The sequence below is a fragment of the Propioniciclava tarda genome, assembly GCF_900182665.1.
Classification (GTDB): Bacteria; Actinomycetota; Actinomycetes; order Propionibacteriales; family Propionibacteriaceae; genus Propioniciclava; species Propioniciclava tarda.
The window spans coordinates 1-105,006 of the sequence record NZ_FXTL01000011.1; the positions used below are offsets into that span (position 1 = coordinate 1).

At 70.1% G+C, this 105,006-nt stretch carries 102 protein-coding genes, 1 tRNA gene and 2 pseudogenes; 51 read left to right on the forward strand and 54 right to left on the reverse strand.

Translation table 11 applies throughout. The annotated features are described in order from the left end of the window. Positions 1–141 (forward strand): annotated as a pseudogene (locus FN821_RS14680) (IS256 family transposase); the annotation flags it as partial. Positions 142–161: 20 nt separating this feature from the next. Next, the gene (locus FN821_RS09060; RefSeq protein ID WP_280525921.1) at positions 162–629 is read left to right on the forward strand and encodes a DUF4143 domain-containing protein; all 468 of its coding nucleotides are present in this window, start codon (positions 162–164) and stop codon (positions 627–629) included. Positions 630–767: 138 nt separating this feature from the next. Here FN821_RS09060 and FN821_RS09065 read toward each other — a convergent pair whose 3' ends face one another. From FN821_RS09065 to FN821_RS09085, 5 genes are all read right to left on the reverse strand, one after another. Further along, positions 768–1,415 carry a maleylpyruvate isomerase family mycothiol-dependent enzyme gene (locus tag FN821_RS09065; protein ID WP_131172291.1) on the reverse strand — a complete coding sequence of 216 codons (648 nt, stop codon included), beginning with the start codon at positions 1,413–1,415 and terminating at the stop codon, positions 768–770. 26 nt (positions 1,416–1,441) lie between these two features. Then, positions 1,442–2,887 (reverse strand): DEAD/DEAH box helicase, encoded by a 1,446-nt coding sequence (locus tag FN821_RS09070; RefSeq protein WP_131172292.1) that lies wholly within the window; start codon positions 2,885–2,887, stop codon positions 1,442–1,444. A gap of 165 nt (positions 2,888–3,052) precedes the next feature. Further along, positions 3,053–3,868 carry an HAD-IIA family hydrolase gene (locus FN821_RS09075; protein WP_131172293.1) on the reverse strand — a complete coding sequence of 272 codons (816 nt, stop codon included), beginning with the start codon at positions 3,866–3,868 and terminating at the stop codon, positions 3,053–3,055. A 66-nt stretch (positions 3,869–3,934) separates the two neighbouring features. Then, positions 3,935–4,624, reverse strand: a complete 690-nt coding sequence (gene yczE / locus FN821_RS09080; RefSeq protein WP_131172294.1) for a membrane protein YczE — start codon at positions 4,622–4,624, stop codon at positions 3,935–3,937. After that, positions 4,621–5,289: a PhzF family phenazine biosynthesis protein gene (locus FN821_RS09085; protein ID WP_131172295.1), complete on the reverse strand. Its 669-nt coding sequence runs from the start codon at positions 5,287–5,289 to the stop codon at positions 4,621–4,623. Before FN821_RS09085 ends, yczE begins: the two co-directional genes overlap by 4 nt. 61 nt (positions 5,290–5,350) lie before the next feature. Here FN821_RS09085 and yczR point away from each other — a divergent pair, with 61 nt between their 5' ends. Both yczR and FN821_RS09095 read left to right on the forward strand, forming a co-directional pair. Continuing rightward, the gene (yczR, locus tag FN821_RS09090; RefSeq protein ID WP_165489315.1) at positions 5,351–6,805 is read left to right on the forward strand and encodes a MocR-like transcription factor YczR; all 1,455 of its coding nucleotides are present in this window, start codon (positions 5,351–5,353) and stop codon (positions 6,803–6,805) included. 283 nt (positions 6,806–7,088) lie between these two features. Continuing rightward, positions 7,089–7,907, forward strand: a complete 819-nt coding sequence (locus tag FN821_RS09095; protein WP_194085995.1) for an alpha/beta fold hydrolase — start codon at positions 7,089–7,091, stop codon at positions 7,905–7,907. A 212-nt stretch (positions 7,908–8,119) separates the two neighbouring features. Here the strand turns inward: FN821_RS09095 and trxA are convergent. Further along, positions 8,120–8,494, reverse strand: a pseudogene (gene trxA, locus FN821_RS09100) (thioredoxin); the annotation flags it as partial. Between the two features lie 81 nt (positions 8,495–8,575). After that, positions 8,576–9,265 carry a metal-dependent transcriptional regulator gene (locus FN821_RS09105; RefSeq protein ID WP_131172299.1) on the reverse strand — a complete coding sequence of 230 codons (690 nt, stop codon included), beginning with the start codon at positions 9,263–9,265 and terminating at the stop codon, positions 8,576–8,578. On the opposite strand from FN821_RS09105, the gene FN821_RS09110 reads away from it, so the two are divergent. Beyond that, on the forward strand, positions 9,246–10,130 hold the full coding sequence (locus tag FN821_RS09110; protein WP_131172300.1) for a DUF7691 family protein: 885 nt from the start codon (positions 9,246–9,248) through the stop codon (positions 10,128–10,130). The two genes, FN821_RS09105 and FN821_RS09110, sit on opposite strands and share 20 nt — an antisense overlap. Before the next feature lie 120 nt (positions 10,131–10,250). Here the strand turns inward: FN821_RS09110 and FN821_RS09115 are convergent, their stop codons facing one another. Together FN821_RS09115 and FN821_RS09120 are read right to left on the reverse strand one after the other, a co-directional pair. After that, positions 10,251–11,033 (reverse strand): DUF3027 domain-containing protein, encoded by a 783-nt coding sequence (locus FN821_RS09115; protein WP_241660185.1) that lies wholly within the window; start codon positions 11,031–11,033, stop codon positions 10,251–10,253. 2 nt (positions 11,034–11,035) lie between these two features. Beyond that, positions 11,036–11,422 carry a cold-shock protein gene (locus FN821_RS09120; protein ID WP_131172301.1) on the reverse strand — a complete coding sequence of 129 codons (387 nt, stop codon included), beginning with the start codon at positions 11,420–11,422 and terminating at the stop codon, positions 11,036–11,038. Between the two features lie 106 nt (positions 11,423–11,528). Here FN821_RS09120 and FN821_RS09125 point away from each other — a divergent pair, with 106 nt between their 5' ends. The 3 genes from FN821_RS09125 to FN821_RS09135 all read left to right on the forward strand — a co-directional run bounded on the left by FN821_RS09125 (position 11,529) and on the right by FN821_RS09135 (position 14,056). Continuing rightward, positions 11,529–12,491 carry a hypothetical protein gene (locus FN821_RS09125; protein WP_131172302.1) on the forward strand — a complete coding sequence of 321 codons (963 nt, stop codon included), beginning with the start codon at positions 11,529–11,531 and terminating at the stop codon, positions 12,489–12,491. Beyond that, positions 12,488–13,039 (forward strand): NUDIX hydrolase, encoded by a 552-nt coding sequence (locus FN821_RS09130; RefSeq protein WP_131172303.1) that lies wholly within the window; start codon positions 12,488–12,490, stop codon positions 13,037–13,039. Before FN821_RS09125 ends, FN821_RS09130 begins: the two co-directional genes overlap by 4 nt. Before the next feature lie 69 nt (positions 13,040–13,108). After that, positions 13,109–14,056, forward strand: coding sequence for a cation diffusion facilitator family transporter (locus FN821_RS09135; RefSeq protein WP_131172304.1), 948 nt, complete (start codon positions 13,109–13,111; stop codon positions 14,054–14,056). 133 nt (positions 14,057–14,189) lie between these two features. Here FN821_RS09135 and FN821_RS09140 read toward each other — a convergent pair whose 3' ends face one another. From FN821_RS09140 to FN821_RS09150, 3 genes are all read right to left on the reverse strand, one after another. After that, a complete protein-coding gene (locus FN821_RS09140; RefSeq protein WP_131172305.1) occupies positions 14,190–14,894 on the reverse strand; it encodes a copper homeostasis protein CutC in 705 nt (234 codons plus the stop codon). Between the two features lie 49 nt (positions 14,895–14,943). Beyond that, entirely contained in the window at positions 14,944–15,876 is a 933-nt protein-coding gene (locus FN821_RS09145) for a PIG-L deacetylase family protein (RefSeq protein WP_131172306.1), read from the reverse strand. Positions 15,877–16,257: 381 nt separating this feature from the next. Next, positions 16,258–17,520: an MFS transporter gene (locus tag FN821_RS09150; RefSeq protein ID WP_131172307.1), complete on the reverse strand. Its 1,263-nt coding sequence runs from the start codon at positions 17,518–17,520 to the stop codon at positions 16,258–16,260. Between the two features lie 222 nt (positions 17,521–17,742). Here FN821_RS09150 and FN821_RS09155 point away from each other — a divergent pair, with 222 nt between their 5' ends. Together FN821_RS09155 and FN821_RS09160 are read left to right on the forward strand one after the other, a co-directional pair. Further along, a complete protein-coding gene (locus tag FN821_RS09155; protein ID WP_241660186.1) occupies positions 17,743–21,531 on the forward strand; it encodes a Pls/PosA family non-ribosomal peptide synthetase in 3,789 nt (1,262 codons plus the stop codon). Between the two features lie 136 nt (positions 21,532–21,667). After that, positions 21,668–22,957 (forward strand): M1 family metallopeptidase, encoded by a 1,290-nt coding sequence (locus tag FN821_RS09160; RefSeq protein WP_131172308.1) that lies wholly within the window; start codon positions 21,668–21,670, stop codon positions 22,955–22,957. A 51-nt stretch (positions 22,958–23,008) separates the two neighbouring features. Here FN821_RS09160 and FN821_RS09165 read toward each other — a convergent pair whose 3' ends face one another. Beyond that, positions 23,009–23,545, reverse strand: a complete 537-nt coding sequence (locus tag FN821_RS09165; RefSeq protein ID WP_131172309.1) for a 4'-phosphopantetheinyl transferase family protein — start codon at positions 23,543–23,545, stop codon at positions 23,009–23,011. Between the two features lie 50 nt (positions 23,546–23,595). Beyond that, positions 23,596–25,215 carry a chaperonin GroEL gene (gene groL / locus FN821_RS09170; RefSeq protein ID WP_131172310.1) on the reverse strand — a complete coding sequence of 540 codons (1,620 nt, stop codon included), beginning with the start codon at positions 25,213–25,215 and terminating at the stop codon, positions 23,596–23,598. 320 nt (positions 25,216–25,535) lie between these two features. On the opposite strand from groL, the gene FN821_RS09175 reads away from it, so the two are divergent. Further along, positions 25,536–26,009: a hypothetical protein gene (locus FN821_RS09175; RefSeq protein WP_206662066.1), complete on the forward strand. Its 474-nt coding sequence runs from the start codon at positions 25,536–25,538 to the stop codon at positions 26,007–26,009. Between the two features lie 71 nt (positions 26,010–26,080). Here FN821_RS09175 and FN821_RS09180 read toward each other — a convergent pair whose 3' ends face one another. Beyond that, complete coding sequence (locus FN821_RS09180; RefSeq protein WP_206662067.1) at positions 26,081–26,374, reverse strand: DUF3263 domain-containing protein; 294 nt, start codon at positions 26,372–26,374, stop codon at positions 26,081–26,083. A 152-nt stretch (positions 26,375–26,526) separates the two neighbouring features. On the opposite strand from FN821_RS09180, the gene manA reads away from it, so the two are divergent. The 3 genes from manA (at position 26,527) to FN821_RS09195 (ending at position 28,466) form a co-directional block, all read left to right on the forward strand. After that, positions 26,527–27,711, forward strand: a complete 1,185-nt coding sequence (manA, locus tag FN821_RS09185) for a mannose-6-phosphate isomerase, class I (RefSeq protein ID WP_131172312.1) — start codon at positions 26,527–26,529, stop codon at positions 27,709–27,711. 69 nt (positions 27,712–27,780) lie between these two features. Further along, positions 27,781–27,853: transfer RNA gene (locus FN821_RS09190), tRNA-Thr, on the forward strand. 31 nt (positions 27,854–27,884) lie between these two features. Next, positions 27,885–28,466, forward strand: coding sequence for a class I SAM-dependent methyltransferase (locus tag FN821_RS09195; RefSeq protein WP_131172313.1), 582 nt, complete (start codon positions 27,885–27,887; stop codon positions 28,464–28,466). A 79-nt stretch (positions 28,467–28,545) separates the two neighbouring features. Here FN821_RS09195 and FN821_RS09200 read toward each other — a convergent pair whose 3' ends face one another. Both FN821_RS09200 and FN821_RS09205 read right to left on the reverse strand, forming a co-directional pair. Further along, complete coding sequence (locus FN821_RS09200; protein ID WP_131172314.1) at positions 28,546–29,208, reverse strand: response regulator; 663 nt, start codon at positions 29,206–29,208, stop codon at positions 28,546–28,548. Between the two features lie 12 nt (positions 29,209–29,220). Next, complete coding sequence (locus FN821_RS09205; protein WP_131172315.1) at positions 29,221–30,564, reverse strand: sensor histidine kinase; 1,344 nt, start codon at positions 30,562–30,564, stop codon at positions 29,221–29,223. A 300-nt stretch (positions 30,565–30,864) separates the two neighbouring features. Between FN821_RS09205 and FN821_RS09210 the strand changes: the two genes are divergently transcribed. Next, positions 30,865–31,587: an ABC transporter ATP-binding protein gene (locus tag FN821_RS09210; protein WP_131172316.1), complete on the forward strand. Its 723-nt coding sequence runs from the start codon at positions 30,865–30,867 to the stop codon at positions 31,585–31,587. Further along, entirely contained in the window at positions 31,584–32,423 is an 840-nt protein-coding gene (locus tag FN821_RS09215; protein WP_131172317.1) for an ABC transporter permease, read from the forward strand. The genes FN821_RS09210 and FN821_RS09215 overlap by 4 nt, the downstream gene beginning before the upstream one ends. Before the next feature lie 71 nt (positions 32,424–32,494). Here FN821_RS09215 and FN821_RS09220 read toward each other — a convergent pair whose 3' ends face one another. The 3 genes from FN821_RS09220 to FN821_RS09230 form a co-directional block, all read right to left on the reverse strand. Next, positions 32,495–33,316: an aldo/keto reductase gene (locus FN821_RS09220; protein ID WP_338324584.1), complete on the reverse strand. Its 822-nt coding sequence runs from the start codon at positions 33,314–33,316 to the stop codon at positions 32,495–32,497. A 64-nt stretch (positions 33,317–33,380) separates the two neighbouring features. Beyond that, the gene (locus FN821_RS09225; protein WP_131172319.1) at positions 33,381–33,764 is read right to left on the reverse strand and encodes a VOC family protein; all 384 of its coding nucleotides are present in this window, start codon (positions 33,762–33,764) and stop codon (positions 33,381–33,383) included. 39 nt (positions 33,765–33,803) lie between these two features. Further along, positions 33,804–34,547 (reverse strand): DedA family protein, encoded by a 744-nt coding sequence (locus FN821_RS09230; protein WP_131172320.1) that lies wholly within the window; start codon positions 34,545–34,547, stop codon positions 33,804–33,806. A 240-nt stretch (positions 34,548–34,787) separates the two neighbouring features. Between FN821_RS09230 and FN821_RS09235 the strand changes: the two genes are divergently transcribed. Next, positions 34,788–35,879, forward strand: a complete 1,092-nt coding sequence (locus tag FN821_RS09235; RefSeq protein WP_131172321.1) for an ABC transporter ATP-binding protein — start codon at positions 34,788–34,790, stop codon at positions 35,877–35,879. Between the two features lie 297 nt (positions 35,880–36,176). Here FN821_RS09235 and FN821_RS09240 read toward each other — a convergent pair whose 3' ends face one another. The 4 genes from FN821_RS09240 to FN821_RS09255 all read right to left on the reverse strand — a co-directional run bounded on the left by FN821_RS09240 (position 36,177) and on the right by FN821_RS09255 (position 39,666). After that, the gene (locus FN821_RS09240; RefSeq protein WP_131172322.1) at positions 36,177–37,229 is read right to left on the reverse strand and encodes a threonine aldolase family protein; all 1,053 of its coding nucleotides are present in this window, start codon (positions 37,227–37,229) and stop codon (positions 36,177–36,179) included. 79 nt (positions 37,230–37,308) lie between these two features. Further along, positions 37,309–37,887 carry an SDR family NAD(P)-dependent oxidoreductase gene (locus tag FN821_RS09245; protein WP_131172323.1) on the reverse strand — a complete coding sequence of 193 codons (579 nt, stop codon included), beginning with the start codon at positions 37,885–37,887 and terminating at the stop codon, positions 37,309–37,311. Continuing rightward, positions 37,887–39,263 (reverse strand): DUF6421 family protein, encoded by a 1,377-nt coding sequence (locus FN821_RS09250; RefSeq protein ID WP_131172324.1) that lies wholly within the window; start codon positions 39,261–39,263, stop codon positions 37,887–37,889. The genes FN821_RS09245 and FN821_RS09250 overlap by 1 nt, the downstream gene beginning before the upstream one ends. Before the next feature lie 109 nt (positions 39,264–39,372). Next, positions 39,373–39,666 (reverse strand): putative quinol monooxygenase, encoded by a 294-nt coding sequence (locus FN821_RS09255; RefSeq protein ID WP_131172325.1) that lies wholly within the window; start codon positions 39,664–39,666, stop codon positions 39,373–39,375. Between the two features lie 106 nt (positions 39,667–39,772). Between FN821_RS09255 and FN821_RS09260 the strand changes: the two genes are divergently transcribed. From FN821_RS09260 to rlmB, 3 genes are all read left to right on the forward strand, one after another. Continuing rightward, positions 39,773–41,152 (forward strand): DUF4032 domain-containing protein, encoded by a 1,380-nt coding sequence (locus tag FN821_RS09260; protein ID WP_131172326.1) that lies wholly within the window; start codon positions 39,773–39,775, stop codon positions 41,150–41,152. Between the two features lie 150 nt (positions 41,153–41,302). After that, the gene (cysS, locus tag FN821_RS09265; protein WP_131172327.1) at positions 41,303–42,733 is read left to right on the forward strand and encodes a cysteine--tRNA ligase; all 1,431 of its coding nucleotides are present in this window, start codon (positions 41,303–41,305) and stop codon (positions 42,731–42,733) included. Positions 42,734–42,735: 2 nt separating this feature from the next. Further along, the gene (rlmB, locus tag FN821_RS09270; protein ID WP_131172328.1) at positions 42,736–43,728 is read left to right on the forward strand and encodes a 23S rRNA (guanosine(2251)-2'-O)-methyltransferase RlmB; all 993 of its coding nucleotides are present in this window, start codon (positions 42,736–42,738) and stop codon (positions 43,726–43,728) included. Positions 43,729–43,910: 182 nt separating this feature from the next. On the opposite strand, the gene FN821_RS09275 is transcribed toward rlmB, so the two are convergent. Further along, entirely contained in the window at positions 43,911–44,633 is a 723-nt protein-coding gene (locus FN821_RS09275; RefSeq protein ID WP_131172329.1) for a L,D-transpeptidase family protein, read from the reverse strand. A 203-nt stretch (positions 44,634–44,836) separates the two neighbouring features. Between FN821_RS09275 and efeU the strand changes: the two genes are divergently transcribed. Continuing rightward, entirely contained in the window at positions 44,837–45,682 is an 846-nt protein-coding gene (gene efeU, locus FN821_RS09280) for an iron uptake transporter permease EfeU (RefSeq protein ID WP_131172330.1), read from the forward strand. A gap of 51 nt (positions 45,683–45,733) precedes the next feature. Here efeU and FN821_RS09285 read toward each other — a convergent pair whose 3' ends face one another. Next, positions 45,734–47,002, reverse strand: coding sequence for a S49 family peptidase (locus tag FN821_RS09285; RefSeq protein WP_131172331.1), 1,269 nt, complete (start codon positions 47,000–47,002; stop codon positions 45,734–45,736). A 296-nt stretch (positions 47,003–47,298) separates the two neighbouring features. Here FN821_RS09285 and FN821_RS09290 point away from each other — a divergent pair, with 296 nt between their 5' ends. The 3 genes from FN821_RS09290 (at position 47,299) to FN821_RS09300 (ending at position 50,904) form a co-directional block, all read left to right on the forward strand. Then, positions 47,299–48,765 carry a basic amino acid/polyamine antiporter gene (locus FN821_RS09290; RefSeq protein ID WP_131172332.1) on the forward strand — a complete coding sequence of 489 codons (1,467 nt, stop codon included), beginning with the start codon at positions 47,299–47,301 and terminating at the stop codon, positions 48,763–48,765. 49 nt (positions 48,766–48,814) lie between these two features. Then, complete coding sequence (locus FN821_RS09295) at positions 48,815–49,297, forward strand: arginine repressor (RefSeq protein ID WP_131172333.1); 483 nt, start codon at positions 48,815–48,817, stop codon at positions 49,295–49,297. Positions 49,298–49,464: 167 nt separating this feature from the next. Continuing rightward, entirely contained in the window at positions 49,465–50,904 is a 1,440-nt protein-coding gene (locus tag FN821_RS09300) for a glycine hydroxymethyltransferase (protein WP_131172334.1), read from the forward strand. Positions 50,905–51,062: 158 nt separating this feature from the next. Here FN821_RS09300 and FN821_RS09305 read toward each other — a convergent pair whose 3' ends face one another. Beyond that, entirely contained in the window at positions 51,063–52,760 is a 1,698-nt protein-coding gene (locus FN821_RS09305) for a DUF2207 family protein (protein ID WP_165489316.1), read from the reverse strand. Between the two features lie 72 nt (positions 52,761–52,832). On the opposite strand from FN821_RS09305, the gene FN821_RS14275 reads away from it, so the two are divergent. Beyond that, the gene (locus FN821_RS14275) at positions 52,833–54,080 is read left to right on the forward strand and encodes a neutral zinc metallopeptidase (RefSeq protein WP_165489317.1); all 1,248 of its coding nucleotides are present in this window, start codon (positions 52,833–52,835) and stop codon (positions 54,078–54,080) included. Here the strand turns inward: FN821_RS14275 and ispF are convergent. From ispF to FN821_RS09335, 3 genes are read right to left on the reverse strand one after another with little or no spacing between them, the layout of a single operon-like run. Further along, the gene (gene ispF, locus FN821_RS09325) at positions 54,077–54,565 is read right to left on the reverse strand and encodes a 2-C-methyl-D-erythritol 2,4-cyclodiphosphate synthase (protein ID WP_180319754.1); all 489 of its coding nucleotides are present in this window, start codon (positions 54,563–54,565) and stop codon (positions 54,077–54,079) included. The two genes, FN821_RS14275 and ispF, sit on opposite strands and share 4 nt — an antisense overlap. Then, positions 54,558–55,262, reverse strand: a complete 705-nt coding sequence (gene ispD, locus FN821_RS09330) for a 2-C-methyl-D-erythritol 4-phosphate cytidylyltransferase (RefSeq protein ID WP_131172339.1) — start codon at positions 55,260–55,262, stop codon at positions 54,558–54,560. Before ispD ends, ispF begins: the two co-directional genes overlap by 8 nt. Positions 55,263–55,272: 10 nt before the next feature. Beyond that, the gene (locus FN821_RS09335) at positions 55,273–55,758 is read right to left on the reverse strand and encodes a CarD family transcriptional regulator (RefSeq protein WP_131172340.1); all 486 of its coding nucleotides are present in this window, start codon (positions 55,756–55,758) and stop codon (positions 55,273–55,275) included. Positions 55,759–56,065: 307 nt separating this feature from the next. On the opposite strand from FN821_RS09335, the gene FN821_RS09340 reads away from it, so the two are divergent. The 3 genes from FN821_RS09340 (at position 56,066) to FN821_RS09350 (ending at position 57,266) form a co-directional block, all read left to right on the forward strand. Continuing rightward, entirely contained in the window at positions 56,066–56,584 is a 519-nt protein-coding gene (locus FN821_RS09340) for a hypothetical protein (RefSeq protein ID WP_131172341.1), read from the forward strand. A gap of 200 nt (positions 56,585–56,784) precedes the next feature. Then, positions 56,785–57,102 (forward strand): aminotransferase class I/II-fold pyridoxal phosphate-dependent enzyme, encoded by a 318-nt coding sequence (locus FN821_RS09345; protein WP_131172342.1) that lies wholly within the window; start codon positions 56,785–56,787, stop codon positions 57,100–57,102. Next, positions 57,063–57,266 carry a hypothetical protein gene (locus tag FN821_RS09350; RefSeq protein ID WP_131172343.1) on the forward strand — a complete coding sequence of 68 codons (204 nt, stop codon included), beginning with the start codon at positions 57,063–57,065 and terminating at the stop codon, positions 57,264–57,266. Before FN821_RS09345 ends, FN821_RS09350 begins: the two co-directional genes overlap by 40 nt. Here FN821_RS09350 and FN821_RS09355 read toward each other — a convergent pair. From FN821_RS09355 to FN821_RS09365, 3 genes are all read right to left on the reverse strand, one after another. After that, on the reverse strand, positions 57,254–58,213 hold the full coding sequence (locus tag FN821_RS09355) for a ribose-phosphate diphosphokinase (RefSeq protein ID WP_131172344.1): 960 nt from the start codon (positions 58,211–58,213) through the stop codon (positions 57,254–57,256). The genes FN821_RS09350 and FN821_RS09355 overlap by 13 nt on opposite strands. Positions 58,214–58,436: 223 nt before the next feature. Beyond that, positions 58,437–59,114: a response regulator transcription factor gene (locus FN821_RS09360; protein WP_131172345.1), complete on the reverse strand. Its 678-nt coding sequence runs from the start codon at positions 59,112–59,114 to the stop codon at positions 58,437–58,439. After that, the gene (locus FN821_RS09365) at positions 59,111–60,247 is read right to left on the reverse strand and encodes a sensor histidine kinase (protein ID WP_165489318.1); all 1,137 of its coding nucleotides are present in this window, start codon (positions 60,245–60,247) and stop codon (positions 59,111–59,113) included. Before FN821_RS09365 ends, FN821_RS09360 begins: the two co-directional genes overlap by 4 nt. Positions 60,248–60,430: 183 nt before the next feature. Between FN821_RS09365 and phoU the strand changes: the two genes are divergently transcribed. Then, entirely contained in the window at positions 60,431–61,096 is a 666-nt protein-coding gene (gene phoU / locus FN821_RS09370; protein ID WP_131172347.1) for a phosphate signaling complex protein PhoU, read from the forward strand. Positions 61,097–61,118: 22 nt separating this feature from the next. Continuing rightward, entirely contained in the window at positions 61,119–61,730 is a 612-nt protein-coding gene (locus FN821_RS09375) for a class I SAM-dependent methyltransferase (protein ID WP_131172348.1), read from the forward strand. A 226-nt stretch (positions 61,731–61,956) separates the two neighbouring features. Here the strand turns inward: FN821_RS09375 and FN821_RS09380 are convergent, their stop codons facing one another. After that, complete coding sequence (locus FN821_RS09380; RefSeq protein WP_131172349.1) at positions 61,957–62,706, reverse strand: phosphoglyceromutase; 750 nt, start codon at positions 62,704–62,706, stop codon at positions 61,957–61,959. A gap of 285 nt (positions 62,707–62,991) precedes the next feature. Between FN821_RS09380 and FN821_RS09385 the strand changes: the two genes are divergently transcribed. Next, a complete protein-coding gene (locus FN821_RS09385; RefSeq protein WP_131172350.1) occupies positions 62,992–63,333 on the forward strand; it encodes a TraR/DksA family transcriptional regulator in 342 nt (113 codons plus the stop codon). Positions 63,334–63,341: 8 nt separating this feature from the next. On the opposite strand, the gene FN821_RS14975 is transcribed toward FN821_RS09385, so the two are convergent. Next, positions 63,342–65,534, reverse strand: a complete 2,193-nt coding sequence (locus tag FN821_RS14975) for an ATP-dependent DNA ligase (RefSeq protein WP_131172351.1) — start codon at positions 65,532–65,534, stop codon at positions 63,342–63,344. Positions 65,535–65,673: 139 nt separating this feature from the next. On the opposite strand from FN821_RS14975, the gene FN821_RS09395 reads away from it, so the two are divergent. After that, on the forward strand, positions 65,674–66,411 hold the full coding sequence (locus FN821_RS09395) for an SDR family NAD(P)-dependent oxidoreductase (protein ID WP_131172352.1): 738 nt from the start codon (positions 65,674–65,676) through the stop codon (positions 66,409–66,411). 217 nt (positions 66,412–66,628) lie between these two features. Here the strand turns inward: FN821_RS09395 and FN821_RS09400 are convergent, their stop codons facing one another. The 4 genes from FN821_RS09400 to FN821_RS09415 are packed head-to-tail and all read right to left on the reverse strand — an operon-like array spanning position 66,629 to position 70,349. After that, positions 66,629–66,997: a biotin/lipoyl-containing protein gene (locus FN821_RS09400; RefSeq protein WP_131172353.1), complete on the reverse strand. Its 369-nt coding sequence runs from the start codon at positions 66,995–66,997 to the stop codon at positions 66,629–66,631. Positions 66,998–67,012: 15 nt separating this feature from the next. Continuing rightward, the gene (locus FN821_RS09405; protein WP_131172354.1) at positions 67,013–67,279 is read right to left on the reverse strand and encodes a hypothetical protein; all 267 of its coding nucleotides are present in this window, start codon (positions 67,277–67,279) and stop codon (positions 67,013–67,015) included. Positions 67,280–67,287: 8 nt separating this feature from the next. Then, positions 67,288–68,850: an acyl-CoA carboxylase subunit beta gene (locus tag FN821_RS09410; protein ID WP_131172355.1), complete on the reverse strand. Its 1,563-nt coding sequence runs from the start codon at positions 68,848–68,850 to the stop codon at positions 67,288–67,290. 2 nt (positions 68,851–68,852) lie between these two features. Then, positions 68,853–70,349 carry a methylmalonyl-CoA carboxytransferase subunit 5S gene (locus FN821_RS09415; protein ID WP_131172356.1) on the reverse strand — a complete coding sequence of 499 codons (1,497 nt, stop codon included), beginning with the start codon at positions 70,347–70,349 and terminating at the stop codon, positions 68,853–68,855. A 465-nt stretch (positions 70,350–70,814) separates the two neighbouring features. Here FN821_RS09415 and FN821_RS09420 point away from each other — a divergent pair, with 465 nt between their 5' ends. From FN821_RS09420 to FN821_RS09435, 4 genes are read left to right on the forward strand one after another with little or no spacing between them, the layout of a single operon-like run. Continuing rightward, entirely contained in the window at positions 70,815–71,573 is a 759-nt protein-coding gene (locus FN821_RS09420) for a glycosyltransferase family 2 protein (RefSeq protein WP_206662068.1), read from the forward strand. Continuing rightward, positions 71,573–71,944 carry a DUF2304 domain-containing protein gene (locus tag FN821_RS09425; protein ID WP_131172357.1) on the forward strand — a complete coding sequence of 124 codons (372 nt, stop codon included), beginning with the start codon at positions 71,573–71,575 and terminating at the stop codon, positions 71,942–71,944. Before FN821_RS09420 ends, FN821_RS09425 begins: the two co-directional genes overlap by 1 nt. Before the next feature lies 1 nt (position 71,945). Further along, a complete protein-coding gene (locus FN821_RS09430; protein WP_131172358.1) occupies positions 71,946–72,830 on the forward strand; it encodes a glycosyltransferase family 2 protein in 885 nt (294 codons plus the stop codon). A 12-nt stretch (positions 72,831–72,842) separates the two neighbouring features. Next, positions 72,843–73,907 (forward strand): NAD-dependent epimerase/dehydratase family protein, encoded by a 1,065-nt coding sequence (locus FN821_RS09435; protein WP_131172359.1) that lies wholly within the window; start codon positions 72,843–72,845, stop codon positions 73,905–73,907. Here the strand turns inward: FN821_RS09435 and FN821_RS09440 are convergent. Continuing rightward, a complete protein-coding gene (locus FN821_RS09440; RefSeq protein ID WP_131172360.1) occupies positions 73,904–75,097 on the reverse strand; it encodes an acyltransferase family protein in 1,194 nt (397 codons plus the stop codon). The genes FN821_RS09435 and FN821_RS09440 overlap by 4 nt on opposite strands. A 58-nt stretch (positions 75,098–75,155) precedes the next feature. On the opposite strand from FN821_RS09440, the gene FN821_RS09445 reads away from it, so the two are divergent. The 5 genes from FN821_RS09445 (at position 75,156) to FN821_RS09465 (ending at position 80,632) form a co-directional block, all read left to right on the forward strand. After that, complete coding sequence (locus FN821_RS09445) at positions 75,156–76,424, forward strand: hypothetical protein (RefSeq protein WP_131172361.1); 1,269 nt, start codon at positions 75,156–75,158, stop codon at positions 76,422–76,424. 5 nt (positions 76,425–76,429) lie between these two features. Further along, positions 76,430–77,512, forward strand: coding sequence for a glycosyltransferase family 4 protein (locus tag FN821_RS09450; protein ID WP_131172362.1), 1,083 nt, complete (start codon positions 76,430–76,432; stop codon positions 77,510–77,512). Between the two features lie 12 nt (positions 77,513–77,524). Continuing rightward, the gene (gene rfbA / locus FN821_RS09455; protein WP_131172363.1) at positions 77,525–78,391 is read left to right on the forward strand and encodes a glucose-1-phosphate thymidylyltransferase RfbA; all 867 of its coding nucleotides are present in this window, start codon (positions 77,525–77,527) and stop codon (positions 78,389–78,391) included. Between the two features lie 70 nt (positions 78,392–78,461). Then, positions 78,462–78,995: a polysaccharide deacetylase family protein gene (locus tag FN821_RS14485; protein ID WP_206662069.1), complete on the forward strand. Its 534-nt coding sequence runs from the start codon at positions 78,462–78,464 to the stop codon at positions 78,993–78,995. A gap of 110 nt (positions 78,996–79,105) precedes the next feature. Further along, positions 79,106–80,632 carry an amino acid permease gene (locus FN821_RS09465; RefSeq protein WP_131172364.1) on the forward strand — a complete coding sequence of 509 codons (1,527 nt, stop codon included), beginning with the start codon at positions 79,106–79,108 and terminating at the stop codon, positions 80,630–80,632. 234 nt (positions 80,633–80,866) lie between these two features. Here the strand turns inward: FN821_RS09465 and FN821_RS09470 are convergent, their stop codons facing one another. Then, complete coding sequence (locus tag FN821_RS09470; protein WP_131172365.1) at positions 80,867–82,045, reverse strand: MFS transporter; 1,179 nt, start codon at positions 82,043–82,045, stop codon at positions 80,867–80,869. Between the two features lie 53 nt (positions 82,046–82,098). On the opposite strand from FN821_RS09470, the gene FN821_RS09475 reads away from it, so the two are divergent. The 5 genes from FN821_RS09475 to FN821_RS09495 all read left to right on the forward strand — a co-directional run bounded on the left by FN821_RS09475 (position 82,099) and on the right by FN821_RS09495 (position 89,405). After that, on the forward strand, positions 82,099–83,223 hold the full coding sequence (locus FN821_RS09475) for a LacI family DNA-binding transcriptional regulator (RefSeq protein ID WP_165489319.1): 1,125 nt from the start codon (positions 82,099–82,101) through the stop codon (positions 83,221–83,223). A gap of 146 nt (positions 83,224–83,369) precedes the next feature. After that, entirely contained in the window at positions 83,370–85,241 is a 1,872-nt protein-coding gene (typA, locus tag FN821_RS09480; RefSeq protein ID WP_131172367.1) for a translational GTPase TypA, read from the forward strand. Between the two features lie 97 nt (positions 85,242–85,338). After that, positions 85,339–86,364, forward strand: a complete 1,026-nt coding sequence (locus tag FN821_RS09485; protein WP_131172368.1) for a glycosyltransferase family 2 protein — start codon at positions 85,339–85,341, stop codon at positions 86,362–86,364. A gap of 89 nt (positions 86,365–86,453) precedes the next feature. Beyond that, positions 86,454–87,419: a hypothetical protein gene (locus FN821_RS09490; RefSeq protein WP_131172369.1), complete on the forward strand. Its 966-nt coding sequence runs from the start codon at positions 86,454–86,456 to the stop codon at positions 87,417–87,419. Positions 87,420–87,458: 39 nt separating this feature from the next. Continuing rightward, positions 87,459–89,405, forward strand: coding sequence for a hypothetical protein (locus tag FN821_RS09495; RefSeq protein ID WP_131172370.1), 1,947 nt, complete (start codon positions 87,459–87,461; stop codon positions 89,403–89,405). Between the two features lie 3 nt (positions 89,406–89,408). Here FN821_RS09495 and ygfZ read toward each other — a convergent pair whose 3' ends face one another. Both ygfZ and FN821_RS09505 read right to left on the reverse strand, forming a co-directional pair. Next, complete coding sequence (ygfZ, locus tag FN821_RS09500; RefSeq protein ID WP_131172371.1) at positions 89,409–90,353, reverse strand: CAF17-like 4Fe-4S cluster assembly/insertion protein YgfZ; 945 nt, start codon at positions 90,351–90,353, stop codon at positions 89,409–89,411. Next, positions 90,350–90,844 carry a heme-binding beta-barrel domain-containing protein gene (locus tag FN821_RS09505; protein ID WP_131172372.1) on the reverse strand — a complete coding sequence of 165 codons (495 nt, stop codon included), beginning with the start codon at positions 90,842–90,844 and terminating at the stop codon, positions 90,350–90,352. Before FN821_RS09505 ends, ygfZ begins: the two co-directional genes overlap by 4 nt. A gap of 132 nt (positions 90,845–90,976) precedes the next feature. Here FN821_RS09505 and FN821_RS09510 point away from each other — a divergent pair, with 132 nt between their 5' ends. Beyond that, positions 90,977–91,660 (forward strand): sortase family protein, encoded by a 684-nt coding sequence (locus FN821_RS09510; protein WP_131172373.1) that lies wholly within the window; start codon positions 90,977–90,979, stop codon positions 91,658–91,660. 50 nt (positions 91,661–91,710) lie between these two features. Here the strand turns inward: FN821_RS09510 and FN821_RS09515 are convergent, their stop codons facing one another. Next, positions 91,711–93,618, reverse strand: coding sequence for an ATP-binding cassette domain-containing protein (locus FN821_RS09515; protein WP_241660190.1), 1,908 nt, complete (start codon positions 93,616–93,618; stop codon positions 91,711–91,713). Then, positions 93,615–94,178 carry a CD3073 family putative ECF transporter S component gene (locus tag FN821_RS14690; RefSeq protein WP_241660187.1) on the reverse strand — a complete coding sequence of 188 codons (564 nt, stop codon included), beginning with the start codon at positions 94,176–94,178 and terminating at the stop codon, positions 93,615–93,617. Before FN821_RS14690 ends, FN821_RS09515 begins: the two co-directional genes overlap by 4 nt. Positions 94,179–94,277: 99 nt before the next feature. Here FN821_RS14690 and FN821_RS09520 point away from each other — a divergent pair, with 99 nt between their 5' ends. Next, on the forward strand, positions 94,278–94,853 hold the full coding sequence (locus tag FN821_RS09520; RefSeq protein WP_131172375.1) for a CD3072 family TudS-related putative desulfidase: 576 nt from the start codon (positions 94,278–94,280) through the stop codon (positions 94,851–94,853). 20 nt (positions 94,854–94,873) lie between these two features. On the opposite strand, the gene FN821_RS09525 is transcribed toward FN821_RS09520, so the two are convergent. The 7 genes from FN821_RS09525 to FN821_RS09555 all read right to left on the reverse strand — a co-directional run bounded on the left by FN821_RS09525 (position 94,874) and on the right by FN821_RS09555 (position 101,302). Next, the gene (locus FN821_RS09525) at positions 94,874–96,328 is read right to left on the reverse strand and encodes an aldehyde dehydrogenase (protein ID WP_131172376.1); all 1,455 of its coding nucleotides are present in this window, start codon (positions 96,326–96,328) and stop codon (positions 94,874–94,876) included. 94 nt (positions 96,329–96,422) lie between these two features. Beyond that, the gene (locus tag FN821_RS09530; RefSeq protein WP_131172377.1) at positions 96,423–96,647 is read right to left on the reverse strand and encodes a tautomerase family protein; all 225 of its coding nucleotides are present in this window, start codon (positions 96,645–96,647) and stop codon (positions 96,423–96,425) included. Then, entirely contained in the window at positions 96,647–97,444 is a 798-nt protein-coding gene (locus FN821_RS09535) for a 2-keto-4-pentenoate hydratase (RefSeq protein WP_131172378.1), read from the reverse strand. The genes FN821_RS09530 and FN821_RS09535 overlap by 1 nt, the downstream gene beginning before the upstream one ends. Continuing rightward, positions 97,444–98,526: a 4-hydroxy-2-oxovalerate aldolase gene (gene dmpG / locus FN821_RS09540; RefSeq protein ID WP_131172379.1), complete on the reverse strand. Its 1,083-nt coding sequence runs from the start codon at positions 98,524–98,526 to the stop codon at positions 97,444–97,446. Before dmpG ends, FN821_RS09535 begins: the two co-directional genes overlap by 1 nt. Beyond that, positions 98,523–99,587 (reverse strand): acetaldehyde dehydrogenase (acetylating), encoded by a 1,065-nt coding sequence (locus FN821_RS09545; RefSeq protein ID WP_131172380.1) that lies wholly within the window; start codon positions 99,585–99,587, stop codon positions 98,523–98,525. Before FN821_RS09545 ends, dmpG begins: the two co-directional genes overlap by 4 nt. A gap of 1 nt (position 99,588) precedes the next feature. Beyond that, entirely contained in the window at positions 99,589–100,380 is a 792-nt protein-coding gene (locus FN821_RS09550) for a 2-keto-4-pentenoate hydratase (RefSeq protein WP_131172381.1), read from the reverse strand. A gap of 118 nt (positions 100,381–100,498) precedes the next feature. Next, a complete protein-coding gene (locus tag FN821_RS09555) occupies positions 100,499–101,302 on the reverse strand; it encodes an IclR family transcriptional regulator (protein ID WP_131172382.1) in 804 nt (267 codons plus the stop codon). 76 nt (positions 101,303–101,378) lie between these two features. Between FN821_RS09555 and FN821_RS09560 the strand changes: the two genes are divergently transcribed. Then, on the forward strand, positions 101,379–102,152 hold the full coding sequence (locus tag FN821_RS09560; protein ID WP_206662071.1) for an IclR family transcriptional regulator: 774 nt from the start codon (positions 101,379–101,381) through the stop codon (positions 102,150–102,152). Positions 102,153–102,258: 106 nt separating this feature from the next. On the opposite strand, the gene FN821_RS09565 is transcribed toward FN821_RS09560, so the two are convergent. After that, on the reverse strand, positions 102,259–102,681 hold the full coding sequence (locus tag FN821_RS09565; RefSeq protein ID WP_131172384.1) for a GlcG/HbpS family heme-binding protein: 423 nt from the start codon (positions 102,679–102,681) through the stop codon (positions 102,259–102,261). Positions 102,682–102,797: 116 nt separating this feature from the next. On the opposite strand from FN821_RS09565, the gene FN821_RS09570 reads away from it, so the two are divergent. Next, positions 102,798–102,992 (forward strand): hypothetical protein, encoded by a 195-nt coding sequence (locus tag FN821_RS09570; protein WP_131172385.1) that lies wholly within the window; start codon positions 102,798–102,800, stop codon positions 102,990–102,992. 21 nt (positions 102,993–103,013) lie between these two features. Here the strand turns inward: FN821_RS09570 and FN821_RS09575 are convergent, their stop codons facing one another. Then, the gene (locus FN821_RS09575) at positions 103,014–103,547 is read right to left on the reverse strand and encodes a VOC family protein (protein ID WP_206662072.1); all 534 of its coding nucleotides are present in this window, start codon (positions 103,545–103,547) and stop codon (positions 103,014–103,016) included. Positions 103,548–103,622: 75 nt separating this feature from the next. Between FN821_RS09575 and FN821_RS09580 the strand changes: the two genes are divergently transcribed. After that, positions 103,623–104,912, forward strand: a complete 1,290-nt coding sequence (locus tag FN821_RS09580; protein WP_131172386.1) for an IS256 family transposase — start codon at positions 103,623–103,625, stop codon at positions 104,910–104,912. The last annotated feature ends 94 nt before the right edge of the window (positions 104,913–105,006 follow it).

The window sequence follows — 105,006 nt, forward strand, 5'->3', positions numbered from 1 at the left end:
CTGATCGAAGCTGCCCAGGCCCGGTGGCGCATGGTCAACGCCCCCCACCTGGTCGCCCTCGTCCGTGCCGGCGTCCCCTTCACCAACGGCAAACAGGTCGAACGGCCCGACCAATCGGACACCCAACCGAACGCCGCCTAAGACACGCCGATCCACAGGATTTGACTATTCCTCCCCATCTGCGCTCGAAGGTGCGCCTGCGCGTCCAGCCGAAGTGGCACTTCGTCGATCCGTCGCTGGCAACGGCAGCGCTGCGCGCGCGACCGGACGCCCTGCTCGACGACCTCGACGCCTTCGACCTGCTCTTCGAATCACTAGCCGTCCGTGACCTTCGGATCTACGCACAGCCCCTTGGCGGGACCGTCTACCACTACCGGGATGATTCCGGCCTCCAGGTCGACGCGATCGTCGAGCTCGGCGATGGACGCTGGAGCGCCTTCGAGGTCAAGCTCGGCGGTACCGGCAACATCGAGAAGGCGTCCGCCAGTCTTCGGGCACTCAAGGCCAAGGTCTCAGAGCAGCGCGCACGACAACTCTCCACACTGAATGTGGTGACGGCCGGCGCGGAAAGCTACACCCGCCCCGACGGCGTCAACGCAATTGCGCTCGGTCACCTCTTCGCGGGGTAGGGATCTGCTTGTCGAGCAGGATGCGGTGGAGATCCTTCGTCTGGGGCTTGAGCGCCTGAGGTGGCAGTTCCACCTGTCACCCGACCGAGCGAACAGCCGCTCTGACGGGACACTAGTCCTTGTCAGAGCGGCTTTCTGCTATCCGGGTGGGCGCTCGCCCACCAGCCGACCGCGCAGGGTCTCGACACCCGGGCCCTGCAGGTCTGCGAGGGCAGCCGCACGCCCCGTCATCACCAGCGCCAATGCTTCCGCGGGCCCTTCGACAAGCGCGCCAACACCCCACGTCCAACCCAGATCGGACGCCGTGAGCGCGAGCCCGGCGAGGCGTCCGGCAGGCACGAAGCCGCGATGCGCGGCGTCCGTGACCAGGTAGTCGAGGATCGCGCGCAACCTCTCCGGCGCGAACTCGTGCGCGAGGCCCAGCGGACGCCGGATGTCCTGGCCGTGCACGATCACGTCGGTCAACGGCGCGTGCCAGTCGCCGCCCGGCGGGGTGAAGCGGCTGTCGGCGCGGTCGTGCAGCAGGCGGGCCAGCGCCGTCGGGCCGGCCGCAGCCGCCTTCCGCGCGAGCACGTCGTTCGCGCGGTCGAAGTTGCCGCGAGCGGCCAGCATCGCCAACGCGAACTGCGGCAGCCCGACGGTCAATGGCACGGTGAGGTGCCCGAACACCTGCTGGACGGTCCACGCCCCGCACAGGCTCGGCGTTGCCAGCTGGGCGGGCGTCAGCCCGCTGAGCAGGGTGGCGAGGGCGTGCCGCTCGTCCGCAATCCAGTCGAAGTGCTCCATGCCGGCGAGGCTAGACCCGACCGGCCTCAGCGACCGCGGCGACGCACGCCCTGCCGCGAGAACGCGGCGGCGCCGCCCGAGTTCGGCGCGGACGCCAGCTGTGCCGGACGCCGTCCCTGTCCCGAGCCGGACGCCGCAGGCGCGACCTTGGCGCGTCCCTGACGGGGCGCGGACGACGCGGGCGCGGTCTGGCCGCGACGGCGTCCCTGGGCCTGCGACTGACCCGACGCGGACGCTGGCTTGCGGCGTCCGGACGGCTGAGCCGGACCAGACTCGCCCGGCGCGTGGACGAACCCGCCCGGGTAGTGACGCTCGCCAGGAGCGATCTCGCGCAGCACCTCGTGGCCCTTGCCGGCGCGCGTGGTGGTGGGCTTGATGCCGGCCTTGCGGGTGAGATCGCGGACGTCGGCGCGCTGGCCGTCGAGCATGAGGGTGACGACGACGCCGCCCTTGCCGGCGCGGGCGGTGCGTCCGGAACGGTGCAGGTAGGCCTTGTGCTCCATCGGCGGGTCGGCGTGGATGACCAGCGTGACGTCGTCGACGTGGATGCCGCGGGCGGCGATGTCGGTCGCCACCAGCGTCTGCGCGGCGCCGGAGTGGAAGGCGTCCATGGTGCGGGTCCGGGCGTTCTGGCTGAGGTTGCCGTGCAGCTCGACCGCCGGGACGCCGGCCGCGTTGAGCTGCTTGGCCAGCTTCTTGGCGCCGTGCTTGGTGCGCGTGAACACGACGGTGCGGCCCGGGGCGGCGGTGAGATCGAGCAGGACGTCGAGGCGTCCGGCGGCGTCGACGTGCAGGACGTGGTGGTCCATGGACTCGACCGGAGCCTCCAGCGAGTCGGCCTCGTGGACGACGGGCGCGTGCAGGTAACGCTGCACGAGACCGTGGACGGCGTCGTCGAGCGTCGCGCTGAACAGCAGGCGCTGGCTACGGGCCGGGGTCTTGTCGAGCAGGCGCTTCACGGCCGGCAGGAAGCCGAGGTCGGCCATGTGATCGGCCTCGTCCAGGACGGTGATCTCGATCGCGGCGAGGCTGACGTGGCCCTGCTGGATCAGGTCCTCGAGGCGTCCGGGGCAGGCCAGGACGATGTCGACGCCGCGGCGGAGCGCCGCGACCTGCGGGGCCTGGCCGACGCCGCCGAAGACGGTGCGCGTCGTCAGATTGGACGCCGCGGCGAGGGGCGCCAGCGCCTCCTCGATCTGGGCGACCAGCTCACGCGTGGGGGCCAGGATCAGGGCGCGGGGGCGTCCGGGCTTGGTGGCATTCGTGGACGCCGTGAGTCGCGCCACCAGGGGCAGCAGGAAGGCGTAGGTCTTGCCGGAGCCGGTGCGGCCGCGGCCGAGGACGTCGCGTCCGGCGAGGGAGTCGGGCAGCGTGGCCGCCTGGATCGGGGTCGGGACGGTGATACCGCGGGCGTCCAGCAGGGCGCACAGCGGTGCGGGCACGCCGAGCGTGCCGAAGGTGTGGTTCGTCAAAGAAATCGTGAACTTCCGAAAGGTGTGATGCTTCGGTTCTGCCCGGCGCGATGAGTTCGCGGCGCAATGGCATCGATGAAAAGGATCGTCGGCCCGGAGCAGAACAACCCGGGCTGCGTCCCAAGACTACCAGTCCGGGCGGATGGGCCTTGACGCGCCTCGGGTTCAGCGGCCGCCGACGCCGTCCGGGAGTAGCTGGTCCAGGGTGTCGAGCACGTAGTCAGGACGCTGTTGAGCCGGCGCGGCGGCGGCGTCCGCGGCGGTGCTGTCGCCGGTAAGGACGAGCGCGGACGCCATGCCGGCGAGGCGTCCCATGGCGATATCGGTGGCGAGCCGGTCACCGACCATGCAGACGTCGCCCGGGGCGACGTCGAGCCCGGCGATCGCCTGGGCGACCATGATCGGACCCGGCTTGCCGAGGTTCACCGAGCAGGCCACACCCGAGCACGCCTCGATGGCGGCGGTGATCGCGGCGGCGTCCGGCTCGCCGCGGCCGCCGGGGAAGGGGCAGTAGCGGTCCGGGTTGGTCTGGACGAGGATCGCCCGCCGGTAGAACCACAGCGCATCGAACGCGATCTGCAGCTTGCGGTAGTCGAAGGTGCGGTCGTAGGACGCGATGACGATGTCGATCTCGGACGGGTCCTCGCTGAGTCGGACGCCGGCGTCCCGCAGCGCGCGGAGCAGCGGCTCCTCGGCGATGGCGAACACGGCGGCGTCCGGGTGGGTCGTCCGCAGCCAGCGCACCGTGGTGACGACGGTGTTGGCGATGTCGCCGACGGGCGTCGGCAGGCCGAGGCGTCCGAGCTTGTCGGCGTACTGCTCGGGATCCTTGGTGGGGTTGTTGGACAGGAACCTCACCGGTACGCCCGACGCGCGCAGGCGTCCGATCGTCTCCTGGACCCCCGGGAGCAGCTCGTCGCCGAGGTAGATGGTGCCGTCGAGGTCGAAGACGTACGCGGCGAAGAGGCGATCCGGACGCATCCCCACCCCTCCTCACTCACACCAAGACGCCTCGGACGCTACCGCACGCCGCGTCCGGAAACGGGCTCAGTCGCCTTCGGCCGTCGGATCGGACGCCACGGCGATGCCGGGCAGGTCGACGGTCACGTAGGGCAGCAGCAGTTGCAGGATGGGTCCGATGCAGACGGCGTACAGGATCGTCCCGATGCCGACGACGCCGCCCAGCGCCCAGCCGACCGCGACCACGGTGAGCTCGATCAGCGTCCGGACCAGGCGGATCGAGCGTCCGGTCCGCCGCGACAGCCCCGTCATCAGCCCGTCGCGCGGACCCGGCCCCAGCTGGCTGCCGATGTAGAGCGCGCCCGCGAGACCATTGCCGAGGATCGCCAACACGAGCAGGCCGATCCGGGCCGGCAGGGCGTCCACCGGGCCGAGCAGGCCCAAGGTGACGTCGATCGCGACGCCGATGACGATCGCGTTGAGCACGGTGCCCAGCCCCGGCCACTGACGAAGCGGAATCCACAGCAGCAACACCGCGAACGCGACGACGATGCTCACGACGCCGTACGTCAGCGGCACGTGCTGGATGATCCCGTAATGCAGGACGCCCCACGGCTCCAGCCCCAGCCCCGCGCGCACCAGCAGCGCCATCGAGATCCCGAACAGCACCAGGCCGACGTTCAGCTGGACGATCCGCCGCACGAGGCGTCCGGCACGCAGCTGCTCGATCGGGTTCAGGGACGCCAGCGCGACGCGTCGGCGTCCGGTGGCGATCATCGGACGCCGCCCAGCGGCGCCGCGCTGCCGGAGACCTCGATGCCGCCCGTGGCCGGGACGGGCCCCTGCAAGACGCTCGGACGCCCGACGTGGCGGTCCTTCCTGATGACCAGGTCGAACGGGGTGGGTTCCCCGAGGGCGCGCAGGTAGGCACCCGTGGACGCCGCGGCCGAGCCGGTGGCCGGGTCCTCGGTGATGGCGCCGACGGGGAACAGGTTGCGGGCCTCCCAGCCACCACCGCCGGCGTCCAAGAGGACGGTGACGGTGCCCGTCCAGCCGTGCGCGTCCAGGAGCCCGCGGACGACGGAGGCGTCGAAGGTGAACGCGTCGAAGACGTCCCTCTCGCTCGTGGACAGCGCGATCGGGCCGACGGGCGTCTCGACGAGGTAGTCGCCGACCCCAGTTCGCGAGGCCAGCGCAGCCGCTGCCGCGACCGTCGCGTGCCCACAGAACGGCACCCCGGCGTCCGGTGAGAAGGAGTGGACGCCGACGCGCCGCTCCCCGGGCAGGGGCGAGACGAAGGCCGTCTCGGAGTGGCCGAGCCAGGCGGCGATCGCCAGCATTTCGGGCTCGGACAGGGCGCCGGCGTCCAGGACGACCCCGGCAGGATTCCCGCCGCGTCCGGCATCGGTGAAGGCGGCGTACTCGAGGATCGTCTGCGTCATGCCCCCACCCTTTCGCCAACTGGACTGCAATTCGAGGGCCAATCGTGGCAGGCTGGCCTGCATGATCACCGCGACCGTCTCGGCTGCACGGCTCACCGCCCTTCTGGACGGGCTGCCAGCCGGCCGCCCAGCCTACGCCCGGCTGGCCGAGGCCGTGCGATCCCTCATCGTGGACGGGCGCATCGAACTGGGTGCCCGCTTGCCGTCCGAGCGCGACCTGGCCGAGGCCCTGGGGGCGTCCCGGACGACCGTGACCCGCGCCTACGACCTGCTCCGCGAGCGCGGCTTCCTGGCCTCGCGGCGCGGGTCCGGGTCGGTCGCGATGCTGCCCGTCCCGGGCGGGGCCAGCCCGAGCGCCGGCATCCTGCGGCCCTACGAGGAGGGCGACGACGAGGGCATCATCGACCTCACGTGCGCCGCGCTACGCGCGCCGGTCGGCATCGAGGACGCCTACCAGACCGCCCTCGAGGTCCTCCCCCGCTACCTGGCCGGGGCTGGCTACACGACCGTCGGGCTGCCCGAACTGCGGGCGGCGCTGGCTGAGCAGTACGCCGCCCGCGGGTTGGCCACCAACCCCGACCAGATTCTGATCACGTCCGGCGCGGTGATCGCGACCCTGCTGGCGGTGCGGTCTCTGGTGCAGCCCGGGCAGCGCGTCCTGATCGAGGACCCCACCTTCCCGAACACCGCAGCGGCCCTCAGAAGCGCCGGGCTGCGGCTCACCCCGGCACCTGTCGAGCCTCGCGGCTGGGACGTCGACCACGTGGCGTCCGTCATTCGACGCGGACGCCCGAGCGTGGCGGTCCTGATCCCGGACTTCCACAACCCGACCGGGGCGCTCATGTCGGACGCCGACCGCCACGTCCTCGCCGAAGCCATGGCGTCGGCGTCCACCACGGCCGTCGTCGACGAGACGGTCTGCTCGATCGTCCTCGACCCGGTCGCGATGCCGGCGCCGATGGGGGCTCACGCGCCGTCGGCGATCAGCGTGGGCAGCTCGTCAAAGTCGCACTGGGGTGGGCTGCGGACCGGCTGGATCCGCACGCCCGGACCAGTCGGCGACGCCCTCATCGCCCAACGCGTGGCCGGCGACGGAGGCGCAGCGTTGCTCGAGCAGCTCGTGCTGCTGCACCTGCTGCGCACCGATCGAGTGGACGCCGACCGCGGGCGGCTGGCGGACCTGCGCCTGGCCCGAGATGCCGCTGTTGCGGCCCTGAGGGACCGGCTGCCGGACGCGCGCTTCGTCGTGCCTGTCGGCGGGCTGTCGCTGTGGGTCGAGCTCCCCGGGCTCAGCGCCGGCGACGTCGCCCTGCACGCTCGCGAGCGCGGGCTGCTGCTGGCGGCGGGGCCGTGGTTCGCGATCGGCCGCGGGCTCGGCTCGTTCCTGCGGCTCCCCTACGTCCGGCCTCCGGCAGTCATGGCGGACGCCGTCGCCCGGCTCGCGGGGGCCGTCGAGGACGTTCGCCGTGGGGCCCCCACGTCCGCGCGTCCCGGACTCACCCCGCTGGTGGCCTGACGGCTGATCGCGACGGTGCGGCCAGGGCCGATCCATGCCTCGACGGTTCTGCGTGTGACTTTTGTTGGTGTCTTCCCCGACAAAGTCACACGTGGAGCCCTCCGCGATGCCAGTCAGGGACCCACCCGACGCACGCCTCGGGCGTGCTAGCAGTCACGCCCTAGCGCACGTTCCCCACAGCGGGACCAGCACCGCCTCGCCGCGAGGCTCTGCGCGAGCATGGCCCCACGCCCAACGCGCGCCAGACGACTCCGCGCGCGCGGCGTCCGAAATGGAGGTCACCATGACGCAGAACCCCGAGATCGGACGGCAGATCGCCACCGGCGACATCGTCACGAACTACCACGACCTCGGGTCCGGGGCGCCGTTGCTGCTGCTGCACGGCTCCGGACCGGGCGTGAGCGCGTTCGCGAACTGGCGGCTCGTGATGGGTCCGCTGGCCGAGCACACACGCGTCCTGGCCCCCGACCTGGCGGGCTTCGGCTACTCCGAGATCCCGGCCGGGCTGGCCTTCAGCCGCGAGGTCTGGCTCCGGCAGATCGTCGACTTCCTGGACGCCGTCGGCGTCGACCGCGTCTCGGTCGTCGGCAACAGCTTCGGCGGGTCGATGGCGCTTGCTCTGGCGATCCACCACCCCGAGCGCGTCGACAAGCTGATCCTCATGGGCAGCGTCGGCGTCCACTTCGACATCACCGACGGCCTGGACGCCGTCTGGGGCTATGAGCCGTCCGCCGAGACCATGGGACGCCTCATGCGCGACACGTTCGCCTACGACTCCTCGCTCATCACCGAGGACATGGTCCAGGGCCGCTACCGCGCCAGCCTCCGCACCCAAGAAGACTTCGCGCGCATGTTCCCCGCACCGCGCCAGCGCTGGGTGGACGCCATGGCGTTCAGCGAGGCCGAGATCCGCGGCATCAAAGCGCCCACGTTGCTCATCCACGGACGCGACGACAAAGTGATTCCGCTCGAGACCTCGCTCACCCTGCTGGGCTGGATCGACAACGCCCAATTGCACGTCTTCGGACGCTGCGGCCACTGGACCCAGATCGAGTACGCCCAGCCCTTCTGCGAGTTGGTCACGGACTTCCTCGCGATTTAGGGCAGCCCGCCACCGAACCCGGCTGCACATAAAGCAATCCCCGCCCGGGGGGATAGGGCGGGGACTGCGCTGTACAGACTAGCTCACCTACCGGCTGCTGCAAGTCCCCAGGATGAGGGACGCGCCGGGCTGCCGATCACTTCACCTCAGGCGTCGACGGAGTCAGCGTCCTGCGTCGGCTCGGTCGCGGCGCTCGCCTCCTCGGCAGACCCACCGGCCGCCTTTGCTGCCTCGGCGGCCTTGGCCTCGGCGACCTGAGCGCCCAACTCGTCGCTGCTCAGCGCCTCTACCAGCTTGTCGAGGCCGGACGCGTTGGTGGCGCCGGAGTTGCGGTAGACCAGCACGCCGTCGCGGAACGCCATGATCGTCGGGATGGCCTGGATCTCCAGGGCGTCCGAGATCATGCGGTTCGCCTCGGTGTCGACCTTCGCGAACACGACGTCGGTGTGCTTGCCGGACGCCGCCTCGAACACGGGCGCGAACATGCGGCAGGGGCCGCACCACTCGGCCCAGAAGTCGACGAGCACGACCCCGTCCTTGGCGATGGTGTCGGCGAACGTCTCGTCGGTCAGTTCGACGGTAGCCACGATTGAATCCTTTCCGATGCCGCCTCGTGCGGCTGCGGTCGACTCAACGCGACGCGCGGCGTCCGATATTCCGCGGACGGCTCAAGCCGAGACGAACAGGTGCTCCGCGACGCCGAGCTCGACGGTGCAGCCTGCGGTCGCCGCCGGACGCAGCGCCAGCCGATCGCCCTCGATCCGCGCCTCGACCTCGGCACCGGGCACGACGCCGGCGTCCGTCAGCAGCCCCAGGAGGTCGGCGTCCGACTGGGCGTGCTCGGTGAGCATCTCCACGGTGACGCGGCGTCCGTCGCCGTCGGCGACGTCGGCCAGCACGGACGCTAGCGACGGCCAGCGACGCTCGGGAACGTCGGTGCCGCCGACCTCGGCTAGGCCTGGAATCCGGTTTCCGTAGGGGGACGCCGTCGGCGAGTTCAGCACGTCCACGAGGCGATGCTCGACCGCCTCGGAGATGACGTGCTCCCACCGGCAGGCCTCCGCGTGGGCCTGCGGCAGCGACAGGCCGATGACGTCGGTCAGCAGCCGCTCGGCGAGCCGATGCTTGCGCATGACGCGGACGGCCAACTCGTGCCCGGCGGGGCTCAACTCGATCTGGCGATCATCCAGGACGGCCAACAGCCCGTCGCGCTCCATGCGGGCGACCGTCTGCGACACCGTCGGACCACTCTGCGCCAGCCGCTCCGCGATGCGGGCGCGCAGGGGCGGAACGCCCTCCTCGCCCAGCTCGTAGATGGTGCGCAGGTACATCTCGGTGGTGTCGATCAGATCGCTCATCCCCGCCTCGCTCTCGTCGGTGCACAGCTTACGGCCGGACGCCGCCGCGGCAGAGGCGTCCGGTGCCGGTCAGCGCAGGATCGCCCCGGCCATGACGGCCAGCAGCATCAGCACGAGTGCTCCGGTCACGATCAAACGCCTCGTCCGGGTGGTCATGGACCCCACCGTAGCCCGGAACGCTATCGTCACCGTCATGGGTGAACTGCGGCTGACCGCGATCGGGGTCGAGGCGTTGGGCACGCTGTTCTCGGGCTCGCCCGCGATCGAGGAGCACCTGCGCGGGGTCGCCGCCGCGGCCTACCCGCCCGAGGTGACGCCGCGCCGCCGCGGGCTGCTGGGCAAGGTCGGGCCGATCACGGTCGTGCCGGACGGCGCGCCGATCGTGAAGCCGGGCGTCCCCACCAACCAAGACCTCCACGACGTCACCCACGGACGCTTCGTCAAGGCCGACCGGCTGACCGCCGCGTGGACGCTGGTCCGGCTGTGGCTGGACGCCTGCGGCTGGCCGTCCCTGGCGCTGGATCTCGACGAGGCCCACATGAACGACCTCGACTTCGAGCTGGCGACGGGCGGCGTCGAGACCCGCTACGCCTTGCGTCGGCTGCTGAACGACAAGCTGTCGCTGCCGCTGCGCACCGCCCCCGGCCAGGTCACCGGCTACGTCGACTTCGACCACGCCCGGGCGCTGCGCGACGCGTGGCGTCCGGCGCTGGACACCTTGAGCCCGCACAACCGCGCGGTCGCCCTGCACGTCGTGGGCTGGCTCGGCGGCTTAGAGAGTTGGGCGTCCTACGCGCGTGCAGCGGGCCAGCCGTTGCCGGACCTCATCGCGTCCTACACCCAGCCCACGGCGTCCCAGGCCTAGAGGCTTCGACAAGCTCAGCCACCCGTGCTCTGCCTGTCTTGTCAGCCTCCGTGCACGGCGTGACTTCTCAGCGACCACACGATCCCTGAGCCTGTCGATGGGTCGACGAGACCGGACGCCTCAGTCGAAGAGCGAGACCGTCGCCATGTCGACGGTGTCCCAGACCGGACGCGGCAGCTCGACGCCACGGGTCACCTCGACGACGTCGCTGTGCGCTCCGCAGCCGTGGTCGATGCTCACGACGGACGCGTCCTGCGGCGAGTACTCATTCGCGCACACGCCGAAGGAGCGCCCGAGGCGTCCGGACAGGCGGACGAAGTACGCGCAGTCGACGCACAGCCCGGGGGCCTGCTGGGTCATCGCGTTGTGCGGACCACCCTCGCCGTCCAGCCAACGCTCGACGGCCTCGTCGCGTCCGTACTCGCTGAGCACGCGCTCGCGGCCGAGGCCCAGCTCGTTCACGACGGCGCGCAGCTGACCCCACTCGGCCGGGTCCTCATCGCGGGCCGACTCGCCGCCGGTGAACCCCGGCTCGAGCCGCAGGTCGCCGTCCGGGGTCGGCATGAGGACGCCGGGGCTCACGTCGCCGGCCTGGATGCGCTCGGCCCACGGCACCCACGCCGGCGCCAGCAGCGCGCCCTCGCCGGGCACCATGCAGACCTCGTTCACCGTGACGGCCTTGGCCCGGGACGCCCGCGCCACCGTCACCGCCCAGCGCCAGCCCACGTAGCCGGGGTGATCCACGGCGAAGTAGTGGGTGGCGACCCGGGTGTCCTCGGCCTCGACGCCGACGTGCTCGCCGACCCCCATCACGCCGCAGCGGCGCTCGGCGATCGAGCGCGCGACATCGACGGCGGCCGCACAGGCGGCGTCCAACTCGGGGGCCTTCAGGGCAACCGCCACGTTCACAACTCCAGTTCGTCGGCGACCGCGCGCAGCACCGCAGCCGTCTTGGCGGCGTGCGAGGAGTCGGGGTGGCGTCCGTGCCGGTAGCCGTTGCCGATGCCGTCCAGCATCTTGATCAGGTCTTCGACGATGACGGCCATGGTGTCGGCGGGCTTGCGCTGCGCCTTCGACAGCGAGACCGGGGCCTCCAGCAGCTTCACCGACAGGGCCTGCTCACCGCGCTTCCCGTCGACCACGCCGAACTCGACCCGCTGACCGCGCTTCAGCGCGGTCACGCCCGCGGGCAGGGCGGCAGCACGGACGAACACCTCGTCATCCGTCCCGTCCTTGCTGAGAAAGCCGAAGCCCTTCTCCGCGTCGTAGAAACGCACCTTGCCAGTAGGCATCGCGATCCCGCTCCATTCCATCGATCTGCGACGTCAGCCTAGCTGGCGCCACGCTCGCCGAGCCACCGGCAGAGGCGGTCTGCGGGCCGCGGCTAGCATGTGGTCCATGGCCGATTGGACGGACGGTCCCGAGTACGCGCCGGTCGAACGACCGGACGCCTTCGTCGCGTCCGCCGCCGCGCCGTTGGCCGCGCTCGCTGCGGAGCCCTCCGCGGCCGCCGCACCACTGGAGCGTCCGGACTTTCCGACGGCCCCCGACGCCCCGCCGCTCGACCAGCTGGCCGTGCCCGACAAGGACCAACGCGACCCGCTCGCGGCCTTCGCCGTGGTGTCGACGCCGCTCACGACGACGGCCGCGGCGTCCGGACTGCCGCAGGCGAACCAGCCTCTCGTCCTCTCCAGCGACCCGCTGACGTCCGCCTCCCCCACGCCGGACGCCGGCTGGGCGGCACCCACCGGCCTGCCGCTGAGCCCGCCCGTCACCTCAGCCTGGGGATCGGCGCACGCGGCGTCCGCCGGACCACGCCCCCAGGACGCCTGGGCCCCGCAGCAGCCGTTCGCCCTGCCGACCCAGCCGCCGATCCAGCCGCCGCCGACGGCGTCCGGGATGTACGCGCCGCAGGTGAACCCTCAGTCGTTCCCCAACCCGGACGCCCACTGGCCGGTCGGCTATCACCCGGGCCAGCCGCCGACCGTGCCGCAGCAGGCCACCGCCGCCGCGATCATCGCCGGGGCGCATCCGGCGGTGGCGGGCTGCCTCGCCGCCGGGGCCGTCCTGCCGTTCGTGGGGCTGGCCTGGATCGCTCCGCCGGTGCTCATCGTGGCCCTGATCGTCGCCAGCCAGCGGACCCACTACCGCCGCGCGCAGGTGCGCAACGTCATGGGGGCGACCGCCATCGGCTCGGTCGTGCTGTCGATCGTCGGCCTCGCGGACGCCTACAGCCCCAGTCCACTGGTCTGGTGGGACGCCTGGTGCGGCTGGGCGCAGCTCGCCTGCTGGGCGCTCCTGCCGGTGCTGTGGCTGACGGTGGGCGCGGCCATCCGGCGCGGCGATCGTCCGCAGCCGTGACCTTCCGGACGCGCGACTTCACCCCGGTGCCGCCTCACGCGCGTCCGCGGCGGTCGCGGCGAGCCGTCCGGGTGATCGTCACGGACGGAGCGTCCGTGCTGGTGTGGGTGGACACCGATCCGGGGCTGCCGGGCAGCCGGTGGTACGTCACGCCCGGCGGGGGCATTGATCCGGGTGAGTCGTCCGTTGAAGCCGCCGTCCGGGAACTGTGGGAGGAGACGGGGCTGCGCGTCGCGGCGTCCGACCTCAGCGGACCGGTCATGCGCCGGGTGGTCGTCCACGGCTACTCGGACCAGATCCTCGACCAGTCCGAGGAGTTCTACGTGCTCCGGACGCCGCGCTTCACCCCCGACGTCGCCGGGCACACCCCCGACGAGCAGCTCACACTGCAGGGCCACGTCTGGCTCGCGTTCGACGACCTCGAGGACGCCGACGCGCCGGTCTGGCCGGAGGTGCTGGCCGACGTCGTGGCGCTGGCGTCCCAGCCGGACGCGTGGCCCTGGGACCTCGGCGTCGTCGAGGAGTCGTCCGTGCCGGTGGGGGTTTAGGGACGCCTTTCCTAAGCGGGCCTGGCAGGCACGGTCGACTAGGGTTCCCCCGGCACGAAGGAGGTCCCGATGGACACGAAGACGACGGTCGAGTCGCCGGTCAGCACGAGGTTCCTGATGCGCTTCATGTGGCTGTCGATCGCGACGGCCGTGGCCACCGTGACCATCAAGGGCGCGGCTGCCTGGATCACCCAGTCGGCCGGCCTCATGTCGGACGCCCTCGAATCGACCGTCAACCTGGTCGCGGCGATCGTCGCACTCTGGGCCCTCAACGTCTCGGCCAAGCCCGCGGACGCCGAGCACGAATTCGGGCACGGCAAGGCCGAATACTTCTCCTCGGCCGTCGAGGGCGCCCTGATCTTCGTCGCGGCCGGCGGCATCATCGCGGGCGCGATCCTGAAGCTGTTGAACCCGGTTCCGCTGGAAGAGCTCGGCTTCGGCCTGGCCCTGGCGCTCGGCGCCAGCGTCCTGAACCTGATCACCGGCATGGTGCTCCTGCGCGCCGGCAAGAAGCACCGCTCGATCGTGCTGGAGGCCGACGGACGCCACCTGCTGACCGACGTGCTCACCTCGATCGGCGTCCTGGTGGCGATGGGCATCATCCTGATCGGGGCGCGCCTCGGCCAGAACTGGGAGATCCTCGACCCGATCATCGCGATCGGCGTCGGCATCAACATCCTGTGGACCGGCTACACCCTCATGCGCCGCTCCGTCGTCGGCCTGTTGGACGCCGCCCTGCCCGCCGACGAGGTGGCGATCATCCACACCGCCATGGAGCGCGTCGTCGACAGGACCCAGTGCCGGATCACCCAGCTGCGCACCCGCGAGGCCGGACGCCAGCGCTTCATCGAGGCCATCGTCGAAGTGCCCGGCGCCTGGACCGTCCACCGGGGCCACGAACTCACCGACGCCCTCGAGCGCGAGATCGAGCAGGCACTGCCTGGCACCGAGGCCCACATCCACGTCGAGCCGCTCGGCGCCGGGTCCGTAGCAGGACCGATCCCGCCGACCGTGTAGTCCGGGCTGGCCGGGGCACAGCGCGACTTTCTCGGGTCCAGCGGAGCCTCGGACACCCCGCCGCGGCCAATCGGGCCCACTCCACCCGTAAGAGTCGCGGTCGGCCATCCGCCTCGGTGGGCCCCACCCGCACTCAGTGGCGCAGGTGCGCGGACTCGTCGTCGAGCAGCGTCCGCCACGACCGGACCAGGGCCGCGTCCACGTAGGCCTTCCAGGACCCGCCCGGCCGGGCCTGGGCGTCCAGGTGGAACTGCCGGACGCCGGCGCGCAGCAGCCAGGGCACGTGTTCGGGCAGCAGTCCGCCGCCGACCAGCATCAGGGCCGCCGCCCGCGGCTCGGCCTTCGCTCGGGCGATCAGCGCGTCCAGCCCGGCGTCCACGTCGCGGGCGGACCCGGCCGTCGCGACGGCGTCCAACCCGGGCAACCCCAGCAGGACGCGCCAACCGCGGTCGGCGTCCAGCACCGCGTCGACGGCGCGGTGGAACGTCCAGGGCAGCGAGACGTCGCCGACCAGCGCGCCGACGACCTCGAGATCGACGTCGCCGAGTCCGTTCAGGAAGCCGAGCGACACCCCGTCGGCGCCCGCGGACGCGTACGAGGCGATGAGTCCGCGCAGGCGGCTGACCTCGCCGCCGTCCGTGCCGAAGCCCTCGCGGAGGCGCACGACCGGACGCAGGTGGATGGTCGTGCGGCGGCGCAGCTCGGCGACCAGGCGGGGCTCGGGCGAAAGGCCCCCGTCGACGAGGTCGCCGACGACGTCGAGCCGATCAGCACCGCCGGCCTCGGCGGGTGCGGCGTCCGCGGCGTTGGTCACGCGCACCTCGAGCAGTGGGTTCACGCCTCCATGATCGCGCGTGCCCCCGCGGCGGGCGGTCGACACGCTCGGGTCAGCCCGGCACCCGGCCCACCGCCGTGAACACCGCGTCGTCGAGCGACTGGTTGTGCGCCAGCCAGTCGAGCGCGGCGGCGTGGGCGTCCGGGGTCCAGCTGCGGCCGTCCGGGTGGACGAGCGATCCCGGCCAGGTCCGTGCGTAGGCCAACTGGTCCGGCACGGACGCCTCCCCGACGGCCAGGCGCCCCTGGCCTGGGTCCCACCGGGCGTACGCCGCAGTGGCGCGCCGGACGGCGTCTGGGGGTGCCGACAGCCACATCGGCGTCGGAGGGGCGACCGGCATCGCGTGCTTCAGCGGACTGCCGGGCCGGTAGAGGGGCGACTGGAAGAAGCGGCAGACCTGAACGGTGCCCGCCTCACAGCGATACTTCAGGGCGTAGGCGATCGAGACGTGGCCCGTGTGTCGGTCGAGCCAGGAGATGCTGTTGTAGATCGCGCGTTGACCGAAGCGGGCGACGATGCGCGTCCAGGCCGCGTCCACCTGGTCGGGGTAGCCGGCGGCCGACTCGTCCACCCGCTCGAACGTGACGTGGTCAGCGGGAATGCCCAACGCGGCGGTGCTCTCCAGCGCCTCGGCCTCGCGACTCGCCTGCAGCTCCGCCGGCGTCGGGCAGGCGCGACCCTCGTTGCAGAGTCGTCTCCCGACGTTCGAGTAGTCGCCGCGGTTCATCACCACCAGGTACACGTCGCAGTGGGCCGCCACGTCCGTGGTGATGCCGCCCGCGAGCGAGATGACTTCGTCGTCTTGATGTGGCGTGACGTAAACCGACGCCTGCGACAGGGCCCGACAGGGCGGAGTCCAATCCGGCGCCGCATGGAGCAGCGCCCACCAGTCGTCGCCCGGGGCGCTCGGCGGCACCAGGGCCGCCGAGATGGCGAACAGCAGGGCCGCGAACCGCCTGGCCCATTCCAGCATGTTTGCCGCCATGGCACTCCCCCTGCAACCTGTCAACGCGGGTGACGGGTCCGGGGACTGGCGCTGGCCGGGGGGTGCGAGTCACTCAGGGGGCAGTGAGAGAACTCGGGCGACGTCAGGCCCATCGTTGCACGTGCCCGGACCGATCGCGAGGACCTTCCCGGTAGAACATCGCCACGCCCGTCGGACGCCCTGGGCGTCCGCTCAGGAAGCGTCAGCAGGGCTGAACCCGCAAGCCGGACGCCGCGGCCGCCGACGCCAACCCGGTTTTGGTTACTCTCACGCGCAGCTTCGTCCCTGGGAGGCACCGAATCGGCAGCTGAGAGTGCGCAGATCCGGGTTGCGCGGCGAAGCGTCGCCCGTGCTCAGGGGTGGGCGCCGGGCCGCGTCCGCTCAGGACGCGTCGGTCGACTCGAGAACCTCGGTCCGGACGCCGGGGCCGACGGTCCGGACGTCCCGGGAGATCAGGGGCAGGACGCACAACACGACGAGTGCCAGGCCGCACACCGTCATGGCGGTGCGAGCACCGAGCACCACCGTGGCCGGACCGCCGATGAGCAGCCCCAGCGGCTGGAAGATCAGCGACCCGAGCGCGTCATAGGACGACACGCGCGAGAGGGCGTCCGGAGCCACGCGCTGCTGCATGGTCGTCGGCCACAGGACGCCGAAGACGCCGAACGAGACCCCGGAGAAGGCCATGGCGACGATGTCGGCGACCAGGGGCGCGCCTAGGCCGAGGCAGAGGAACGGCACCGGAATGGCCACCGCGCCCGCCAGCACGGCGGCAAGGATCGGCCGCGCCGGACGCCACCGCATGGCGAAGAATCCGCCGAGCACCATGCCGACGGCTTCGGCGGCGAGGATCCAGGACCAGGGTCCGGCGCCACCCAGCTGGTCGTTCGCCAACACCGGACCAACAACGCCGGTCGCGGCCGAGAAGAACAGCACCAGGAACGACCACTGGGCCACCACGACCCACAGCCACTCGTGGGCGACGAACTCGCGCCAGCCGTCGCGAAGATCCCCGAGGACGCCGCGCGCCGAGAGCCCTCCGGGCTGGCGCCGACCCTGGGGCAGCCACAGGGTCAGGATGCCCGCGACGGCGAACAGCGAGCCGCCTACGATCAGCGCCCACGCTCCGCCGACCAGCGCCACCATCGCGCCGGACGCCACCAGCCCCACGATGGACGCCGCGTTGCGGGCGATGCCCAGGATGCCGTTGCCCTCCTGAAGCTGGGCCGGCGGAAGGATCTCGGGGATGAGCCCGGTCAGCGCCGGGTAGATCAGGGCGATGCCGGTGCCGCTCAAGGCCGACGCGGCGCCCAACGCGAGCAACGGCGTCCAACCGATCAGAATCATGGCCCCGAGCAGGACGAACGCCGCGAAGCTCAGCCCGAGGCCGACCCGCAGCACTGCGGCGCGCGGGAACCGATCGGCCACCACGCCGCCGAGCAGCATGAACGCCACCATCGGGATCGACTCGCAGGCGAGCACGATCGAGAGCAGGCCGGGCGTCCCGTGCGGCAGGTGCAGGATCGAGAACGCCAGCGCCACTGGCGCGAACGACCCGCCGAGCGTGCCGATCGATCGGGCCACGAAGAACAGCACGAACGTGGGGTCGCGAAAGAGCGCGCGGTCGTGCCGCAAGCCGCTCATCTCAGCCTCCCCAGGTCGGACGCCGAGGCGTCCACAGCCTGCAAACGCTACGCCCAACGGCCGCCGGCTCGCCCACCCGGTCCGAGGACCAGGGCTCGACAACTGTTCAGTTCGACCTCCGTTCACCTGGCGTCGCTACGCTGCGAAGCCAGAGCGATCGGAGTCGAACCAGTGTCATTGCGGCGTGCGCACCTGGCGCCCCCGGAGCGCACGCTCGTCGACGTGCTCCGTGCGACGGTCGGCGACGTCCCGGACGCCCGCGCCCTCGACAACGGCGTCCACGTGCTCACCTACGAGGAACTGCTGGACGCCGCGGCTGAGGTCGCGTCCGACCTGGCGGCGCACGGCGTCGGACGCGGCGACCGGGTCGGCGTCCGGATCGCGTCCGGCACGACGGACCTGTACGTGGGCATCATCGGCATCCTGCTGGCCGGCGCGGCCTACGTGCCGGTGGACGCCGACGACCCTGACGAGCGCGCCCGCACCGTGTTCGACGAGGCGGGCGTCGCGGCGGTCCTCGGTGACGACCTGGCGCTGACGACGCGCGGGCCGGCGCGTCCCCCCATCGCGCCCCTGCCGACCGTCACGCCGGACGACGACGCCTGGATCATCTTCACCTCCGGCTCGACGGGCAAGCCGAAGGGCGTCGCCGTCAGCCACCGGTCCGCGGCCGCTTTCGTGGACGCCGAGGCGCGGCTCTTCCTCGCCGACGAGCCCATCAACGAGACCGATCGCGTGATGGCTGGGCTGTCGGTCGCCTTCGATGCCTCCTGCGAGGAGATGTGGCTGGCCTGGCGGCACGGCGCCTGCCTGGTGCCCGCGCCGCGGTCGCTGGTGAAGTCCGGCATGGATCTCGGCCCGTGGCTCGTCGCGCACCGCATCACGGTGGTCTCGACGGTGCCCACCCTCGTGCTGCTCTGGCCGCCGGAGGCGATGCGACGCGTCCGGCTGCTGATCCTCGGCGGGGAGGCGTGCCCGCCCGAGATCGGCGCTCGGTTCGCCACCGACGCGCGCGAGGTCTGGAACACCTACGGCCCCACCGAGGCCACGGTCGTCGCGTGCGGGGCGCGGGTGTTCCCCGACCAGCCGGTGCGGATCGGCTGGCCCCTCGACGGCTGGGATCTCGCCGTGGTGGACGCCGACGGCCGGCCCGTGGCGTCCGGGGGAACGGGCGAACTGGTCATCGGCGGCATCGGTCTGGCCCGCTACCTGGACGCGACCAAGGACGCCGAGAAGTACGCCCCGCTGCCCTCGCTCGGCTGGACGCGGGCCTACCGCTCGGGCGACCTCGTGGTCGACGACCCGGACGGTCTGCTGTTCGTCGGCCGCGCCGACGACCAGGTCAAGGTCGGCGGACGCCGCATCGAGCTGGGCGAGTTGGACGCCGCCCTGACCTCCTTGCCCGGCGTGCGGGGGGCCGCAGCCGCGGTCCGGACCACGGCGTCCGGGACGCAGGTGCTGATCGGCTACGTCGCCGCCGAGCCCGGCTTCGACCCGGTCGCCGCGACCGCTCGGCTGCGCGCCGAACTGCCCGCCTCGCTCGTCCCGCGGCTCGCCGTCGTGGACGTCCTGCCGACCCGCACGTCCGGCAAGATCGACCGGGACGCCCTGCCCTGGCCCCTCGCCCTACCGGAGCCGACGGCGCCCGATCAGGAGTTGACCAGCGACGAGACCTGGCTGGCGGGACTCTGGTCCGGCATCCTCGGCGCGTCCGTGACGGACGCCGCCGCTGACTTCTTCGACCTCGGCGGCACGTCGCTGGGCGTCGCGCACCTGATCGCGGGCATCCGCGAGCGCTACCCGGACGCCGGCGTCACGGACGTTTACGACCATCCGATGCTCGGCGCCCAGGCCGCGCACCTCGCCGCCCTGGACGCCCCCGAGACCCGGCTGAACGACAAGGTGACGCCGGTGCGGCGCCGATCGCAGTCGGTGCAACTGGTGGCCACGGGCGTCCTGCGCACGATCGGCGCCCTGCGCTGGCTGACGTGGCTGGCGACGGCCGTGAACCTCGCGGGCTGGCTGCGGCTGCCGATCGAGCCGGTGCCGTGGCCGGTCGTGGCGCTCGGGTGGGTGCTGTTCGTCCTCCCGCCGGGACGCATGCTGCTCGCCGCGCTCGGGGCGCGGGTGTTGCTGCGCGGCGTCCGGCCGGGCGAGTACGCGCGCGGCGGCACGACGCACCTGCGCCTGTGGATCGCCGAACGCCTCGCCGAAGAGCTCGGAGCCACCAGCACGGCCGGGTCCGTGGGCCTGCGCTGGTACGCCCGGCTGCTGGGCGCGCGGGTCGGGCGCGACGTCGACCTGCACACCGTCCCCCCGGTGACCGGCCTGCTCACGCTCGGCGACGGTTGCAGTGTCGAGATCGAGGCCGACCTCTCGGGCTACTGGATCGACGGGGACCGGCTCGTCATCGGCGACATCACGATCGGTCCGGACGCCCGCGTCGGCATGCGCTCGACGCTCGGCCCGGGTGCCGTCGTCGGGGCCGGCGCCGAGGTCGGCCCCGGGTCGGCCGTCACGGGCGCGATCCCCGACGGCGAGTTCTGGACCGGCTCCCCCGCCCACCCCGTCGCGCGCCACGCGCGCGGCCCCTGGCCCGGGACGCCGCCGCGGCGTCCGGCCTGGCTGCTGGGCTACGCGCTGGCCTCGGTGGTCATCGCGGCCGTCCCGGTGGCCGGGCTCGCGTCCGGGCTGGCCGTGGCGCTGGCGTCCGCGCCCGTGGGCGCCGGCCTGGGGACGCTGCTGGGCCACGTCCTGGCGTGGCTGCCGATCGCGACCCTCGCGGGGTTCGCGGTGACCGCGGTGCTGGTCTGGGCGCTGGTGCGGCTCACGGGGCTCTTCGTCCGCGAGGGCCACTACCCCGTGCACAGCGGACGCGGGCTCGCCGCGTGGGCGACCATCCGGCTGCTGGACGAGGCGCGGCACTGGCTCTACCCGCTCTACGCGGGCTGGTTCACCACGGTCTGGCTCCGCCTGCTCGGCGCCGAGATCGGGACGGGCGCGGAGGCGTCCACGGTCTTGCTGATCCCCAAGCTGGCCAGCGTCGGCGAGCACGCGTTCCTGGCCGACGACACGCTGCTGGGCGGCTACGAGCTGGGCGGCGGCTGGCTGCGCGTCGACCGGACGCGCGTCGGCAAGCACGCCTTCCTCGGTAACTCGGGCATGGCCGGGCCCGGACGCAAGGTGCCCGCCCGCGGGCTGGTGGCCGTGCTGTCGTCCGCGCCGGCCCGCTCGGACGCCAAGAAGGCCAGCTCCTGGATCGGCAGCCCGCCGGCCCCGTTGCGGCGGCAGGTGACCAAGGCCGACACGAGCCTCACCTACGACCCGCCGACGCTACTCCGGGTGGCCCGGGCCGCGGTCGAGGCAACGCGCATCGTCGCCCTGATGGTCTCGCTGGCGCTGGCGGTGCTCGTCGTGGCGGCGTTGTTGGCGCTGGCGTCCGTCTCGTGGTGGCTCGCGGCGCTACTCGGCGGAGGCGTCCTGATCGTGGCTGGCGTGGCGTCCACGTGGTTGTCCGTGTTGCCCAAGCGGGCCCTCGTCGGACGCGTCCGGGCCGGCGAACACCCGCTGTGGAGCTCGTTCGTGTGGCGCAACGAGCTGGCCGACCAGTTCGTCGAGCTGGTCACGGCGCCCTGGTTCGCGCGCTGGGCCACCGGGACGCCGCTGCTCAACGTGTGGCTGCGCCTGTTGGGCGCCCGCATCGGCACCGGCGTCTGGTGCGAGACGTACTGGCTGCCCGAGCCCGACCTGGTCGACATCGGCGACGGCGCCACGATCGGGCGCGGCACCGTCGTCCAGACCCACCTGTTCCACGACCGCGTCCTCGCGCTCGACTCGGTGGTCGTCAAGGCAGGGGCCACCATCTGCCCGAACAGCGTGGTCCTGCCGGGGGCGTCCGTGGGGCGGCACGCGACGATCGGTCCGGCGTCCCTGGTGATGCGCGGCGAGGCCGTCCCCCGCTACACGCGCTGGATCGGCAACCCGATCCGTCCGTGGGTCGACCAGGACTGACCTCCCCTCCCCGCGTGCCGCATCCGGCCCCCAGGGCCGACAGCGGTCGCCCAGCTGGGTGGCGGGTGGCGTCCAGCACCGCCTTCCCACCCACCCGGGAACTCAGGGCCGAGCGCCGGTGTGGCAGGATCGACGAGTGCGCACGTGGCCCGATCCTTACCTGCCGGGGCACGGCGACCCGTCGTACGGCGTCCGGCATTATGACCTCGACCTCGACTACCGGCTGGCGACGAACCGCCTCCACGGACGCGCCACCCTCCTGATCGAGGCCCTCGAGCCGCTGGACGCCGTCCGCCTCGACCTGTCCGGCCTGAGCGTCGATCGCGTCCGCGTCGACGGCGCCAAGCCCCGCAAGGTCACGGTCAAGGACCGCGCCGTCGTCGTCCGGCTGGCGACCAGGTTGGACGCCGGCACGTCGGCCGAGCTCGTCGTCGAGTACGGCGGCAAGCCCGCCCCGGTGCCCGGCCCCTACGGCCCCGCCGGCTGGGAGGAGCTGACCGACGGCGTCCTGGTCGCCTCGCAGCCCTACGGCGCGCCGTCGGTGTTCCCCTGCAACGATCGTGCCGACGACAAGGCCACCTACCGCATCACCGTCACCACGGACGCCGCCTATCGCGTCGTCGCCACCGGACGCCTGCTGGCCTCGTCCGCCCGGGGCGGACGCGCCTCGGCGACCTTCGCCGAGGCCGCGCCGACGGCGTCCTATCTGGTGTCGTTGGTGATCGGACGCCTCGTCCAGACGTCGCTGGGCGATCGGCTGACGCTGACGCATCCGGCGCGGAGCATCCCGTCCGGCAGCCCCTTCCCGAGGCTGCCGGCCATGCTGGACGCCTGCGAGGAGTGGTTCGGCCCGTACCCCTTCGACGCCTTCGACGCGGTGGTCGTGGACGACCCGCTGGAGATCCCGCTCGAGGCGCAGGCGATGGCGACGTTCGGCACCAACCACCTCGAACCCGGCTGGGACAACGAGCGCCTGGTCGTTCACGAACTGGCCCACCAGTGGTTCGGCAACGCGGTGACGGCGGCGCAGCTGCGCGACATCTGGCTGCACGAGGGCTTCGCCTGCTACACCGAGTGGCTGTGGTCGGAGCGCCGGGGGCTGGCGTCCGCGAACGAGCGGGCCCGCCACCACTGGACGATCCTGGCCGCCGAGGACCAGCCCGCCCCCCTCACCGACCCGGGGCGTCCCAACACCTTCGACGACTGGGTCTACAAGCGCGGCGCCCTGACGCTGCACGCGCTGCGCGCCGCCCTGGGCGACGAGGCGTTCTTCACCCTGTGCCGCGACTGGGTGACGACGTTCTCAGGCGGCAACGTCTCGACCGCCGACTTCATCGCGCTCGCCGGACGCCACACGGCGGTCGATCTGGGGCCGCTCTTCACGGCCTGGCTCGACGAGGTGGACCTTCCCGCCCCGCCTGCCTGACCTCTTGGTGGCGGAATGAGTCGCGCGTAGCGAGACCTAGTCCGCCAGCAATCAAGAACTGGCCACCCAAGACCAGGCGGCAACGCAGCCAGGGACCTCGATCAAGCCCCACGTCGCGTCCGTTGCGCCAAGGGCGATCGAATCCATCGGACGCCGCAGCCCGTCCCCGGTCGCTTTCAGGTAGGCCTCCTTGCGGACCCACAGCTCGATGGGCGACAGGTCCGGGTCGTTCGGGTGCCGGACGACGGCCGGCGCGGCGGCGTCCAGCGGTTCGAGGTCGACACCGACGCGGCCGGACCAACACAGCCCCACCAGCGTGAGACCACCCGCGTGGGCGATCGACACGTCGGGGGCCCGGACCCTCGCACGGCCACCGCGGTCCGTGCCACCCAAGAGCGGACGGGTTGGGGACGGGACTACCAGTCCCAGATCCGCCAACTCTTCGCGACCACCCTCGGCCGGCCGGAGCCAGGGGCGTCCATGCTCGGACGAACCGCACGCCGGGCAGAGGTGCCGGACGACCACCGGCTCACCCAGCAGTCCGCGCAACAGCTCGGACGCCGACGCCCGACCCCACGCCACAAGCACCGAGGGCGCCCCTGCCGCAGCAGGGACGCCCTCGGTTGGGTTCAAGCGGCTCAGAAGTCCATGCCGCCCATGCCACCGTCGCCGGCCGGCATGGCCGGTGCCTTCTCCGGCTTGTCGGCGATGACGGCCTCGGTCGTCAGGAACAGCGCCGCGATGGACGCCGCGTTCTGCAGCGCCGAGCGGGTGACCTTGGCCGGATCGATGATGCCGGACTTGACCATGTTCACGTACTCGCCGGTGGCCGCGTTGAGGCCCTCGCCCAGGGGCAGGCCCTTGACCTTCTCGGCCACGACGCCGCCCTCGAGGCCGGCGTTGACGGCGATCTGCTTCAGCGGAGCGTCGCAGGCGACGAACACGATGTTCGCGCCCGTGGCCTCGTCGCCCTCAAGGTCGAGCTTGACGTCCTTGGCGGCCTGGACCAGCGCCACGCCACCACCGGGGACGATGCCCTCCTCGACGGCGGCCTTCGCGTTACGGACGGCGTCCTCGATGCGGTGCTTGCGCTCCTTGAGCTCGACCTCGGTGGCCGCGCCGACCTTGATGACGGCAACGCCGCCGGCCAGCTTGGCGAGGCGCTCCTGCAGCTTCTCGCGGTCGTAGTCGGAGTCCGACTTCTCGATCTCGGCGCGGATCTGCTTGACCCGTCCGGCGATCTGATCGGACTCGCCCGCGCCCTCGATGATCGTCGTCTCGTCCTTGGTGACGATGACGCGCTTCGCGCGGCCGAGCAGGTCGGTCGTGACGGCGTCCAGCTTGAGGCCGACCTCCTCGGAGACGACCTGGCCGCCGGTCAGGATCGCGATGTCGGCCAGCATGGCCTTGCGGCGATCGCCGAAGCCGGGGGCCTTGACCGCGATGGACTTGAACGTGCCGCGGATCTTGTTGACGATCAGGCCGGCGAGGGCCTCACCGTCGACGTCCTCGGCGATGACCAGCAGCGGCTTGCCCGACTGCATGACCTTCTCGAGGACCGGCAGCAGGTCCTTCAGCGACGAAATCTTGGTGTTCGCGATGAGGATGTAGGGGTCGTCCAGGACGGCCTCCATGCGCTCGGTGTCGGTGACGAAGTAGCCCGAGATGTAGCCCTTGTCGAAGCGCATGCCCTCGGTCAGCTCCAGCTCGAGGCCGAACGTGTTCGACTCCTCGACGGTGATGACGCCTTCCTTGCCGACCTTGTCCATCGCCTCGGCGATGATGTCGCCGACCGTGGTGTCAGCGGCCGAGATGGACGCCGTCGCCGCGATCTGCTCCTTGGTCTCGACCGGACGCGACATCTCGGCGAGCTGCGCGACGATGGCGGCCGTGGCCTTCTCGATGCCCTTCTTGAGGCTCATCGGGTTGGCGCCGGCGGTCACGTTGCGCAGGCCCTCGCGGACCATCGCCTGGGCGATCACGGTCGCGGTCGTGGTGCCGTCGCCGGCCACGTCGTCGGTCTTCTTGGCGACCTCCTTGACCAGCTCGGCGCCGATCTTCTCGAAGGGGTCCTCGAGCTCGATCTCCTTGGCGATGGAGACGCCGTCGTTGGTGATCGTGGGGGCACCCCACTTCTTCTCGAGCACCACGTTGCGGCCCTTGGGGCCGAGGGTCACGCGAACGGCGTCGGCGAGGGTGTTCATGCCCCGCTCGAGCCCGCGGCGGGCCTCGGCGTCGAATTCAATCAGCTTTGCCATGTTGTGCTTGGCTGCCCTTCCGGTGTCGGGAGGTCACCCTCCCGGGTTGGTGTGGTAGTCAAGAGACGATGCCCGCGACGGACGGCCCTTTCGGACCTCATCGAGTCTTGCAGTCAATGCTCGGGGCCAGGCCCCGTTGGTTGTCACTCTCACACTGAGAGTGCTAATCACCTTTTTAGCACTCGCCCTAGGGGAGTGCAAACGGCGCAGGGGGTCGATCGCTCGGTTCGGGCTACGTGGCCGGCTGGGGGACTTGACCTCCCTCGCTGTCGGCCGAAACCGCGCGTCCGGGCAGCCGAGGGTCTGTGATGATGGACGCCGTGAGCCCCGCCACCCGGCACCGCCCGACTTCACCGGACGCCGTCCGGCGCCGCGCGCTCGTGAACCGGCTCAACCTCACCACGGGGTTCGGGCTGCTCGTGGCGCGGCTGGGGCGTGCCCGGCGGCGTCCGGGGCCGGAGGGGCTGATCCTCGCCGAGGGGTACAGGCTGAAGTTCCCGATCGCGGGGGCGTTCACCGTGGGCAACGTCGTGCTGACCGCCCGGACGTTCGACGAGCTGGAGGCGTCCTCACCGGGGGTGCTGGGCCACGAGAGCCGGCACGCCTGGCAGTACTACCGTCTCGGGCTGGCGTTCTTCCCGCTCTACGGCGCGGCGGCCGCGTGGTCGTGGCTGCGGTTCCGCGATCCAGCGATCGGCAACGTGTTCGAGAAGCAGGCGGGCCTCGTCAGCGGCTCCTACGTGGAATCGGCCCTGCACCGGCCGCAGCGACGGCGTCCGGACGTGAGGAACTGACCTCGGCCCAGAGCGGACGCGAGGACGCGGTTGAAAGCGAGGCAGGGCCCAGCTAAGACGGACGAAAACGCTCAGACCAGGGCGGACGTGGTCAGGTGGCGCGCAGAGCGGCTCTCCTGGCGCTGCGACCGCAGGCGGCGCAGGCGCTTCACGAGCAGCGGGGCGTACGCCATCGCGGCCGGGTCGTCCAGGAGACCGTTGAGGATCTGAAAGTAGCGCGGCGCCGACAGGTCGAACCGCTCGCGGATCTCGGCCTCCTTCAGACCGGGCGCCGACCACCAGGACGCCTCGAAGTCGAGGATGGCGGCGTCGCGCTCGGAAAGGTCGCCCGACGGCGTCGGAAGCGACTCGGCCAACTGCAGCATGTCGGCCATCATAGATCCGAATGACACCTCTGTCATTTGGCCCTGACGCGGGGGCGGGTGACAAACTGGTGAGCGCTGAGGCTGGCCCCACACGGCACACGTGGCAGGTAGAGGCCCAGCGCAGGACCACCGGAAGGCGACAGACTCCCACCATGCAGGAGATCCACGGCACGGCGATGCACTACCCCTGGGGTACGACAGACGCCATTCCGGCGATCCTCGGCATCCCCGCGGACGGTCGCCCGTACGCCGAGTACTGGCTGGGCGCCCACCCGTCCGCGCCAGCGACTGCCGACGGCGTCCGCCTCGATGAGCTGATCGCGTCCGACCCGTCCCTGCTCGGCGAGGCCGCGGGTGCGTTCGACTTCCGGATGCCGTTCCTGATCAAGCTTCTCTCCGCCCGCCACGCCCTCTCGCTCCAGGCCCATCCTCCCACCGAGAAGGCGATCGAGGGCTACGCCCGCGAGGACGCCGTGGGCCTGGCCCTGGACGATCCGTTGCGCTGCTACAAGGACCAATCGGGCAAGCCCGAAATTCTCGTCGCGCTGTCGGAGTTCGCGCTGCTGATGGGCTTCCGCAACCCCCAGCGCACCTGGGACCTGTTCACCGAACTCGGCGTGGGTGACGTGGTCGACCCCGTGATCGGCCCCCTCGTGTTCCGGCGGGGCTCGGCTGCCACCGAAGAGGTTTTCCTGGACGTTTTGAGCCTCGTCGACGATCGCGCCGAGATCCTCAACCGCGTGCTCGTCGCGGCCGTCGCGCACGCCGATGCCCCAGGAGAGCTGGGCGAGTTCGCCCGCCTCGTGATCGAACTGGACTCCCACTTCCCCGCCGACCCCGGCATCATGGCGGCCTGTCTGATGAACCAGGTCCACTTGGCGCCCGGTCAAGCCGTCGTCATCCCGCCGGGCACCATGCATGCCCACCTGTTCGGCACGGGCGTCGAGGTGCAGGCCAGCTCGGACAACGTCCTGCGCGGCGGTCTGACCCAAAAGCACATCGCCGTCGACGAACTGGTGCGCCTGGTCGACTTCGACGAACTCACCCCCGTCATTCACGACGGCGTCGAGGACGCCCCGGGCGTACACCGCTACGACACCGGCTTCGCCGAGTTCGCGGTCTGGCGACTGGAGTCTCAGCCCCAGCGGGTCGCTTCCGTGCCTGCAGACGGCAGGTTGCGCATCGCCCTCGTCACCCGTGGACGAGCCAAGCTGAGCGACGGCGTCCGAGATCTGGAGTTGGAGCACGGCCAGGCGGTGCTGATCCCGGCGAACAACCCGACCGTGTCCGTGACCGGAGACGCGCAGGTGTTCGTCGGCGCGCCCGGCGTCCGCTGAGGTCGCGGCTGGGCGTCGCAGACGGGTGGGGCGACGGGTAAGGTTGGCGGCCGACGGCCATCCGGCCAAGCCCCTGTAGCTCAGTTGGTAGAGCTTCCGCCTTGTAAGCGGAGGGTCGCGGGTTCGAATCCTGTCGGGGGCTCGTGGACTCTCCCAAGAGCCAGTGGGCTCTCATGATCGAACGCGACCCGGGGCATTCGGCCCGGTACGTGCAGCGCTTCAAGACGATGGCCGACCAAGGCGCCGACCTCGTCGGCGAGGCGCGCCTGATCGACGCGATGGTGCCGCGCGGCTCGGCGATCCTGGACGCCGGCTGCGGTCCCGGACGCCACTGCGGCTACCTGCACCGCGCCGGTCATCGTGTGGTGGGCGTGGACCTGGATCCCGTGCTGATCGCAGCCGCCGAGGCGGACGACCCGGGCCCGACCTATGTCGTCGGGGATCTCGCGCGGTTTACTCTGCCTGACGCCGCCCCCACGGCGTACGACGCGATCCTGTGCGCCGGCAACGTCTTGGGCTTCGTCCATCCGGACACGCGGCGTCCGATTCTGGCCAACTTGGCCGCGCTGCTGGCGCCGACCGGACGCCTCGTCGCCGGCTTCGGCGCCGGACGCGGCTACGCCTTCGACGACTTCTTCGCGGACGCCGCGGCCTCCGGCTTGGCGCTCGACGAGGCCTTCTCGACCTGGGACCTGCGTCCGTTCACGCCCGCGTCCGACTTCGTCGTGGGCATCTTCAGCCGGGCGTCCGACTGACACCTACGCGGTCGTTCCGCGAACAGCCGGTTCCCCACGTGGCAGGTGATGTGTGGCCAGCAAGGGGCAGCCGTCGGCCTCAGACCAGGCCAGCGTCGTGAACCTTCATCGCCACCTGGACGCGATTGTCGACGCCCAGCTTGTAGAAGATGCGCGTCACGTACGACTTGACGGTGGCGATCGACATGAACAACTGCTTGCCGATCTCCGCGTTGGCCAGGCCCTGACCGATCAGCACGGCGACCTCGCGCTCGCGCTCGGTCAGTCCGGCCAGGTCGGCCAGCGCGCGCTCGACGCGCCCGTCGCCCGCGCTGCGGGTGGCAACCGCCACCACCTGCGAGATCACGCTGGGCGACAGGGTCGTCTCGCCGGCGTCCACGGCCCGGATGGCGTCGACCATCTTGGCCGGCGGGGTGTCCTTCAGTAGGAACCCGGATGCCCCGGCCTGCAGTGCCTTCAACACCATGTCGTCGCTGTCGAACGTGGTCAGCACGATGATCTTGGGGGCGTCCGGCTTGGCCAGAATGTCGGCGGTGGCGGTCAGTCCGTCCTTGTTCGGCATGCGGATGTCCATCAGGACGACGTCGGGCTTGAGCTCTGCGACGACCGCCACGCCCTGGACGCCGTCAGCCGCCTCCCCCACCACCGCAAGGTCAGGGCTGCCGCCGAGGATGAGGCCGAGTCCCGTCCGGACCAGCGCGTCGTCATCGACGATCACGATGCGAATCTGTGAGGAGTCCATGGTGAGACCTTCCTAACCGGTGGCGGCGGGCCAGGGCACCCAGCCGTCCACGACGAATCGACCTTGATAGACCCCCGCGTTCACCTGGCCGCCCAGCATGCCCGCCCGTTCACGGATGCCGATCAGCCCGAGGCCAGCTCCGGGAAGGCCGGCGCCACTCGGCGCCAACGGGTTGCTGACGCGGATCGTGAGCCCGACGCCAGGCTCGCCGGCCAAGACGACGTCCGTGACCGCGTAGGGCGCATGCTTGCGCGCGTTGGTGAGGCACTCCTGGATCATCCTGAAGACGTGCCGCGCCGTCACGGCGGGCACGGTCGCCAGGTCGATCGACGCGTCCAGGTTGACGCGTTGGCCGAGCGACCGGGCCTGGCCGATGAGTCCGGGGAGGTCGACCAGGCTGGGCTGGGGTGCGGCGGGCGAGCCGGCGGCGTCCAGTTGCCCGTCGCGCAGCGTCGACAAGACGCTGCGCAGCTCGGTCAGGGACGCGTGCGCGTTCTCCTGGATGATGCCGGCGATCTCGCGCGTCTTCTCGGGCGGCAGGTCCGTCCGGTAGGCCAGCGCGCCGGCGTGCATCGACACCAGCGAGATGCGGTGGGCGAGCACGTCGTGCATCTCGCGGGCGATCCGGTTGCGCTCACCCAGGACGGCCAGTTCCCGATCCCGATCGGCATTCGCGGCACGATCCTGGACGCCGGCGGCCCGGTCCTGGCGGACGCCGTAGTACATGCCGAGCAAGGCGACGATGGCCATCATCAGCATGGTCGACAGGAAGGGCATCGCGTAACCGAACGGACCCAGGGTCGCGAACGACTCGAAGTTTCGACGCTGCCACGGCAGAAAGAGGGACGCCAGGATGCTCAGCGCGATCGTGTAGGCGATCCCCCAGCCGATCTTCTTGACGTCGCGTCGCGAACAGAGCGAGATGAACGACCAGACCATGACGACCCACAGCGAGTTCGACACCACAGAAGCAGTCGTCAGCACCATGAACAGCCCGAACGGCCAACGGCGTCGGTACCGGATCGCCCACAAAGCCGCGGCACCGATGAGACCGTCCACGACCAGGAGCCCCGTGGGCATCTCCGACAGCACGGGATCGACCGTCACCACCCCGGCACCGTCCGGGGTGGTGGCCACGGTCGTGGACGCCGCCGAGGGGAGCGCCGAGGCGCCGCCCGAGGGGGACGCCCCACCAACACTGGCCTCAAACGCCTTGACCCCGATCATGGTGCCGAGGTAGCCCAGGTAGCCGAACCCGGCCAGGGCGTAGCGCCAGGTGGTGGACAAGCCGTCGAGCGGGGGCGCGGGCAGACACGCGGGCTCGAACATGTCGCGCAAGGTGGCCCTGGCGCTCATGCCCGCGCCTCGATGTGCCTGGGCCCCGCTGCGGGCGCGGGGCAGCTCACGAAGAGGGCCGCCGCCGCTCCCGTGACCACATCTCGACGCACGGGTCCACTTCTCCGCGGCGCGGAGCGGCCTTGTCGCAGGGACGCCGGGGCACTCATGCACCCAACCCTAGGGAACGGACGCGTCGGCGTCCGATGACCCAAGTCGGCCTGGACGCGACTTTGGTCTACCTGGGGCTGGCCGCACGTCACGGACGCCGGAGACCGGGGTCCGCTGTGGGCGTCCGGGTGGCGCGACCAGGGTGAAGCCATGATCACAGTGACCCACCTCACCAAGCGGTACGGCGACACCAACGCCGTCAACGACGTCTCCTTCACCGTCAAGCCGGGCACCGTCGCCGGCTTCCTCGGCCCGAACGGAGCCGGCAAGTCCACGACGCTGCGGGCCATCCTCGGCCTCACGCCGCCCACGTCCGGCGGCGCGACCGTTCTCGGCGTCCCCTATGCACAGCTGCCCAACCCGGCCTCGCGCGTCGGTTCCTTGCTGGACGCCGACGCCCTGCACCCCGGACGCAGCGGCCGCGAGAACCTCGCGCTCGCCGCCCTCGCCCAGGGCGTCGGACGCACCCGCATCGCTGAGGTGCTCGACCTCGTCGGCCTCACCGACAAGGAGGCGCGCAAGCGCGTCGGCACCTACTCCCTCGGCATGAAGCAGCGCCTCGGGATCGCCATGGCCCTCCTCGGCGACCCGTCCGTGCTCATCCTGGACGAGCCCGCCAACGGCCTCGACCCTGCCGGCATCGTCTGGATGCGCGACCTGCTCCGCAACGCCGCCTCCCGCGGCTGCACCGTGCTGCTGAGCTCGCACCTGCTGCACGAGGTCGAGCAGGTCGCCGACCAGCTGATCATCATCGGCGCCGGCCGCATCCTCGCGGACGGCTCCCCCGCCGACGTGCTCGGCTCCACCGGACGCCTCGAAGACACCTACCTCCGTCTCACCGCCACCACCTCCCGTGAAGGACTCGCATCATGACCACCACCGCCGATCACAGCCTGCACGCCCCCTCCGACACTTTCGGAAGCTCCCCCCGCACCGCGGCCCACGCCTCCTCCGCAGCGCCCACCGTCGCCCTCGGGCGCCTCGTGGCCGTCGAGGCCCGCAAGCTCGTCGACACCCGCGCCGGACGGTGGCTCCTCATCGCCACGTTCGCCCTGGCCACTCTGACCACTGCGCTGCTGGCCTACGGCTCCGCCGAGTTCGCGCCCGGCAAGCCTCTCCTGGCATCCGAGCTGGCCAACACCGCGATTGGGTCGCTCACCGTGCTGCTGCCGGTCCTGGCGATCATGCTGGCCGCCAGCGAATGGACCCAGCAGGGCGCCCTCGTCACCTTCACCCTGGAGCCCCGCCGGCTCCGCGTGCTGGCCGCCAAAGTGTGCGCCCTCGTCGCCGCGGCGCTGGTTTCGTGCGTGGTCGCCGCGGGGCTGTCGCTCGCCGTCGCGGGCGTCGCGTCCGGCATCGGCCACCAGCGGGTCGACTGGCGCCTGGACGCCGCGGTGCTGGTCTGGTCCGCCGCCGCCACGCTGCTGGCCACCCTGCAGGGCTTCGCGTTCGGCGCCTTGCTGATGAACACCCCCGCCGCGATCGTCGTCTACTTCGTCACGCCCATGCTGCTGCAGGCCGTGTCCGCGATCGGGTCCAAGGTCGCCGACGCCCTGAGCTGGCTGAACACCTCGTCGGCGATGGCCCCCATCGCCCAGGGCGCCTGGAACGACGTCCATTGGGGCAAGGTCGCCGTCTCGATCGGCGTCTGGGTCGTGCTGCCGCTGATCGCCGGAAGCGTCCGGCTGGTGCGGCGCGAAGTGAAGTAGTTCCGAGAGGTCTAGCCCGCCCCACCCCTGCCGCAGGTCCCGATCGTCATCCGACGATCGGGACCTCGGCGTCAGTGCCCGAAGACGTCGCTGTCCACGGCCTCGATCCCGGACGCCGTCAGGGCGGACAAGGCCGCGACGTCGGCGTCCGACAGTTCGATGTCGGCCGCCGCGAGGTTCGCGGCGAGGCGTCCGGGGTCGGACGACTTGGGGCAGGTCGCCATGCCCAACGCGACGTCCCAGGCGAGGATGACCTGGCCGGGCGTGACCCGGTAGAACGCCGCGAGGTCACAGACGAGCGGCTCGTCCAGCAGCCCGTTGCCACGACCCAACGGGCTCCAGGCCTCGGTGACGATGCCGTGGGCCGCGTGATAGGCGCGCTCGGACGCCCGATCGAGGTAAGGGTGGCACTCGATCTGGTTCAGCTCAGGGGTGACGCCGGTCTCGGCGATCAGCCGGTCGAGGTGGGCGGGCTTGAAGTTCGACGTGCCGATGGCGCGCGCCAGACCCTGCTCGCGCAGCTCGATGAGGCTCTTCCAGGCCTCCACGTAGAGGTCCTGGTCCGGGTTCGGCCAGTGGATCAGCGCGAGGTCGACATAGTCCAGGCCGAGGCGTTCGAGGTTGGCCTTCAGCCCGGACGCCGCGTCACCGTGCCAGCGACGGTTGAACTTGGTCGTGACGAAGATCTGATCGCGCGCGATGCCCGAGTCCGCGATCCCCCGCCCGACGCCCGTCTCGTTGGCGTAGTTCTCGGCCGTGTCGACGTGGCGGTAGCCGAGCTCGATGGCCTGCCGTACGACGCGGCGCGCCTCGGCGTCGTCCATCGGCCAGGTGCCGAGCGCGATCGTGGGGAGGTGCGTGCCGCCCGACAGGGCGATGGTGTGCGTGGTCATGGGCGCCATCTTCGGGGGCGGTGGCCGCAGGGCGCCAACGGTTGCTCCCGCTTGCCGGGACGCCTCAGTCGACCAGCCGCTGCCCGAACTCCCAGACATGCCCGGCCGGGTCGGCGATCGTGAAATTCCGCATGCCCCACGGACGGTCCCGCACGAGCGTCAGCAGGACGCCTCCGCGGCCGACGAGCTCGGCCGCCACGGCGTCCACGTCGTCGACCCAGACGTTGAAGGAGAAGCCGGACGCCGACTGCGGGCCCGCGATCTCGCCCGGGTCGGTCTGGCCGGGACGCGCCTTGGTGAGGTTGAGGAAGAGGGATCCGGCCTTGAGGACGAGCACGTCACCCGGCTCCTCATGGACGACCTCGAGTCCGAGCACCTCCAAGTAGAACCGGCGTGCGGCGTCCAGGTCGACGGTGTACAGGGACACGGCGTTGACATTGAGTTCCATCAACCCAACCTGTCAACAGGCCACTGACAATCGCGAGCCCTAGGCGGCCGGTGCGCGGCGCGATCGCCAGATGGCAAGGGCGATCATGCCGACGATGAGCGCGATGGAGACGTACCAGAGGTACTTGCCGTAGACGTCCATCAGCTCGACCGCGGGCTCGCCGATCAGGTAGCCGGCGTACATGTACCCCGCCGTCGTGACCAGCGAGCAGAAGAAGCTGACGGCCAGGAACTTGCGCAGCGAGGTGCCCGCGGCGCCCAGGGCGGCGTAGATCACGGCCCCCGGCAGCGGGATCGGCACAAAGGTGAACGCCAGCGCTACCACGTCGAAGCGGTGGGCGATGGACCAGGCTTTGTCGTACCAGGCGCGGGTGCGGGGACCGCGGTCCTTCGCGAGGACGTCGAGGATCTCGCGGCCCCACAGCTTGCCGGCCCACCAATAGATCCAGCCGAACTTGATCGTCATCAACGACCCGGCGAGGAGGACCAGCGGCCAGCCGCCATCGCCGACGGCGGCGAGCGCGCCCGTCATGATGAGTCCGGTGCGGTACCCGAGCGAGCCGAGCAGATGCGGCGCCAGCCCCAGCATCACCGGACGCAGCGGCAGCATCACCAGCCCGTAGACGACAACGATGCCCATCGCAGCGAGGCAGATCAGGTCGGCGCGCGACGGCTTGTGCCGCCACGGCATGGCCGGGTCGTCCCACCACTCCTTCTCGGACGCCAGCGCGTCCGCCGACGCCTCGGCCGGCGTTGACTCGGGTCGGACGTCGTCTGCTGCCACGTCGCAGGAGCCTACCCGGCGTGGCCTGGGCCTCACTGTCCACGTCGACGACGCCGATGGTGGTGGATTTACCCCCCGACGTCGGGAGCAAATCCACCACGATCTCCGCAGAGCTCGTTGCTGCGGCATGCTTCCGCCAGTCCCGCCCGGCATGGCATGATGCGAGATGGACGCCGACGGCGTCCGCATCTTCCACTACGGATCGTCGGGCACGTACCTGCCCGTGGAAAGGAATGTGGCATGGCCACCGTTACCTTCAAGGACGCCACCCGTGTTTACCCGGGCGCGGACCATCCCTCAGTTGACAAGCTCAACCTCGCCATCGGCGACGGCGAGTTCATGGTGCTCGTCGGCCCCTCGGGCTGTGGCAAGTCGACCTCGCTGCGCATGCTGGCCGGCCTCGAAGAGGTCAACTCGGGTCAGATCCTGATCGGCGACCGCGACGTCACGACGTTGCCGCCGAAGGACCGCGACATCGCCATGGTCTTCCAGAACTACGCCCTGTACCCGCACATGACGGTCGCCGACAACATGGGCTTCGCGCTCAAGATGGGCGGCGTCGGCAAGGCCGAGCGCGACCAGCGCGTCGCCGAGGCCGCCAAGCTGCTGGGCCTTGAGGAGTTCCTCAACCGCAAGCCGAAGGCTCTGTCCGGTGGCCAGCGTCAGCGCGTCGCCATGGGCCGCGCCATCGTCCGTTCGCCCCAGGTCTTCCTCATGGATGAGCCGCTGTCGAACCTGGACGCCAAGCTCCGCGTCGCCACCCGCACGCAGATCGCGGCGCTGCAGTCGCGCCTCGGCGTCACGACCGTCTACGTCACGCACGACCAGGTCGAGGCCATGACGATGGGTGACCGCGTTGCGGTCATGCGCGACGGCATCCTCCAGCAGGTGGACGCCCCCCTGAACCTGTACGACAAGCCGAAGAACCTCTTCGTGGCCGGCTTCATCGGCTCCCCCGCCATGAACCTGATCAAGGGCAGGGTCGTCGACGGCGGCGTCCAAGTCGGCGACTACGTCGTGCCGGTCGCCCGTGAGGTCCTGGCCAAGGCCGGCGACACCGCCACGGTCGGCATCCGCCCCGAGCACCTGTCGCTCGCCGACGACGAGCGCGGCATCCCGGTCGACGTCTCCGTCATCGAGGAGCTCGGCGCCGACGGCAACGTCTACGGCACCCTGGCCGGCCTCTCCGAGGACGACCGCCTCAACGCGCAGCAGCTCGTCGCCCGCACGCACGCCCGTGGCGGCATGCACCGGGGCTCGCGCATCCGGTTCGCCGTGGCCCCCGGACGCGTGCACGTGTTCAACGATTCGACCCAGGAGCGCATCTCCTGACGTCGCACTGACAACGGAGCCCGCCACCGATTCGGTGGCGGGCTTCGTCGTTTCTGGACGCCGACGCGTCCGGCTTGGCATCAAGGTCTAGGGGACGCGACGCGCAGCGTCCAGAAGCCTTTCCCCGGGATCAGCGCCCCCACTGGGGCCCAATGACCACCTTGATCCCGGCGAGGTTGGCCGTCCGGACGCCGACGAGTCAGTCGCCCTGTGGGCGCGCGGCGGGAGCCCCAATGAGTTCGGGGTCCATACGCCCACCCGCGGCCAGCTCGGGCCGCAGGTCCGCTCGTGTTGCCCTCAGGACGTCGCCGCGCAGGCGTCCTTGACCAGACCCGCGAACGCGTCGATGTCGTCGGCGTCCGTATCGAAGGTGCACATCCAGCGGACCTCGCACGTCGCGGCGTCCCAGTCGTAGAAGAAGTAGTGCTCGCGGACGGCGTCCGCGACGCCGGCGGGCAGCCGGACGAACAGCCCGTTGCTCTGCGTGGGCTGCGAGAACTCGACGCCGGGCACGCCCTCGAGGGCCGACCGCAGCCGCGCCGCCATCGCGTTGGCGTGGGACGCGTTGCGCAGCCACACATCACCCTCGTAGAGCGCGATCAGCTGCGCCGAGACGAAGCGCATCTTGGACGCCAGCTGCATCGTGTACTTGCGCGCGTACGCCAGCCCTTGAGCCACCCCCGGACGCAGCACCACGATCGCCTCCGCGCCGAGCGCGCCGTTCTTGGTGCCCCCGAGCGACAGGATGTCGACGCCGGCATCCGTGGTGAACGCCGCGAACCCGACCCCCAGCGCGGCGGCAGCGTTCGACAGTCGGGCCCCGTCGACGTGGACGACCATCCCCAACGAATGCGCGTGCTCGCAGATCGCCTTGATCTCGGCGGGCGTGTACAGCGTGCCCAGTTCGGTCGACTGCGTGATCGACACCGCGAGCGGCTGGGCCCGGTGTTCGTCGCCGAAGCCCCAGGCCTCGCGGTCGATGAGTTCGGGCGTGAGCTTTCCGTCCGGCGTCTCGACGGTGTAGAGCTTCAACCCGCCGACCCGCTCCGGCGCGCCGCCCTCGTCGACGTTGATGTGCGCGGTCTTCGCGCACACGACCGCCCCCCAGCGCGGGAGCACCGACTGCAGCGCCGTCACGTTGGCGCCGGTGCCGTTGAACATCGGCCAGGCCTCGGCGTCCGGACCGAAGTGGCCCTTGACGACCTCCTGCAGCCGCGCGGTGTACACGTCGTTGCCGTACGCGGACTGATGCCCGCCGTTGGCCGCCGCGATGGCATCCAGGATTTCGGGGTGGACGCCGGAGTAGTTGTCGGACGCGAACCCGCGCCGGGCGATGTCATGCAGCGACACGGACTAGTCCTTTCCACCCGAGATGGGTGCGGTTTTGGTGGGCAGACGGATCAAAAGCGCACCCATCCTCGCAGCCGAGTTACGCCTGGGCCCAGTACCCGACGAAGCGGGCGGCCAGCTCGCGGACGTCGGTGTACTTGGAATAGTCACGATCGGGGTTGGCCGCGCGGTCGGCGTCGGAGACGAGCGCCATGACGCGCTCGATGTGCACGGACGCCGGGGCGTCCTTGAGCGCATTCCCCGTTGCCAGCAGCCAGGTCTCCGCGGCCGCCTTCGCTGCGAGATAGTTGGCATTGGACGCCGTCGGTCGCGCCAGCCCCGTGGCCGAGACGATGGCGAACCGCCCCGCCGGCGACGCCGCGATGGCGGGCAGGAACGCGCGCGTGGTGTTGCGGAGCGTCCCGACGATACGGGTCCAGAGCCAGTCGAAGTCGTCATCCGACTGGCCCGCCAGACCTCCACCCCCGCGCCAGCCGCCGACCAGGTGCAACACCCCGTCGACGGCGCCCAACCGCTCGGCCAGGGCCTGGACGGCCGCGAAGTCGGTCAGGTCGCAGTCGGCACGCCGCACCTCGATCACCTCGTGACCGGCCGCCGACAGGGCCGCGGCGGACGCGTCCCCCAGCGGCGACCCAGCCCCGGCGATGACGACGCGCATCAGGCGTCCGAGCCGGTGATCCCGGCCGTGGACGCGATCACCGGACGCATCTTCTTCGCGAACGCCTCGTAGAACATCGACAGCGGGAACTCGTCGGCCATCACCAGGTCGGTGAGCTGCTTGGGCGTGCCCGTCAGCGGCAGCTCGTTGGTGCGCCACACGGACGCGGGATGCGGCTCGACGGTGTCGGCGATCAGGTCGTACGCGGCCAGCCAGTGCGACACCCGCGGCCGGTCGAGGCCGCGCCAGTACAGGTCCTCGATCGCGTCGCCGAGCGCGATGACGGCGTCCGGGACGGCGTCCCAGTCGAACGACAGAACGCCGTCCAGCCACGTCAGGACGCGCCGCTTATGCAGCCAGCTGAACAGGAGCTGGCCGCCGAGGCCGTCGTAGTTTCGGACGCGCGTCCCGGTCACCGAGAACCGGAAGATGCGGTCGAACAGGACGCAGTACTGGACCAGCTTCGCGTGCACCTGCAGCTTGCGGTCGGACGCCGTGGGCTCGGCCTTGCGGGCGATGGTGCGCTCGAGCGTCACGGCCTCGCGGAAGGCGGTGAGGTCGCAGCGCATCTCCTCGAGCGTGTAGAGGAAGTAGGGCATGCGCTGCTTGATCATGAAGGGGTCGAAGGGCATCCGTCCGCGCAGGTGCGTCCGGTCGTGGATGAGGTCCCACATCGCGAAGGTCTCTTCGGTCAGCTTCTGGCTGGTGAGCAGATCGGACGCCAGCCCTGGCAGCTGCAGCTTGGTGACGTCGCACGCCGCCTTGAGCACCCGCCGGAAGCGCGCGGCCTCGCGGTCGGCGAAGATCGCACCCCAGGTGAACTCGGGCGTCTCGGCGACCGACACGGTCTCGGGGAACAGCACCGCCGAGTTGGTGTCGTAGCCGGCCGTGAAGTCCAGGAACCGGATCGACAGGAAGCCGGGGTTGACGTAGTCGGACGCCTCTAGCGCGGCCAGGAAGTCGGGCCAGATCACCTGAATCAGGACGGCCTCGATGTGCCGGTCCGGCGAGCCGTTTTGGGTGTACATCGGGAACACCACCAGGTGCAGCAGTCCGTCGACGCGCTGCAACTGAGGCTGGAAGGCCCGCAGAGAGGCCCCGAAGTCGGGCTCCGGGAAGCCGCCGGACGCCCACGCCTCGACGTCGGTCACGAGTGTCGTGAGGTACGCCTCGTCGTGGTCGAACTGGGGCGCCAGCTCGCGGATGCCCGCCACCAGCTCGTCGACGTGTGACCGTGCCGCTTGGTGCCGCGCCACGTCCTCGATCGCGCCGTTGGGCGACTGCAGGGCGGCCAGGGCCGTCGCGGCCGTCTTGATCTTCAGCCAGGCGGCATCCTGGGCCAGGACGGGGGCATCAACCTTCACAGCAGTACGCATGCGCGATTGTCTCCGGACGGCGGAAGGGGCGTCAAGATTAGCCGGATTGAGCGCAGATTCTTATGAATTGCCCCGTCGGCCCCTACGCAGGCCGGAGGATTTATCGGACTCAGCCGAGCCGGTCGAGCAGCTGCAGCGACGACCCGCCGCCGTCCAGCAAGGCACCTAGGCGTCCGTTGAAGTCGGCGTTCGCCGGATCGGCCAGGTGAGCGTCGAACGCTTGCTGCGAGGAGTACCGCTCGACCACGATCAAAGCGGACGCGGCGGCGTCCGAGTAGACCTCGAAGCGCTCGTTGCCGGGCTCGGCCGAGACGAGCCGACCGTAGGCGAGCAGCATGTCGCGGGCCGTGGCGAACGTGTCCGACCCGACGGGAATCGTCGCGATGAGGTCGATGGCGGACATGGGGCTCCGATCGGGCGGCAGACAGTAGCGGGAGTCTAGTGATCACGGCCGAAACCGGGCCCTCGGCGTCCACCTCGATGTCGGCCCGGGCTGGCACAATGGCCGCGTGCCACGCTTCCTCTCTGCGACGCCCGACAGCGGGCTCATCCCGCTGCCCTGGAGCCTGCCGCTGGCCGACTGGCCCGAAAGCGACCTGGTCGCCCTGCCGCGCGGCATCTCGCGGCACGTGGTGCGGTTCATCCGGGTCGGAACGAGCGTGTACGCCGCCAAAGAGCTCATCGAGCACGCCGCCCTGCACGAGTACCGCATGCTGCAGGACCTCAGCCGCCTGGACGCCCCCGCCGTCGAGCCGATCGCGGTCGTCACCTGCCGCCTGGACGCCGACGGACTCCCTCTCGACCCGGTGCTGCTGACCCGCCACCTGGAGTTCTCGCTGCCGTACCGCTCGCTGTTCTACTCGGGCGTCCGGCAAGAGACGGTTTCGCGGCTGCTGGATGCGCTGGTGGTCTTGCTCGTGCGGCTGCACAACATCGGCTTCCTGTGGGGCGACGTCTCGCTGTCGAACGCCCTGTTCCGCCGCGACGCCGGCCAGTTTGCCGCCTACCTCGTGGACGCCGAGACCTCCGAGATCCACGACCGGCTCTCCGATGGCCAGCGCGAGCACGACCTGGAGATCGCGACGACGAACTTGTTCGGCGAGTTCTGCGATCTCGAGTCCGGACGCCTCCTCGACGCCTCCCTCGACCCGGCCGACCTCGTCGAGCAGATCCGGACCCGCTACGACGCCCTCTGGAGCGAGCTGACCGGCGTCGAGGAGTTCGGCGGCGGCGAGCTACACCGCATCGAGAATCGCGTTCGCCGGCTCAACTCGCTCGGCTTCGACGTGGCCGAGCTTGAGGTGACGACCGCGCCCGACGGGTCGACGATCCGCATTCAGCCCAAGGTCGTGGACGCCGGCCACCACACCCGCCGCCTGCTGCGCCTGACCGGCCTCGACGTCGAGGAGAACCAGGCCCGCCGCCTGCTCAACGACCTCGACACCTTCCGGGCACGCACCGGTCAGCAGCACGCCGACGAGGCCGTCGTGGCCCACCAATGGCTGCACGAGTGCTTCGAGAGCGTCGTCCGGGCGATTCCGCCCGAGCTGAGGGGCAAGCGCGACCCGGCGCAGCTCTTCCACGAGGTGCTCGACTACCGCTGGTACGCCTCGCAGCGGCTCAACTACGAGGTGCCCTTGTCGGACGCCGTCCAGGGCTACATCCATGACGTGCTGCGCGGCCTGCCGGACGAGGTCATGAGCGCCGACGTCGCGATGCCCCCCGAGGAAGCCCAGCTGCTCAACCCATTCGACCCGTCGCAGGGCTTCGCGGACGACGACGAGGAGCCGCCCTTCGATCCGTGGGAGGCGTCCGCCACGTCCCCGGACGCCGAACTGCTTCCCGACTACCTCGACATCGAGGCGCTGCGCCGCCGCAGCCAGGGCTGAGTCGGGGGAAGCGAGGCCCGCGGCGTCCAGACCGAGCGGCCCCGACCGAGGCGCAGCAGCGCGCCCTCGCGTCGGCGGTGAGACCGAGACGTGCGGGCCGACGCGGAGCCCTGTCGGGGGCGTCCGGACGCTGCCGATAGACTCCCGCGCATGACGTTTCACCTGTACGACAGCGCACGACGCGCGGTGGTCGAGTTCGAGCCCCTGATTCCGGGCAAGGCTTCGATCTACTGCTGCGGCGCCACCGTGCAGTCCGCCCCGCATCTCGGGCACGTCCGCAAGGAGGTCAACTTCGACGTCCTGCGGCGCTGGCTGGAGGCGTCCGGCTACGACGTCACGATGGTGACGAACGTCACCGACATCGACGACAAGATTCTGGCCAAGTCCGCCGAGGCCGGACGCCCCTGGTGGGCGCACGCCTTCATCTTCGAGGGCGTGTTCCACGAGGCGTTCCGGGCGCTGGGCGTCCGGCGTCCGACGTACGAGCCGCGCGCGACCGGGCACATCACCGAGATGGTCGAGTTGATCGAACTGCTCATCGACCGCGGCCACGCGTACCCGGCGTCCGACGGCTCGGGCGACGTCTACTTCGACGTGAAGTCGTGGCCCGCCTACGGCGAGCTGTCGGGCATGAAGGTCGACGAGATGGAGGCCGCCGCCGACTCCGACCCGCGCGGCAAGCGCGACCCCCGCGACTTCGCGCTCTGGAAGGGCACGAAGCCGGGCGACGACGCGTCCTGGCCGACGCCGTGGGGACGCGGGCGTCCGGGCTGGCACCTGGAGTGCTCCGCGATGGCCGGCAAGTACCTCGGCGCCGCCTTCGACATCCACGGCGGCGGGCTCGACCTGCGCTTCCCGCACCACGAGAACGAGATCGCGCAGTCCAAAGCGGCGGGGCGTCCGTTCGCCACGTACTGGATGCACAACGCCTGGGTCACCATGGCCGGCGAGAAGATGTCCAAGTCGCTCGGCAACACGGCCGACGTGCTGTCGGCCGTCGAGCGCTTCGGCGGACGAGCCGTCCGGCTGTACCTCGCCGGGCCGCACTACCGGTCGGCGATCGAGCTGTCGGACGAGTCGTTGTCGGACGCCGCCGCGCAGCTCGCCCGCATCGACTCGTTCTTGGCCCGCGCCCGTGAGGTCGTCTTCGCTGAGCCGTTCACGTCCATCCTGAACCTGCACGACAGCGACGCCTGGACGTCGTTCGCCGCCGCGATGGACGACGACCTGTCGACGCCGGCCGCCCTGGCCGTGCTGTTCAACAGCGTCCGCGAGGGCAACGCGGCGATCGCCGCTGGCGACGTCGCGAAGGTTCGCAGCAGCTGGTCGGACGTCACGTCCATGCTGGACGTCTTCGGGCTCAACCCGGACGCGCCGCAGTGGCGATCGGACGCCGCGGCGTCCGACGATCTGACACCCGTCGTCGACGGGCTCGTCCGAACCCTGCTGGACGCCCGCGCCGAGGCCCGCGCCCGCAAGGACTGGGCGGCGGCGGACGCCATCCGCGACAGCCTCGCGGCGTCCGGACTCAAGATCGAAGACACCAAGGACGGGGCTCGCTGGAGCCTCGTGAAGGAGTAACCATGGCGGGCAATTCGCAGCGCAAAGGCGCCGTCCGCAAGGTCGGGAAGGGCATCGGCAACCAGGGGCGCACCGCGGGCTCCGGGGGGCGCGTCAAGCGCGGCCTCGAAGGCCGCGGCCCGACACCCAAGGCCGAGGATCGTCCCTACCACAAGGCGTATCGCTCGCGGCGTCCCGAGGAGCCGGGCAAGACCCCCGGACGCCGCGGCGTCTCGGACCGCGCCAAGGCCGCGGCTGGCGCAGGTCCCGAATGGGTCATCGGACGCAACCCGGTCTACGAGGCGCTCAAGGCTGGCCTGCCCGTCAAGCGCGCCTACCTCGCCGAGGGCGTCGAGCGCGACTCGCGCCTGGGCGACATCCTGAAGCTGGCGGCCGAGCGGGGCATCCCGCTGCTGCAGGCGTCCCGGTTCGAACTCGACAAGTTCGCCGGCGGGGCGGTTCATCAGGGCGTGGCGATCCAGCTGCCCGAGTACGAGTACACGCACCCGAACGACCTGCTCGCCGACGCCCTGGACGCCGACGCGCCGATCGTCGTCGCCTGCGACTCGATCACCGACCCGCGGAACCTCGGCGCCATCGTCCGCTCGGCGGCCGCCTTCGGGGCGTCCGGAGTGATCGTGCCCGAGCGGCGCTCGGCGCACATGACCGCGGCGGCCTGGAAGGCGTCCGCCGGTGCGGCGGCCCGCTGCCCCGTGGCGCTGGCCGGCAACCTGAACAGGGTGTTGCGTGAGTACGCCGAGGCGGGCTTCGTGATCGTCGGGCTCGCCGGCGAGGGCGAGACCCCCATCGACGACATCCCCGGCGTCGACGGACCGGTCCTGATCGTCATCGGCTCCGAGGGTGACGGGCTCGCCCAGTTGACGCGCAAGAACTGCGACGTCCTGGCGTCCATCCCGATCGCGTCCGAGGTCGAGTCGCTCAATGCGTCCGTGGCGGCGTCGGTGGCCTTGTATGAAGTGATGCGTTCCCGCGCGTCCCTGCCAACCGACACCTGAGCAGGCCGAAGCGATGCTCAACACTCAGTTCCGGCGGGCCAGCGTGGCTGACCGCAAGGGAATCGAAGCCGTGCTCCGCGAGGCCCGGGCGGCCCTGGACTCGACCACCTGACTCTGCCAACGATCCTCTGACAGGCACGAACCCCGTGGAGCAAAGCTCCACGGGGTTCGGCGTGAGGTCCTCAGGAGAAGACGACCACGCGCGAGCCGACCGGGGTGAAGTTGTAGACCCACAGCGAGTCGGCACGGTTGGCGATGTTGACGCAACCGTGGCTCGAGCGGGTGTAGCCGTAGGCCCTGAAGTCCGCCGAGTAGTGCACGTACATGTTCGGATCGAACATGAGCGAGTTGGGCATGATGCCCGCGCCGTACCGCTTCGAGTAGGGGTTGGGGTCCTTCTTGTACACGCGGTAGACGCCGACGCCGGTCTGGTGGACGCGGTAGCGGCCGTACTTGTCCTGCGTGAAGCCGCCGAGGCGGACGGGGATCGTCTTGACGACCGCGCCGTCCTGGAGCACCGTCAGCGTCCGGGTCGCCTTGGACACGCACAGCACGACGCCCGCCGCTTGGCAGGACGCCGGCAGCGAGGTGTCGACGGCCGCGGGAGCGCGGAGGCGTCCCCACGTCGTCGCGTTGATGACGCCGTTGTCGGCGATGCGCTGGGCGCGCTGGAAGTTCAGCACCGCGTTGATCGTGGCCACCGAGGCCTTGCCCGAGATCGAGCCGGTGTAGAAGCCGGCGTTCTTCAACAGCGTCTGGGCTTCCTTGACGCAGGCGCCGCTCGTGCCGTACTTGACGGTCTTCGTAGCGCAGTCGGTGGCGGCCTCGGCCGTCGGCGCCGCGACGAAGAACATCGTGGCCGTCAAGATGGCGGTCGCGACGAGTGCGGCGAATCTCTTGATCATGTCGCTCCTTGGTCGTTCGGGGGTGTGCAGGGTCACAGTAATCGCTCACCGGCTCAGTGACGTAACCCATTCCCAAACTGGAACGCGGCACCGCCCGTCCTCAGCGGCTGTCGCCGGACGCCGCACAGCCAACGTCGGACGCTCGACTTGCAATCCCGTTAGAGACGAAGTTAGGTAAGCCTTACCTAACTCGGAGGAAGCCCATGCTCGCCAATCTTCTCATCGGCCTGCGCGAAGGTCTGGAAGCAGCCCTCGTGGTCAGCATCCTGGTCGCGTACCTGGTCAAGTCCGGTCGTCGACACCTGCTCGGACGCCTCTGGCTCGGCGTCGCCGTCGCCATCGGCCTCAGCCTGGCCGTCGGAGCTGCCCTCACCTTCGGACCGCAGGGGCTCAGCGACGAAACCCAGGAGCTCATCGGGGGCGTCATGTCCATCCTGGCCGTGGCCCTGGTGACCTGGATGATCATGTGGATGGCCACCGCCGGACGCACCCTCGCCACGGGCCTGCGCGACCAGATCGACCGGGCGGCCGAGAGCCGCTGGGCCCTGCCCCTGGTCGCCTTCCTGGCCGTCGGGCGCGAGGGGCTGGAGACCGCCCTGTTCCTGTGGGCAGCCACCCAGGCCGCGGTGCGCGACGGCGGTTCCGCCACCGCTCCCCTGCTGGGCGCGCTGGTCGGCCTGTTCATCGCGGTGGTCCTCGGCTACCTCATCTACCGCGGTGCCGTCCGGATCAACCTGCACCGCTTCTTCGCCTGGACGGGCGGCTTCCTCGTGATCGTGGCCGCGGGTGTCCTGATGTACGGCATCCACGAACTGCAGGAGGCGGGCGCCCTGCCAGGCGAGGACAACCTCGCCTACGACGTGTCGCACATCATCGATCCGAAGGGCGTCCTCGGCACGCTCCTGCGCGGGTTCTTCAACATCCGGCCCAGCGCGTCCGTCATGGAGGTCGTGGCCTGGCTGCTCTATGTCGGCATCGTCGGCACCCTGTTCGCGCTGCGCCTGCGGCGTCCGACGGCCGCGAAGGCGGCGTTGTCGACGCCCGCCTGAGCCCGAATGCACGCGGGGCCGGCTCCTGGAGCCGGCCCCGCGTGCGTTGTTCTAGCGGCAGACGCCCGTCAGGGAGCCCTGGTAGGCCAGGATGACCGGCGTCCCGGAGCACAGGGACGCCGTCGCGCGCGGCGCCTGCCCACCGATCGCCGGCGCGGGCAGCGAGGTGCCGTAGACGCGGGCCTGGGCGCCGAAGAGCTGGGCGAACATGCCGGGCGGGGTCGCGGTCACAACCCGGGTCTGGGCCGGGTCGAGCCCGGCCGTCGTGGCGAAGTCGCGGAAGGCTTCGTCACGGCCCTGGACGCCGTCGATCAGCTTGTTCGCGGTCGCGGTCTTGCCGTCGAAGATGTACGCGCCGAGCGTGCCCTTGATCGTCTCGGCCGGGATCTTGCGTCCGGCCGACACCCAGGCCACGAACGCCTCGTATTCGTTGGCCATGCCGTTGGCGAAGTTCGTGCGCTCGGCGTCCGTCATGTCACGCCATGGGCTGCCGAAGTCCTTGCCGGTGCCCTGGGTGATGTACTGCGCGGTGATCCCGCCGCTGGTGACGACGCCCGCCGTGAGCATCGTGCCGGTGATCGCGGTGACGTCCTTGTAGCGCTCGAAGGGTCCGGCGATGACGCCGATGCTGCCGACGAGCGAGCCGTGGTCGGCCAGGATCTTGTCGGCCCCCGCCATCGCATACATGCCTCCGGACGCCGACATCCCCTGGACGTACGCGAACGCGGGGTGCCCGGTGCGGGTCTTGTACCGGGCCATCGCGTCGGCGATCGCCTTCGAGCCATTGATCGACCCGCCGGGGGTGTTCAACAGCAAGACGAGACCGTCGGCGTCCGACTTGGACAGGCCGTCGATCACCTGGGCGATCTCGTAGCCGTAGGCACCCGAGCCCAACGTGAGCCCATCGCCGGAATCGGCCATGATCGGACCAGACACGCTGATCGCGCGCAGCTTCTTGCTGGCCGTCTCCGGGCCCCAGATCGTCTTGAGGGGCTCGACCTTGGTCTGGCCGGCGCCCGCGAGCGCGCCCGCCATGCCGACGAAGGTGAGCATCGAGAGCAGCGATCCCACCAGGCCGAGAACGAGCAGGGTGAGTCCGACGCCGAGTCCGGCTCCTGCCCCGAGGCCGAAGCCGCGCCGGAAGTTGCGCTGCGGCGGCGTCCAGGATGGGGCGTAGGCGGCGGGCGGGTACGGGGCGGGCGAGGGGCCCGAGGCGGGGGCTGGGGCAGGTGTCCAGCCCGGGCTCGGGGGCGGCAGGACGGTGGCGCCTGGGACCGGCTGTGATGCTGGCCGGGGAGCCTGATCGGTGGGGTCGGACATGGCTTTCCTCTCGTTGTGGGGGTTGGTGTCGAGCCTAGTCACACCGCGCAACGAAGAAAGTTATTCAGTTGGACGCGGCGTGCTGCATAACATGCACCGGACGCCGCCCACCGCGGAGACGGGATGCGCGTGCCTCACCTCCGGCGACGAGTGCCCTGCGTGAATATTCACCAAGGATGAAAATCGAGGAAATCTAGTGTTATCGGGCGACCACCCGAAGATCATTGACACAAAGCGAGCGAGCTCGGGATGTTTTCTCGTGGTTGGCACTGGCGCCGACCGTCGGGAGGACGACCATGACCGCACAGCGCACCGCGACGCGAGCCAGCACGGCGACAGGACAGCCCACCGGCAGTCTGTCGTTCTTGCCGATGCTCGCCATCACGATCGGCTCGATGGTCGGCGCGGGCATCTTCGCGCTGCCGGGCAACATCGCCAAGAACGCGGCGCCCGGGCCGGCGCTCATCGGCTGGCTCGTCACGGGCCTCGGCATGTTCTGCCTCGCCAACGTGTTCCGGGTCCTGGCGGACCGGCGTCCTGATCTGGACGCCGGCGTGTACGCCTACGCGAAGGTCCTGTTCGGACCCATCTTCGGGCTGCTCAGCGCCTGGGGCTACTGGATCAGCGCCTGGGTCGCCAACCTCGCCTACTTCGTCATGATCACCTCAACGCTCAGCGCCGTGATCCCGGCGTTCGGAGACGGCACCACGTGGCCGGCGATCGCGGCGGCGTCCGTGCTGCTGTGGATCTACCACGGCCTGATCCTGCTCGGCATCAAGCCGGCCGCCCTGGTCAACACGATCGCCACCATCGGCAAGGTCGTGCCGCTCGTCTTGTTCATCGTCTTGGCGATCGTGGGCTTCAAGTACGACCTGTTCGCGTTCGACTTCTGGGGCACCGGCGGCGACCTGGGCAGCACGTTCGACCAGGTCAAGAACATGATGATGATCACGGTCTGGGTGTTCATCGGCGTCGAGGGTGCGTCCGTGTACAGCCAGCGCGCCAAGAACCGCCGCGACGTCGGACGCGCGACGGCGGTCGGCTTTATCGGCGTCCTCGCGCTGCTGCTGCTGGTCAACCTGCTGTCGTACGGCGCGATGAAGCGCGCCGAGCTCATGGAACTGCCGGATCCGTCGCTGCGCGGCGTCATGGAATCGTTCATCGGACCCGTCGGGTCGACGATCGTGTCCGTCGGCATCCTGGTGTCCGTGCTGGGCGCCCTGCTCGCCTGGATCCTGCTCAGCGCCGAGGTCATCCTGGTCGCCGCCGCCGACCAGACGATGCCCGCCTTCCTCGGACGCCTCAACGGCCACGGCGCCCCGTCCGGCGCGCTCTGGGTGACGTCGATCTGCATGCAGGTCATGCTGCTCTGCACGGCGTTCCTCGGCTCCGACCCCTACCTGAAGATCATCACGCTGGCCAGCGCCCTCGTGCTGATCCCCTATCTGCTGTCGGCGCTGTACGGCGTCAAGCTGGCCTGGACCGGTCAGGCCTACGCCGGGACGCCGGCGCAGCGGCGCCGCGATCTCGCGCTCGGCGTCGTCGCGACGGTGTACGCGGTCTGGCTGCTGATCGCCGCGGGGCCGGTCTACGTGCCGCTGTCGGCGATCCTGTACACGCCTGCCCTGATCGCGCACGTCATCGCCCGGCGCGAGCAGGGACGCCGCGTGTTCACCCGCGGGGAGGCGATCGTCGCCGCCGTGGTCGTGCTCGTGGCCATCGGCTGCATCGTTCTGCTGACGCAAGGAGCGCTCACGATCTAGATTGGGTCGGCCACGCGGACGCCCGCCCCGCGGGCCCGTGAGGTGACGCATGAGCGCGCAGGCTCCGGCCGTCCGGCAGTCGGTGGTGCGGCGGTTGCTGGCCTCCGCCGACGTCCGGTCGCAGGCAGAGCTGGTCGATCGGCTGCGCGGACTCGGCTTCAAGGCGTCCCAGGGCACGGTCTCGCGCGACCTGGCCGCTTTGGGCGCCCGCAAGAGCCGTCGCGGTGCGGGCAGCGTGTACGTGCTCCCGGACCCGACGTCGGCCAGCAGCTTCACCGCGCCCGGAGGCGAGCCCGGCGACCTGGCGTCGCTGGGGGCGTCACTCGTCTTGGAGGCCGCCCACGGCTCGCACGTCGTCGTCCTGCACTGCCCCGTGGGGGCGGCCGGCTTCGTCGCGGCGAGCATCGACCGGGCGCGCGTGCCAGGCGTCCTGGGCACCTTGGCCGGGGACGACACCGTCCTCATCGTCACGTCGGACGCCGACGCTGCGGCTCGCCTCCAAGGCAGCCTGGGCGCGGGCCCAGGGCACTGATCGGTCTGAGGGCAGCACTGAGCGAGCGCCGACTATGCCTGTCGAAGCCGCCTGCGCAAGGGGCTTCGACAAGCTCGGCCAACGAATGACCCCACCGCCGGACTCGCCGCAGGCCCTGTTGTAGATTGGCTCGCACCCGCAACTTTCTTTTCAAAGGAGCACCGGAAGTGAGCGATCTCGCCGCGACGGCGTCCAGCGCCTACACCCAAGCCCTCTCGATCATCGAGGGCGTCGAACCGCGAATCAGCGCCGCCATCAAGGCCGAGCTCGCCGACCAGCGCGGCTCGTTGAAGCTCATCGCGTCCGAGAACTATGCGTCGCTGGCGACGTTGCTCACGATGGGCAACTGGCTGAGTGACAAGTACGCCGAGGGCACCGTCGGGCACCGCTTCTACGCCGGCTGCCGAAACGTCGACACCGTCGAGGCGATCGCGGCCGAGCACGCGCGCGAGCTGTTCGGCGCCGAGTACGCCTACGTCCAGCCGCACTCCGGCATCGACGCCAACCTGGTCGCTTACTGGTCGATCCTGGCGCACCGCGTCGAGTCGCCGGCGCTCGAGCGCCTGGGCGCCAAGAACGTCAACGACCTCTCCGAGGACGACTGGGAGACGCTGCGCAAGTCCTTCGCCGAGCAGCGCGTCATGGGCATGAGCCTCGACGTCGGCGGCCACCTCACGCACGGCTTCCGTCCGAACATCTCGGGCAAGATGTTCCACCAGCGCTCCTACGGCACCGACCCCGAGACCCAGCTCATCGACTACGACAAGCTGCTCGCGGACGCCCGCGAGTTCAAGCCGCTCATCCTGGTCGCCGGCTACTCGGCCTACCCGCGCCGGGTGAACTTCGCGAAGATGCGCGAGATTGCGGACGCCGTCGGCGCCACCTTGTTCGTCGACATGGCCCACTTCGCCGGACTGGTCGCCGGCAAGGTCTTCACCGGTGAGGAGGATCCGGTTCCCTACGCCGACGTCGTCGCCTCGACCACTCACAAGTCGCTGCGCGGACCGCGCGGCGGCATCGTCCTGGCCAAGGCCGAGTACGCGCCGAGCGTCGACCGCGGCTGCCCGATGGTCCTGGGCGGACCCCTCTCGCACATCATGGCCGCCAAGGCCGTGGCGCTCGCCGAGGCCCGCACGGAGTCCTTCCAGCAGTACGCGCAGAAGGTCGCCGACAACGCCAAGGCGCTGGCAGATGGGCTGCTCCGCCGCGGCGTCCGGCTCGTCACCGGCGGTACGGACAACCACATCGTCCTGCTCGACGTCCGCGACTTCGGTCTCACCGGACGCCAGGCCGAGTCGGCCCTGCTGGACTCGGGCGTCGTCACCAACCGCAACTCGGTGCCGAACGACCCGAACGGCGCGTGGTACACGACCGGCGTCCGCATCGGGACGCCCGCGCTCACCTCGCGCGGTCTCGGCGCCGCCGAGTTCGACCGGGTGGCCGAGCTGATCACCGACGTGCTGAAGGCCACGACGCCGGTGACGGCGTCCAACGGCAAGCCGGGCAAGGCCAAGTACGAGATCGCAGCAGGCGTCGCCGAGGCGACCCAGAAGGCCGCGGACGAGCTGCTCGCCGACTTCCCGCTCTACCCGGGGCTGACCGTCTAGGTCCCGGCTAGCCGCTGCCACCGGGCGGCGTGTCGACCGCAGCTGTGGGTCGACACGCCGCCCGGTTCTTTGCTGTCAGCGTGAATTGAATGATGGGTGCGGTTCTGGTTGGAGTACCAACCAGAACCGCACCCGTCACGGCTTGAGGACGTACGGGATCAGTTGCGGGCGACCAGGGTGCCCGTGAAGGCGCGGATGAAGTTGCGCAGCGAGTCCGGCAGGTCGGACAGCTGCCAGCCGGCCGGGCCGTGGTACCAGTCGAGCTCGACCGAGTCGTCCACCGTCTCGTCGTTGACGGCCGCTAGGCCATCGAGCCAGCGGTCGGCCCCGCCGAGGACCACCGCGTAGGGCAGCACGGCCGCCAGCTCGGCGTGCTCGCGTCCGGTGGGCAGCTGGTCGGTCGGCTGCGTGAGCAGCGTGCCCCGGAGGACGCCGAGTCCAGCCAGCGCGGACGACCCCTTCGCCGTCCGGGACGGCATCGCCTGGGCCAGCAGTCCGATGCCGGCCGCAAGCCCGATGAGGACGAGCCCCAGTAGCCCGAACGGAGTCAGCGCGATCAGAGCGATCGCCGCCGCGGCGGCCACCACCAGGGCGATCCAGCCGAGGCGCGCCCACTTGTTGCGGGTCGCGTCCGGGCGGGCCGAGAACCAGCCCTTGCGGACGACCTCGTCGTACAGCTCCGCCTGGATCGTCGGCACGGCAGCTGACAGGTCCGGCCCGAGCTCCGACAGCTTGCGCGACACCCCGGACGCCGGCGCGATGGCGTCCAACAACGACTTCTCGTACGGAAGCAGGGCCGCCGATGACTCGCGCCGCGTCAATGCCCAGTCGGTGGGCGCAAACTGCGTCGCGCGCGGCAGTTGCTCGATGCGCACGTGGTTGCGGACCGCCAGGTCGATGACGGACGCCGTGACGTCGATCGGGTCGACGCGCTCGTCCGCCAGGGTGCCGACCTCGCCCGGCCGGACCTCTCCGACCATCGAGAACGTGCTCTGGCCCGCCCCGACCGGCGTGAAGGAGCCCAGAACGGAGGGCTGAGCCGCGCCAACGGCGTCCCGACCGAAGCGGCGGTGCAGCAGCCAGTAGGCGAGGCCGCCCAGCAGCGCGACGCCGGCGGCCAGGCCGAGCGGGAGCGGCGCGGTCGAGAAGGCGCCGTCGAGCGACCAGAGGTGGCGGACGGTTTCGTTGGGCTTGACGGTGGCGTCCTTGAAGCGCAGGACGATGCCCACGACCTCGCCGGCGCCCAGGCCCTCGTCGTGGAAGACGGGGTCGGGCTCGTCGTGGGTGCCGCCGGCGTAGTAGAGGCAGGCGCCCGGAGCGGCGGGGTCACCGGCGTAGCAGTCCATGGAGGTGAAGAGCCCGGGTGCCTTGATGACTGCTTCGAACGTCTTGACCGGGAGCGACAGGCCCTGCAGCAGCCGCCAGTTCAGCGCGGTCTCGGACTTGCCCACGTTCACCGCGGCGCCCTTGACCTTGTACCCCAGTTCGACCGGCCCGGACGCCCCGGCCGTCGGGATCGTCACGACCTGGTAGTCGCCGTCGGTCGTCACGGCCGGCGTCACCGCTTGTCCGCCCACGGACGCCGAGATGTCGCTGAGCGTGAACACGTACTGCGAGTCGCGTCCGGACATCAAGGTGGTGGCGAACCGCTGCTGCACCTGCGCCGGGGCGCCGTCGAGGGTGAGCGTGGCCTTGACCGTGAGGTTGCCGTCGGCGTCCACCGCGCCGGCGACCGCGTAGGTCGTCACCGAATCGAGCGCATGGGCGGGCGGTGCGGCGAACCCGACCACACCGATCAGGGCCAAGATCAGGCCGGCGGCGAGGCGGCGGCCACGGGTCACAACTGCTCCGGTCACGCGCCGAACGGTACCGCACGGGTGTTCGGGCGTCCTACCGATGGCTACGGGCCGGTGGCTAAGGTGGGCGCCGTGACTCAGCAGTCGTGGGGCGGCCCCCCTGACCAGTGGCAGCGCGGGCAGGCGCCGTGGGCGGTGTCCTTCGGCTCCGCGCCGGTACAGACGCCGTGGCCCCCGCCCGCGCAGCAGCCTCCCGCGGCGCCGTACGCGCAGGGCTACGCCCCGCAGTACTACCCGCAGCCCGGCCAGTTCCCGCCGCCCCAGCGTCCGCGGCGTCGCGGCTTCTTCGACACGCTGTTGCGCGCCATCCTGACGTTCGTCGCGATCATGGTGGCCATCTCGGTGATCCGCGGCATCATCACGGGGCTGACCCGCACGACCGGCGGAACCGTCCCGACCGGGGGCAAGACCACCGCGACCACCGGGGCCACGCCCGGCTCAAGCACCACGACCGGCACCGGCACCACGACCGGCACGGGCACCGGAACCGGCACCAGCGGCGCCAACGGAACCACCCAGTACCAGAACGAGGGCTACCAGGCTCCCCCGGCCGACTTCAATCCGCCGGACCTCCCCCAGCCGACGACGGTCAGCGAGGCGAACAGCTGGCTGAAGTCCAACGTGATCTACAAGGGCAACGTCCCGGCCCCCACGAACTGCACGATGACGGCGATCCAGTCGGGGCTCACCAAGGCCCAACTGGAGACCCGGCTCAACGAGCTGATGGTCTGCCTGATGGCGGTCTGGGAGCCGCCGATGAAGGCCGCCGGTTTCGAGATGCCGCGTCCGCCGGTGACGGTCTACAACAGCCCCGTGACGACCGCCTGCGGCGTCATGAAGGACGTCAACGCCGCCTACTGCGCCGGTGACCAGCGGGTGTACTACGCCATGTCACTGCTGAACGCCCTGCCGAGCAAGGTGAAGTCGACCAAGTACGCCGTCGAGGTCGTGATCGCCCACGAGTTCGGCCACGCCGTCCAGGGCCGCACGGGAATTCTCATCTCGGACAAGGCCCTCGAACAACGCGCGACCGACAGCGAGGCCACGATCATGTCGCGCCGGACCGAGCAGCAGGCCGACTGCTTCTCGGCCCTGTACGTGGCGTCCGTCGCCCAGAGCCAGAACTTGGGCCAAAAGGACCTCCAGGCGCTGGTCGACATGACCTACTACCTGGGCGACGACGTGCTGTCCGGCGACCCGAACGTCCAAGGCGACCACGGCCAGGGACGCAACCGCCAGGCGTGGTTCGCCCGCGGCGTCCAGACGAATCAGATCGGCGTCTGCAACACCTGGGTCGTCCCGGCCACGCAGGTCCGCTAGGACTCCACGCGGTAGACCAGCGCCGTCGCGATCGCGGCGACGCCCTCGCCGCGTCCGGTCAGCCCGAGCCCGTCGGTCGTGGTCGCCGACACGGTGACGACCGCGCCGAGGGCGTCCGACATCGCCTTCTCGGCTTCGGCCCGACGGGACGCCAGCCGCGGCCGGTTCCCGATGATCTGCACCGCGACGTTGCCGATGGCCCAGCCGGACGCCGCGATTCGCCTCGCCGTCTCCGCCAGGAAGGCCGCCCCGGACGCCCCCGCCCACTCCGGCTCGGACGTCCCGTAGTTGCTGCCCAGGTCGCCCAGCCCGGACGCCGAGAGCAGCGCGTCGCACGCCGCGTGGGCCGCGACATCGCCGTCCGAGTGACCAGCGAGGCCGCGCGGCTCGTCCGGGAAGTGCAGGCAGGCGACGTGCATGGCCACGCCATCAGCGAGCGCGTGGACGTCGGTCCCGACACCGACCCTGATACCCAATTCAGACATCTGCCCTCGCTATCGCCTCGGCGAGCACCAGGTCCAGGGGCTCGGTGATCTTCATCGCTTCGCGCGCGCCCTCGACCAGCACCACGGAATGCCCGGCGTGCTCGCAGGCCGCCGCATCGTCGGTGACTGCGACGCCGTCGCGCGCGATCAGTTCGTGGGCGGCCCGGAGGGTAGCCAGGTCGAAGCCCTGCGGGGTCTGGACGGCCCGTAGCGTCGCGCGATCCACCACGGACGAGCCACCGGGCAGCACCTGCCGGACCGAGTCGATCACGGTCGTGACGGGGATGACCGCGGGCGCCCCGCCCTGCACCGCGGCGATCACGCGCGCAACGACGGCAGCGGGCACGAGCGCGCGGGCCGCGTCGTGGACCAGCACGACCCGGCACCCAGCCAGGGACGGATCGGCGGCGACGGCGTCCAAGCCCAGACGGACGGAGTCCTGACGCTCGGCGCCGCCGCGGACCAGCCGGACGGGGACCGGCGCGGACGCGAGCGCCGCGGCGAAGGCGTCCTCGGTGCCAGCCGCGACGACGACGACCGCGTGCGTGCAGCCGCCCCCGGCGAGCTGCTCGACGGAGCGCAGGACGAGGGGGCGTCCGGCGATCTCGCGGAGCGCCTTGGGGACCTCGCCGCCCAGCCGGACGCCAGAACCGGCCGCCACCACGAGGGCGACGACCGGCTCTGTTGGCTCAGTCATGCGGCTGACTCTACGACGCGAGCACCTCGTCGAGCAGAACCTCGGCGCGATCCTCGGCGACCTTCTCGGCCAGCGCGAGCTCGGAGACCAGGATCTGGCGGGCCTTGGCCAGCATGCGCTTCTCGCCGGCGGACAGCCCGCGCTCGCGCTCGCGACGCCACAGGTCGCGGACGACCTCGGCGACCTTCATCACGTTGCCGGAGTGCAGCTTCTCGAGGTTGGCCTTGTAGCGACGCGACCAGTTCGTGGGCTCTTCGGTGTGGGGCGCACGCAGCACGCTGAAGACGCGCTCGAGGCCGGCGGCGTCGACGACGTCACGGACGCCGACGTCTTCGAGGTTCGAGATCGGGACTCGCACCACGAGGTCGTTCTGGCCAACGATGCGGAGCACGAGGTAGAGCTTATCTTCGCCCTTGATGGTTCGAGTTTCGATATCTTCGATCACCGCGGCGCCGTGATTGGGGTAGACGACGGTCTCACCAACAGCAAAAGTCATGTAATGGACCCCTTCCCTGGGACCCTCAGTGTAGCACGACCCGGGCGGGGATCCAAAATCATTTGCCCTTGTCAGAGGCACATTCGAGGTCTTGACAACCCGCACAGGATGTGTCCCGGGGTGAACCTCTCGGCCAGTCAACCCTATCCACTTAGGGACCGCGCCGCGATGGACGCCACGCCGTCGTTCCGTCCTGGGCGGAAGGCTCGTGACCCGATCGTCTTGTTCCGGGACGCGGCCTTGAAGCTGACGCTGAGCGGTCTGCTCGGTATCCTGACCGGAGTCCTCAGCCCTTCAGGAGTCACCCATGCCACGGATCGGCCAGTCCCGTACCCTCCGCGTCGCAGCGGCCGGAGCCGCGCTCGCGGCGTCCCTGACCCTGACCGGGTGTGGCTTCGACGTCCAGACGCTCCAGCCCTACACCCCGGCGCAGGGCGTCAACATCGACGTCGCGAACGGGCCGAAGATCCGCAACATCCTGGTGATCGCCAACTCCTCCGGCAAGGGACGCCTCTCGGCCGCCCTGGTCTCCCAGAGCAGCCCGGACGCGCTGGCGTCGGTCACCGGAACCGCGCTCAAGACGGACGGGACGCCCGGGGACGCCCTCACCATCGGCAGCACCCATGTGACGCTGCCTGCCGGACGCTTGGTCGTGTTGACCGGCACCGACGCGCCGACCATCACGGTCGCCAGCCCGGACCTGACGCCCGGCCACAACGTCCGGCTCAAGCTCACGTTCGCCTCGGGCGCGATCACCGAGATCACGGTTCCGGTCGTGGACGCCAAGGTCCCGATGTACGCGACGGCAGCCCCCGAGCTGGCGTAAGCCTCACCTCGTCGGGGACGCCGCGGCGCGGCCTGCGACGTCGAAGAGTCGTCGGACGAGCCACGCGAGAGCTCCAGACGCCGCCGGCGCCAGCACGAACACCAGCGATACCGCAGATGCCAGGGCGTGCCCGAATCCCGACGCCTGGGCCAGCGCGAACGCGTTCGTTGCTGCTTGGACGGCGATGGAGTCGTAGATACTTGCCCGCGAACTCCGCCCCCAGCCTGCGCGTCGGCTATCTCGCCGCCCGTAGCCCTGCGCTGAGTCGGCTGCAGACTGCTGCCATCACCGACTGCCTGTTCGTGGCGCGTCCGCTGCAGGAGACCGCGGCGGAGCTGCTGTCGTCGCCTGAGTGGCCGCGTCATCTCGGACGCCTCCGGCGCCAGCTCGGCGCACGCCGCGACCACCTCCTTGAGGTGCTCGCCCGCTGCTGGCCGAGCGACGAGGCCGTGACACGTCCCCGGGCCGGGCTGCACCTGTGGGTGCCGTGCCGGCGGGCTGGATCTCGTCAGCCCTGACCGCCCGCGCGCTGGACCTCGGCATCGTGATCGGCGACGGGACCTTCGCCTTCGCCGACGAGGCCCCCACCGAGCACGTCCGGATGAGCTTCGGGGCGGTTACCGAGGCCACTGCCGAGGCGGCCGTCCAGCGGCTCGCCTCCTCGCTGGATCAGGCGCCGTAGGTGTCCTCGTCGGAGAACAGGCGGCTGACCGACTCTCCCGAATGAATGCGCTTGATGGCCTCTGCGAACAGCGGAGCCACCGAGAGGACCGTGAGCTTGTCGACGGCGTCCGTCTGGGGAACCGTGTTGGTCGTCACGATCTCGGAGATCGCCTCGCACGCGTTCAACCGCTCGGGCGCCTTGCCGGTGAACAGGCCGTGGGTGCAGGCGACCCGGACGCTGTTGACGCCGTACTCGCAGATCTTGTCGATGAGCGCGACGATCGAGCCGGCGGTGGCGATCTCGTCGTCGAGCACGATCACGTCCTTGCCCGCAACGTCCCCGACGATCGTGTCGATGATCACCGATTCGTCCGTTTGGCGGCGCTTCGAGCCGGCCGCGAGGCCGACGCCCAGCATCCGAGCGAAGCTCCCGGCCGGCTTGGCGTTGCCGAAGTCGGGTGACACGACGACCCCGTTCGAGAGGTCCATGGTGTCGAGGAAGTGCTGGGCCAGCGTCGGCAGCGCCGACAGATGGTCGACCGGGACGGAGAAGAAACCGTGCACCTGCTCGGCGTGCAGCGCCATCGTGACGACCCGCGTGGCCCCGGCTGCGCCGATCAGGTCGGCGACGAGGCGTCCGCCGATGGAGATGCGGGGCGCGTCCTTCTTGTCGCTGCGCGCGTAGGCGTAGTGCGGGATCACCACGTTGATCGACCCCGCGGACGCCCCACGCGCGGCGTCCGTCATCATCAGCAGCTCCAACAGGTTCTCCTGCGTCGGCGGAACCAGCGGCTGAATGATGTAGACGTCCGTCTTGCGGCAGTTCGCGCGCAACTGCACCTGCAAGCAGTCGTTGCTGAACCGTTCGAGACGGGACGGCGACAACGGCTCGTCCAGCAGCGCGCACACTTCCTCGGCGAAGGCGCGGTGCGCGTGGCCTGAAAAGACGGTGATCCGGTCGTTCACGCGCTCAGGTTAGCCGGGACGTCACCCGCTGAGGGTGAGGCCTGGCTCGCGGACGCCTCGGCCTTCTCCGCATCGGTCAAGGCCCTTGACTGGGTGCTCGACGTCGCGGCAAACCGGGAGTCTCAGCACCCAGTCGCACCCGCCGACACGGGCGGCACGCCCGCAGGGACTCGCGTCACGGGTCGAGGCGTCGGGCCGGCACGCAGCGGGGGGTCAGCAAGACCTAGGCGTCCAGCTTGTACCCCAAGCCCCGGACGGTCGTCAGCCGGACGGGGTTCCCCGGGTCACGCTCGATCTTCGCGCGCAGACGCTTGATGTGGACGTCCAGGGTCTTGGTGTCGCCCACGTAGTCGGCGCCCCAGATGCGGTCGATGAGCTGGACGCGCGTGAGGACGCGTCCGGCGTTGCGCAGCAGCATCTCGAGCAGTTCGAACTCCTTGAGAGCGAGGCGCACGGGCTGCCCGTCGACCCAGACCTCGTGACGCTCTACGTCCATCCGCACGCCGGACGCCTCGATCAGGTCGGGCAGGAGTTCGGCGTCCGTGCCGCGCCGCAGGACCGCGCGGATGCGGGCGACCAGCTCGCGGTGGCCGAAGGGCTTCGTGACGTAGTCGTCCGCGCCGAGTTCCAGCGCCACGACCTTGTCGATCTCGTCGTCGCGGGCGGTGACCATGATGATCGGGACGCTGCTGCGCTGCCGAAGGCGGCGGCACACCTCGGTGCCGGTGAGCCCCGGCATCATCAGGTCGAGCAGGACGATGTCGGCGCCATGGCGGTCGAACAGCGCGAGCCCCTCGGTGCCGTCCGCGGCGACCAGCACCTCGAAGCCTTCGCGCTTGAGCAGGTAGCTCAGGGCGTCGCGGTAGGAATCCTCATCCTCCACGATCAGGACGACACTCATGCTTGACCTTCCTCTCCTGGCTTGGTCGCGGGCAACCGCAGGGTGAACGTGGAGCCCGCGCCGGGCTTGCTCCACACCGAGATCGTGCCGCCGTGGCCCTCGGCGATCTCCTGGACGATCGACAGCCCCAGGCCGGTGCCGCCGGTCGCCCGGCTGCGCGCGTAGTCGGCCCGGAAGAACCGCTCGAAGACCCGGGCCGCGTCGTCCGGGCTCAGGCCGATGCCGTTGTCCGAGACGGCGATGTCGACCCAGTCGACCCCCTCGTCGGTGACGGCCTTGGTGGTGACGACGACGCGCGCCTTCACCTCCGAGTACTGGATGGCGTTCTGGATCAGGTTCACGATCGCGGTGCCCAACTGCTCGGGGTCGGCGAACACCGTCAGCCCCGACTGACCCGACACCGTCAGCGACACCTCCCGGCCGTCGGCGAGCGTCTGACACCGCTCGATCGCATCCCGGACGCGAGCGTCCACGTCCGTCGGCAACGCGGACGCCAGCGCGGGGCGTCCCTGAATGATCGACAGGGCGAGGATCTGGCGGACCAGCGCCGCGAGGCGTCCGGCCTCTGACGAAATCTTGCCGGCGAAGTGGGCGACGGCGTCCGGGTCGTCCGCGGCGCCCTCGACCGCCTCGGCCAGCAACGAGATCGCGCCGATCGGCGTCTTGAGCTCGTGGGTGGCGTTCATCATGAAGTCGCGGGCCGACTCGGCAGCGCGGAGCGCCTGGCCTCGGTCGTCGGCCACGACGAACACGCGTTCGTCGCCGAGCGCGACCGTGCGGATCGCCAGTTGAGCGCCGGGACGCCCCAGGCGTCCGGGGACGTCGACGTTGAGGACGCCGTCCTGATCGTCGCGCCGACAAGCGCGAACGGCGTCCAGGACGGCCGGGAGGCCGATCCGGGTGCCGCGGACGAGTCCGGTGCGCTCCGCGGCCGGGTTGGCGGCCAGGAGTTCGTCGTGCCGTCCCACGATCGCGGCCGCGGAGCGCAGGACGCCGATGACGGCGTCCAGTTCGTGGGGCTCGACTGCGGGGGCGACGGGGACGGCCGAGCGACGCAGCAACGCGACCATGACGGCGGCACCGGCCAAGAGGCCGAGGACGACGCCGAGCGCCGCAGCGGCCAGGGGACTCATGCTTGGATCATAAGGGGGTCCGCTGGTGACTTTCGGCCCCGGAAGGCCTGCCGAGGGGGCTGCACGCCAAGGGTTCGCCGGGCGTTCACCTGCTGTTCGCATGCGCGTCCAGGCGGGCACGCGGACGGCCCATAATGTCGCTGGCGACCAGTGCCACCGGCACGACAGGAAGGAAGGGCGAGCATGCGCGCCGACTATCGCGAGGCCCTCACCGGCGTGAGCACGGACCTCGTGCAGATGGCGGACTTGGTCCGCGAGGCCGTGTCCGTGGCGACGACCGCGCTGCTGCAGGCTGACCTGGCCGCCGCGGAGCAGGTCATCAGCGGCGACGCCCACCTGGACGCGCTACACGACGACCTCGAGTCCCGGTGCTTCGTGTTGCTGGCCCGGCAGGCCCCCGTCGCCGGCGAGCTCCGGACCATCGTGGCCGCCCTCCGCATGGTCGCCGACCTGGCCCGCATGGGCGATCTCGCCGCGCACGTCGCCAAGATCGCCCGCATGCGGTACCCCAAGCACGCCGTCCCGGATTCGATGGTGCCGAACTTCCAGCGCATGTCGAGCCTGGCCGAGGAGATGGTCGCCATGGCGTCCAAGACCCTCGCAGAGCGCAACGTCCTGGACGCCGAGAAAATGGCCGACAACGACGAAGAGGTCGACAACCTGCGGACCATGCAGTTCCGCAAGCTGCTCGACGACTCCTGGGAGCACGGCGTCGAGGCGGCCGTCGACTGCGCGCTGTTGGGGCGCTACTACGAGCGCATCGCCGATCACGCGGTGATCCTCAGCTCGCGCGTCATCTACGTCGTCACCGGCCTGCACCCCGAGGGCGACAACTGGTCGATCGCCTGACGCGTCCGGCTCATACTGACGTATGAGTAACGAGCGCTTCCGGGCCCTCTGGGACGGCCACGCGGCGTCCTATGACCGCCAAACCCTGTGGTTGGAGCGACGGCTCTTGGGGTCGAGCCGTCCCTGGGTCTGTTCGCGGGCGTCCGGACGCGTCCTGGAGCTGGGCATCGGGACCGGTCTGAACCTCCCTTACTACTCGGCGGACGTCGCACTGACCGGCCTGGACTGGTCGCCGCGCATGCTGGATCAGGCCCGGGACGCCGCCGCGCGGCTGCGGCGTCCGGTCGAGTTGGTCCCGGGGGACGCCGTCGCGCTGCCGTTCGCCGACGGGACGTTCGACACGGTGCTGTCCACGTACCTGCTGTGCAGCGTGGCCGACGTCAGGGTGGTGCTGGCCGAGGCCCGTCGGGTGCTGGTGCCCGGCGGACGCCTCTTGCTCGCCGACCACGTTGCGCCCGCGAGCCGGGTGCTGCGTCTGGGCGCACGGCTGGTCGAGCGGGTCACGGTCCCGAGCCACAACGAGTACCTGACGAGGCGTCCGCTGGAGGGGCTTGAGGCTTCCGGCTTTCGGATCGTCGAGACCGAGCGCGCGCACTGGGGCGTCAGCGAGCGGGTGCACGCGGCGGCGGTCTAGCTCCCCTGGCCTCGCGTCAGCGCAATGAAGTGCACGCGGCCAGACGCTCAGGGCACTGAAACTCACGCCCTAGCGCACTGGACAGTGCGCTGACACGGCGACCTTGGGCGGCCGGAACCGAGACTGATGGCCGGTGCCCGACACGCAGCACAGCACCGGGACGGTTGCGCGTCCGGGTGCTGCGCTGATCCGCGACAAGAGGGAAGCCGCGCGTGCGGCGTCCGACTTACTTCTTCTTGCCCTGGTTCTTGACCGCCTCGATCGCGGCAGCGGCGGCCTCGGGATCGAGGTAGCGGCCCGGACCGATCGGGGCGAAGTTGTCGTCCAGTTCGTAGAGCAGCGGGATGCCGGTCGGGATGTTCAGGCCCGCGATATCGGCGTCCGAGATGCCGTCGAGGTGCTTGACCAGCGCGCGCAGGCTGTTGCCGTGAGCGGTGACCAGCACGACCTTGCCGGCGGCGAGATCGGGCTTGATGTCGGACTCCCAGTACGGAAGCATCCGCGCGACGACGTCGGCGAGGCACTCGGTCTGCGGACGCTCGTCAGCCGGGATGTCGGCGTAGCGGGGGTCGTTGTACTGGCTGAACTCGGAGTCCTTGTCGAGCGGCGGCGGCGGGGTGTCGTAGCTGCGGCGCCACAGCATGAACTGCTCCTCGCCGTACTTCGCGAGCGTCTCGGCCTTGTCGAGACCCTGCAGTCCGCCGTAGTGGCGCTCGTTCAGGCGCCAGCTGCGGGTGACCGGGATCCAGTGGCGATCGCAGCCGTCCAGCGCCAGGTACGCGGTGTGGATCGCGCGGCGCAGCAGCGACGTGTGCAGTTTGTCGGGCAGCAGCCCCTCGGCCTTGAGCAGCTCGGCCGCGCGGCGTCCCTCGGCCTCGCCCTTGGCGTTGATGTCCACGTCGACCCAGCCGGTGAACAGGTTCTTTTGGTTCCACTCGCTCTCGCCGTGGCGAAGCAGGATCAGCTTGTACGTCATGTCCCCCACCCTATCGACGCGCCCCGACAGTTGGCGGTCGTCTTCGTCTATGAGGGACGCCTCGAGTCGCCGCCCCCCGAGGGCGTCTCGGTTGCGGCTGGTGCGCAACGACAGCCGCCGGCTGGTTGCGCGGGGGAATGGGGTACAGCGTGGTTGTCGATCCCGCTTTCGGGGGGGCGTCGAGGCCACTTCGGTCATCGAGAACCACGCTGTACCGACATTCGCAGGGGACTCACTCCGAGCGCGGGCATGGATCGATGCCCAGGTCGCGGGCATGATGGATCGATGACCGAGCTGCCGTTCGATCCCGCGGCCGAGTTGGCGGCGAAGGCGTCCGAGCTGCGCCGCACGATCGGACGCCTCACAGCGCCCGTCGAGGAGGGCTCCACCATCGGCTTCGGCAAGCGCATCGGGGACGGGACCATCCAGGCGATCCAGCAACTGACGGACGCCGGCTCGGCCCAACGGCTCGCCGACACCCTCGATCAAGTCGTCCGCGCCCAGGCGAAGCTGGCCGACGGGACCTACGGGCGCTGCGACGTCTGCGACGAGCCAATCGACCCCGAACGGCTCGAGTTCCGTCCGTGGTCTCCTACCTGCGTCCGGCACGCGGGTCAGACCCGTTGACTCGGGGCCTACAGCCCCAAGACGTCAGCGAGGTCGTAGCTGACGGGCTCGTCCAGCTGCTCGTAGGTGCACGAGCGGGGGTCGCGATCCGGACGCCAGCGCGAGAACTGCGCCGTGTGCCGGAAGCGCTCGCCCTCCATGTGTTCATAACGGACTTCGACGACCAGTTCGGGCGACAACGGCACGAACGACAGGTCCTTCTTCGCGTTCCAGCGGCTGTGGGCCGCCGCGGTCGGCGTCCGGGGGAAGGACTGGTCCCGGTTGTCCGGGGTGTCCTGGGCGACGTCCGGCTGCGAGGACGCCTCCGGCGCGGCCCACGCCCACGGATGATCGTCGAACGTGGTCACCAGCGGCTGCAGTTCGGAGAACAGCTCCTTGCGTCTGGCTAGGGGGAACGCGCCGATGACGCCGACGCTGTTGAGGCGTCCGTCGTCGGTGTAGAGGCCGAGCAGCAGCGAGCCGATGGCGTCCGGCTCGTCGCGGTAGAGGCGGTACCCAGCCACGACGCAGTCGGCCGTCCGCTCGTGCTTGATCTTCCACATGACGCGTTTGTCCTCGGCGTAGGGCGCATCGAGCGGCTTCGCGATGACGCCGTCCAGGCCGGCGCCCTCGAACTCGTCGAACCAGCGCTTGGCCAGCTCTCGGTCGCCCGTCGCGCGCGTGAGATAGATCGGCGGTTGGACGCCGCCCAGCGCCTTCTCGAGGGCCTCGCGACGCTCCCGGAACGGCTTCTCGGCGTAGTTCACCGACCCCAGCGCGAGAAGGTCGAACGCCACGAAGGACGCCGGCATCTCGGACGCCAGCCGCTTGATCCGGGACGCCGCCGGATGGATCCGCTGCTGCAGCAAGTCGAAGTTGAGCCGGTCCCCCTTCTCGGGGTCGATCAGGATGATCTCGCCGTCCACGCAGCAGGGGTCGGGCAGGTTCGCCAGCACGGCGTCCACGATCTCGGGGAAGTACCTCGTCATGGGCTTCGAATTGCGGCTACCCAGCTCGACCCGGTCGCCACTACGCCAAATGAGCGTCCGGAAGCCGTCCCACTTGGGCTCGAAGAGCACGTCGGCCTTCGGGAACTCCTTGACGAGCTTGGCCAGCATCGGTCCGAACGGCGGGACGATCGGCGTCCCCCACTCGGCGTCCCGCTCGGCCTTGGGCGCGAGGTAGTCGTCCGCCGGACGGTCGGCCTTGCGCTTGCTCGGCGGCACGCGCGGCGGCTCGCCGAGCATCTTCGGGTAATCGGGCGGGAAGTTGAGCTCGCCGAGGCCGCGCGCCAGGTCGGCGTCCCAGAGGGCCAGCGCGCCGGCGATGTCGCCGCGGTGCTCGTCCATGGACGCCCACGGGCACCCCCGCTTGGCCACCAGCCCAGGGACGGTGTGGACGGTGAAGTCGCACGGGTCGGCGTCCGGTAGCTCCTCCCAGGTCAGCGGCGTGGAGACCGGGGCGCCCGGCAGCGGACGCGGGCTGTACGCGCCCGCGATCGTGCGGTCGCGGTTGGCCTGATTGAAGTCGACGAAGATCTTCTCGCCGCGCTCCTCCTTCCACCAGGAGGTGGTGACGAGATCCGGGAGGCGGCGTTCGAGTTCGCGGGCGATGCCGATGACGCCGTGCCGGACGTCCTGGAACTCGTGCGTCGGCGTGATCGGCGCGTAGACGTGGATGCCGCGGTTGCCCGACGTCTTGCAGTACGCCGTGAGCCCCACCTCGGCCATCAGCTCGCGCAGCGCCAAGGCGGCGGGGACGGCGTCCGCGAACGTGCGTCCGGGCTGGGGATCCAGGTCGATGCGCAGCTCGTCGGGGTTGTCGAGGTTCGCGGTGCGGACCGGCCACGGGTGAAACGTGATCGTGCCCATCTGGGCGGCCCAGGCCAGCGCGGCGGGCTCGTCGAAGGTGAGCTGATCGTGGCGGCGCTTCGAGGGGTACGTGCACGTTACGCGCCGCAGCCAGGCCGGGGCCCCCATGGGCGGACGCTTGCTGAAGAACTCCTCGCCCTCAATGCCCTCGGGGAAACGCTGGAGCGTCATCGGACGGTCGCCGTTGATGGTCAGGAACGGCTCGGCGACGGCCAGCAGGTAGTCGGCGAGGACCCGCTTCGTGACCTCCGGGCCAGACGCGGACGCTGGCCAGAGCTCCTTGTCCGGGCTCGACAGCTTCACCGTCCGGACGCCGTCGGGGCCGGGGACCTCCAGCAGCACATCAGCCATGCCCGCGAGCCTAACCGCCGCGCTGGTGCGTGCGACAACGCCCGGCGCTCCCCCAGCCAGGCGGTTTTGGTTGGTCAGCCAACCGAAACCGCACCCGGCCTGGACGGAAGCCTCCGCGAGCGGTTCTAGGATCGAGTCCATGACGAAGACCGCCCTGGTCACCGGCGCCGGTAGCGGCATCGGTGCTGCTTCTGCCCGCCGCCTCTCCGCTGAGGGCTACAAGGTCATCTGTGCCGGACGCCGCTTCGAGCGCCTCCACGACCTGGCCGCCGAGATCGACGGCGTGGCCGTCGCCTGCGACGTCACCGAGCCGGACGACGTCGCCATGCTGGCCGAGTACGTCGGCGACCGACTCGACCTGCTGGTCAACAACGCGGGCGGCGCCGTGGGCAGCGAGCCCCTCGCGTCCGCCGACTTCGACGCCTGGGTGACGATGTTCAACACGAACGTCCTCGGCGCCGGACGCGTCACGTCAGCCCTGCTGCCCGCCCTCAAGGCTGCCGCGGGCACCGTCATCTTCATCACCTCGACCGCGGCCGACGCCGCCTACGAGGGCGGGTCGGGCTACAACGCGGCCAAGGCCGGCGAGCGCATGCTGGCTGGCGCTCTGCGCCTCGAGCTGTGCGGCGAGCAGGTGCGGGTCTGTGAGATCGCGCCGGGCATGGTCCACACGGAGGAGTTCTCGCTTGTCCGCTTCCACGGCGACCAGGCCAAGGCCGACGCCGTCTACGCCGGCGTTCCCGACCCCTTGCTCGCAGACGACATCGCGGACGCCGTCGCCTGGGTCGCCACGCGTCCGGCGCACGTGAACATCGATCGGATCGTGGTCCGTCCGGTCGCCCAAGCGGCCAACCACAAGGTCTTTCGGACGCCGTAGGTGCGGACTCCCGCGTCGGCGTCCCCGATCACGGGGCCGACCTTCGTCCAGTGTGCCGACGTCCGGACATCGGCGAGGAGGACGAACCTCGGCTCCGCGCCCGGACGCGCCGGCGCCGACCGCGCGCGTCGGCGTCCCATCTAGCCTGGAACGAGACTCAGCGGCGCCCGCGAGAAGCGGACGCCGCTGAGGTCGATGCGATACCCCCCGGGGCGGGTTACGACTTGTCGAACTCGATCAGGGCCTCGCCACCCGCGACGGACTCGCCCTTGCTCACGAGGATGCGCGCGACGGTGCCGTCGTGCGGCGCCGTGATCTCGGTCTCCATCTTCATGGCCTCGAGGACGACGAGGACCGCGCCTTCCTTGATCTCTTGACCCTCCTCGACCAGGATCTTCGAGACCGACCCCGACAGGGGCGCCACCACAGCGTTGGCCGAGGTCGCCCGAACGGACGCCGTGGCGGCCACCGGCGTCTGCATGCCGCCGGCACCTCCGATGACGATGGTGGGAGCCACCTTCTCTTCCTCTTCGACCTCGACCTCGATGTCGTAGGGGATGCCGTTGACGGTTACTTTGAGCTTCATGTCTCTCCTCAGCGACTAGCGCAGATGCAAGGGTGCGTGGGACAGCTGGCTGCGACGGGTGGTCGCCTGCCAGGTGCGGCTGGTGGTGAAGTGAGCCTGGCGCCGCTTGGCGCGGAAGCCCATGTAGCCGGACACCGCGGCGGCGATCGCCACCAGGGTCTCCTCCGGCACGTTCTGCGCGTTGAGCAGCTTGATGCTCTTGATCTCGCCCTCCAGGGTCTGCACCCGGTCGGAGAGCGACTTCACGAGCGCCAGCAGCTCGGCGTTCTGGTCGTCGGTCATGGCGTCTCCTACACCGGCCCGAGGCCGTGCTTCTTGGCCGGACGCAGCTCGCGCTTGTTGATCAGGATCTCCAGCGCCATGGCCACGTACCGACGCGTGTCGGCCGGGTCGATGACGTCGTCGACGAGCCCGCGCGCGGCGGCCATGAACGGCGTCGAGTACACGTTCCGGTACTCGTCGATGAGTTCTTGGCGCTTGGCGTCCGGATCGTCGGCCGTCTCGATCTCCTTCTTGAACACCACGGACGCCGCACCCTCGGCCCCCATGACCGCGATTTCCGCGGTCGGCCAGGCGAAGACGGAGTCCGCGCCGAGGTCCTTGCAGCACATCGCGATGTAGGCGCCGCCGTAGGCCTTGCGCATCACGACGGTCACCTTCGGGACGGTGGCCGCCGCATAGGCGTACAGCATCTTGGCGCCGTGGCGGATGATGCCGCCGGTCTCCTGGGAGACACCCGGCAGGAAGCCCGGGACGTCCACAAGGGTCAGCAGCGGGATGTTGAACGCGTTGCAGAACCGGATGAACCGCGAGCCCTTGTCGGACGCGTTGATGTCCAGGACGCCGGCCATCGACGACGGCTGGTTGGCGACGACGCCGATCGTGCGTCCGTTGATGCGGGCGAAGCCGATGACCAGGTTCATCGCGTAACCGGCCTGGACCTCGAGGAAGTCCTGGTGGTCGACCAGCTTCAGGATGACGTCGCGGACGTCGTAGCCCTTGTTGCCGTCGGTCGGGACGATGTCGTAGATCGTCTCGTCGCGCTCGACGTACGGGTCGGGCTCGAAGACCTGCGGGTCCTCGGTGTTGTTCTGCGGCAGCAGGCTGAGCAGCTTCTGCGCGATCAGGATGGCCTGCTCGTCGTCGTCGGCCACGAAGTGGTTGACGCCCGAGATCGACATGTGGGTATCGGCGCCACCGAGGGCGTCCGCCGTGACGTCTTCGCCCGTGACCTGCTTGATGACGTTCGGCCCCGTGATGAACATATGGGCCTTGCGGGTCTGGATGATGAAGTCGGTCAACGCCGGGCTGTAGGCCGCGCCGCCGGCGCAGGGGCCCGAGATGATCGAGATCTGCGGGACCGCGCCCGACAGCTTCACGTTCTCGTAGAAGACCGCGCCATAGCCGTGCAGCGAGTCGATGCCTTCTTGGATCCGCGCGCCGCCCGAGTCGTTGATGAAGACGAACGGGGTTCCGCACTTGAGTGCGGACTCCATCATCTGCACGACCTTGAGGCTGTGCGTCTCGCCCGCGGAGCCGCCCACGACCGTGAAGTCCTGGCTAGCCAGGTGGATCGGGCGTCCGAAGACGGCTCCCGTTCCAGTGACGACACCGTCGGCGGGCATGTCGGCCGTATCCATGCCGAAGGCCGTGGTCCGGTTGCGGCGGTAGAGGCCGATCTCCTGGAAGGTGGCCTCGTCCAGCAGTGCGCCGATGCGCTCGCGGGCGGTCATCTTGCCGGCGTCCCGCTGCTTCTGCAGGCGCGCCTCGCCGCCGCCGAGCCGGGTCTCCGCCCGCTTGACGGTCAGCTGATCGACCTGCTTGCGCATGGTCGGGGACTTCTTGGCTGCCATGATCACGCCCTTTCGACGGTGACCGAGTGCTCGCGGCCACCGAGGGTGACCTTGTACTTGATGGGGCCCTTGACCGCGCCCGCGACGTCCTTCGCGGACGTCTTCTCGGCCTCGACCTGGTCGGGCGTCTTGCCGACGTTCTTGGGGCCGTCCGGACGCGTCGCGAAGAACCCGGGAGCCACGCCCGGGAACATGGCGTAGGTCAGGACGTCCTCGGGGGTGCCGTCGTTGCCGGGCAGCGCTTGGGCGTCCGCGACGAGCTTGTCCCACTCGGGGGGCAGCAGGTCGGCGGGCCGGCAGGTGATCGGCTCCTTCTTGGCCTGGGCCTGGGCGATCGCGACGACCTCGGGGTTGCGCGGGCCGATGCACTCGCCGTAGTAGCCGAGCATGAGGTCGGCGAACTCGCCGGTCATCACCTTGTACTTGCCCATCAGGACGTTGAACACGGCCTGGGTGCCGACGATCTGCGACGACGGGGTGACCAGCGGCGGGTGGCCCGAATCGGCTTTGACCAGCGGGACCTCCTCCATGACCTCGCGGATGCGGTCGCCCGCGCCCTGGGCCTTCAGCTGGCTCTCCATGTTCGAGAGCATGCCGCCGGGGATCTGGCTGGTGAAGATGTCAGTGTCGACCAGGGTCGCCGACTCGAACGCCGCGTACTTTGGACGGATCTTCGCGAAGTGATCGCGGATGCGGATCAGGCGGTCGTGGTCGAGGTTCGTCGTGTACGGCGTCCCCTCGAGCATGGCCACGAGCGACTCGGTCGGGTTGTGGCCCGGGCCGAGGCTCATGGACGAGATCGCGGTGTCGACCACGTCCGCGCCGGCCTCGATGGCCTTCATGAGCGACACCAGGGTGACGCCGGTGGTCGCGTGGCAGTGCACATTGACCTGGACGCCGTCCCCGTAGGTCTCCTTGATGCCGCGGACGATGTCGTAGGCCGGCTGCGGCTGCAGCAGGGCGGCCATGTCCTTGAGCGCCAGCGACTGAGCGCCCATGTCCAGGAGCTGACCGGCCAGCTTGATGTAGCCGTCGACCGTGTGCAGCGGCGAGATGGTGTAGCAGATCGTGCCTTGCGCGTGCTTGCCGGTGGACGCCACCGCGGCCATCGCGCGCGCCATGTTGCGCGGATCATTGAGCGCGTCGAACACGCGGAAGACGTCCATGCCGTTCTCGGCCGACTTCTCCACGAACTTCTCGACCACCATGTCCTCGTAGTGGCGGTAGCCGAGGAGGTTCTGGCCGCGCAGCAGCATCTGCAGCTTGCTGTTGGGCATGAGCTTGCGGAAGGTGCGCAGGCGCTCCCACGGATCTTCGTTCAGGAAGCGGATGCAGGCGTCGTACGTCGCGCCGCCCCAGCACTCGACGCTCCAGTAACCGGTCTGATCGATGTCTTCGCAGGCCTCGACCATGTCTTCGAGCGCCATGCGGGTAGCCATGAGGCTCTGGTGCGCGTCACGGAGTGCGACCTCTGTGACACCAATCGTTCGCTGACTCATGTGACCATCCTTCCACCGTTCTGGACGCCGCGTGCGACGTCCGCTCAACCGCCCACGGTATGGTCAGACCATACGGTGTAGTTAGAGCCACTAGACAAGAGGTATTCAACACATACGGCCCCTCAGCAACGATAATTGCTGGTCTTGCGCGATTTGACTCCAACATGTGCCCTGAGCGACTTTCACCATACGGACGATTCGGTCTCAAAGGTCGGCTACTGACGCGTCCAACAGCAACCCAGGACGCCTCGCCCGGCGCCGGCTTCCGGGCTGTCAGCCAACCCAGGGAACGTCGTCCTGGCAGCTTCTCCTCCGACCACCTGGCGAGCCACACCCCGCGACCCCTCACACCGCCACGCGACAACGCCGACCGTGCTCCTCACCACGCGACCCCCGGCCCCAGCCTCAGCAGCGCCCGGACGGGGTCCGGTAGACTCGCCCCGCCGGGACGGAGGTGCCCCCCACATGACAGCAGCAGCGAGAACGCTGGCCATCATGCCCGCCTGGAATGAGGCGGCGGTCATCGGGGACACGGTGCGCGAGCTGCTCTCAACGGTCGAGGGCGTCGACCTGCTCGTCGTCGATGACGGCTCGTCGGACGAGACGGCCGCTGCCGCGCGCGACGCAGGAGCCGCGGTGATGGTGCTCCCCTTTAACCTCGGCGTCGGCGGCGCCTTGCGGGCGGGCTTCAAGTACGCCTGGGAGAACGGTTACGACCGCGCCATTCAGGTGGACGCCGACGGCCAGCACGAGCCGTCCCAGATCCACGCGGTGCTCGCCGGGCTGGACCAGGCTGACATCTCGATCGGCGCGCGGTTCTCAGGGGTCGGCGACTACTCGGTGGGTGGGCCCCGCCGCTGGGCGATGAGCCTGTTGGCCGCGGTGTTCAGCCGCGTCGCCCGCACCCGCCTCACGGACATCACCTCCGGTTTTCGGGCTGCCAACCGCCGCGCGATCTTGCAGTACACGCGGCACTACCCGGCCGAGTACCTGGGCGACACCGTCGACTCGCTCATGACCGCGCTGCGCGCCGGGCTCACCGTCGTCCAGGTGCCGGTCGCGATGCGTCCGCGTCAGGGTGGCGAGCCGTCGCACAGCCCCGTGAAGGCAGCGATCTACCTGGTGCGATCGGTGTTCGCCCTGTTCATCGCCATGACGCGCGCCAAGAACCGCGTGCCCCTGCCGACCTTGGGGTCGGCCCCCGAGTTGGAGGCGACGCACTGATGGCCCAGGTCGTTTTCGCCGTCGTCGCGGTCCTCGTCGCGTTCGTCTTGTTCCGCCTCCTGCGTGCCGGACGCATCCGCGAGAAGTACGCGGCCCTGTGGATCGTCATCGGCTTCGGCGTCATCCTGCTGGCTCTGTGGCCCGGGCTGCTCATCGCGACGGCGCGGGCGGTCGGCGTGGCCGTCCCGTCCAACCTGCTGTTCTTCGGCGCGATCCTGCTGCTGCTCGGCGTGACGCTGCACCTGTCGCTCGAGGCGTCCAATCTCGAAGACGAAGTGCGGACCCTGGCCGAAGAGGTCGCCCTGCTCAAGACCAAGCTGTCCGCTCCCCTACCGGACGCCCTTCCCGCCGATCCAGCCGACGAGGCCTGACATGCTCGACATCTTCATCCCCTACTGGGGCGAGCCGGCCATGATGCGCGAGACGGTGAGGAGCGTCCTCGCCCAGGACACGGACGCCTGGCGTCTCACGATCGTCGACGACGCGTACCCCACCACCGAGATCGCCGACTGGATCGCGACGCTCGCCCATCCGCGGATCACGTTCCTCCGCAAGGACGCCAACGAAGGCATCACCGCCAACTACCGCACGTGCGTGGCGCGGGCGTCCGCGGACCTGATGATGATGCTCGGCTGCGACGATCGGCTGCTGCCGAACTACGTCCGGACGATCCTGGACGCCCACGCGCGCTTCCCCGGCGCGGGGATCATCCAGCCGGGGGTCGAGGTCATCGACGAGACCGGGAAAGTCGTCCATACCCTCGTCGACGCCGTGAAGCAGCGCGTGGTTCAGCCGCACGGCGGCGGCTACCAGTTGCTGGGCGGCGAGGCCCTGGCCGCCAACCTCATGCACGGCGACTGGCTGTACTGGCCGGCCCTCACGTTCCGCACCGACCGGATCAAGGCCTTCGACTTCCGCGAGGGCTTCCCGATCATCCAGGACCTCGCCTTGGTCATGGACATGGTCTTCGCCGGCGATCAGCTGCTGGTCGCCCCCGAGTTGGCTTTCCAGTACCGGCGGCATTCGGCCAGCGCGTCCAGCGCGAAGCTCGTCGACGGATCTCGGTTCGCCGGAGAGCGGGATTACTTCGCGCTCGCGGCGTCGCAGGCGGCCGGCCTCGGCTGGCGCCGCGCCGAGCGCGCCGCCAAACTCCGTTGGACGTCCCGGCTGCACGCCGGCGTCCTGCTGGCCGGGGCGATGATGAGACGGGACGCCGCCGCGACCCGTGTGCTCGGGCGCCACCTTTTCGGTTTCTGACAAGGAGAGATGATGCGCAAAGGCACAGTGCTGGTGACCGGTGGCGCCGGCTTTATCGGATGCGCCCTCTCGCCGGGCCTCGTCGAGACGTTCGACCGGGTCGTGGCCCTGGACAACCTGCACCCGCAGATCCACGCCACCCGCGAGCGTCCCGCGGCGCTGGCGTCCGGCGTCGAACTCGTCGTCGGGGACGTGACGGAGGCATCCGTCTGGGACAGCGTGCTGGCCGACGTGCGGCCGGACGTCGTCATCCACCTCGCCGCCGAGACGGGCACGGGTCAGTCGCTGTCGGAGTCGTCCCGGCACGGCCTGGTCAACGTGGTCGGCACGACCCAGCTGATGGACGCCCTCAACCGGCACGGCTTGCCGCGCCGCATCGTGCTGAGCTCGTCGCGCGCCGTCTACGGCGAGGGTGCGTGGCGGCGTCCGGACGGGTCGCTCTACTACCCGCCGCAGCGCACGGCCGCCATGATCGAGGGCGGCCACTGGGACTTCGACGGCGAGCCCGTCGCCATGGACGCCCGCGTGGTCTCCCCCGCGCCCGTCTCGGTCTACGCCGCGACCAAGCTCACCCAGGAGCATCTGCTCAAGGTGTGGGGTGCAGCGCTCGGGGTGGAGATCGCCATCGTCCGGCTGCAGAACGTGTACGGCCCGGGCCAGTCCCTGTCGAACCCCTACACCGGCATCCTGTCGCTGTTCGCGCGGCTGGCGCGCGGCGGCAAGACGATCCCGCTGTACGAGGACGGCGCGGTGCGGCGCGACTTCGTGCTCATCGACGACGTCGCGTCCGCCATTCTCGCGGCGGCAATGTCGGACGCCGTGAGCTCCACCCCGATCGACATCGGCTCGGGCGAGTTCCAGACGATCGAGACGGCGGCGTCCGAGATCGCGGCGTACTACGGGGCCCCCCAGCCGGAGATCACGGGCAAGTTCCGCGAGGGTGACGTCCGGCACGCCTGGGCCGACGTGACGGCGGCGTCCGAGATCTTGGGTTGGACGCCGCAGTACAGCCTGCGCGACGGCGTCCGGCGGCTCTGCGACTGGATCGAGCAGCAGCCGAACGTCCCGCCGGCCTAGGTCGGCGGCGCCGCCAGGGGCGCGACCGGTGGCGGGGCCTTGTGCTCGGCCACCAGCGAGTCGCGCACCCGGTCGATGATCGGACGCTCCAGGAGGAACCAGCTCGCCGAGGCCAAGATCGACGTGCCGACGAGCGCGATGCCGATGAGTCCGAAGAAGCCCACCTGCGGGGCGAAGGTCATGACCAGCTGCTGCGTCGGGAAGCCGTAGATGTACATGCCGTAGCTGACGTCGTGGACGCGCGTCCACTCGGGCGAGGGCAGGAGATGTCCCGCGTACAGCAGGGCGTAGGCCGCGAAGAGGCTGCCGACCTGCCCGCCCGCGTAGACGTTGATCTTCATGCAAAGGACGAAGAGGACGATGCTGACGAGGGCGGCTAGCCAGTGCATGCCGATGCGGCGCTTGACCACGTGCAGCACGCCGCCCGCCAGGAAGTAGGGGACGAGCTTCGTCAGAACCTCGCCGTCGAAGCCCATGCCGAGGTACCTGCTGAGGTGCGGGTAGGCGACGCGGGACGCGATCGACGCCAGCCACAGGATCACCACGGGCCACGGCGATCGCCGCGCGATCGCGAAACAGCCCAGGATGCCCACGATCACGTAGCAGAAGAACTCGTAGTACAGCGACCACAGCGAGCCGTTCCAGACGGCCGCATAGGGGACGCCGATGGGCGTGCCCGCGGCGTCCCAGGAGTACATCTTGAGCGTCAGGTTGCTGAAGATGTAGCCGGCCGGCGTCGTCGACGCGCTCCAGAATCCAGCCAGGTTGCCGCGCTGGTGGAAGAAGTTGAGGGGCGCGAAGACGAACGCCGTCACCACCAGGCACATGATGAACGCGGGGTAGATGCGCGCGATTCGCAGCGTCAGGTAGTCGCCGAACGACTTCCCGAACCGCGAGCCCGTGATCAGGTAGCCCGAAAGGCAGAAGAAGCCCGCGACGGCCCAGCCACCGATGCCGTCGCCGAGGTACTGGGGGCCGAAGTCACTCTTGCTGATCAACGGATACGCGTGGTGCACGATGACGCTGGAGGCGAGGATCAGGCGGACCAGGTTCAGGCTGTTGCGTCGCGGATTGAGCCTGGTGCCGAAGAGCATGCCGTCCGCCCGGGGCGCGATGCTTGTGACAAGGCGTCCGGCGAGGCCGCCGCCGCCCGCAGCTGCGGGCGCATCAGCCCCGGTGGGTTGGCTCATGGTCGACGAGACTATCGCCGCCGGTCAGCGTCTCCACCGACCGTGACAGGATGTTCGCGTGTCGACATCCTCGGGTTCTGAGCCGGACGCCGGCGCGGCGACGGCCGCCAGTTCGGCGGGCGGGGGGCTCGGCGCCATCACGATCGCCACGGTCGTGTCCGGGGGAATCGGCTACGTGATCCTCGCGCTCGTCCCACGCGTCATCGCCGAGCCGGCCGCCCTGCTGCAGTTCACGACGTTCTGGTCGGTGCTTTACCTGCTCGTCGCGTCGTTGAGTGGACTTCAACAAGAGGTCGCGCGGGCGACCAGGGCCGGTGGCGGCGAGGGCACAGGGGCCCTGCCGCGGCTCACCCTCAGCCTGGCGGCGGCAACGACGGCGCTGGTGGCCATCACCTCGCCCATCTGGACGCCGCTGGTCGCGCCCCGTCAGCCCGTGGCGGTCGCGGCCGCTCTGATCGTCGCCCTCGTCGGCTACCTCGGGATCGCCAGCCTCTCAGGCGTCTTCTACGGGCTGCGGCTCTGGAAGGCGGTCGCGACCACGACGATCATCGACGCCGTCTTGAGGTTGATCGCGGTGGGCCTCGCGCTGGCCACGTCCGCCGGACCCGCAGGGGTGGCCTGGGCCGTGGCCGCCCCCTTCCCCGTCGCCCTGGCGATCACGTGGCTGCTGTTCCGAGGACGCGTCCAGGGTCGCTACACGCTGGACGTGTCCACCCGCGAACTCGTCGCCAACACCGCGAAGACCCTGGGTGGAACCGTGGCGCTCGGTGTTCTGACCAGCGGCCTGCCGTTCCTCCTGGACCTCGCCCCGACGACCCAGCCTGAGAGCGTCGTCGCCGCGCTGATCGCCGTGGTGAACCTCACCCGGGCGCCGTTGGTGATCCCGTTCCTGGCGTTGCAGGGGTGGCTGATGGTCCTCTTCCGCGACCGCCCCGGCGACCGCACCCGCCTGCTCTGGACGATGCTGGGCGGGCTCGCGCTGCTGTCGCTCGTCCTGGCCGGCGCCGCGTACCTCGTCGAACCAGCCATCCTCGGGGCCCTCTGGAACAACAAGTACGTCGTCGACGGGCCTACCGGGGCAGCCATCGTTTTGACCGCGTCACTCACGGCCGCTATGTGCATCTCCGGGCCCGCGGCCATCGCCGCCAAACGACACGGCCACTATCTGGCGGGCTGGGTGACGGCGGCGGCGGCGTCCGTCGTGCTTCTCTTCCTGCCTCTGCCGCTGGTCGAGCGGGCACTCGTGGCGATGGCGGTCGGACCCCTGCTGGGGGTCAGCATCCACGCCTGGTCGCTGCGGCGTCCGTCCACGTCGCTCCTAGACTGACCGCCATGGCCATCACCGTCGCCCTGGCGATGCTCACCCTCGTCCGCGGCGCCATGGGCGGCACCGAGACCTACGCCAGCGCCCTGACCCGCTACCTCGACCCCGAGCGGGTGGACGCCACGGCGTACGTCCCGCGCGGTGCCGGCGGCTTCAGCGGGGGCATCGACGAGATCGAGATCCCCGAGATCACGCCTGGGGCGTCCAACCTGCAGAGGCTGGCCATGACCGGACGCGGCCTGCTGCTGGGCCGCCAGATCCGGGCGCGGATGCGTCCGGCCCAGGTGGTGCACTTCCCGTTCACGACCGCCATCCCGACGATGCCGTCCTCGGTCGGACGCATCGTCACCGTGCACGACGTGCAGCACCTCGACCTGCCCCACAACTTCTCGCACCTCGAGCGCCTCTACCGCCGGGCCACCTACGAGGCGATGGCCAAGGCGGCCGATCTCGTCATCACCGACAGCGAGTTCGCGCGGCACAGCATCATCGACCACCTCGGGGTCGCTCCCGAGAAGGTGCGGTCGATCCACCTCGGCTTCGACGCGTCCGGGTTCACTCCCTCGGACGCCCCGCGCGAGAATGTGCTGCTGTACCCGGCCCGACCGTACGCCCACAAGAACCACCGGACCCTCATCGACGCCGTGGCCCTCCTGCGCCGCGATGACACCGACCTGCGCCTGGTCCTGACCGGTGAGGGGCTCGAGCGGCTGGGCGAGGTGCCTGACTGGGTCGACCGCCGCGGACTCATCACGTTCGACGAGCTGAAGCGGCTCTACCAGACCTCGCGCCTGATGGTGTTCCCGTCGTTGTACGAGGGCTTCGGCTTGCCCCCGCTGGAGGCGATGGCGTCCGGCTGCCCCGTCGCGGCGTCCTCGGCGGGATCCATTCCCGAGGTCGTGGGCGACGGCGCCGAGCTGTTCGATCCCGCCACCCCCGAGTCGGTCGCGGACGGCATCCGGCGAGCCCTGGGCCACACCGAGGAACTCACGGCTCGGGGACTGGCGCGCGCGGCGTCCTTCGGCGGCTGGGATCGCTGCATTCGGGCCCACGAGGACGCCTATGTCGAGGTCGCGGCGCGGAAGATCTGAAAGACTCACTCCATGCGCGGCATCATCTTGGCAGGCGGGTCCGGCACCCGACTTCACCCCATCACCATGGCGAACAGCAAGCAGCTCGTGCCTGTGTACGACAAGCCGATGATCTATTACCCCTTGTCAACCCTGCTCTTCGCCGGGATCAAGGATGTGCTCGTGATCACGACGCCCCACGAGTCCGAGGCGTTCCAGCGGCTGCTGGGCGACGGCTCGCAGTTCGGTATCGCGATCAGCTACGCCGCCCAGCCGGAGCCCAAGGGCCTCGCCCAAGCGTTCACGATCGGCGCCGACTTCGTCGGTGGCGAGAAGTCGGCCTTGGTGCTCGGCGACAACATCTTCTACGGGCCCGGACTGGGTCGGCAGCTCAAGGGCTTCTCCGACATCGACGGCGCCGCAGTCTTCGCATACTGGGTCTCGACGCCGTCCGCGTACGGCGTCGTGGAGTTCGACGAGGCCGGCAAGGCGCTCTCGATCGAAGAGAAGCCGAAGCAGCCCAAGTCGAACTTCGCGGTCCCCGGCCTGTACTTCTACGACACCGACGTCTGCGAGATCGCCAAGAACCTCGCTCCCTCGGCGCGCGGCGAGTACGAGATCACGGACGTAAACCGGGTCTACCTCGAGCGCGGGAAGCTGCAGGTCGGCGTCCTCCCCCGCGGCACCGCCTGGCTCGACACGGGCACCTTCGACTCACTGAACGACGCGTCCAACTTCGTCCGGACGATCCAGGCCCGCCAGGGCCTCCAGGTCGGCTGCCCCGAAGAGATCGCGTGGCGCATGGGCTTCCTGTCGGACGCAGACCTGGCGGCCCGCGGCGAGAAGCTCGCCAAGTCGGGGTACGGCGACTACCTGTTGAACCTGCTCGCTCAGCGCTAACGGGCGCGCTGCCGAGGATCTCGCGGCGCGCGCACGCGATTTCCCTCGACCCCGATTCGACGGAGACGTGATGCCGCGAGAGCCTCGCCCCACGCGGAGCCTGCTTCCTGCGACCGTGGCCGCGGTGGCCGGCGGCGCCCTCGTCGGTGGGCTGTTGTTCGCCAGCGTCCTGAAGGGACCGCTGGCACTGGTGGTGCTGGCCGTGCTGGGGATCGCCCTCCCTGTCGCGCGGACGCTGGCGGAGCGGGTCGTCGTGCTGATGGTCGGCTACGCGGGGATCCTGTTCAGCCTCTGGATGCTGCCGCTGCCGCTGCCGCACGGCGATCTCCTGGGCGCCGCTATCGGCGCCGGATTTGGGTGGTCGCTGGTCCGCGGCCTGCAGACTGGACGCCTCAGTCGCCTGGTGCCCCAGTTGACGACGGCCCTGATCATGAAAGAAGTGCGGCGAGGCTCGATCATCCTCCTGCATGACATCCAGCCGTCCACGGCCAAGGCGCTGCCGGGAATCATCTCCCAACTGAAGGCCCAGGGGTACACGCTCGTCACCGTGCCGCAGTTGCTGGGCGCGACGACCGCCGGACGGGTCTACAACGGCCAAAAGTGAGGATTCACTTCACTTCTTCAGCGAAAACCCCGCAGGGCTGCCACGGACCAGCGTAGGTTTTTCGGTCGACCGAGGCTTCACGGAGCCCTATTAAGAATCGAGTCAACCTGATGGATCTCTTCAAAACCAAGAGCATCGAGCAGTCGATCGCCGACACCGACGAGCCCGAGTACCAGCTCAAGAAGTCGCTGACCGCCCTGGACCTGACCGTCTTCGGCATCGGCGTCGTCATCGGAGCGGGCATCTTCACCCTGACCGGACGCGCGGCCCACACCGTCGCGGGCCCGTCCATCGTGGTGTCGTTCATCATCGCGGCCTTCTGCTGCGCGCTGGCTGCCATGTGCTACGCCGAGTTCGCCTCGACCATCCCGGTGTCGGGGTCGGCCTACACCTTCTCCTACGCCTCACTCGGCGAGCTGATCGCCTGGATCATCGGCTGGGACCTCATCCTCGAGATGTTCCTCGGCGCCTCCGTCGTCGCGCAGGGCTGGAGCGCCTACCTGGGCGTCTTCCTCGGCAAGCTCGGCATTCACATCCCGGACGCCATCGGTTACGGCGCCAGCCCCTTCACCGAGACCAAGGGCATCGACCTCATGGCCGTCCTGTTGATCGTCGTCCTCGGCGGCCTCGTCACGCTGGGCATCAAGGAGTCCATGCGGGTCAACATGGTGCTGGTCGGCGTCAAGCTGTTCATCGTCTTGTTCGTGATCTTCGCGGGCCTGCAGTTCATCAACCCCGCCAACTACACCCCGTTCGTCCCGCCGCCGGCCCCGGTCGAGGGAGCAGCCTCCGGCTTCGCCTGGACGCAGCCCGTCCTGCAGTGGATGACGGGTGCCGCCCCCACCAGCTTCGGTGTCAGCGGCATTTTCGCCGGCGCGTCCCTGGTCTTCTTCGCCTACATCGGCTTCGACGTCGTCGCCACCGCTGCTGAAGAGACCAAGCGTCCGCAGAAGGATCTGCCGATCGGCATCATCGCGTCCCTGACCATCTGCACCGTCCTGTACTGCGCGGTGGCCCTGGTCGTGACCGGCATGGTCCGCTACGACAAGCTCGACCCGAAGGCCGCCCTGGCGAACGCGTTCGCCGCGAACGGGCAAGGTTGGATGGCGACGCTCATCTCGGCCGGCGCTGTGGCCGGTCTGACGACGGTCGTGTTGACCCTGATGGTCGGCGCAACGCGCCTCATCTTCGCGATGTGCCGCGACAACCTGCTGCCCATCGGCCTGGCCAAGGTGCACCCGAAGTACCGGACGCCGTACGTCATCACCGCCATCGTTACCGTGGTGTGCGCGATCACCGCGGGGCTGACGCCCATCGGCATGCTGGAAGAGATGGTCAACATCGGCACACTGTCGGCCTTCGTGCTGGTGTCGATCGGCGTCCCGATGCTGCGCAAGTCGCGGCCCGACCTGCACCGCGCATTCAAGGTGCCGTTCTCGCCGTTCATCCCGATCCTGTCGGCGCTGGTGTGCCTCTACCTGATGCTCAACCTGTCGATCGAGACCTGGGCGCGCTTCATCGTCTGGCTCATCATCGGCCTCGCGATCTACTTCCTGTGGTCCGGCAAGCACAGCCGCGTCCAGACCGGCATGGAGCTGCCCCACGAGGTGGCGCAGGCGCTGAAGGAAAACCACTAACCCTGGCGTCCGCCTGACGACGGACCAATGGGACGCCGAAGGCCCGGCTCAGTTCGCTGAGCCGGGCCTTTGTCGTCGAGGGAAGCCTCGGAAACGCTCACCCCGGGACGATTCGCTGAACCTCCGCGCAAACCCTCCCCCTCCGCGCACATGCTCACGCTCTGGGGCGAGCGAATCCGGCGGAGGCGAGCATTTGTCGACAACGGTGCCCGGTGGGCACACCGAGCAGGGGCCTCAGGACGCCTTAGGCTCGCGGACGGCCGGCACCGCCAGCAGGGCCGGGACGGAGAAGGCGGCCACGGCGAGCAGCGCGTGCAGGACGCCGGTGTGGTCGCCGAGATAGCCGAGCAGCGGCGGGCCGCCGAGGAAGGCGAGGTAGCCGATCGTCGACACGACGCTGAGCCGGGCCGCCGCGCGGGCCGGGTCGTCGGACGCCGCCGACATGCCGACCGGGAAGCCCAGTGACGCGCCGATGCCCCACAGGGCGGCGCCGATGAACGCCAGCACCGGAGTGCCGAACACGACCAGGAGGCTGCCGACGATCGCGAGTCCGAACAGGACCCGCAGCACCGGGACGCGCCCGTAGCGGTCGAGGGCGTAGGTGCCGGCGAGGCGTCCGATGGTCATGAAACCCAGGAACGTGGCGAACCCAAGGACGCCCAACCAGGCCGGCAGATGGTGACCCTCGACCATCGCGACGGCGATCCAGTCGTTGGCCGAACCTTCGGTGAAGGCGGCGGCGAGCACGACGAGGCCGATGACGAGCGTGCGCGGCTCGAACCATGCCGGACGCCCCTGGGCGTGAGCGGTGGCCTCCTCGGCGTCCTCGATCGGCAGGAACCACGAGGTACCGCGCAACGAGACGGCGAGCACCGCGACCACGACCACGATCATGTGCACCAGGATCGGCACCTTGAGCCAGGTCAGCAGGCTGCCGAGCAGCGCGGACGCCACGGTCGCACCCGAGAAGGCGGCGTGGAACCACGGCATGATCGCGCGCCCGAGGCCGCGCTCGACCTCGGCGCCCTCGTGGTTCATGGCGACGTCCCAGACGCCGATGCCGAGGCCCCCGAGGAACATCGAGATCCAGATCATCGGGATGCTGTGGAACACGTCCACGCCGATCGCGGCGGCGGTGAGCCCGAGGGACGCCGACGCCATGCCGGACAGCACCGTCTTGGTGGTGCCGATGGTGCGGATGATGCGTCCGGACAGGGGCAGCCCGATCACCGAGCCGGCGGCCATGGCCAGCAGCAGCGTGCCGAGCTCGCCGGGGGTGAGGTCGAGCACGCGCTTGATGTCGGGCAGCCGGGACGCCCACGACGAGAACGCGACACCGGACGCCCCGAACACCAGGAAGACGCCCGTGCGCGCGCGGGTGATGACGCTGCGCTCCAGGGAAAGGACCGACACTTGAACAACCTCTCGAATCGATTCGATCGAAACGATTCGATACTATGGTAATCGTGACGCCTGAGCAAGCCCGAAGCAGCGACGAGACCGCCCGATCCCGAGCGACCGACGAGGCGCGTCCGCCCGCGACCGTCACCCTCGCCGACGTCGCCCGCCGCGCCGGCGTGGCGACCTCGACGGCGTCCCTCGTCTTCTCCGGACGCGGCCCGGTCGCCCCCGCGACCGCCGAGAAAGTCGCGCGGGCGGCGTCCGAACTCGGCTACGCCGGACCCGACCCACGCGCGGCCCAGCTCCGCACCGGACGCACCCGCGTCGTCGGCGTCAGCTACGACGGCACCCTGGCGGGCGCGTTCGCGGACCCCTATCAGGTGGCGCTCTTGGGCGGGTTCTCCGAACTCCTGGACGCCGAGGGCTACGGCCTGCTGCTGCTGCCAGAGTCGCAGGGGGCGGCCGGGCTGCCGCTGTCGAGCCACAGCATGGACGCCGTTCTGTTCGCGATGTGCGGCGCACTGGAGCGTCCGGATGTGGACGCCCTCGCCGCGCGCGGGCTTCCGCTGCTGGGCACGGGTGCGCCGCTCGATGACCGTGTCGTCCAGCTGACCATCCCGGACCGGGGGGCGACGGCCGAGATCGTCGAGCACCTGCGGGGGCTCGGCCACACCCGCATCGGGCACGTCACGATGCCGCTGGCGGCGGGGGCCCGTCCGGGGCTGGTGTCGGCGGCGGAGGCGTCCGGCGCGGACTACGTCGACACCCGCGACCGCGCCCGCGGCTTCCTGGACGGCGGCGGAACCCCGGAGTTGATCGCGGCGGCGTCCGACCTGACGGTGGACGCGGGGGCCGCGGCGGCGTCCCTCTTGCTGGACGCGGACCAGCCGCCGACGGCGCTCGTGTGCCAGTCCGACCTGCTGGCGCTCGGGGCAATCAAGGCCGCGGGTGAGCGCGGGCTGGCTGTGCCGGACGACCTCAGCGTGGCCGGATTCGACGGCGTCGAGACGCCATGGTTCAGCGGACGCCTCACGACCGCGGACCAACGGCCGGCCGAGAAGGGCCGTGAACTGGGTCGGATGATGGCGGCGCTCCTCCGTGGCGAGCCGGTGGCGTCCGGGACGTTCGACGTCCGGCTGCGTCCGGGGACGACGACGGGTCCGGCTGCGAGCCAGTTCGTGGCGGAGTAGGTATCGCTCAGCGAGACTCTTACCGCCAGAACCTGTCGCCAGGGTCGTGTTCAGGCGCGCCCGGGCGCGCTAGTAGACTGCACCAGCCCGGCGTCCCGGGCCGCTCACCGGCGCCATCGGCGTCCGATCGCCTAGGAAGTCACCACATGCCCACTCGCGCCGACCTGCGCAACGTCGCCATCATCGCCCACGTCGACCACGGCAAGACCACGCTGGTGGACGCGATGCTGTGGCAGTCGGGCGCCTTCCGCGAGAACGCCGACGTCAACATTCGCGTCATGGACTCGATGGATCTCGAGCGCGAGAAGGGCATCACGATCCTCGCGAAGAACACCGCCGTCAAGCACGTCATCGGCGGCGAGAACGTCACCATCAACATCATCGACACCCCCGGCCACGCCGACTTCGGCGGCGAGGTGGAGCGCGGGCTCGAGATGGTCGACGGCGTCCTGCTGCTGGTGGACGCCTCGGAGGGTCCGCTGCCGCAGACCCGATTCGTGCTGCGCAAGGCGCTCGCCAAGCACCTGCCGATCATCGTCGTGATCAACAAGGTCGACCGCGCGGACGCCCGCATCGCCGAGGTCGTGGACGAGGTCTACGCCCTCTTCATGGACCTCGTCGACGACGAAGAGGCGCACAAGCTCGACTTCCCCATCCTGTACTGCGCAGCCAAGGCCGGACGCGCGTCCCTGACCGCTCCCGCGGACGCGACCATGCCCGATTCTGAGAACCTCGAGCCGCTGTTCGAGACGATCCTGTCGACGATCCCGGCGCCGTCCTACACCGAAGGCGCGCCGCTGCAGGCGCACGTCACGAACCTCGACTCGTCCCCCTACCTCGGACGCCTCGCCCTGTGCCGCATCGCCGAGGGCGAGATCAAGCGCGGGCAGACGGTGACCTGGATCAAGCGGGACGGGACGGCGTCCAACGTTCGTCTGTCCGAACTGCTGATGACGGACGCCCTCGAGCGCGTCCAGGTCGACTCAGCGGGCCCCGGCGACATCATCGCGGTCGCGGGCATCCCCGAGATCACGATCGGCGAGACCCTGGCCGACCCGAGCGACCCGAAGGCGCTGCCGCTGATCCACGTTGACGAGCCGTCCATCTCGATGACGATCGGCATCAACACCTCGCCGCTCGCCGGCAAGGTCGGCAAGAAGCTGACGGCCCGCCTCGTGAAGGCGCGCCTGGACGCCGAGCTGGTCGGCAACGTCTCGATCCGCGTCCTACCGACGGAGCGTCCGGACACGTGGGAGGTCCAGGGACGCGGCGAGCTGCAGCTCGCGATCCTGGTCGAGATGATGCGCCGCGAGGGCTTCGAGCTCACCGTGGGCAAGCCCGAGGTCGTCACGCGGCTCGTCGACGGCAAGGTGCACGAGCCCACCGAACGGCTCACGATCGACGTCCCCGAGGAGCACGTCGGCGCGGTGACGCAGATGCTCGGCGTCCGCAAGGCGTCCCTGGAGCAGATGGTCAACCACGGCACCGGCTGGGTCCGGATCGAGTACATCGTCCCGGCTCGCGCGCTGATCGGGTTCCGCACCGAGTTCCTCACCGAGACCCGCGGCACGGGCCTCATGCACCACGTGTCCGAGGGCTACGCGCCCTGGTTCGGCGACCTGCGGAACCGCCAGACGGGCTCGCTCGTGGCCGACCGGATGGGGTCCGTGTCGTCCTATGCACTGTTCAATCTGCAGGAGCGCGGCACCCTCTTCGTCGGACCCGGCGAGGAGGTCTATGAGGGCATGATCTGCGGTGAGAACGCCCGCGCCGACGACATGGACGTCAACCCGACCAAGGAGAAGCACCTCACCAACGTGCGCTCCTCGACCGGCGACGAACTCGAGCGGCTGATCCCGCCGCGCCGCATGTCGCTGGAGCAGTCGCTGGAGTACTGCGCGTCCGACGAGTGCCTCGAGGTCACCCCCAAGGACGTCCGCATCCGCAAGGTCACCCTCGACATGAACGATCGCGCCAAGATCCGCAACCGGGCGAAGAAGGCGACCGAGGCGTCCTAGCGTTCGAGGCGTCCGACCCGGCGGGCCGGGCACGACGCATAGTGGACCCACAGGTCCGACGCAGACCCGGCACAGGCGGCGTCCGTACGTTCGGACCATGACAGCCGAGGCTCGCAAGCGCATCTCCTTCGTGGTGCCCTTCTACAACGAGGGTGTCAACGTCGACCTGTTCCACGGCACCATCAAGGTGACCACCGCAGCACTCCCCTACGACCTCGAGTTCGTCTACGTCAACGACGGCTCCGGCGACGACACGTTCGCCCGCCTCCGGGCGATCCAGGACGCCGACGCGCGCGTCACGCTCGTCAACTTCTCGCGCAACTTCGGCCACCAGAAGGCCATCACCGCCGGGCTCGACTACGCGACCGGCGACGCCGTCGTCATCATGGACGCCGACCTGCAGGACCCGCCGTCCGTCGCGCTGGAACTCATCGCCCGGTGGGAGCAGGGCTACGAGGTCGCCTACGCCCAGCGACGCACCCGCAAGGACGGACTCTTCAAACGGGTCACGGCGTCCGCCTACTACCGACTGCTCGCCCGCATCGGCGACGTGGACATCCCGCGCAACACCGGCGACTTCCGCCTCATGGACCGCAAGGTCGTGGACGAGATCAAGAAGTACCGCGAGCACGACCGCTACATGCGCGGCATCGTGGCGTCGCTGGGCTTCAACCAGATCGCCGTGCCGTTCGACCGCGACGAGCGCCTGCACGGCGAGACCCACTACCCGCTGCCCAAGATGATCAAGCTGGCGGTGGACGGCGTCCTCGGGTTCTCGACCTTCCCGTTGACGATCATGACCCGGGTGGGCGTCGCGGTGTCGCTGTTCTCGGTACTTTGGATCATCGAGGTCGTCCTGCACAAGCTGTTCTTCCCGGGCGACCTCGTCCAGGGCTGGTCGCTCACGATGATCGCGATCCTGTTCATGGGCGGGATCAACCTGCTGATGTTGGGGGTCCTGGGCAGCTACATCGGCCGCATCTACCGCGAGGTGCAGGACCGTCCGATCTACACCCTCGACGGCGTCTACCGGGCTGGGGAGGCCGAGCGCGCGCGTCCGGCGATGGTCCCGACCCAGCACAGTTCGCCGCTGACCCCTGCGTCGCCCGCGAGCGCGGCCTGAGTTGTTCAATGCGGCAAAGGTGGCGCCTAGGGCGCAACTGATGCAGCAGTGACGAGGCGGACGCCGCGGCGTCCGGCAGGATGGGCGCCATGCCGATCGCCGACGAGTTGTACGCCGGGGACCCCGCCGAGTTCGTCGCCCGCCGCGATGCCCTCGTCAAGCAGGCCCGGGCGGACAAGGACCGCGCGCTCGCCGACGCCCTCAAGGCGCTGCGGCGTCCGACCTTCGGGGCCTGGTACGTCAACGTGGCTTCGCGGGCGCGCCTCACGTCGCTGGTGGAGTTTCTAAAACTCGGACGCCAGTTGCGCGCCGCCCAGTCCGCGCTGGACTTCAAGACGGTCGTCGCGCTCGGGCCGCGGCGCGCCGAGCTGGAGCGGCGCGTCCTGTCGGACCTCACCGCTCACCTCGCGCACCTCGGCATCACGGCCAGCCCGGCCGGGCTCGAGGAGGTCCGGTCGACGCTGCGGGCTTCATTGTCGGACGCCGACGCCGCGGCGGCCGTGGAAGCCGGCCGCCTCGACCGGCCGCTTGCCTACGGCGACCTCGGGAGCGCGTTGGGCGCGGCGGCCGAGAGTCTTGGGCACAGCGTGGTTGTCGATGCCGACAATGGCCTCGAAACACCCCCTGGAGACGATCGAGAACCACGCGGTACCGAGACTGGGCCGGCGGAGCCTGTTGGCGCGCCGGTGGCTGAGCCTGTCCAGGTCCCGATGGCTGAGCCTGTCGAAGCCCTTCGCAACGCACTCGACAAGACCCTTCGACCAGCTCAGGGAACGACCCCGGCGAGCAGCCCGGTGGACGCGCCCGCCAAACCTCCGGTGGAGCCTGTCGAAGCCCCGGCGGCTGGACCGGCACAGCAGCGGGCACAGCGAGCCCTCGCCCAGGCCGAGGGACGCGCGGCCGCAGCCCGCGGCGTCCTGGCTGCAGCCCAGTTCCGACGCGACGAACTGGCGTCCGCGCTGGCCGAAGCCGAGCAGGACCTGCTGGCGGCCGAGGACGACGCCGAGGCCGCCGAGGCGGAGGTCGAACTCTGGCGCTCCCGCGCGCTTCGCTAGGCTCGGGAACGCCCCCTCGACCGCGTGACGGAAGGACTCATGACGACGCACACCCCCGAGAACGGACGTGCGACGCGGCGTCCGCCCCTCACCGACGTCGCAGGTGCCGCGGTCGGCGCCGTCGTCTACGGGCTGCTGGCCGCCACGAGCGTGCTGCCGGGCGTGGTGCTGATCGGGCTGCTGGTGATCAGCGCGTTGACGATCCCCTCGGCGCACGGCCTGGCGGCCCGGGTGCTGCGCATGGTGCCGATCCTGTCGGCGTTGTGCTTCCTGACCTGGATGGTGCCCAGCCCAGCGATGCCGCACGGCGACCTGATCGCGGCCGTCATCGGTGGCGCGCTGGGCTACTGGATCGCCCGCGTCGTCCGCGAGGGGTCGCAGCGGCGTCTGCTGCCGCGCATCAACATTGCCGATCTGGTGGCGGTGCCGGGCGTGGCCGCGCTCGCGACCGCGAACCTGTCGTACATGGTGCTCGCCCCCGATAGCCGGGCCGCCTTCGCCTACTGGAGCTTGCAGTGGGACAACTCGTCCCATTCGTTCATCGACGTGGCGATGCGGCACAACGGCGTCCTGATCCGGCACCTGCCGCCGGCGCCGGACGGCACCAAGTACAGCTTCACCGAGTATCCGGCGGGCTACCACGCGACGGCCGAGGCCTTCATGACCTACCTGCTCGGCCACGCGCCCGCGGACGTGGCGACGGAGCTCCTGGCCTTCGTCCGGATCACCGGCTTCCTCGGCGTGGTGGGCGCGGTCGTGGCGGCGTCCGCGGTGGCGTCCCTGATCGCCGTCCGGCGCAACCAGTTGACCGCCAGCATCGGCGCCGGGCTCGCCGGGTCGGTCATGATCGCCGGACCGGGCTCGCTGGGCATGGTGGACGCCCACTACAACTTCCCCTTCACGCTCGCCATGGTCATGGTCGTCATGAGCACGGTGGTGAGCATGCCGCGCGTGTTCAACGCCTGGCGTTTCTCGCTGCTGGTCGCGGCCGTGACCGTCGCCGCGGGCAGCTGGCTGCCGATGGGGGCGCTCGCCGGACTGATGGCGTGCGCCATCGCGCTTCCGATCGAGCGCCGGCGCTGGCTGGGCACCCGGATCGGCATCATCACCTGCCTGGTGGTCGCCGCGATCGGGGCCGCGGTGTGCCTGGTCCAGGTGCTGTGGGTGGTCCAGGCGATCCCGCCGAGCTTCGCGGACGCCCCCGGCGGCATCTCGCGCGTGCTCGCTCACCAGTTCACGTTGGCGGTGGCGTTCGTCCTGTTCGGACTCGGCTGGGCCGTGTGGCGCGGCGGACGCCACGGGCTGCGCCGGGGCGTCCGGTTGCGGTTCGGAGTGGTCGGAGCGGCACTGCTCGGTTTGATGGTCGTGTACGTCGTGCTGGCTCTCGGGCAGTTCTACGAGTTCGGCCAGGTGCGCTACTACCCCGCCAAGCTGCAGGACGGCTTCGTCGTGCTCGCGTCCGTGTACTTGGCGATGGCGGTCGCCCTGATCGGCGGCTGGTTCCCGCCGCGGGCTGGCTTGCAACTCACCGGACGCCGCCTGGTGGCCGCCGCGGCCGGCGTGATCGCCATGTTCACGTTCGGGCTGCCCATCCAGGGCCCGGTGGCGGGCGACGACATCCCACCGATGCCGGGCACCATCCGCAACCAGGTGAAGGACCGGCCGGGCTTTGCGTCCGCCATCGCCGAGTCCGGACGCCTCGCCCCCGACCAGTACGCGATCGTCGCGCTCGAGACCGACCCCGGAAACGTGCTGCGCGACAGCGTGCTGGCGGCGTCCATTCGGGGCACCTACTCCAACGGGACGTCCGCGCTCCTGGTCGACATGCTGAACACCAAGGCGTCCACGTCGGTCGGCATGGCGGGCCCGCTGCGCGAGCCGATGATCAAGGGCAAGGTCGTGCTGTTCACCACCCCCGACCAAGAGGCCGCCTACCGGACGGCGCTGCTCGGGGTGCCCGCGGACGCCATCCGGGTCATCCGCTGATCGCTACTTGAGCCGGCGCCCGGGCACCTCACCCGGCAGCGGTCCCGGACGGAAGTGCAGCCCGACCTCGGGGTCCACGATGACTTCCTGGGACGCCGCGACGCCCGCGGCGTCCAGGGTGGTGTCGACCGGGACGTTGCGCTTGACGAGCCCGAGCGCGATGGGGCCCAACTCGTGGTGAATCGCAGTCTGGCCGAGGCGTCCGACCACGACACCGGACGCCGTCAGCGGAGTCCCCACGTCGGGGATCTCGCCGGTCGAGCCGTCCAGGTGCAGGCGCGTCAGCCGACGCGGCGGACGCCCCATGGTGAAGGTGCGGCCCACCGTCTCCTGACCGCGGTAGCAGCCCTTCTTCAGGTGGACGCCCATGCCCAGGCGGTCGCCATCGGGCATGAACAACTCGTTCGGGATGGTCGCCTCGTCGGTGTCGACGAAGATGCGCGGGTGGCCGGCGGCGATGCGCAGCGCGTCCATGGCCCAGGTACCCGCGAGGACGCGTCCGGCGAGGGCGTCCGGGATCTGCTCGCGGGGAATGATCCGCATGGCGTCCGTGGCGACCAGCGCCCGCTCGGGCGCCAGTTCGACCTCGATCTTGGACGCGAACCGCAGGCGGTTGAACTCGGCGACGAGCGCCTCGCCGCGTCCGGGCTCGGTGTGGGCCCAGAACGTCTCGCCGTCGTCAATGCCGCCGAACGCGGCCAGGATGCGTCCGGTGTGGTCGAGCATGAACGCCGTGACGTGCTCGCCGGGGGTGATGGCGCGGAAGTCCTGCGACGTGATGGCGTGCAGGAAGGTCAGCCGATCCGGACCCGTGATGCGAAAGGTGGGGCGATGCGACAGGTCCATGCCCGCCTCGCCGCGTTCGGCGGCCCGCTGCTCGCCGAGCGGATCGCCGTAGTGCCAGACCGCCCCGGCGTCCGGGCCGGCGCTGTTGAGAACGGCGGTCATCGGCGCTCGAGCGTCGCCCAGATGTACGGCCGCAGCGGGACGTCGTCCGTCGCGCGGTCGAAGCTGTACATCAGCTTGCCGTCGACGTTGCCGTAGAGGCGGCGTCCGGCGGTGTAGGCGACAGGGGCGTCCTGGGTGCGGATCACGGCGTCCGATGTCAGGTCGACGCGACCGGGCTGCAGCTTGCCGTACAGGATCTCGGCGTAGCCGTCCGGGCCGCACATGACGACCTCGACCTCGGCCTTGGCGTTGGCGCGCCAGAAGCCGGTCTCGATGGTGAGCGGCGCGAGCGGGCGCCCGTCGTCGTCGATCGTGAAGGTCTGGCTGATGTAGTGCAGGTAGTCGCCGCCGTTCTCGACGAAGTCGACCTGCTGGCCGAACTGCGTCTTCTCGAGCCCCGGCCACTCGCGGTAGCCGGTGCCCTCCCAGCGTCCGCGCAGCCACGCCAGCCCGGCGAGGGCGGGGTTGAGGTCGGCGGGGATCTCGAACATCTGGGCTCCTTCACGTGCGGCGGACGCGTCCTCGCATCGTAACCGTGGCCTCCGACAGATTGTTCCGCGGGTGCCCCGGCGTCTGAGTCGGCGGTCGTCGGCGATACTGGACGCCGACCACCGGGAGGTTCCGTGACGATCCAACGCTTGACCGGCTGGGCCTGCGCGCTCGTGCTGCTGGCTGGCTGCCAAGCGGCGCCCGGACCAGCACCGTCGTCCGCGCCCGCCGTGCCCCCGAGCGTTCCCACCGTGAGCATCTCGGACGCCTCCGCGACTGCCACGCCGTCCCCGGGCGCGACCACCGCCTCACCGACGCCCGCACCGACGCCGACGGCGTCCAGGAGCGCGGTGGCGGCGGGCGAGATCATCAAGCTGGAGGTGCCCGAGGTCGGGTTCGCCCAGCCGGTCACCCCACTCTCGAGCGTGAAGATGGGCAACGCGATCAACCCGCCGCTGGCTGCGCCCGGACGCCCCAGCGTGCCGGTCCGCGTCTCTGACAAGGGCGTTCAGCCGTCGAGCACGGCCAACGACACCACCTACCTCGGCTGCCACACCAGCGCGAAGCACGGCGCGGACCAGTACCCGTGCAACGTGTTGATCCGGTCGATCAAGGCCGGGTCGACCATGCTCGTCACCACCGACGCCGGCACGCTCACCTACACGGTGACCAAGACGCGGTCGATCCCGAAGGGCCAGTTCGCCTCCGACGCCGAGACCTGGGGCATCGTGGGCAAACGGCTCGTCTTCGTCGTCTGCGACATCGTCGACGGCACCGGCAACGGCGCCAACTGGGTGATCTACGCCTCGGTGGCCTGACCGACGTTGACTGGCGGAAGAGCTCTCGCTGAGCGAGACCAATTCCGACACTAATCGACGAGTACGCCGTCCTCGAGCCGGACGACCCTCGTCGCGGCCGCGATCAGCCGCGGATCATGCGTCGCGATCAGGGCTGCCGCGCCGGCGTCCAGGTGGCTGTTGAGGGCCGTCAGGAGGACGCCGACCGTCGCGGCGTCCAGGGTCGTGGTGGGCTCGTCGAGGAGCAGCAGGCGCGGGTGTCCGGCCAGCACGCCGGCCAGGGCGGTGAGCTGCCGGACCGACGCCGGGGTGTCGTGCGGATGCTCGTCGGCCACGGCCGTGAGCCCGAGATGGTCGAGGGCTTCGAGGGCGGACGCCTCCGCCTCGGCTTGCGTCCGGCCGCGCAGGGTGAGCGGCCATGCGACCTCGTCGCGGATCGTCCGGCGGCAGAGTTGATCGTCGGGGTTCTGCCAGAGCAGTCCGACCTCGGACGCCCGCCGCCAGACCGGCTCGCGGGTCGCGTCGCGGCCGAGCAGAATGACGCGCCCGGCGTCCGGGGTGAGCAGTCCGGCGATCGACTTGAGCAGCGTCGACTTGCCGGCGCCGTTGGGTCCGACGAGGGCCACGGACTCGCCTGCGCGCACGGCCAGGTCGATCCCCTCGATGCCCCCGGACGCGTAGCGGTGCGTGAGATTCTCGACGGCGAGCACCACCTCACCCGGCGTGGCCGCGCGGCGGGTGGGGGCATCCGGCTCGGGGGTCGGGACGCCGCGGCGTCCGGCGATGAGGTGCAGCTCGGACGCGTCCGGCGGCAGCTGCGCCCGATCGCGAACGGCGATCACGGACGCGGCCCCGCGCCGGGCGGCGGCGTCCAGTTCGGCCCGGACGAGACCCAACCCGGACGCGTCCAGAGCCGCGAACGGATCATCAAGCAGCAGGCCATCCGGCTCGGTCAGGAGCGCGGCGGCCAGGGCGACCCGCTTGCGTTCGCCACCTGACAAGGTGTGCAGCTGACGGTCACCCATCCCGGCGAGCCCGAAGCGATCGAGCGCCGGCGCCAGGTCGGCGTCCGGGTCGACGAAGGACAGCTCCTCGGCGACGGTCGAGAACAGGGTCACGTCGTCGGCGAGCAGCAGTCCGGTCCGCGCCGGACGCGTCACAGAGCCGGCCACGCGAGCCTCCACGACCTCCCCGACCACCCCCGCGAGCGCGAGCAGCAGCGTCGTCTTGCCCGAGCCGTTACCGCCGGTGACCCACAGCTGACGTCCGGCGGGGGCGTCCAGGTCGATGTCCTCGACCGCCGGACGCGCCGCGAACGCGTGCGTCACCGACAGCCCGGACGCCCCAAAGCCGGAGGCCGCGGCGTCCGAGGGCTTCGGCGTCCGGATCGACAGCAGCGTCGCCATGTCGCGCGCCCGGACCAGCGCCTTGACGACCACCGGGATCAGCACCGCCAGGTACGCGCCGGCCTTGGCGCGCCACGAGCCGGTGAGCCGCAGCCCGCGCGACTGTTGGGCGTCGAGGGTGACGGCGAGCTGGCGCCTGAGCACCGGGATCACCGCCAGCGTGAGCGCGAGCATGACGCCGAGGTCGCGGTTGAGGCGTCCGGCGGCCTGAACGAGCGTCCGGGTGGGCGTCGTCGCGAGCAGCAACGCGAACGCCGTCACGAACCCCAACAGCCGGATCGCGATCACGCCGCCCTGCTCCAGCCCGTCGGCGCCGAAGATCCACCAGCGGGACGCCCCCGGCCGCGCCCACGCGTACACCAGCGGCAGGCTGAGCGCGATGACCAACACCGGACGCCAATACGCCAGCACCGCACGCAGCCGCCGCAGCGCGGCCGCGAGCAGCAGCAGGACGCCGACCTCCGCCGCCAGCAGCCGCCAGTCGGGCGTCAGCGCCAGGACGGCACACGCCGCCAGGACCAGTGCCAGCCGGACGCCGACGCGAGGCTCGGCGTCCGGCTTGGACGGGGTCAGGCCGAACCTCGGGGTCCGGCGGACAGGCCCTGGAGCGAACGCGGGAGAGCCTTGAGCACGAGCATGACGACCACGACGGACAGCAGCTTGTCGACCAGGTTCGAGCCCACGCGCGGGATGAAGGCGGCGGTGAAGATGTCGGCGCCGGCGCCCATCAGGCCGGCGACGAGAATGTCGATGCCGCCGCCGGTGAGCCCGCCGTAGACGTAGGTGGCGATGACGGTGCCGACCAGCGGGGCGACCACGGCCAGGATCGCTCCGACGATGAGCACGACCGGCAGCTTCTGAAAGCCGAAGCGGCGGGACGCGAAGCCCACGATGAGGCCGACCAGGATGTTCACGATCGCGAACCAGGCGTCCATGGGGCTCTGCAGGCTGGCCAGGACGTTCGACAGGCCGCCGGTCAGCGCGCCCCACCACGGGCCCAGGATGGCCGCGGTGAGGATCGTCCCGATGGTGTCGAGGAAGACGGGCAGCTTCAGGGTCGAGGCCAGCAGCCCGCCGACGATGTTGAGGGCGATGCCGACAGGCACCATGGCGAGGCCCACGTTCTTGTTCACGCGACATCCCTTCGAGCTGCGTCCGCGTCGCTGCGGACGAGCGAATCACTTTTGGTTAGCATTCGGATGCTAGCGCGCGACAGCGGATGAGGAGGACGCATGGACATTCCCGAGCTGACCGGCGTCTCGGATGCCCGCGGACGCCGCATCGTCCTGATGAGCCACTGCCTGTTGAACGCCAACTCCCAGGTCGAGGGCCTGGCGACGTGGTCGGCGATTCATCCGGTGGTGCTGGCGCTGGGGGCGTCCGGGGTCGGCATCATGCAACTGCCCTGCCCCGAGCTGTTGGGCTGCGGCATGCGGCGTTGGGGCCAGACCCGCGAGCAGCTCGACTTCCCGGGCTTCCGTGCCCTCTGCGATCGGCTGGCCGACGATGCGCTGGCGTCCGTGGTCGAGTTCCAGCGCTGCGGCTACGAAGTCCTGGCCTGCGTCGGCATCGACGGGAGCCCGTCGTGCGGGGTCAACCATTCGGCGTCCGGAGCCTGGGGCGGCGAGCCGGAGCCCGCCGCGTGGGCGTCCACGGTGTCCGTGGTCGGGTCCAGCCCCGAGCCGGGACTCTTCATGGCCGCGCTCCGCACGAGACTGGACGCCGTCGGCGTCCGCTTGGTCCCGGCGCCGGACGCGAGCAACCCGGCCGCCGTCGCGGCGCTGGTCACCGACCTGACCCAGCGCTGAGACCAAGAAAGCTGGGTTGATCAGCCCTTGATCGTCCGATCGATCTGCATGACCACGGCCTTGGGCTCGGTGAAGAACTCGCGGGAGAAGTTGCCGCCCTCGCGTCCGACACCGGAGTCGCCGACGCCGCCGAACGGCGTCCGCAGGTCGCGGATGAAGAAGCAGTTGACCCACACCGTGCCGGCCTTCAGCGCCGACGCGACGCGGTGCGCCCGGGACAGGTTCTCGGTGAAGATCATCGCGTTGAGCCCGTACCGGGTGTCGTTGGCCATGTGCACGGCCTCGGCCTCGGTCGAGAACTTGTTGACGATGCAGACCGGACCGAAGATCTCCTCGCAATACGGCGCGGCATCCAGGGCCAGTCCGTCGGCGATGGTCGGCTTCACGAGCCACGAGCCGTCGTCCGCGACCCCGCCGGTCCAGATCTTGCCGCCCAGCTCCTCGATCTGGTGCACGTAACCGGCGACCTTCTCGAAGTGCTTGCGGCTCGACAGCGCCGAGAAGCGCGTCCCCGCGACCAAGGGATCGCCGATCTTCAGCTCCTCGGCCTTGGCGACGAACCGCTTCATGAACTCGTCGTAGATCTTGTCCTCGACGAACAGGCGCGACCCGGCGAGGCAGATCTGGCCCGCGTTGCGGAAGATCGACTCGACGGCCCAGTAGACGGCGTTGTCGAGGTCGGCGTCCGCGAACACCACATTGGCGCCCTTGCCACCCAGCTCCAGCGAGACCGGGGCCAGGTGATCGGCGGCCGACTTCATGACCATCTTGCCGGTCTGCGACGAGCCCGTGAAGGTGACGCGGTCGACGTCCCAGTCGGCCGTCAACGACGACCCGGCCGGGGCGCCGTGGCCGTTCAGCACGTTCAACACACCCGGCGGGAAGCCCACCTCGGCGGCCAGACGGCCGAGATGCGTGACGGACGCCGGAGTGTCCTCGGACGGCTTGATGATGCACGTGTTGCCCCAGGCGATCGCGGGCGCGATCTTCCACGACGCCATCATCAGCGGGAAGTTCCACGGCGAGATCGCAGCGACGACGCCGGCCGGTCCGAATTCTGAGTAGCAGTGGTGGCCGGAGTCCATCGGGTAGACCTCGCCGCAGTGATCACGCTGGTGGTCCGCAAAGAAGCGGAAGTTCCACACCGAGCGCGCCACGTCGTGCTTAGCCTGCTCGAACGGCTTGGACATGTTCTTGGCGTCGTAGCCCGCCAGCTCGTCGACCTTCTCTTCCATCTTGTCGGCGAGCTTGTGGATCCAGTTGGCCCGCTCCGTCCGGCCCATCTTCGGCCACGGCCCGTCGTCGAACGCCTTGCGCGCCGACACCACCGCGCGCCGGGCGTCCTCGGCGGAGCCCTCGGCCGCCTCGGCCCAGACCTCGCGCGTCCACGGGTTGAAGACGTCGAACCGCTCGCCGTTGAGCGACTCGACCTCTTCGTTGTCGATGATGTGTCCGAAGAACTCCTTGTCAGCCATCAGTTGACTGCCTTTCATCAGTGAGTACAGCGAGGTTCAGCTGGGACGCCGTCGGCGCCGATCGGACGCCGCACGTCGGCGTCCGACTTGGTTGTCAGGTGGACGCCGACGCCGCGGCCTGGGCGGCGCGGCGCTCGGCAAGGGTGACGTCGCCGGCGGCGAAGTGCTCCGCCGGGACTTCGCGCAGGATGACCCGCACCGACTCGATCGGCGCGATGCCGGTGTCGACGGCGGCCGCGGTGAGCGCGCTGATGAGGGCGCGCTTCATCTCGGGCGTCCGGTGCGGGGCCGGTGTCAGGGTGACTTCGATGAGCGGCATCAGGACGCCTCCGGCGCCGTGCCGCCGTTGAAGAACACCGAGCCCAGCGACGTGAAGTGGCAGGCGACGGACGATCCGGGCGGGGCGAACACGGCGTCCGTCATGCCGCCGGTCAGGATGACCCAGCCGGCCTCGATCGCGAGCCCGCGCTTGGCGAGATCGTTGGCCGCAAGCGCGAGCGCCTCGGCCGGGTGCCCCATGATGGACGCCCCCGTCGCCGAGTCGACGATGGCGCCGTCGACCTCGACCAGGACGGCCTCGGTCGACAGGTCGACGCTCTCCGGGGGCAGGGCCACGGGTCCGGTCATGTACGCGCCCGAGGAGGCGTTGTCGGCCACCACGTCGCCCGCGAGGAACTTGAAGTCGCGGTACCGGGAGTCGATGATCTCGGCCCCGCCCAGCACGTGCGACACCGCGGCCAGCGCCTGGGCGCCGGTCACGCCGGGACCCTCCAGCCGGTCACCCATGATGAACACGAGCTCGGGCTCGATGCGCGGATGAATCAGCTTGTCCTGGGGCACCGGCAGGTCGGCCGGCAGGATCATCGCATCCGTCAACCAGGCGACGAACGGGGTCTTGACGCCCATCCGCTCCTGCTTGGCGCGCGAGGTGAGCCCCAGCTTCACGCCGATGAGCTTCTCGCCACGCTCGAGCCGGCGGCGCAGGGTCTCGTCCTGGATCTTGTAGCCCGTCTCAACGTCGAGCTCGGGCCACTCATCGGTGAACTTCACCCGGTCGCGCCGCTCGGCCTCGCAGGCCAGCAGCTCGGTGGCGACCGAGTCGATATCCCAGCTCATCACTTGGCTCCCACGATGTTCGGATCGGATTCCTCGTTCAGCAGTTCGAGGGCCACGTCGATGATCATGTCCTCTTGGCCGCCCACATAGCCGTGCTGGCCGACCCGGGCGAGGATCGCGTGCGTCGGGACGCCGTAGCGCTCGGCCGCCCGCTCGGCGTGCTTGAGGAACGACGAGTACACGCCGGCCTGGCCCTGGGTGATCGAGCCGCGGTCCATGTAGGGCAGCGCGGGCAGGATCGGCCGGACGACGTTCTCGGCGGCGTTCAGCAGCTGGTCGACGTCGAGCTCGGTGTTGATGCCCATGTTCTCGAAGACGACACCGAGCACCTCGGTGGGGCTGTTGCCAGCGCCGGCGCCGAGGGCCGAGAGCGCGCCGTCGATCTGGCGGGCGCCGGCCTGCCAGGCGAGCAGCGAGTTCGCCACGCCGAGCGACAGGTTCTGGTGGCCGTGGTAGCCCACTTGGGCGTCCTTGCCGATGCGGTCGACGACCGCGGCGACGCGGTCCTTGGCCTGGTCCAGGATCAGCGCGCCGGCCGAGTCGACGACGTAGACGCACTGGCAGCCGGCGTCCACCTGGATCGCGGCCTGCTCGGCCAGCTTCTCCGGCGACACCCGGTGCGAGAGCATCAGGAAGCCGACGGTCTCGAGGCCGAGGTCACGTGCGGCGCCGAAATGCTGGTAGCTGGTGTCGGCCTCGGTGCAGTGCGTGGCGACGCGGATCACCGAGATGCCGGCGTCCACGGCCCGCTTGAGGTCCGCGACGGTGGCGACGCCCGGCAGCATCAGCGCGGCGATCTTGGCGCGCTTGGCCTCGTCGGCGGCCGCCGCGATGAGCTTCAGCTCGTCGGTGTGGCTGAAGCCGTAGTTGAAGGACGCCCCGCCCAGGCCGTCGCCGTGGGCGACCTCGATGACCTCGATATTGGCGTCGTCCAGCGCCCGGACGATGGAGCGAACGTGCTCCTCGGTGAATTGATGGCGCATCGGGTGCGAGCCGTCACGCAGGGTGGTGTCGGTGATCCGGACCTGACGCTTGGTGCCGACGGCGTCCGTGGTCGTCCGCTCCTGGATGTAGCTGCTCATGCCTTGACCTCGTCCTTGCTCGTGTCGTGCGCAGCGGCCTGCTTGAGGGCCCGGGCGGCGGCGCTGCCCGGCAGCGGCGCCTCGGTGGCTGCCCGGAACTCGACGTGCTGCGGAGTGCCCTTGACCGGATTCGCGATGCGGTACTCCATCAGCAGATCGCCGATGTGCGCCGCCGCGCTGGTGATGATGTCGAGGTTGCCGGCGTAGTCGGGCAGGTAGTCGCCCGCCCCGACGACCTCGAGGAAGACCGCGACGCGGGCCAGCCCGCCCCAGATGTCGCGGGGCGCGTCATACTGCGGCTCGGACTTCAGCGAGTAGCCGGGAACGTACTTCTGCACCTCGGCCACCATCGTCTTGATGGACGCCGTCAGCTCGTCCTGCTTGGGTCCGGGCTCGGCGTACTCGGCCGGGATCGCCACGAAGACCGTGTTGCGCATCTTCATCGGCGGCTCGACCGGGTTGAGGATGATGATCGCCTTGCCGCGATCGGCGCGGCCGACCTCCTCGATCGCCTTCGCGGTCGTCTCGGTGAATTCGTCGATGTTGGCGCGGGTGCCGGGTCCGGCGCCCTTGCTCGACAGGGACGCGACGATCTCGGCGTACGGCGTCCGGCCGGTGACCCTGGTCACCGCGTAGACGATCGGGATCGTCGCCTGGCCGCCGCAGGTGATCATGTTCACGTTCATGGACGACACGTCGACCTGATCGGACACGGCCGGGCTGCAGAACGGGCCAACGGCCGCCGGTGTGAGGTCGATGGCGACGATGCCCTTCTCGGCGAGGCGCGGGGCGTTGGCCGCGTGCGCCTTGGCCGAGGTGGCGTCGAAGACGATGTCCGGGAGCTCCTCGGTCGGCAGGCTCAGCAGCCAGTCGATGCCACCAGCGGACGCCGTCACGCCCATGCGATCGGCGCGCTTGAGGCCGTCCGAGTTCGGGTCGATGCCGATCATGTACTTCGGGGTGATGTGCTTGCTACGGCGCATCAGCTTGAACATCAAGTCGGTGCCGATGTTGCCGGAGCCGATGATCGCGGCCGTCGTGGGCCGACCCTTGAACGTCATGTCAGTTCTCCTTGGCGAAACGGGCGGTGACGCTGCCGAGGGCGCCCCAGTTGGCGACGAAGGTGTCGCCGGCGGCGATGGGCTGCATCTTGGTCACCGAGCCCGGCAGCACGACGTGGCCCGGCTCGAGGGTGACGCCCGACGGGCCGACCGTGTTGGCCAGCCAGACGAGCGAGTTGATCGGGTTGCCGAGGACGGCCCCGTTGGCACCGGTGCCGACGATCTGGCCGTTCTTGAGCAGAGTGCAGCCGACGAGACGCAGGTCGACATCGGTCAGGCGCGTCGGGCTGCCGCCCAGGATCACGCCACCCGAGGACGCGTTGTCGCTAATGGTGTCGATGATGCCGATCTTCCAGTCCTTGATGCGGGAGTCGACGATCTCGAGCGCCGGCAGCACGAAGTCGACGGCCTGGATGGCCTCGGCGACCGTGACGCCCGGACCCTTCAGCGGCTTGCCCAGCACGAACGCCACCTCGGGCTCGATCCGCGCCTGCAGCCAGCGGTCCATGGGGATCGGCATGTGCTCGAGGAAGAAGAAGTCGTCCAGCAGGTGCCCGAAGTCAGGCTGATCGACGCCCAGCTGGTTCTGCATCGCGGCCGACGTCAGGCCGACCTTGTGGCCCTTGACGATGCGTCCGCCGGCCAGCATCTGATCGATCTGCAGCTTCTGGATCTCGTAGGCGTCTTCGAACACGATGTCCGGGTACGTCTCGGTGAGAGGCGCGATGGGCTGCCGGGAGGCATAGGCGCCCAGCAACTCCTTCGCGGCTTGGGCCTTGAGGGACGAGTCCACGGGGCAACTCCTTTGTGTCGTGGCTGGTCGCCCCGGCGCCGAGGCGTCCGGGGTCTTTGAACGGTATGCCCGCATGGTGGACGGGCTCTGGGCTTGTTCCGCGCCCGGGAACGTACGGCTAACCGGTGCCGACAAGCCGCGAGACGCGCGCTGCGGCGGCCGGCAACAGGCGCGAAATCCGGTCCGTCCCGGAGACGACGGACGCCGTCGGCCCGGCCACGACCAAGGCGCCGACGGGGCGTCCGGACAGGGTGCGAATCGGGGCAGCGAAGCCACTGAGACCGGGCGCGACCGAGTCACGGGACGCCGCGACGCCGCTGCGCCGGTAGCCCTCGATCGCGTGATCGAAGTCGGCGACGGCCTTGGACGCGAGGGGCCCGCGGGTGGCGGCGGCCTGCACCCGCAGGCGGCGCTCGACCGCCGGGTCGAGGGCGGCGATGGCGCGTCCGAGGGCGGTGGCGTGGGCGCGGCGCCGGACGGACTCCTGCGCGAGGAGGGCCGAGACCGCCGGGTTGCCGACGAAGTGCGGGTAGACGGCGCTCTCACCGTCGAGCATGCCGATGAAGACCGACTGACCCGTGGCGCCGTGCATGCGCTGCATCTCGGGCAGGGCGAGGGACGAGAGCGACATCCGCGACTGGGCCAGGTGGCCGAGGGCGAACAGGTGGACGCCGAGGCGGTACTGCCCGGTGTCGGGGTTCTTCTCCACGACCTGGCGCGCGGCCAACGTGGTGAGAAGTCGGTGCGCGCTGGACTTGGCGATGCCGAGCCGGCGGGCGATCTCGCTCACGCCCACCTCCGGCGTGGTGAGGAAGCAGTCGAGCACGTCGAGCGCGGTGGTCACCGACTGGAGCGTGTCGGAGCGGGGGGTGGTCCGCTCGGGGACGGGCAAACCTGTTTGGAAGTCGATGACGGCGGTCATTCGTTTCCTCCCTCGCTACGGTGCGAACTTGGTGGCTTGGGTAGACATTCCCCTAGGCGGAACAGAGAATCAATGCGTGCCTCCCACTGAGCGGGATACCCCGGTCTCCGTCCTCGAACGCGCAGCGACGTTGCTCGAGAGCTTCAACACGGAGCGTCCGACCCTGTCGTTGGCCGACCTGACCCGCGCCACGGGCCTGGCCAGGTCGACCACCCACCGCCTCGCCGAGGACCTCGTCAAGCTCGGCTGGCTGGAGCGGTCGGCCAAGGGCTACCAGCTCGGGATGCGCCTCTTCGAGTACGGCGAGCTGGTGCCGCGGCAGCGCGACTTCGTGTCCGTGGCCCTGCCCTACATGGAGGATCTTCGGACGGCCACCGGCGCCGCCGTGCATCTCGCCGTCCTGGACGGCACCGAGGTGGTCTACCTGCAGGTGCTCGCGTCCAAGGCGGCGCCCCGGATGAACTCGCGGCGCGGAGGCCGGCTCCCGGCCCATGCGACCGGGGTGGGGAAGGCGATCCTGGCGTTCTCGTCGCCGGAGACGGTGCAGAAGGTGATCGACACCGGGCTGCCGCGGCTCACCCCCCGAACGATCTCGACCGCCGGGCAGTTGAAGCGCGAACTCGGCGCCATCAGGGCGTCCGGCATCTCGTACGACCGCGAGGAGTCGAACCCTGGCGTCCTGTGCGCGGCGGCCCCGATCATCGGCCCGGACGGAGTCGTCCGGGGAGCCCTGTCGGCGTCCGGCTTCGCTCGCCGCGTGGCGCCCCGGATGGCGCCCGCCGTCCAGACCTCAGCACTCGCCCTGACCCGCGATCTGGCCAGACAAGTCTGGGCGTTGCCGGAGCGATAGGGGCTTCGACAGGCTCAGCCACCGGACCCGGGCCCTCCTCGACGAGGGCTCACGCCAAACCGGGACGATTCGAGTCCACTGCCCGATCCCTGAGCTTGTCGAAGGGTCAGGCCAGGGCGTCGGCTCCGGCTTGGGCGACGAGGGCGTCCTCTTCGGCCGAGCCGCCGGAGCAGCCGACCGCGCCGACCAGGACCCCGTCGACCTTGATCGGGACGCCTCCGCCGAAGATCACCAACCGGTCGCGGTGGACGATCCCGTTGAGCAGCGCCGGCTCGTCTTTGATCATCCCGTACCAGGCGTCCGTCGGGATGCCGTGGAAGGCGACCACCGTGTACGCCTTGTCGCGGGCGATCCCCATGCTGAGCAGCGCGGCGCCGTCCGGACGCAAGAACGCGAGCTCGTTGCCCGCCGCATCGCAAACGGCGATGTTCACCGGGACGCCGAGCTCGAGACTCGTGGCGTGGGCAGCGTTCAGCGCCTTCAAAGCTCCGGACGCCGTGAGCGTCCGGACGGTCGTGGTGTCGGTCATGAAGATCCTTTGGTTGGTGCCTGGTAGTGATCGTGGTCGGTGCCGAGGAATCATCGTGGCTAGTGCCGAGACTGACCGCGACACGGCTGACTGGGTGCTCGACGTGCCGGAAACCGATGTCGACAACCGAAACATCGAGCACCCAGTCGGGCCTCATCGCCGGGCGAAGCCTCGCGACGCCACCGGCAAACGGGCTAGCCGGCCGGCGTCCGATCAAAACGGTCGGCTGGCGTCCGGGAAAGCGCCCGGACGGCGTCCGAGCAGAGACGGCCGGACGCCGGACGCAAGGTGCGCGTCCGGCGTCCAACTGAATCGGGTACTGCGGGTAAGGCTTACGTCCAGACGGTCGTGAAGGCCTCGTTGAGGACGCGGTCGTGGTAGAAGATGCCCTTCGCCAGCTGATCGGGGGTCCAGACGACGCACGGACGATCCGGGTACGCGCGGTAGCCACCGGCGAAGACCTCGTTGCGGTTGCCCGCGGGATCGAAGAAGTAAATCGTCTCGCCACGGGTGATGCCGTGACGGGTCGGGCCGATGTCGAGGGAGATGTCGTCCATCGAGATGATGTCGGCGGCGCGAAGCACCTTCGACCAGTCCTCGAGCTGGAACGCGAAGTGGTGCAGCTTGCCCTGGACGGGGCCACCGAGGATCGCGATGTCGTGGATCTTCTGACCGGCCGATAGCCACGTCGCCATGCACTGCTCGGACTCGAGCTCAGGCTGAACGCGCTCGGTCGGGTAGAAGTCGAGGACCTCCTTGAAGAAGCGCTCGGACAGGGTCGGATCCTGGCAGACCAGCAGAGCGTGGTCGGAGCAATGATCAGAACCTGTGGATGGTCCTCGGCCGGGTGACGTGAAGGAGCGCACCTTCCCGAGGATGATCTGAAGTCCAAGTAGCTCTGATCGACCGGCGTTGGCTCGCTGGTTCAGGAAGGTACGCCCATGCTCACGGTAGTCCACGAGGAGAACCAGGCCCAGCAGCACGTTCCGGCGGGGGTGGGTGGATCGTTGTTGGACGAGTTGGTCCGTGACGGTGCCCGGCAGATGCTCGCGGCGGCGTTGCAGGCCGAGGTTGCCGCCTATATCGAGGCACACGCCGACCAGCTCGATACCGACGGCCGGCGGTTGGTGGTTCGTAACGGCTCCCATGGGGCCCGGCAGGTGGCCACCGCTGCCGGTGTGGTGCCGGTCCAGCAACCGAGGGTCAACGACAAACGCATCGATGAGGCGACCGGGCAACGGATCAGGTTCTCCTCGGCGATCCTGCCCGCCTGGGCACGTAAGTCGCCGCAGGTGGCCGACGTGCTGCCCTTGTTGTACCTCCACGGCTTGTCATCGGGTGATTTCGCCCCCGCGTTGGAGCAGTTCCTGGGCTCGGCCGCCGGCTTGTCGGCGGCGACGATCACTCGGCTCACCGCCCAGTGGCAAGACGAAGCGACCACGTTCGGTAAGCGCAGCCTGGCCGGGGTCGACTACGTGTACGTGTGGGTCGACGGCATCCACGTCAAGGTGCGTCTCGATCAAGACAAGATCTGCCTGCTGGTGATGATCGGGGTCCGTGCCGATGGCCACAAGGAACTGATCGCGCTCGCTGACGGCTACCGCGAATCGGCCGAGTCGTGGGCCGACCTGCTCCGCGACTGCAAACGCCGCGGCATGCGTGCCCCGGTGCTGGCCGCCGGGGACGGTGCTCTCGGGTTCTGGAAGGCCGTCCGGGACGTGTTCCCCGACACCAAGGAGCAACGGTGCTGGTTCCACAAGACTGGCAACGTCCTGGCCGCCCTGCCGAAGTCGGCCCACCCGAACGCGAAGAAGGCCCTCGCCGAGATCCACCAGGCCCAGGACAAGGATCACGCGATCACGGCGGCGAAAGCGTTCGCCGCCGAGTACGGCGCCAAGTGGCCCAAAGCCGCCGCGAAGATCACCGACGACCTCGACGTCCTCCTCGCCTTCTACGACTACCCCGCCGAGCACTGGATCCACCTACGTACCACGAACCCGATCGAGAGCACCTTCGCCACCGTCCGGCTACGGCAACGGGTCACCAAGGGCCCCGGCTCGAGAGCCGCCGGGATCGCGATGGCGTTCAAACTGATCGAAGCTGCCCAACACCGCTGGCGGACGGTCAACGCCCCCCACCTGGTCGCCCTCGTCCGTGCCGGCGTCCCCTTCACCAACGGCAAACAGGTCGAACGGCCCGACCAATCGAACACCCAACCGAACGCCGCCTAGGAGCCTGCTGAACAAGGCGTCTATCTGACGGCGGGTTGGTCGTGGGTGGCGGGTGGGTCGCCGTCGCGGCTGTCGAGCGGCGAGGGTGAGTCAG

What these genes read in the sequence shown, in the direction of transcription:
- FN821_RS09150 (WP_131172307.1), bottom strand. Translation starts at nt 17,520, where the DNA reads ATGAGCGGCTTGCGGCACGACCGCGCGCTCTTTCGCGACCCCACGTTC.
- FN821_RS09220 (WP_338324584.1), bottom strand. Translation starts at nt 33,316, where the DNA reads ATGACCACGCACACCATCGCCCTGTCGGGCGGCACGCACCTCCCCACG.
- FN821_RS09535 (WP_131172378.1), bottom strand. Translation starts at nt 97,444, where the DNA reads ATGAGCTGGGATATCGACTCGGTCGCCACCGAGCTGCTGGCCTGCGAG.
- FN821_RS14975 (WP_131172351.1), bottom strand. Translation starts at nt 65,534, where the DNA reads ATGGCTGATGTGCTGCTGGAGGTCCCCGGCCCCGACGGCGTCCGGACG.
- cysS (WP_131172327.1), top strand. Translation starts at nt 41,303, where the DNA reads ATGACGTTTCACCTGTACGACAGCGCACGACGCGCGGTGGTCGAGTTC.
- FN821_RS09425 (WP_131172357.1), top strand. Translation starts at nt 71,573, where the DNA reads ATGGCCCAGGTCGTTTTCGCCGTCGTCGCGGTCCTCGTCGCGTTCGTC.
- FN821_RS09200 (WP_131172314.1), bottom strand. Translation starts at nt 29,208, where the DNA reads ATGGACTCCTCACAGATTCGCATCGTGATCGTCGATGACGACGCGCTG.
- FN821_RS09555 (WP_131172382.1), bottom strand. Translation starts at nt 101,302, where the DNA reads ATGACCGCCGTCATCGACTTCCAAACAGGTTTGCCCGTCCCCGAGCGG.
- FN821_RS09335 (WP_131172340.1), bottom strand. Translation starts at nt 55,758, where the DNA reads ATGACTTTTGCTGTTGGTGAGACCGTCGTCTACCCCAATCACGGCGCC.
- FN821_RS09180 (WP_206662067.1), bottom strand. Translation starts at nt 26,374, where the DNA reads ATGCTGCAGTTGGCCGAGTCGCTTCCGACGCCGTCGGGCGACCTTTCC.
- FN821_RS09440 (WP_131172360.1), bottom strand. Translation starts at nt 75,097, where the DNA reads ATGAGCCAACCCACCGGGGCTGATGCGCCCGCAGCTGCGGGCGGCGGC.
- rfbA (WP_131172363.1), top strand. Translation starts at nt 77,525, where the DNA reads ATGCGCGGCATCATCTTGGCAGGCGGGTCCGGCACCCGACTTCACCCC.
- FN821_RS09125 (WP_131172302.1), top strand. Translation starts at nt 11,529, where the DNA reads ATGGCCGATTGGACGGACGGTCCCGAGTACGCGCCGGTCGAACGACCG.
- FN821_RS09520 (WP_131172375.1), top strand. Translation starts at nt 94,278, where the DNA reads ATGGACATTCCCGAGCTGACCGGCGTCTCGGATGCCCGCGGACGCCGC.
- FN821_RS09530 (WP_131172377.1), bottom strand. Translation starts at nt 96,647, where the DNA reads ATGCCGCTCATCGAAGTCACCCTGACACCGGCCCCGCACCGGACGCCC.
- FN821_RS09075 (WP_131172293.1), bottom strand. Translation starts at nt 3,868, where the DNA reads ATGCGTCCGGATCGCCTCTTCGCCGCGTACGTCTTCGACCTCGACGGC.
- FN821_RS09255 (WP_131172325.1), bottom strand. Translation starts at nt 39,666, where the DNA reads ATGTCCGCCATCGACCTCATCGCGACGATTCCCGTCGGGTCGGACACG.
- yczR (WP_165489315.1), top strand. Translation starts at nt 5,351, where the DNA reads ATGATCACCGCGACCGTCTCGGCTGCACGGCTCACCGCCCTTCTGGAC.
- FN821_RS09430 (WP_131172358.1), top strand. Translation starts at nt 71,946, where the DNA reads ATGCTCGACATCTTCATCCCCTACTGGGGCGAGCCGGCCATGATGCGC.
- FN821_RS09095 (WP_194085995.1), top strand. Translation starts at nt 7,089, where the DNA reads ATGACGCAGAACCCCGAGATCGGACGGCAGATCGCCACCGGCGACATC.
- groL (WP_131172310.1), bottom strand. Translation starts at nt 25,215, where the DNA reads ATGGCAAAGCTGATTGAATTCGACGCCGAGGCCCGCCGCGGGCTCGAG.
- FN821_RS09245 (WP_131172323.1), bottom strand. Translation starts at nt 37,887, where the DNA reads ATGCGCGTCGTCATCGCCGGGGCTGGGTCGCCGCTGGGGGACGCGTCC.
- FN821_RS09400 (WP_131172353.1), bottom strand. Translation starts at nt 66,997, where the DNA reads ATGAAGCTCAAAGTAACCGTCAACGGCATCCCCTACGACATCGAGGTC.
- FN821_RS14485 (WP_206662069.1), top strand. Translation starts at nt 78,462, where the DNA reads ATGCCGCGAGAGCCTCGCCCCACGCGGAGCCTGCTTCCTGCGACCGTG.
- FN821_RS09410 (WP_131172355.1), bottom strand. Translation starts at nt 68,850, where the DNA reads ATGGCAGCCAAGAAGTCCCCGACCATGCGCAAGCAGGTCGATCAGCTG.
- FN821_RS09205 (WP_131172315.1), bottom strand. Translation starts at nt 30,564, where the DNA reads ATGAGCGCCAGGGCCACCTTGCGCGACATGTTCGAGCCCGCGTGTCTG.
- FN821_RS09195 (WP_131172313.1), top strand. Translation starts at nt 27,885, where the DNA reads ATGATCGAACGCGACCCGGGGCATTCGGCCCGGTACGTGCAGCGCTTC.
- FN821_RS09295 (WP_131172333.1), top strand. Translation starts at nt 48,815, where the DNA reads ATGAGCGCGCAGGCTCCGGCCGTCCGGCAGTCGGTGGTGCGGCGGTTG.
- FN821_RS09235 (WP_131172321.1), top strand. Translation starts at nt 34,788, where the DNA reads ATGGCCACCGTTACCTTCAAGGACGCCACCCGTGTTTACCCGGGCGCG.
- FN821_RS09360 (WP_131172345.1), bottom strand. Translation starts at nt 59,114, where the DNA reads ATGAGTGTCGTCCTGATCGTGGAGGATGAGGATTCCTACCGCGACGCC.
- typA (WP_131172367.1), top strand. Translation starts at nt 83,370, where the DNA reads ATGCCCACTCGCGCCGACCTGCGCAACGTCGCCATCATCGCCCACGTC.
- FN821_RS09250 (WP_131172324.1), bottom strand. Translation starts at nt 39,263, where the DNA reads ATGCGTACTGCTGTGAAGGTTGATGCCCCCGTCCTGGCCCAGGATGCC.
- FN821_RS09415 (WP_131172356.1), bottom strand. Translation starts at nt 70,349, where the DNA reads ATGAGTCAGCGAACGATTGGTGTCACAGAGGTCGCACTCCGTGACGCG.
- FN821_RS09490 (WP_131172369.1), top strand. Translation starts at nt 86,454, where the DNA reads ATGCCGATCGCCGACGAGTTGTACGCCGGGGACCCCGCCGAGTTCGTC.
- FN821_RS09485 (WP_131172368.1), top strand. Translation starts at nt 85,339, where the DNA reads ATGACAGCCGAGGCTCGCAAGCGCATCTCCTTCGTGGTGCCCTTCTAC.
- FN821_RS09545 (WP_131172380.1), bottom strand. Translation starts at nt 99,587, where the DNA reads ATGACGTTCAAGGGTCGGCCCACGACGGCCGCGATCATCGGCTCCGGC.
- yczE (WP_131172294.1), bottom strand. Translation starts at nt 4,624, where the DNA reads ATGATCGCCACCGGACGCCGACGCGTCGCGCTGGCGTCCCTGAACCCG.
- FN821_RS09375 (WP_131172348.1), top strand. Translation starts at nt 61,119, where the DNA reads ATGAGTAACGAGCGCTTCCGGGCCCTCTGGGACGGCCACGCGGCGTCC.
- FN821_RS09435 (WP_131172359.1), top strand. Translation starts at nt 72,843, where the DNA reads ATGCGCAAAGGCACAGTGCTGGTGACCGGTGGCGCCGGCTTTATCGGA.
- FN821_RS09290 (WP_131172332.1), top strand. Translation starts at nt 47,299, where the DNA reads ATGACCGCACAGCGCACCGCGACGCGAGCCAGCACGGCGACAGGACAG.
- FN821_RS09580 (WP_131172386.1), top strand. Translation starts at nt 103,623, where the DNA reads ATGCTCACGGTAGTCCACGAGGAGAACCAGGCCCAGCAGCACGTTCCG.
- FN821_RS09405 (WP_131172354.1), bottom strand. Translation starts at nt 67,279, where the DNA reads ATGACCGACGACCAGAACGCCGAGCTGCTGGCGCTCGTGAAGTCGCTC.
- FN821_RS09565 (WP_131172384.1), bottom strand. Translation starts at nt 102,681, where the DNA reads ATGACCGACACCACGACCGTCCGGACGCTCACGGCGTCCGGAGCTTTG.
- FN821_RS09065 (WP_131172291.1), bottom strand. Translation starts at nt 1,415, where the DNA reads ATGGAGCACTTCGACTGGATTGCGGACGAGCGGCACGCCCTCGCCACC.
- FN821_RS09525 (WP_131172376.1), bottom strand. Translation starts at nt 96,328, where the DNA reads ATGGCTGACAAGGAGTTCTTCGGACACATCATCGACAACGAAGAGGTC.
- FN821_RS09420 (WP_206662068.1), top strand. Translation starts at nt 70,815, where the DNA reads ATGACAGCAGCAGCGAGAACGCTGGCCATCATGCCCGCCTGGAATGAG.
- FN821_RS09385 (WP_131172350.1), top strand. Translation starts at nt 62,992, where the DNA reads ATGACCGAGCTGCCGTTCGATCCCGCGGCCGAGTTGGCGGCGAAGGCG.
- FN821_RS09145 (WP_131172306.1), bottom strand. Translation starts at nt 15,876, where the DNA reads ATGGCGGCAAACATGCTGGAATGGGCCAGGCGGTTCGCGGCCCTGCTG.
- FN821_RS09495 (WP_131172370.1), top strand. Translation starts at nt 87,459, where the DNA reads ATGACGACGCACACCCCCGAGAACGGACGTGCGACGCGGCGTCCGCCC.
- FN821_RS09365 (WP_165489318.1), bottom strand. Translation starts at nt 60,247, where the DNA reads ATGAGTCCCCTGGCCGCTGCGGCGCTCGGCGTCGTCCTCGGCCTCTTG.
- FN821_RS09085 (WP_131172295.1), bottom strand. Translation starts at nt 5,289, where the DNA reads ATGACGCAGACGATCCTCGAGTACGCCGCCTTCACCGATGCCGGACGC.
- FN821_RS09465 (WP_131172364.1), top strand. Translation starts at nt 79,106, where the DNA reads ATGGATCTCTTCAAAACCAAGAGCATCGAGCAGTCGATCGCCGACACC.
- FN821_RS09505 (WP_131172372.1), bottom strand. Translation starts at nt 90,844, where the DNA reads ATGTTCGAGATCCCCGCCGACCTCAACCCCGCCCTCGCCGGGCTGGCG.
- FN821_RS09210 (WP_131172316.1), top strand. Translation starts at nt 30,865, where the DNA reads ATGATCACAGTGACCCACCTCACCAAGCGGTACGGCGACACCAACGCC.
- FN821_RS09395 (WP_131172352.1), top strand. Translation starts at nt 65,674, where the DNA reads ATGACGAAGACCGCCCTGGTCACCGGCGCCGGTAGCGGCATCGGTGCT.
- dmpG (WP_131172379.1), bottom strand. Translation starts at nt 98,526, where the DNA reads ATGAGCAGCTACATCCAGGAGCGGACGACCACGGACGCCGTCGGCACC.
- FN821_RS09275 (WP_131172329.1), bottom strand. Translation starts at nt 44,633, where the DNA reads ATGATCAAGAGATTCGCCGCACTCGTCGCGACCGCCATCTTGACGGCC.
- ispF (WP_180319754.1), bottom strand. Translation starts at nt 54,565, where the DNA reads ATGTCTGAATTGGGTATCAGGGTCGGTGTCGGGACCGACGTCCACGCG.
- FN821_RS09225 (WP_131172319.1), bottom strand. Translation starts at nt 33,764, where the DNA reads ATGGAACTCAATGTCAACGCCGTGTCCCTGTACACCGTCGACCTGGAC.
- phoU (WP_131172347.1), top strand. Translation starts at nt 60,431, where the DNA reads ATGCGCGCCGACTATCGCGAGGCCCTCACCGGCGTGAGCACGGACCTC.
- rlmB (WP_131172328.1), top strand. Translation starts at nt 42,736, where the DNA reads ATGGCGGGCAATTCGCAGCGCAAAGGCGCCGTCCGCAAGGTCGGGAAG.
- FN821_RS09340 (WP_131172341.1), top strand. Translation starts at nt 56,066, where the DNA reads ATGCCACGGATCGGCCAGTCCCGTACCCTCCGCGTCGCAGCGGCCGGA.
- manA (WP_131172312.1), top strand. Translation starts at nt 26,527, where the DNA reads ATGCAGGAGATCCACGGCACGGCGATGCACTACCCCTGGGGTACGACA.
- FN821_RS09135 (WP_131172304.1), top strand. Translation starts at nt 13,109, where the DNA reads ATGGACACGAAGACGACGGTCGAGTCGCCGGTCAGCACGAGGTTCCTG.
- FN821_RS09105 (WP_131172299.1), bottom strand. Translation starts at nt 9,265, where the DNA reads ATGAGCGATCTGATCGACACCACCGAGATGTACCTGCGCACCATCTAC.
- efeU (WP_131172330.1), top strand. Translation starts at nt 44,837, where the DNA reads ATGCTCGCCAATCTTCTCATCGGCCTGCGCGAAGGTCTGGAAGCAGCC.
- FN821_RS09380 (WP_131172349.1), bottom strand. Translation starts at nt 62,706, where the DNA reads ATGACGTACAAGCTGATCCTGCTTCGCCACGGCGAGAGCGAGTGGAAC.
- ispD (WP_131172339.1), bottom strand. Translation starts at nt 55,262, where the DNA reads ATGACTGAGCCAACAGAGCCGGTCGTCGCCCTCGTGGTGGCGGCCGGT.
- FN821_RS09570 (WP_131172385.1), top strand. Translation starts at nt 102,798, where the DNA reads ATGTCGACAACCGAAACATCGAGCACCCAGTCGGGCCTCATCGCCGGG.
- ygfZ (WP_131172371.1), bottom strand. Translation starts at nt 90,353, where the DNA reads ATGACCGCCGTTCTCAACAGCGCCGGCCCGGACGCCGGGGCGGTCTGG.
- FN821_RS09120 (WP_131172301.1), bottom strand. Translation starts at nt 11,422, where the DNA reads ATGCCTACTGGCAAGGTGCGTTTCTACGACGCGGAGAAGGGCTTCGGC.
- FN821_RS09450 (WP_131172362.1), top strand. Translation starts at nt 76,430, where the DNA reads ATGGCCATCACCGTCGCCCTGGCGATGCTCACCCTCGTCCGCGGCGCC.
- FN821_RS09215 (WP_131172317.1), top strand. Translation starts at nt 31,584, where the DNA reads ATGACCACCACCGCCGATCACAGCCTGCACGCCCCCTCCGACACTTTC.
- FN821_RS09285 (WP_131172331.1), bottom strand. Translation starts at nt 47,002, where the DNA reads ATGTCCGACCCCACCGATCAGGCTCCCCGGCCAGCATCACAGCCGGTC.